Below are 110,692 nucleotides of genomic sequence, written 5' to 3'. Positions count from 1 at the left end.
CGTCCACGCTGGTCTTGATGGAGGTCAGCTCCAGGCCAGTGCCGGCGGCATCGACGTTGGCGTAGATGCCGGTTTCGCCGAGCTTGCCGTTGATATGGGCGGCAAGCGCCTTGGCGGCGGCTTCGTTGGTGGCCGCTACCGACCCCTGGCTCTTCACGGTCAGGTCGTCGAAGGCGACGACATTGCCGGCGCTGTCGGTCAGGGTGAGACCGGTGATGGCGATGTCCGCGGTGGCGGAAGCGGCGGCGGTGATGGCCAGCGTGCCGCTGTCGAACTGCGAACCGCCCAGCGTCGCCGAGCGCGCATCGACCACCTTGTCGATGGCGATGGCCTGGCCGGCGTTGGCGCCCACCTGGAACAGCTGGCTGGTGAAGGAGCCGTCCAGCAGCTTGGTGCCGTTGAAGTCGGCCTGCTTGGCGACGCGGTCGATTTCGGCGGACAGCTGCTTGACTTCCGCGTTCAGCGCGGCACGGTCGGACGCCGAGTTGCTGGCGTTGGAGGACTGCACGGCCAGTTCGCGGATGCGCTGCAGGTTGTTGCCGATCTCGGTCAGCGAGCCTTCGGCGACCTGGGCCAGCGAGATGCCGTCATTGGCATTGCGCACGGCGACGTCGAGGCCACGGATCTGCGTGCTGAAGCGTTCGGAGATGGCCAGACCGGCCGCGTCGTCCTTCGCACTGTTGATGCGCAGGCCCGACGACAGGCGCTGGATGGTGGTGGCCAGAGAGGCGCCGCTGGTGCTCAGGTTGCGCTGAGCGTTGAGCGACATCGTATTGGTGTTGATTACCTGTGCCATGTTCGTCTCCTCTTATTTGGATTCACGGCGTTGAAGGGAAAAGACGCTGCCGGTTGGTTTTGTTGGGCTAGTCGTCTTCGTGTTGCGAAATGAATAACGGCGCTGCCAAAAAAACCTTTAGGGGTCGTGCAAAAAAATGTGTTAGGCGCCGGAAAGCCCCGCGGCGCGTGCGTTTCGGCGGGCGCCGAAAACGTGACGGAGACCCTAAAGAAGGGACGGGAACGGCCGTTAAGGGCGCCCTTCAGGGCAAAAGGCGCATGCACGAGCGCACGCGACGTGGCCGCCTGGCGACGGTCATCGTTACATGCGTCAGCGAAGTGCGTGCGTCACCGCACGCGCGTGGCGATCAGGGCCTGGGCGTGCGCCACGCGTCGGCGGGATCTGCGAGCAACGAAATATCCGGCAGCCGGTATTCGCATCCCACCAGCGTGCGTCCCCGCAGGCCCGGACGCTCATCGGCGTAGACGACCAGCGCGTGCGCGTCGTCGAGTGCGCCGGACAGCGGCGCATCCTTGCTTTCTTCCAGCGTGCGCTCGAGTTGCGCGGTCGCCTGTTCGATCGGGCTGTCCACCAGCAACAGCACGCGGTTGTCGGTGATGAGCACGGCGTCGCTTTCGTGGCCCCAGGCGTTGACCGGTTCTTCCAGGCGATACAGGTCCATCATCGGCGCGCTGTACTGGCGCTCGGTCTGCACGAACTCGGTGGGGCGCTCGCGGCGCAACCGCGGCAGCAGCCGGGACAGGTCGGCGACGGTCGTGCGACAGGTCAGCGCAGCAACCAGCGTATCGGTTGGTCCTTCCGGTACGGCGGGTGCCACCGGCGTGCTTGCCGCCGGGGCTGCCGCGGGCGGTGCGGCCAGGGCGGGCACCGCGCCGGCCAGCCAAAAGGCGGCCAGCGCGAGGGGCAGGGACTTACTCGATCTGCGCATTCGCGTGGGCGGCGTCCAGCGCTTCCATGGCGTCGCGCGGCTTCAGCTTGCCGGCCTTCTCGAACGACGACGCGGCCGCATCTTCCTTCTTGTCGCCGTGCAGGAGCAGCAGCACGTTGGCGTACTCGACGTGCGCGATGGGCGAGTCCGGTGTCAGCTTGAGGGCGGTCTTGATGTGCGATTCGGCCTCGCTGGCCTTGGCGCCGTAGGTCAGGCCGCCGATCATCGCGCCGATCTTGTCGATGATCTCGGCGTGGTAGAGCGCCAGCGCGGTATGCGCTTCGGCGTGCTTCGGTTCGCGTTCCAGCGTCGCGTCCAGCGCGGCGCGCACCTTGCCGGCGATGCCCTGCTTGAGCGCCTTGGCGATGCTCAGACCCTGGCTGTAGCGCCCCAGTGCGAACGCGTGGCGGTAATGGCTGTTGGCCTCGTCAGGCAGCGCCTTGATGGCGGCCTCCGCCAGTTTGGCCGCCTGCTCGAAGCGCTTGAGCTGCTCGGCTTCGTCCTCCACCAGATAGGTGGCGTGGATGCCGATGGCCTTCACCGCGACGGAGGCGCCTAGCGGGCCGAGCGCCTCACCGGCCTCATAGGCGGCCTGGAAGTCGCCCCGGTGGAATGCACGCCAAGCGTCCTGCAGGCGCTGCGCGAGGTCGGCGGGTTCGATGCCCTTGGCGGCCTTGCCTGCGGCCGCGATCAGTGCCTTGGCGCGTTTCTCGTCGGGGTAGGGCTCCTGATCGCCGGCATGCAGGGCGGGCCAGGCCTTCTTCAATGCATCACCGGCGTAGGCATAAGCCTTGGCGTCGTGCGGAAACGGGGCCCACTTCGAAGATTTCGCTGCCATCGGTCGTCCCTCCCAAAGTGCGGCGAGCATCGCCGCGAACGCGGTCCGCAGGCAACCCCTACGCAATCCGTCGCGTCAGCGGCCAATAGTGTGATTGCTCGACGCAGGCCCGACAGCATCCACTCATGGAAGCCGGCCACCGGGGTCGGCATGTGGATGCCCCATGGCCACCAAGAAGACCACCCGCAAGACCCCCGAACCCACCCTGCGCCACGTCTGGCTCGCCGGACTCGGCTTGATCGCCGTGGCCCGTCGCGAGGCCATCGGCGCCGCCAATGATGCCGTCGGCAAGCTGCAGGCCGCGCGCCAGCAGGCGGAAGCCCTCGCTGGGCAGGCGCAGCGCGATGTGCTGGGACGCCTGGCGGATGTCCGCGAACAGGGTGAGGCCAGCGTGGAGCGGTTCAGCGCCGACGTCGAAGCCCGCCTGCAGCCCGTGCTGGTGAAGCTGGGCCTGAAGAAGCCCGCCCGCAAGATCGCGACCCGCACGCGCAAGAAGCCGGCCGCCAAGCGCACGCGCGCCGCCGCACCCCGCAAGCCCGCCGCGAAGCGCCCGGCCCGTCGCAGCCGCGCCTGATCGCCCGCGCCGCGTACCAGGTGAAGAGAACGCCCCGGCATGCCGGGGCGTTCTGCCATGGAAGCCCGTTCAGAGGTGCCGGGTGACGGCGGGCTCCGAGAACCAGTCGTTGTCGCGCCCGTTGGCGTAGCGGATGGGGATGTCCGCGAGCACGACGGGCTCGACGCCATCCAGGCAGGCCAGGTTCACCGAGTAATAGCGCCCGCCCAGCACCTCCAGGTCGCCTCGGCCGAATGACTTCACGCCGCAGTGCCGGCAGAACAGGTGTTCGACCATGCCGCTGCCGAAGGGATAGCGGGTGAGGGCGTCTTCGCCCTGCTGCAGGCGGAACGCATCCGGCTTCACCACCGTGCCCCAGTAGCGGGTCTTGGTGCAGATCGAACAATTGCAACGCCCGCTGCCGGCGGCCAGGTCGAGATCGACCTCGTAGCGCACGGCGCCACAGTGGCAACTCCCCTGGTAGGTCTGGATGGTCATTCGGCCTTGCTCCTGACGGGAAGAGGGCGCCAGTGTCGCGGCGATTGGGGACAGAAACAGTCCTCGATGGACATGCATACTGGCCCCATGCTCAGTACCTCCAACCGCCTTCTGCGCCTTCTGTCGCTGATGCAGTCCCGCCGCCACTGGACCGGCGCGGAACTGAGCCAGCGCCTGGAGGTGGACCGCCGGACGCTCCGGCGCGACGTCGAACGCCTGCGCGAACTGGGGTATCCCATCGACGCCTCGCCCGGACTGGGTGGCGGCTACCGGCTGGGTTCCGGCTCGGCCATGCCGCCGGTGCTGCTGGAAGACGATGAGGCCGTCGCGGTGGCGGTGGCCCTGCGCACCGCCGCGGCCAGCGTGGGGCGCATGGAAGACACCGCGTTGCGACTGCTGTCCAAGCTCGACCAGTGGCTGCCCGCGCGCCTGCGCAAGCGGGCCAGCGCGCTGTACTCGGTCACCCTGTCGCTCGCCGGGGGCGTGCCGACGTCCGACGTCGACCTGCTGCTGCGCATCGCCAGCGCCTGCCGCGATGGCTTCCGTTTGCGCATGCAGTACCGCGACCGCAGCCAGCGCGCCAGCGAGCGCGTGATCGAGCCGCTGCGCCTGGTGCACACCGGCAGCCGCTGGTATCTGGTCGCGTGGGACCTGAAGCGGGAAGACTGGCGTACGTTCCGCGTGGACCGGGTGCAGTCGCTGCACGACACCGGCATGCAGTTCCCACCGAGGGAGTTTCCCGGCGACGTGGCGGATTATGTGGCCAAGTCGATCACCCAGCCGTTCACGCGTTACCAGATCCGGTTGCGCCTGCCGGGCTCCATCGAAGAACAGGCCGCACGCGTACCGCCGTGGTGCGGCATCCTCGAAGCCGGGGATGCGCATCACTGCATGCTTGAACTGGGTGCCGAATCGATCGATGCGCTGCTGGCGCTGATGGCCCTGATCGGGCCGGACTTCGAGATCGTCGACGATCGCGGCCTGCTGCCCGAGCTGCGCGCGGCGTCGAGCCGCCTGGGCGACCGGCTGGCCGCCTGACGCCTGAGGCGTTGCTGGCGCGCACCCCTAGAGCGGGCTCGCTCCGCTGCTCCTCTTCATGCCCACGCCACCGACACTCCGCGGCGTCGAGCAAGCTCGACGCTACGTCCGTCCGGGGGCACTCCGTAGAGCGGAGCTTGCTCCGCTGCTCCTCTTCATTCCCGCGCCACCGACACTCCGCGGCGTCGAGCAAGCTCGACGCTACGTCAGGGTCTCGCCTGCGTTCGGGGCACTCCGTAGAGCGGAGCTTGCTCCGCTGCGCTTCGTTCCGTACTCACGGCAGCCGCACCGAACCGCATCGGAACAACAGACGCCACGGTCGACACGCGTCAGTCGGTATACGCCTGCGTCAACGTATTCAGGTGCACGCGCTCGGCGTCGCGCAGGAAGGGCGCCACCAGCATCATCACCTGCACGATGCCCTGGCGGATGGCGGCCTGTTCGTCCTTCTCGCCGCGCGTGGCCGCGTAATTCAGCCAGAAGGTGGAGATCACCAGCACGTTGGTGGCGGTGGCGGCGAGTTCCGCCGCCGACGCGCGCATCACGCCCGCATGGCCCATGCCGCGCATCACCGCGTGCGCGCTGTCGTCGGCGCGCTTGAGGATGCGGGCGAAGCGCAGCCGCAGACGGCGGTTGCGGCTGAGGATCTCGACCAGGTCGCGGTACAGGAAGCGATAGTCCCAGATGCACTCGAACACCAGGTGCAACTGCAGCCAGATGTCCTCCAGCCCGGGCAGCCGGTCGGTCGGCGGCGTCAGGGCGGCATCCATGCGCTCTTCGTAGCGGGCGAAGAGCTGCTCGATGATGTCGTCCTTGTTGCGGAAGTGGTAGTACAGGTTGCCGGGGCTGATCTCCAGCTCGTCGGCGATGTGGTTGGTGGTGACGTGCGGCTCGCCCTGCGTGTTGAACATCGCCAGGGCGGCGTCGAGGATGCGCTGGCGGGTATCGCGCGCCACTTAAGCGGTGAGCTTCTTCACCAGGTCCACGTATTTCTTCTGCGCGTCTTCCTGCGCCGTGCCCTTCAGCTTGGCCCACGCTTCGTACTTGGCGGTGCCGACGAAGTCGAAGAAGCCGGGCTTGTCGCCCTTCACGTCGCCCTCCGAGCCCTGCTTGTACAGCCCGTACAGCCGCAGCAGCGTGTCGTTGTCCGGGCGCTCGGTCAGCGTCTGGATGTCCTTCGATGCCTGCTCGAACGCGCTCTTCAGATCTGCCATGGATGATCCCTCCCAGTGATCGGGGCCATCACACCACGGGTGGTGGGGGCGGTCAATCCGTGACGGGATTGTCGAACGTGGGCGGCTCTGGCAAGTTAGCCCGCAGGGCGGTCGGAGGGGCTGGCCCACAAAATTCGAGGATTGGGTCGTCATGAGCTATTTCGTCACGGGCGCCACGGGATTCATTGGCCGCTACCTGGTCGGCAACCTCCTCAAGCGCAGCGGGACGGTCCACGTGCTGGTCCGCAAGGACTCGCAGAAGAAATTCGACGCCATCGCGAAGAAGGCCGGCTGGGACATGAAGCGCGTGTCCGTGGTGCATGGCGACATGACCAAGCCCAGGTGCGGACTGACACCCGCCCAGTTGCGCGCGCTCACCGGCAAGGTGAAGCATTTCTTCCACCTGGCGGCCGTATACGACCTGACCGCGAGCCGCGAAGCCCAGCAGGCCGCGAACATCGACGGCACCCAGCACGCGCTTGACCTGGCCGCCGCGCTGAAGGCCGGCTGCTTCCACCACACCAGTTCCATCGCTGCCGCGGGCCTGTATCCGGGCATCTTCCGCGAGGACATGTTCGACGAAGCCGAAGGACTGGACGATCCCTACCTGCGCACCAAGCACGATTCCGAAGGGCTGGTGCGCAGGGAAACCCGCATCAAGTGGCGCATCTACCGTCCTGGCATGGTGGTTGGCCATTCGAAGACCGGCGAGATCGACAAGATCGATGGCCCGTACTACTTCTTCACTCTGATCAAGAAGTTGCGCGAACTGCTGCCGCAGTGGGTGCCGGTGCTCGGCATCGAGGGCGGCCGCATCAACATCGTGCCGGTGGATTTCGTCGCCGATGCGATGGACCACATCGCGCACAAGCCGAAGCTGGACGGCCACACCTTCCACCTGACCGATCCCGAGCCGATGCGCGTCGGCGAGGTGCTGAACACCTTCTGCCGCGCGGGCCATGCGCCGGAAATGACCATGCGCATCGACGCGCGCATGTTCGCCTTCGTGCCCGGCAGCATCCGCATGGCGGTCGGCAACCTGCCGCCCGTGCGACGCTTCATCGGCATGCTGCTGCGCGACTTCAAGATCCCGAAGGAAGTGCTGAAGTTCATCACCTATCCGACGCGCTTCGACAGCCGCGAGACCGAGCGTGCGCTGAAAGGCAGCGGCATTGCGGTGCCGCGCCTGGACGACTACGCATGGCGCCTGTGGGACTACTGGGAACGCCACCTCGACCCGGACCTGTTCATCGACCGCTCGCTGAAGGGCAAGGTGCGCAACAAGGTGGTGGTGATCACGGGCGGTTCGTCGGGCATCGGCCTGTCCACCGCGCAGCGCGTCGCCGAAGCGGGCGCGACGACGATCATCGTCGCGCGTGGCGAGGAAGAGCTGTTCAAGGCCCGCGACGACATGAAGAAAGCGGGCGGAAAAGTGTTCGCCTACACGGCGGATCTCGCCGACATGGCGGACTGCGACCGGCTGGTGAAGACGGTGCTGGACGAGCACGGCCACGTCGACATCCTGATCAACAACGCGGGCCGCTCGATCCGTCGCTCCATCGAGGCCAGCTACGACCGCTTCCACGATTTCGAGCGCACGATGCAGCTGAACTACTTCGGCAGCATCCGCCTGATCATGGGTTTCCTGCCCAAGATGACCGAGCGCCGCAAGGGCCACATCATCAACATCAGTTCTATCGGCGTGCTGGCCAATTCACCGCGTTTCTCGGCGTACGTGGCATCGAAGGCGGCGCTGGATGCGTTCAGCCGCTGCGCGCAGGGCGAGCTGTCGGGCAAGGGCATCAGCTTCACCACCATCAACATGCCGCTGGTGAAGACGCCGATGATCGCGCCCACCAAGATGTACGACAGCGTGCCCACGCTGTCGCCCGAAGAAGCCGCCGACCTGCTGGTCAAGGCCATCATCGAGAAGCCGAGCCGCATCGCGACGCGCCTCGGCATCTTCGCGGCGCTGGTCAATGCGGTCGCACCCAAGGCCTACGAAGTGGTGATGAACACCGCGTTCGAACTGTTCCCGGACTCGGCCGCCGCCAAGGGCGACCGCAAGGCGCTGAAGGAGTCCGCGCCCAGCCAGGAGCAGATCGCCTTTGCCTCCCTGATGCGGGGCGTGCACTGGTAGCGAGGTGCTGCCGTGGTCGAGACAAGGAGAGTGCTCGGACTGTCGATCTCGATGGTCTTGTTGGGCTTGGCGTTGCTCTGGGGATTGTATGTCTACCGGGTTAGCCAGAGTCGGCAGCTGAATCAGCGCATCGCCATCGAAAATCAGGCCATCGGATCGCACGAGCGTTTGCAGATGTTGCGCGCGATCATGGGCTTGGCGCCCACGCAACTTGAGTGCGCGAACGCGCAGCTCACCATTTCGATGGCGCATTTCGCATGCGGCATAGAGGGGAGCGTCCAAGTACAGGTGCGGCCCGATGGCAACGTCCTGTACGAAGGAACCCGAAGGAGTGGCTACACGGTGGATGGGGTCTACGCGGCGCGCCTAGTCCGACAACTCTCTCCGTCGCAGCGGAAGCACTTGACCGAATTGGTAGAGCGCTGGCCCAAGTTTGACCCTCAACGGCAACCTTACCGCCCGCATTACTCCATTTCGCCATACGCCATGCTTGTTTGCATTGATGGCCAACGGTACGGGATCCCTTCGACGGCTAGCCCGCAGGACCAGCCGCGGCCTGATGAGGAGTTACTTCAAGTTCTCGGCGCAATGCCTACGAAAGCACCCAACGTTCCAGAGACTGTCTGCTTTCATTGAAGCAACACAAAGTGTTGCTATTAGGCGTCAGCCCACCGCAACGGCACCGCCTGCAGGTTGCGCATGTGCAGCGCCAGGGGCTCGATCCGCGACCAGATGACATCGCGCAGTACCACGTCATCCACCGTTTCGGTCATCGCGCCATGGAAACAGGCCAGCCAGCCGCTGGCTTCCTCCATGCCGATACGGAACGGCAGGTGGCGGGCGCGCAGCATCGGTGCACCGTGCTTCTGCGTGAACAACGGTGGCCCGCCCAGCCAGCCGCTGAGGAACTCGAACAGCTTCTGCTCGCTGCCGTCGAGCGAGTCCGGATGTTGCGCGCGCACGGCGGCCGCTTCGGGCAGTGTGTCCATCAGCGCGTACATGCGTTGCGTCATCCGGCGCAGGCCGGCTTCGCCGCCGATGCGGTCGTAGAGTGTGGGGGCGTCTGTCATGGGAGGGGTCGCGGAAGGATCGCGGAGATCATCCTTCCGCTCGACGGACACGCACAGCGACCGAACGTCGCGGCGTGCGGGTGATCACATCGTCTTGCACTGCCGCCAGCGCACCGGTTCGCTGCTGCCCGGTGGCGGATTGAGCTGCACCCGGCTGGCGCGCAACGCCGGGTAACGCTCCAGTTCCAGGCAGATCCACGGCCAGACTTCCTTCTCGCTCGCCGTGCGGTCGATGCTCAGGGTCAGCTTGGTCTGCCAGACACCGCGGGTGATGCCCGGGGTCTTCGACAGCGCCTTCAGCACGCTGGCCATCTGCGCTTCAAGCTCGGCGTCGGTCGGCTCCTGGAAGCTCTCCTGGGCGACCGGCGGCGGCGAGGCGGGCGTTTCGGGGCGCGCCACGGCGGCAGGCGCCGGCGGCGCGGGCGCTTCATCGCGTGCCGGATGCGTGCCCGACCAGGCGGCCATCGCCAGCGCGCCGAGGGTCACGGCACCCAGCCACGAGATGCTGGTGTGGCGCTTGGCGCGGCCGGACGCGTACCGGGTGATCTCGTCGAGCAGCGCGGGTTCGATCAGGTGGCGGACTTCCGGCCACAGCCGCGGACCATCGAGCAGTTCGATCGTGGTGCCCTGGGCGGCGTCGCGGCCTTCCTTCTCGACCTTGCCCTCGGTGGCCAGGATGCCGCCCCTGGCAGCGCCCAGCCGGATGCTGGCGGCCAGTTCCTGTACCGGCGCAGCGGCGATGCGGTAGGCCGAGCCGTGCTTGCAGGACAGCAGCCAGCGTTCCTCGCCCCGGGCGAGCAGGAAGGTCGATTGCGGTTCGCGCGATTCCTGCTGTTCGGGTACCGCTTCCACCAGGCCCCGTTCGGCCATCGCGGCGAGGACGAGTTTGGAGAACTCGCGCCAGCGCAGTCCGGACAGTGCGTGCAGGCCGTAGGACATCTCGTCGCGGGGACGACGGACCAGCCAGAAATAGAGGGTGGCGGCGATGCCGCTCACCAGGGTGACGGCCAGGCCAATGAGCCAGATGGACATGTTGCGCGGGAGTGTTGTTGTTATTAGACCCGCGATTCTACCGGGCCGGCCCTGCGCATGTCTGTGAGGAGCCTGCACCACGCCTGTGACAGGGCGGGGAAGTGCCCGCCAGTCCGAAGCCGTAAGGGGAGGGGAGCAAACGAACTTCGATGGACTGGCGGGCGGAATGATTGTTACGTCATTCGATGTTGCCGCGCAACAAAAAATTGTTCAGAAATGCGCACGAAACATCATGTGCCGCCTTATGGTGCAGCCTTCTTGCGCGATGCACGCTTGGCGGGCGTTTTCTTCGCCGCCGGTGCCGTTTTTTTGGCGTTGGCAGCCTTGCGCGGACGCGCGGTGCGGGCCGTTTTCGCCGCCGGGACGCCGCCCAGCTTGCGCAGTTCGGCGTTCAGCGCGTCAACGCGATCGATCAGCGTGGACAGGTCTTCGCGGCTGGGGACTTCCAGGCGGCGCAGTGCGCGGTGCACGCGTTCCTCGAACACCTTTTCCAGGCGGTCCCACGTATCCGAGGCGCGTTCGCGCGCCTGCCCGACCGTGGTCTCGACCGCATCGCGCATGGCCTGCGCCTTGCCGCCGGCGGCCTTGCGGGTGACGTGCTCCAGCGACAGGCCTTCCTTCACCAGCGTCTCGAACAGCTTGGTGCCTTCGGCTTGCGCGCGACCGAACGCGCCGACACCGGCCAGCCAGACCTGTTGTGCGGATTCGCCGAGGCGCTTGGACATCTGCTCGGCCTGCGCCTGCAGGTCTTCGTTCTTGGAAGCGGAAGCGGTCTTCTTGCGTGCGGATTTCTTCAGCGTGGCCATGGCGTTCCGTCGTTGGGTGGTCTTGGGAGTGCGTGCAGGTTCGACGCCGCGTCTAGAGTTTTCACACCAGCGGGTGACGCGGCCGTGAGCGGATCAGGAGCGTCGCGCCGCCCGGTGCCGCGAAACCAGCTGGTCCACGTCGTCGAGGGCACGGCGCAGGCGGGCGGTGGTTTCGGTCATGCGCGGGGTCACGTCCAGCCCGTCCAGGATCGAGCGATGGCGATCGTTGACGATGTCCTCGTTGTAGCGGATACCGTGCGCCGCCAGCATCGGCTTGAGCACGGCAGCGCGCTTGCGCAGGTCGGCCAGCGTGTTGCGGTAGGCCAGCTGGCAGACGCGGTGGCGTGAGGAAAAGCTGAAGAGGTTGGTGAAGAACAGTTCGCTGTCGTCCGCGTTCGGCTCGAATACCAGCTGGTCGATGTCCGGGTAACGGTGCGGGTATTTCTCCATGCCGATCTGCATGCGCGACTGCAGCAGCGTGCGCAGCGTCTGCGACAGCACCGCCGGCAGGCCGCCGCTGGCCAGGCCGACCTGTTCGGCTTCGTCCGCCTGCGGCGTGGCCTGGTTGGCGTCGAACGGGACCAGCGGGTTGATGCCGATCATCAGGTCGATGCCGCGGTCGAGCACGGTGCTTGCGTGCATCGTGCGGCGCAGGGCGCCATCGAGGAAATGGCGTCCGCCGATCTCGACCGGCGGATACAGGCCGGGCAGGGCGGAGCTGGCCTGCACCGCGCGCGAGATCGGGATGTCGTCCCAGCCTTCTTCGCCGAAGCGCACCGCCTCGCCGCTGTCCAGGTCGACCGCGACCACGAACAGGTCGGCGTCGAGGCTGCGGAAATCGTTGCTGCGGCCGCGCCGGCTGAAGATGTCGCGCAGGAAGCGCTCCACTTCCTCGTTGTCGAAGATGCCGGTCGGCACCAGCCCGCCGAAGCGCAGGAACAGGTCGGACCAGCGCGTGGCGCGGCGCGGGTTGCGCATCAGCCGCGACAGCCAGTCGGCGTACAGACCGGGCAGGCTGGCAGCCCGCCGCAGGTACTCGCCGACGTTGGGGCGCAGGAAGGTCTCGGGACGGAACTGGGCGTCGTCGCTGGTGCCGGTGATGAAGATGCGGCACATCTCGGCCGTGCCCATGCGGTTGGCCAGCCCGGCCGCGAGGAAGGCGCCGGAGCTGACGCCCACGTAGCAGTCCATCCGGGTCAGGTCCAGGCCGTCCAGCGCTTCATCCAGGGCGCGCAGCGCGCCCAGCTCGTACATGCCGCCGATGGGGCCGCCGCCGGCGATGGCCAGCCCGATCTTGCCGTTGTGGCCCCGTTTCCGCGCGCTGTGGATCGAAAGCATGTACTACCCGTGGTGACCTTGCCGCCGGAGTGTAGCCGACCGGCCCGCGGGTTGCGGTGGTCGCCGCGCGCCGGGATCATGCGGCCCATGGCACGAACGAATCCGCTGATCGAACGCGTCGGCAGGCGCCTGGCCTGGCACCAGGCGGCGCACGATCCGGGGCGCGAACCCCGCAACCGGCTGCGCTGGCTGCCCGAAGTCCGGCGCTGGCAGGCAGCGCGTCTGGAAGAGAGTTTCGAGCACTTCCTCAACGACCCGACGCGGCGGGCGGCGGCCATGTTCTTCCTGACCGACGTCTATGGCGACCACGATTTCAGCGGACGCGATGCCAACGTCGCCAAGGTCATGCCGATGATGCAGCGCCTGCTGCCCGGCGCCGTGCTGGAGACGGTCGCGCACGGCATCGAACTGGGCGTGCTGACGCATGCGCTGGACATGCGCATGGCCGAAGCGCTGCACCGGCTGGCGCCCAACCGCCGCAAGCTGGACGCGGACCTGTATGGCCAGGCGTATCGTGAGGTGGGCCTGAGACGCCTGCGCCGGCACCAGATCGACCTGATCGCAGAAGTCGGGGTGGGCCTGGCGCGTGCGGTGAAGACGCCGGGCGTGGCGACGCTGCTCAAACTGTCGCGGGGCCCCGCCAAGGCGACCGGACTGGGCGAACTGCAGGGCTTCCTGGAGCGCGGTTTCGCCGCCTTCGCGGCGCTGGGCGACGGCAAGGCGTTCGTGCGCGACATCGAGCGCGCGGAACGGGCGGTGTCGCGCCGGCTGTTCGCGGGCGATCCGGACCCGTTCCGCGACTGACGGTCAGTCGAACTTTTCGCTCAGGACCCGGCGGATCTCCTGCTCGATCGGTCCCTTCATCGCCGACAGCAGGAAGCCCAGGTTGGCGGTGACCCGCAGCTTGTCGGCCAGCAGGGCGATCTTGCCGTCCACGCCGGAGCGGCTGAAGTTCAGCGTGTCGCCGTCCCAGCCGTAGTCCATGTCGAAGCGTTCGGCGAGTTTCTTCGCCATGCTTTCGACGGCCTTGCGCGCCTGCGCGGGCGTTTTGGAGTGCGGATGCTGGATGTCGATGCTGGCCATGCGTGGCTCCTGTGACGTGGCGGATATTCTGCGCGGCACCGCGTGAAGATGCCAAGCCGGTGCTGCCGGCCGCGCGCCAACCTGCTAGGCTCCCGTCGCGTGCAGAACCTCCGACTTCATTTCAGCAACCGCCCCGCGCCGGACCGTCCGCTCACCACCGGCGTGCACCGCATCGTGCGCGAGGCGGCCGGTACCATCGGCGTCGGCGATGCGCTGCAGGGCGCGTTGCTCGCGCAGATCTGCGTGGACCGGCGCGGCCTGTGGCTGCAGGTCGCCAACGGCATGCGCGGGGTCCATATCAATGGCCGTCCGGTCCGGCGCATGGCGGTGCTGCGTCCCGGCGACGCGGTCTTCGTCGAGGGCGTCGAACTGCTGCTGCAGTCCGGCTATGCGTCGGCGTCGGACCTGCGCGACAGCGATGCCGGCCAGGGCGACATGCGCGTGGTCCTGCGTGGCCTGGGCGGCAAGTACCACGGGAAGAGCGTGTCGCTCGAGGAGCCGCGCGTGGTCGGACGCGCCCGCGACGCGCACATCCGCATAGACGATCCCGCGTTCGCGGAACGGCATGCACGCCTGGAACTGCGCGGCGAGCGTGTGCTGCTGCGCGACCTGGGTTCGTCCGAGGGCACCCGGGTCAACGGCATGGCCGTGCGTGACGCGCTGCTCGTGGCGGGCGACCAGATCGTCTTCGATGCCCAGCATCGCTTCGTGCTGGAGGTGCCGTGGGCGCCGAGCGCGAAGCTCGAGGAAGCCGCCGCCATCGACGATGCCGCCAGTGCGTCCGCCGAGCTTGCGGCACCCGCGAAGCCTGCCTCCTCCGCATTGCGTTGGCCCTGGCTGCTGCTTGCGGCCCTGCTGATGGCGGGTGCGCTCAGCGCGCTGCTGCTGTTCGGCGCCGGCTGACCGCTTTCCACGCCCGCCAGCCGAGCAGCACCGCCAGGATGGCCGCGTAGAGCAGCGGCTCGCGGATGTCGGACTTCACCAGCCACCAGAAATGCAGCACGGCCAGTACGCCGATGGCATAGACCAGCTTGTGCAACTGCCCCCAGCGGCGACCGAGCCGCCGCATCCAGCCCTGCGTCGAGGTGATGGCCAGCGGTACCAGCAGCAGCCACGCGGCGAATCCGACGGTGATGTAGGGCCGCTTGACGATCTCCTCGAAGATCTGCGTCCAGTACCCGCGCAGGTCCAGACCCAGATACACGGACAGATGCAGGGTGGCATAGAAGAACGCGTACAGGCCCAGCATCCGCCGGAACCGCAGCAGCCCCGACTGGCCGGTCAGCTGCCGCAGCGGCGTGACGGCCAGCGCGATCATCAGGAAGCGCAGCGCCCATAACCCGGTTCGATGTTCGATTTCCGCCACCGGATCCGCGCCCAGCGCGTCGCTGCCGTTCTGCCAGACGTCGTAGAACTGCCAGGCCAGGATCGCCAATGGCATCAACGCCAGCGCGTGCACCGCGGTCTTCGCGGCGATCAGGCCGGCCGACGCCTTGCGTGCCGGGGCCACTCAGTACCACTTCTTCAGGTCGAGGCCCGCGTACATCGAGGCCACCTGGTCCGCATACCCGTTGAACATGCGCGTCGGGATGCGTTCGGCGAACAGCTTGCTCTGGGTACCGGCGATGCGGCGTTCGGTCTTCTGGCTCCAGCGCGGATGATCGACGTTCGGATTGACGTTGGAGAAGAAGCCGTATTCCGACGGCTGCAGGTCGTGCCAGGCGGTCTCGGGCATCCTTTCCACGAACTTGATCTCGACGATGGACTTGATGCTCTTGAAGCCGTACTTCCACGGCACCACCAGCCGCAGCGGCGCGCCGTTCTGCTGCGGCAGCGGCTTGCCGTACAGGCCGGTGGCCAACAGCGTCAGCGGATGCATCGCCTCGTCGATGCGCAGGCCCTCGCGGTAGGGCCAGTTGATCGAGCGGTAACGCACGCCGGGCATCTGCACGGGGTCCGCCAGCGTGGTGAAGGCCACGTACTTCGCCTTGGACGTCGGCTCGAACTTCTTCAGCACCTGGCCCAGCGGCACACCCAGCCACGGAATGACCATCGACCAGCCCTCCACGCAGCGGAGGCGGTAGACGCGTTCTTCGGGCGTCAGGCCCTTCACGAGGTCGTCCAGCGCGATCCTGCCGGGCTTGGCGCACTCGCCGCCGACCACCACCGACCACGGCGAGGTCTTCAGGGTCTTGCGCGCATTGGATGGGTCCGCCTTGCCGGTGCCGAATTCGTAGAAGTTGTTGTAGCTGCTGACGTCCTCGAACCGGGTCAGCGTTTCGGTGGTGCGGAAGCCGGACCGGGCCTGTTCCGGCGTCACCGTGACTTTCGGTGGCGCCGGTGGCTCCGCTTCGGCGCAGCCGGCCAGCGCAAGGGCAGGGGCCGCAGCCAGCGTCTGCAGCAGGCGCCGTCGTTCGAGATAGACGCGCTCGTCGGTGATCCGGGAGGCGGGAATCCGCAGGGCATCGCGCAGGGACATCGGCATCTCCAGGAGGGGGCGTGGGGGTTGGACGCTTCCGGCGCAGGAAAATTCCCGACACCTGGAAGGCAGGCTCAGCGTATACGCGCCCGGGTGAGCACGGGATGCAGGGCGTCCGCGATTCATGCCGCATCGTCCGCTTCGTTGCCCCTGCAACTGATGCGCTGCGGCATACTACGGGTCCTCCTGTTCAGGTGTCCCATGACGCGCGCGTTCAACTTCAGTGCCGGCCCCGCCACGTTGCCCGAAGCCGTGCTGCGGCAGGCCCAGGCCGAGATGCTCGACTGGAACGGCATCGGCGCGTCCATCGTGGAAATCAGCCACCGCAGCCAGGACTTCATCGCGGTTGCCGCCCAGGCCGAAGCCGACCTGCGTGCATTGATCGGCATTCCGGACGATTACGCCGTGTTGTTCCTGTCCGGCGGCGCGACCACGCACCAGGCGCTGCTGGCGCTGAACTTCGCCGCCCCGGGCCAGGTGGTCGACTACGTGGTGACCGGGCATTGGGGCAAGACCGCCATCAGGCAGGCCAGGCCCTACTGCACGGTCAACATCGCCGCCGATGGCGAGGCGGGCGGCTTCCACGACATCCCCGCGCGAGATACCTGGCAGCTCACGCCGGGCGCGGCCTACGTGCACATCACCGCCAACGAGACCATCCATGGCGTGGAGTTCCGCGAGACTCCGGACGTCGGCGACGTGCCGCTGTTCGCCGATTTCAGTTCGTCGATCGCCTCGGAACCGCTGGACGTGTCGAAGTACGGCGTGATCTATGCCGGTGCGCAGAAGAACCTGGGCCCGGTCGGCGTGGCGGTGGTGATCATCCGCAAGGACCTGTTCGAACGCGCCGGGCAGCCGCGCGCCGACATCTTCGACTACCGCTCGCATGCCGAGCGCGATTCCATGCTCAACACGCCGCCGACCTGGAACTGGTACCTGGCGGGTCTCGTGTTCAAGTGGATGCTGGCCGAAGGCGGCGTCGCCGAGTTCGCCCGCCGCAACGCGGTGAAGTCGACGCTGGTCTACGACGCCATCGACGCCTCGGGCGGCTTCTACCGCAACGAGGTAGTCCCGGCCGCGCGTTCGCGGATGAACATCCCGTTCTTCCTTCCTGACGACACCCTCACCGCGCGCTTCGTGGCCGAGTCAAAGACCGCTGGCCTGCTGGCGCTGAAGGGCCACAAGGCGGTCGGCGGCATCCGCGCCTCGCTGTACAACGCGCTGCCGGTCGAGGGCGCGCAAGCGCTGGTGGACTTCATGCGCGATTTCCAGCAGCGCAATGGATGAATCGATCGCCTCATTCTGATGTGGGAGCGACGTAAGTCGCGATGAAGCGTTACCGGTAACCTTTCGCGACTTACGTCGCTCCCACAGGGAGGCGACGGAACTACGGAAAACCCCATGGCATCAAGACCCAGCAAGCCGAAGAAGACCGCCAAGCCCGCCGCGGGCAAGAAAGCCGATGCCACGCCCGCACCGGCCCTCTCCGACGTGCGCGCCAAGATCGACGGCATCGACCGCCAGATCCAGTCGCTGATCGCCGAGCGTGCGCAGTTCGCCCACCAGGTCGGCAAGGCCAAGGGCAAGCTCGCCGCCGCCGTCGATTACTACCGTCCCGAGCGCGAGGCGCAGGTGCTGCGCATGGTGGTGGACCGCAACGAGGGGCCGCTGTCGGACGAAGTGCTGGTGCATGTCTTCCGCGAGATCATGTCCGCCTGCCTCGCCCAGCAGGAGCCGCTGAAGATCGGCTACCTAGGTCCGGAGGGCACCTTCAGCCAGCAGGCGGTGCTCAAGCACTTCGGCCGCTCCGCGCACGGCCTGCCGCTGGCGAGCATCGAGGAAGTCTTCCAGGAAGTGGCCAGCGGCAACGCCGATTTCGGCGTGGTGCCGGTGGAGAACTCGGGGCAGGGCACCATCCAGATCACCCTGGACATGTTCCTGACCTCGGACCTGAAGATCTGCGGCGAAGTCGAGCTGCGCGTGCACCAGTTCCTGATGTCGCGCTCCGGCCGCATCGACGACATCGAGCGCATCTATGCGCACCCGCAGTCGTTCGCGCAGACCGCGGGCTGGCTGCGCGCCAACCTGCCGAAGGTGGAGAAGGTGCCGGTCTCCAGCAACGCCGAGGGCGCGCGTCGCGCGCGCGGCAACGACGACGCGGCGGCCATCGGCGGCGAGAGCGCCGCACACGTGTATGGCCTGAAGAAGGTCGTCATGAGCCCGATCCAGGACGACAAGGACAACACCACCCGCTTCCTGGTGATCGGCCGCAGCCTGTTCCCGCCGTCAGGCCACGATCGCACCTCGGTGCTGGTCTTCATCCACGACAAGCCCGGCGCGCTGTTCGACGTGCTCAGCCCGTTCGCGCGCCACGGCATCAGCATGAACCGCATCGAGTCGCGCCCGTCGCACCACGCCAAGTGGGAGTACGGCTTCTTCATCGACCTGGCCGGCCACATCGACGACGATGCGATGAAGCTGGCGCTGGCCGAGCTGAAGCAGCACTCGGCCCAGATCAAGGTGTTGGGGTCGTATCCGGTCGCGGTGCCGTGATGACGTCATGGTGAACTGCGTCCGGTCGTCGCATCGCCCCGTTCGTCATCCCGGCGCAAGCCGGGATCCACGTTGACGTTGCCTTTCGCCAGACCAGCAAGAGCAAGATGGATCCCGGCGTTCGCCGGGATGACGGAAACCTTCCGTCGTTCGCCCGGACTGCCGATCTCATTCATCCTCAATACCCGCAACGAATTGCCATGACACAAGACTGGATCGCCTCCGCCGGCCAACCGCTCCGCGGCACCCTCGACATCCCCGGCGACAAGTCGGTCTCGCACCGCGCGGTGATGTTCGCCGCACTGGCCGACGGCACGTCGACCATCGACGGCTTCCTCGAAGGCGAAGACACCCGCGCCACCGCCGCGATCTTCTCGCGGTTCGGTGTGCGCATCGAAACCCCGTCGCCTTCGCGGCGCATCGTGCACGGTGTCGGCGTGGATGGCCTGAAGCCCGCTGATGGCGACCTCGACTGCGGCAACGCCGGCACCGGCATGCGCCTGCTCGCAGGCCTCCTGGCCGCGCAGCGGTTCGACAGCGTGCTGGTCGGCGATGCCTCGCTGTCCAAGCGTCCCATGCGCCGTGTCACCGCCCCGCTGTCGACGATGGGCGCGCGCATCGATACGGAAGAGGGCGGCCTGCCGCCGCTGCGCATCCACGGCGGCCAGCCGCTGACCGGCATCGACTACACGTTGGAAGTCGCCAGCGCGCAGGTGAAGTCGGCGGTGCTACTCGCGGGCCTGTACGCCGACGGCGACACCGTCGTGCGCGAGCCGCATCCCACGCGCGACTACACCGAGCGCATGCTGAAGGCGTTCGGCGTCGACATCGACTTCTCGCCGGGCTTCGCACGCCTGCGCGGCGGCCAGCGGCTGGCGGCGACCGATATCGCGGTACCGGCGGATTTCTCGTCGGCGGCCTTCTTCCTGGTCGCGGCCAGCATCATCCCCGGCTCTGAACTGCGCCTGCGCGCGGTGGGACTGAATCCGCGCCGCACCGGCCTGCTGCAGGCGCTGCGCCTGATGGGTGCCGACATCACCGAAGAGAACGCCAGCGAACATGGTGGCGAACCGGTCGCCGACCTGGTGGTGCGCCATGCGCCGCTGCGCGGAATCGCCGTGCCCGAAGCGCTGGTGCCGGACATGATCGACGAGTTCCCGGCGCTGTTCGTCGCGGCCGCCGCCGCGGACAGTCCCACCGTCGTGCGCGGTGCGGCCGAGCTGCGGGTGAAGGAGTCCGACCGCCTCGCCGCGATGGCCAACGGCCTGCGCACGCTGGGTCTGCGCGTGGACGAAACGCCGGATGGCGCCACGATCTTCCCCGGGCCGCTGCAGGGTGGGGTGGTCGACAGCCATGGCGACCACCGCATCGCGATGGCGTTCTCCATCGCGGGCCAGCTGGCGAAGGGTGACGTGCGCGTCGGCGATGTGGCGAACGTGGCGACGTCGTTCCCCGATTACGACGCGTTGGCGACAGGGGCGGGGTTTGCGTTGCGCAAGGCGTGATGTGTTGAAAATGGGGTGTGATGTGGGAGCGACGTAAGTCGCGATGACCCACCTCATGACGGCTTCGCGACTTACGTCGCTCCCACAAAAAGCTGCTTTGTCTTACGCCACGAAAAAGGGGGACGCCTTGCCCGCGTCCCCCTTTCCTTTCCTCGTCCGCTCCATGTCAGGAGCGCAGGTAGATGGCCGTTAGATGGGCTTGAAGTCCACCGGCACCTTCACGCTGGTGGCGATGGCCTTGCCGTTGCGCATGGCCGGCTCGAAGCGCCACTGCTTCACGGCACTGACTGCCGCACGATCCAGCTCGCGCTCGCCGCTGCGTTCGACCACGCTGACATTGACCGGGTTGCCCTGGGCATCCACCTCGGCCAGCACGACCACGGTGCCGCCGACGCCGGCACGCAGCATCGAGGCCGGATACTTCGGCTCGGCGTTGCCGGCCATCGGGCGTGCGTCGCGGCTGATGGGGGCCGGGCGATTCGCCGCGGCACGCTCGCGGTTGGCGGTGGCCGTGGCGCGTTCTCGGGCGGGCGTCGTGGCCGCCGGTTCATCGATCACGCTGCCGGGCACGGTGGCGACCGGGGCCTCGGCAGGCGCGCGCGACTGGCTCCACCAGATCAGGCCGCCGGCGGTCACGGCGAAGGCCAGCAGCGTCAGCAGGACGGGCGAGGTGGTGCGGCGCGGTTCGACCGTGGTGTCTTCGACGGTATCCGGGGCGCGGTATTCGTTGTTGGTGGGCATCGACATGTGAACCTCCGTTTCGCGTTGTGGGTTCCGCGTTGGAACGGTGCCGAGTCTTTGCGCGACGATGTTTGCGATGCGTGATTGGGCGATGAAGCGAGCGGGTTTTAGTTCAGCTAACGCAACCGGCGTTCATGTGGGTGCACGCTGCGTGTAGGTCATCGCTGCAGCAGAAACCACAGCGTCGCCAGTGCAACCAGCGCGCCGGCACCCAACCATGCCAGCGGCAATGCGCAACCGACTTGCCTATCGCGATCCGGAAGCCGGCCGCGTTCCAGGTCGGCGATCAACGCGTCGATGGCCTCGTCCTGTGTACGGCGATACTCGGCATCACGTACGCGGATATCCGCGTCGTGCAGCCAAAACATCACCAGCTTCGGAAGATGCACGTCCGGGAAGCCTTGGTGCAGCCACGCGTAGAACGCGGGCACCGTCGTCGCATACCAGGACGGCAGTTCCGACTTCCGGGAGGGACTTGTCGATCTCAGTCGACGCAGTTCGCCTGCTATTTCGCGTAACGCTGTATGACGGTCGCTGAAGGCATCACCGCATCTTGAAATCGATCGGCACCGTCACCGCGCCCGGCACCGGCTGGCCATCGCGCTGCGCCGGCTGGAAACGCCACTGGCGCACGGCGTTGACGGCGGCGCGATCCAGATCGCGCGATCCGCTGCGTTGCGCCACGTCGACCGAGGTCGGCAGACCGTCCACGCCGACTTCCACGCGCACCATCACCGTGCCCTGGTCGCCATTGCGCATCGCGGAGGATGGGTATTCCGGTGCCGGGGTCTGGCCGGGGATCGGCACGGGCACCTCGCCGGGGGCCAGCGCGACCGGTGTGGTCGGTGCCGTCGGATCGGTTGGCGCGGTGGGCATCGGCGTTTCGGAGACCGGGGCCGGCATCGGCTTCTCTTCCACCAGTTGCGGACGCTCCTCGGGCGCAGGGCGCGGTGCCGGCTCTTCCATCCCGCTGGCGCCCGCGCCGGTGGACAGGGGTTCCGGCAGCGCCTCGATGGGCAGCGGCTTGCCCGGTGCGGTCGCCTCCGGGGTATAGAAGCCGTCGTCGCGGCCGGCCCACCAGACGATGACGAACAGCAGCAGGCCGATGCCGAAGGCGATGCCGGCATTGCGCAGGGCGGTGCGGGGCAGGCGGAAGGTGAAGTGCGGGTCGTGCGGTTGCTGGGCCGACATGGGGATCACCGGAAAAGACGCACCGATTCTTGCACAGCCGTGGTTAACCGCACGGGCAGGCGGTCGCAGATGGGCGATAATGCCGGCTTCCCACGCCAGACTGCTGTTTCCATGCTCGATCCCGTCCTGCTCCGCACCCAGCCCGCCGAACTCGCCCAGCGCCTCAAGGAGACCCGCGGTTTCGACCTGGACGTGTCCCGGATCGCCGACCTGGAAGCCGCCCGCAAGCAGCTGCAGAAGCGCACAGAGGAACTGCAGAACCTGCGCAACACCCGCTCCAAGGCCATCGGCCAGGCCAAGGCCAAGGGCGAGGACGTGTCGGCGCTGATGGCGGAAGTGGCCGGCTTCGGCGACGAGCTGAAGGCCTCGGAAGTGAGGCTGGACGAGATCCGCAGCGAAATCGAAACCATCGCGCTCGGCATCCCCAACCTGCCGCACGCCAGCGTACCGGTCGGCAGCGACGAGGCCGGCAACGTCGAACAGCACCGCTGGGGCTCGCCGCGCATGTTCGACTTCGACGTGAAGGACCACGTGGAGCTCGGCGCCCGCCACGGCTGGCTGGACGCCGACACCGCCGCCAAGCTGTCCGGCGCGCGCTTCACCGTGCTGCGCGGCCAGCTGGCGCGCCTGCACCGCGCGCTCGCGCAGTTCATGCTCGACCTGCATACCAACGAACACGGCTACGAAGAAACCAGCGTGCCGGTGATCGTCAACGCCGATTCGATGCGCGGCACCGGACAGCTGCCGAAGTTTGAGGAGGACCTGTTCGCCACCCAGCTGGGCGAGCACACGCGCTACCTGATCCCGACCTCGGAAGTACCGCTGACGAATATCGTCCGCGACGAGATCCTCGACGACGCCCGCCTGCCGCTGCGGATGACCGCGCATTCGATGTGCTTCCGGTCGGAAGCGGGCAGCGGCGGTCGCGACGTGCGCGGCATGATCCGCCAGCACCAGTTCGAGAAGGTGGAGCTGGTCTCCATCGCGCGCCCGTCCGAGAGCTACGACGAGCAGGAGCGCATGACCCGCGCCGCCGAGACCGTGCTGGAGAAGCTGGGCCTGCCGTACCGCCGCATGCTGCTGTGCACCGGCGACATGGGCTTCGGCGCCACCAGGACCTACGACCTGGAAGTCTGGCTGCCCTCGCAGGCCATGTACCGCGAGATCTCCTCGTGCTCCAACTGCGAGGATTTCCAGGCCCGCCGCATGCAGGCCCGCTGGCGCAATCCCCTCACCGGCAAGCCGGAACCCGTGCACACGCTCAACGGCTCCGGCACCGCCGTCGGCCGCTGCCTGATCGCGGTGATGGAGAACTACCAGAACGCCGACGGCTCGATCACCGTGCCTGAGGTGCTGCGTCCTTACATGGGTGGGGCGGAACAGATCGCCTGATGTTCTATCCCTTCTCCCCGCAAGCGGGGAGAAGGTGCCCGAAGGGCGGATGAGGGGCAGCGCTTCGCGCAGGACTTCCGCGTCTGAATGCGCTTGAACGTTGACCTCGAGCCGCGGCCCAAGCATCCCATCTCCGTTCGCCCCTCACCCGCCCTCCGGGCACCCTCTCCCCGCTTCGCAGGGCGAGGGGAGTCATCCAGGCATCTTCGCGCGACCCAAAAGAAAACGGCCCGCTTGCGCGGGCCGAACGGAGAGGAGCGGTTGTCACGCGGCCTTGCGCAGCGGGGCCGGGATGCTCGCCAACGCCGCCTCGATGGCCTGCGCCTTGTGCTCGGGCGAATACGCCACGCGCTCGGCGCGGATGAATTCCACGTCGGCGATGCCGAGGAACTTGAACACCTGGGTCAGGTACGGCGCCACGAAGTCGATCGCGGTGCCGGCGTATTCGCCGCCGCTGGCTTCGGCCACGATGACCTTCTTGCCGCCGGCCAGGCCCACCGGGCCGTTCTCGGTGTACTTGAAGGTGCGGCCGGCCACGGCCACGCGGTCGATCCAGGCCTTCAGCGTGGACGGCACGCCGAAGTTGTAGCGGGGCACGCCCAGCACGATGACGTCGGCGGCCAGGAACTGCTGCATGGGGGTCTCGCCGGCTTGTGCGGCGGCGGCATCGCCCCCACCCAGAATGGCGTTGGTCAGGTGGGGCAGCGGGTCGGTGTCCAGGTCGCGGTAGGTGACCTCCAGCCCGGGCACGCTGTCCTGCCAACGGGCTACGATGGCGGCGGTCAGTTGTCGGCTGACGGAGTTGGCGGCCAGCGCGCTGCTGTCGATATGCAATAGTTTCACGGTGGTGCTCCTGTCGGATGCGGCCAGTGCCGCCTTGGAGACCACTGTAGGTCGTTGCATTATTGGGATAAACGTGGTCTAACGTCACTGACTGTTCTAAAGGTGGAGCTATTGTCATGCAGCACGACCTCAACGACCTCTATTACTTCGCCATGGTGGTGGACCACGGTGGCTTTGCCGCGGCCGAGCGCGCCCTGGGTATTCCCAAGTCCCGTCTGAGCCGGCGCATCAGCCAGCTGGAGACGGATCTGGGCGTGCGCCTGCTGCAGCGCTCGACGCGCCGCTTCGCCGTCACCGACGTCGGCACCAGCGTGCACCGCCATGCGCAGACCATGCTGGCCGAAGCCCAGGCCGCCCGCGAAGTGGTCGACCGCCTGAGCGCGGAACCGCGCGGCGTGGTGCGCGTCAGCGTGCCGGTGGCGGTGGCGCAGATGCAGTTGCCGAAGATCCTGCCGGCCTTCCTCGACAAGTACCCGAAGGTGCGGCTGCAGCTGCACGTCAACAACCGCCGGGTCGACATCATCAACGAGGGCTACGACGTGGCCCTGCGCGTGCGCGCCAAGCTCGACGACGACGGCAGCCTGGTGATGCGCAGCTTTGGCCAGATCCAGGAACTGCTGGTTGCCAGTCCCAAGTACCTCAACCGCGCCGGCCGCCCAAAGATGCCGGAAGACCTGGCGGAGCACGTCACCTTGAGCATCAGCGAGGACGAGGCGCGCCAGCGCTGGGAGCTGCACGGCCCCGCGGGCGAGGTGCGTCGCATCGAGCTTAATCCGCGCCTGGCCGGCTTCGATTTCCCGCTGCTGCAGTCGATGGCGAAGGACGGCTACGGCATCACGCTGCTGCCGGAGACGGTATGCGCCGAGGCCGTGCGCAAGGGCGAGCTGGAGGTGGTGCTGCCGGAATGGAGCCTGCCGCAGGGCATCTGCCATGCGGTGTTTGCATCGCGCCGCGGCCTGTTGCCGGCGGTGCGGGTGTTCATCGATTTCCTGGCCGAGCACCTGCCGCAGCAGATCGAGTCGTCGCGGCTGGATTGCGGTGGCGCCTGTGCGGAGGCGAAGGAGAAGGCCATCGCGATGGCGATCGACAACACCAAGGCCGCCAAGGTGAAGAAGGCTTCGTAGGCCACGGCGGCGGGGTTCGTGCGAAAATGCCGTCCGGCCTGCAAGGGGCCGGGCGTGCCGCCGGGGTAGGGCGGCGATGCACCGCGACGGGGTCGCGGGCAGTTCCAGCAAACGGAGAGATGGCCGATTGGTTTAAGGCAGCAGTCTTGACTGCGTAGGCCGAAGGCCGGAGCGAACATCGACCGCAGGTCGATGGTAAAACTGCCGTACGGCGCAGTGCCGCGGTAGGGTAGTGACAACGGAGAGATGGCCGAGTGGTTTAAGGCAGCAGTCTTGAAAACTGCCGTAGGTGTAAGCCTACCGTGGGTTCGAATCCCACTCTCTCCGCCACTTCGGCAACCATGAAACGTAGGATGGATGGAGCGTAGCGATACCCATCGCTTCGGTGTCTCTAATCGTCCGAGATGATGGGTATCGCTGCGCTCAACCCATCCTACGGGCCTAGACAAGGCGCGGAATTCAAGCGTCGCCGCCCGTCAGTCCTTCATAACGTCCGCTAAATTTTCCCATAATCTTTCGAAGATGCTCCTTGTGGCTATCAGCGATCCGATAGATCAGATTTCGCTCGGACGGAGTTGGATTCTGAAAGCGTAGAGCTAAAGGTGGATCGGTAGCTCCAAGTTGAATCAATGGGAACGGACTGGGGAAAGGGCGTCTGTCGAGCTTGATCATCGCCGTCAAATTGGGAAAGAACAGTCGATAGGCATTGACGCCCTCCCAGCGCTCTCTAATTGGCGCAGTCGTAATGCCGCCTAGCGGGCCTGTGATATGCCTTAGGAATACTGCTACTTCCTTCGGGTCTTCCTGCTCATTTCTCAAGTGTCGCCGAATCACTTCCGCATACGGTCCGATATCCACCGTGCTGTACATTCTGTGGTCGCTCAGATGTCCTCGCATAAGGATGCTTAGAAGGCTTCGCTTTAAGCGAAACGGGTCTACGTCGTGCAGGGCGGTGACCTGGCCTTCGAAGGATGTTGGGTAAGCTTCTAGGCCTCGAATGGCGGTTATCAGGTACTCATCGTCAGGACCAAAGGAAGCTTCACAGGGCGGGCACACGATACGCGACCAAATGCCGGTAGTTGATATGACGGGCCTGCTGGTGCGGCTGGTTCCAACGATCGCCAAGTACTCATCTTTCGGCAGGTCCTGCGTCACCAGCGCTTTCGGGACAATATGCGATCTAGCTAGCTTAGACACCATTTGAAGGCACAAGCCACACACTTGCATCTTTATCTCTGAGTCTGGAGTTGTGGGTCTTAGGGTAGCCCGTAGGATGGGTTGAGCGAAGCGATACCCATCACCGGCGCTCCCCGAAGCCCGCGTCATCTCCGTCCCAACCCCAGTCCTCGCGACGTCCCCCCAATTTTGAGTAGCACCGCGATCTGGAGTCCAATCCCCAACCACAAGGAGATTGGACGTGAAGAAGCGCTTTTCCGAAGAACAGATCATCGGCTTCCTGCGTGAGGCCGAAGCCGGCCTGCCGGTCAAGGACCTGTGCCGCCGGCACGGCTTCAGCGAAGCCTCGTACTACCTGTGGCGCAGCAAGTTCGGCGGCATGAGCGTGCCCGACGCCAAGCGGCTGAAGGAGCTGGAGGCGGAGAACACCCGGCTGAAGAAGCTGCTGGCCGAGCAGGTGTTCGAGAACGACGTGATCAAGGACGCCCTGCGAAAAAAGTGGTGACTGCACCGGCTCGACGGGAGCTGGTGCGGCATCTGGTGGCCAAGGGCCTGAGTGAGCGGCGGTCGCTGGCGGTGGTGCGCATGAGCGCCAGCGCGTACCGCTATGCGCCGCGTCCGGACCGCAACGTCGAGCTGCGGGCGCGGATCCTGGCGCTGGCGCAGCGGCACAGGCGCTACGGCGTCGGGATGATCCACCTCAAGCTTAGGCAAGCGGGACTGCTCGTGAACTACAAGCGCGTCGAACGGCTGTACCAGGAGGCGAAGCTGCAGGTGCGGCGCCGCAAGCGCAAGAAGGTGTTGCCGGGCGAGCGTCAGCCACTTATCCGGCCGCTGGCCGCCAACCAGGTGTGGTCGATGGACTTCGTGTTCGACCGCACTGCCGAAGGCCGGGTCATCAAATGCCTGACGATCGTCGACGACGCCACCCACGAGGCGGTGGCGATCGAAGTCGAGCGGGCGATCTCCGGCTTGGGCGTAACACGCGTGCTGGATCGCCTGGCGCTCGCCCGTGGCTTGCCGCAGGTGATCCGCACCGACAACGGCAAGGAGTTCTGCGGCAAGGCCATGGTCGTCTGGGCGCACCAGCGCGGTGTGCAGCTACGACTGATCCAGCCCGGGAAGCCCAACCAGAACGCCTATGTCGAGTCCTTCAACGGGCGGCTGCGGGACGAGTGTCTCAACGAACACTGGTTCACCCACCTGCTGCACGTCCGGACGGTCATCGAGACCTGGCGCCGGGAGTACAACGAGGAGCGGCCGAAGAAGGCACTCGGCGGCCTAACACCGAGCGCCTACGCGAAGCAACTGGCATCCGCTACCATCAACCCCGGACTCTAAATCGCCCCGCTACTGAAAGCGGGGGGACGTCGCTCCGCCAACACCCCATCGCGCACAAACCGATGGAACGTCGAGTAAGGCCAATCCTCAACCCGCGCCGCATGCCCATGCTTCACCGGATTCCAATGGATGTAGTCCACGTGCCGCGCGAAGTCGGTTTCATCACGTACCAGGTGTTCCCAGTACCGTCGTTGCCAGATGCCGCGTTCGCCCTTGTCTACGCGACTGGATCGGCGAGGTTCGCCACGCGGCAGCTTGCGAGAAAACCAGGTCTTGATGAGGCGCCAGCGGAGCGGAAAGTCGGCGTCGTCAAGTGGCAGCGTCCAGATGGCATGCAGGTGGTCAGGGAGCACGACCATTGCATCGATGATGAAGGGATGCCGTTGTCGTGTGTAGCGGACCGCCTCGCGTAGCAGATCGATGTGATCGACGAGCAGCGTCGTCTGACGGTCAGCGAGATTGACGGTGAAGAAATAGGTGGCGCCGGGGACGAAGGCGCGTCTGTAGTCGGTCATTCCTTGACCTCGGATTGGGGCGTGATGGGTATCGCTTCGCTCAACCCATCCTACGACTTTTCGATAAGCCGTCCTTGCACCTTGAGTCCGCTAGACTCCGACCACGCCCTATAAGAAAAACCCTCATGGCCCTGACGCCCACCCCCATCACCGCCGCCATCGCCGGCCTCTTCGCCGGTATCGCCATGCCCCTGATCTGGCCGAAGCTCGGCGACGAGACGATGTACTGGGTGTTCGCGTTCCTGCTGGTGATCGCGCTGCCGATGCACGTGCTGGTCGTGGGCATCAACCCGATCCGCAATGGCGAGGGCAGGGGCGGCATCGACGCTGCCACGCTGAAGCGTGTCGTCATCTGGCTGGTGTCCGGCATCGCCGCCGTCGCGCTGATGAAGATCGTCGCGCCCTGACGGGAGTCGCCTGATAAGGCGCTCGGCCGCATCCGGGTGTTGCGTGGGGCGGTCCCGGTGGTGCGTCCCGGGTGCGCTTTGCTTACCCGGGCTACGGGGGCGGGGCGTGACCTCTGGCGCTGTTGCGGGGGTGTGCGGTCCGTAAGATCGGACGTAAACCGGGGAGACAACGATGCGTCCATTGCTCGCGATTGGCCTGTTCGTGCTGCTGCCGTTCGCCGCCTCGGCGGCCGGTCCCGCGCCCCATGCCATTCCCACGCGCGCCGCGCTGGATGCCGAAGTCGCCGCGGCCATGAAGGCCGCGCAGGCCAACGGCCTGGCCATCGCGGTGATCGACGATGGCAAGGTCGTCCATGTCGCCGCCTACGGCCATCGCAACGCGAAAGGCGATCCGCTGCAGACCGGCACCGTGATGTACGGCGCGTCCCTGACCAAGGCGGTCTTCGCGTACACCGTGATGCAGCTGGTGGAGGAAGGCAGGCTCGACCTCGACCGGCCCGTCGGCGAGTACTTCGCCAAACCGCTGACCGACTATCCCGCCGAGGACGCCTACGGCCCCTGGCCAGACCTGGCCGGTGATCCCCGCTGGAAGAACATCACCGCTCGCCACCTGCTGACCCACAGCAGCGGCTTCGCCAACTTCGCCTATCTCGAACCTGACGGAAAGCTGCGCCTCCACTTCGATCCCGGCACGCGCTACGCATACTCCGGCGAGGGCCTGATCCTGCTGCAGTACGTGCTCGAGCGCGGGCTGGGCCTGGACCTGGGCGCGGAGATGCAGCGGCGCGTGTTCGACCGTTTCGACATGCCGAACACCAGCATGAGGTGGCGCGCGGATTTTGCCGCCAATCTCGCCGATGGCTGGATGGAGGACGGCACGGTGGAACCGCACGACGAACGCAGCCGCGTGCGTGCCGCCGGCTCGATGGATACCACCATCGCCGACCTCGCCAACTTCGTTGCCGCCTACATCCGCGGAGACGGCCTGGAGCCGGCTACGTTCGATGCGATGACCTCGCCGCAGCTTCCCATCACCACCGCCAGCCAGTTCCCCACGCTGCAGGACGAACTGCCGCTCGCGCAGCGGCGCAAGGACCTGGCCGCCGGGCTCGGCGTGGTGGTCTTCGACGGCCCGCAGGGAGCGGGCTTCTTCAAGGGCGGGCATAACGACTCCACCGGCAACACCTGGGTGTGCGTGAAGCAGGGCAGGCGCTGCGTGGTGATCCTGGGCAACGACGTGCGCGCCGAGCGCGCATTCCCGCGCCTGGTGGCGTTCGTGCTGGGCGAGACCGGCGTGCCGTGGCGCTGGGAGTACGGCAGCGGCAAGGTCTTCGTCGACTGACGCAGGCGTCGTGGTGCAGGGCTGGCCGGCCAGGCACCGGGGTGGCACGGAGGACGCGGCGGACCGGGCGGCCTGTTCTACGTCAGCGCATACCCGTGGGGGAGCGCGGGGCGACGTCGCCCGGCGTTCCGTGTTTCTGATGCATCAATGCATCCATTCGATCCAGCGCTCCGTCTTTTTGACAGATCAGTGCATCTTTTCGATCCAGCGTTCCACCTTTTTGACGGATCAGTGCATCGTTTCGATCCAACGTTCCATCTTCTTGACCGATGAGTGCATCGTTTTGATCCTGCGTTCCATCATTTCGATGGATCAATGCATCGTTTCGATCCGACGTTCCATCGTTTCGATGAATCGTTGCATCGTTTCGATGCAACATTGGTTCGTGGTGATGGATGAGTGGATCGATCCGATCCAACGTCGGACTTTAGTGATGGGCGAGAGCCTCTTTCAGCCGCAACGTGACATCGTGTGGTGAGCGGAGTGCGTCGTATCGATGCTGTCATCGGCGCTGGGCGAGCGTAGAACCGCCTCTGCGCGCGTCGATTTAACATTCTTAACATCACGTTGACCTCTCACTGTGAGATGCGCACTACAATGCTGCATCGCATCAGTCGATGTCTGCGTCCATGCTTCGGGGACGGACGCACATCTGCAGCGCTTCTGCGCGCAGCGTGCCTCGCACGCGGCACCCTGGTTTCCTGCGCCCGACGGCGGCGCCTTCTTCCGATGCGATGACTCTCCCCGCCGGCGTCCCTGGACGCCTTCGCGTCGTGCCTTGTGCGCGGCATCTCCCCACTCTGGAGTGCACCTGCATGAGCCTGTTGAAACAACCCACGCCACCTTTTCTTCTCGCCACCGACCTCGACGGCACCTTCCTCGCCGGCGACCCGGACGCGCGCAAGCGCCTGTACCACCTGGTGGACGCGCACCCCGACGTCAAGCTCGCCTGGGTGACCGGCCGCGGACGCGAAGCGATCCTGCCGCTGCTGGCCGATCCCGGGTTACCCACGCCCGACTACGTGATCTGCGACGTCGGCGCCACCGTGCTGCGCACCGCCGACATGCAGCCTATCCAGCCGCTGCAGTCGCAGATCGAAGCGCGCTGGCCGGGCGAACACGTGGTCGCCGAGGCCATGCGCCGGTTCCCGATGCTGGTGCGCCAGGAAGTGCCGCAGGAGCGCCGCTGCTCGTACTACTGCCATCCGGAACAGCTGTCCACGATCCAGGCGGACGTGGAAGCCGTCGCCGCCTCGCTGGGCTGCGAGGTGCTGTATTCGGCCGACCGCTACCTGGACATCCTGCCGCGGGAAACGCGCAAGGGCAGCACGCTGACCGCGCTGGTCGACGAACTCGCGCTTGATCCTGCGCGCGTGCTGGTCGCCGGCGACACGCTCAACGACCTGTCGATGTATGGCGAAGGCTTCCCCGGCGTCTGCGTGGGCGAATCGGAACCGGCGCTGGTGGCCGCCACCGCCGGCATGGACAACGTGCTGCATGCGGAGGCGCCCGGGTGCGGCGGCATCCTGCAGGCGATGGCGCATTTCGCACTGCTCGATGCCGACGACTACCTGCCCACGCCGCATCCGCCCGGCAAGGCCGAACTGGTGATGGTCTACCACCGCCTGCCGTACGAGGAGCACATCGTCGATGGCCAGCGCGTGCGCAAGCCGCACAGTTCGCCCAACGGCATCATCCCCAGCCTGCTCAGCTTCTTCGGTGAAGGCCAGCCCGGTTCGTGGGTGGCGTGGACGGTGGACGATCCGAAGGCGCCGCCGATCGAGGCGCGCGCACCGGTGGATGCCGAGCGCTATCCCGGCCTCACGGCGACCCACGTACCGCTGACGAAGCACGAGGTGGACGTGTTCTACAAGCGCTTTTCGAAGGAAGCGTTCTGGCCAGTGATCAACAGCTTCTGGGAGCGCGCGCGCTTCAACGAGGACGATTGGGAACTCTTCAAGCGCGTCAACCGCCGCTTCGCCGAAGCCGCCGCTGCCGAGGCCGCGCCGGGCGCGACGGTCTGGCTGCACGACTACAACCTGTGGATGGTGCCGTCGGTGCTGCGCGAACTCCGCCCGGACGTGAAGATCGCCTTCTTCCACCACACGCAGTTTCCGTCGGCGGACATCTTCGCGATCCTGCCGTGGCGTCGCGAGATCCTCGGCAGCCTGCTGGCCTGCGACTACGTAGGCTTCCACATCCCGCGCCATGCGGAAAACTTCACCGACGCCGTGCGCAGCACGTTCCCGGTGGAAGTGACGCAACGCGCTTCATGCGCGCCGCGCTTCCTGACCTTCGGCTGCGCCGTGGGCGTGGAAGACATGGCCACCGAGCTGCGCATCGACGGACGCACGGTGCGCATCGGCGCGCATCCGATCGGCACCGACGTGGGCCGCATCCGCGCCAGCCTGGAGACGGAGCAGGTAGAGGAGGACATCGCACGCATCCGCGACGAGATCGGCAGGCGCAAGCTGGTGCTGTCGATCGAGCGGCTGGACTACACCAAGGGCATCCTGCAGAAACTGCATGCCTTCGAGCGCCTGCTGGACGAGTCTCCCGAGTTGCGCGGCGAGGTGACGCTGGTGCTGGTCTGCGTGCCGGCGGCCAAGGAGATGACCGTGTACCGGCCGTTGCAACAACAGATCGAGCAGGCGGTGGGCCGCATCAACGGCCGGCTGTCGCAGCTGGACTGGACGCCGGTGCGCTTCTTCTCGCGCGTGCTGCCGTTCGCCGATGTGGTGGCGCACTACGCCGCGGCCGATGTCATGTGGATCACGCCGCTGCGCGATGGCCTGAACCTGGTGGCGAAGGAGTTTGTCGCCGTGCAGGGCCTGGAGGGCGGTGACGGCGTGCTGGTGCTGTCGGAGTTCGCCGGCGCGGCGGCCGAGTTGAAGGGCGCCGTGCTGACCAACCCGCACGATCCGGCCGACATGGCGCGCACGCTGCGGCAGGCACTGGTGATGACACCGGGCGAACGCGAAGACCGCCAGCGCCGGTTGTTCGACATCGTGCGCCACCACGACCTGTCGCGCTGGGGCCGCGAATTCCTGGCGGCGGCACGCGGCACGGACGGTGCGGCGACCGCGGAACCGCATACGGCGATCGCGGCTTAATGCATTTACGTTTGACTCGCCGCGTTTACGTGGAGATAGTCGAGTCACACAGGGGACAGGAGACACACGATGCGGATGCTGGTCGTGCGGAGCATGGCCTGGTTGCTGATCGCGGCCGCCGCGCTGGTGCTGCTCGGGTTGGCGCAGGCGCCCGAGCTGTGGGCCCGCTGAGCGCGGGCAAAAGAAAACCCGACCAACCAGGTCGGGTCTGAAAGGGGGAGTCCCCGGCTCCGGCAGTGCTGCTTGCTCAAGGCAGCGCCCTTGTTCCATTGCAGAGCGTCCATTCCTGGACTGCGCAGGGCGTGCTGCCGGGGACGCATGCATCGTCGCGCAGGGCATTCACATTCGCAGTCGGGCGATGTCCCGGTGTGCTGTAGGAAAAATCCTACCTGCCGTCATGGATCAGCCGAACAGGCCGTTGACCGCGCCGTAGCCCATCGCCTGCGGATCGGGCAGGGCGGTGCGGTCGTCGCGCAGGAAGTTGCCGACCTGCGTGGCCAGTCGTCCGTACATGGACTCGGCGAGGGCCGATCCGGTGCTGACGCGCCGCACGCCGAGGGCTTCGAGCGCGGCGAGGTCCTGCAGTTGCGGGCGCAGCATCACGTTGAGCGGCAGGCTGCAGTCCGCGGCGATCGCGCGGATGGCGTCGGCGTCGACCAGTCCGGGCACGAACAGGCCGTCGGCGCCGGCCTCGCGATAGGCCGCGGCGCGCCGGAGGGTTTCGTCGACGCGCATGCCATCCTCGGCCAGTCCGCGCAGGTAGACGTCGGTACGCGCGTTGATGAAGACGTCCACGCCCTGTGCGGTGCAGGCCTGGCGGATGGCGCGGATCTTGGCCGCCAGCACGGCCGGATCGCCGGCACCGTCCTCGAGGTTGATGCCGGCGGCACCGGCGTGCACCACGCGCAGGACGATCCCGGCGACGGTGTCGGGATGGTCCGCGTAGCCGCCTTCGACATCGACCGTCAGCGGCACCTCGATGACGCGGGCGATGCCGGCGACGGCATGCAGCAGGGCGTCGACGTCGAGGGCATCGCCATCGGGATAACCCTGCGCCCACGCGAGTCCGGCACTGGTGGTGGCGACGGCAGGCGCGCCGAGGTGTTCGATCAGGCGGGCAGTGCCTGCATCCCAGGCGTTGGCCAGGCGGAGCAGGCCCCGGGTATGCAGGGCGCGGAAACGTGCGGCGGTGGTCATGGCGTCCGGGGTGTCGTCAGAAGGGACGACAGGGTGCCATGCCCGTGGCGGGCGGACTCACCACATGCGGACAGGGACGTTGCGCCTCTGGCCGCGGCTCAGGCGCAGAGGCGCCAGCCTTCGAACAGCCGCCAGCGCCCGTCGCCGCCTTCGATGTTGATGGCGTAGTCCAGGCCCTGCCGGTGGCGCTGGTTGGCCAGCTTGACGGCGTATCCGAGCGCGGCGCCGGGGGTGGCGAAGTGCAGGGGCGGCGACTCGTTGATGGACAACTCGTAGGTGCCGTCATCGGACGGTGTGTGGAACAGGTCGAAGGTCATCATGGCGAGCGGGAAACATGGTGTCTGTTGAACAACGTACGGGGCATTCCGTGACGTCGATGCATAGACGCAGCCTGCCGTTCGCCAGGGTTAAGCGGCGTGCACGCTGCGTGAGAAAACTGTGCGGTCCGGCTGAACGGTCTACACGCGGCCTTCGCACGGGCGACCGTAAAAAAGCGCGCAGTGGTCGGACCGGCGGATCCACCCCCTCTGCCTCCCGCGCAAACCCTGCTTCCGAGTCGCAAGGCTGACACCCAGGGCACCACGAGAGAACCGAACGCAGCTTCCCGGACACCCCCTGTTCCGTGCTGCGCCTGGCGGTGGACCGCGAGTCCGACATCGTCGCCGCCCGGAGAGCCAGGCGTGTTCTCGCCGCAAACGCAAACGGGCCCGCAAGGGCCCGTTCGTGTGTCCGGCACAAGGAAACCGATCAGTGCGCGTTCTGGTGGTCCCAGGCACGCAGGCCCTGTTCCACCACGCGCAGCGCGTCGTCCACGCGCGAGGCGTCGAGTTCGGCGGTGGTGTCGCGCTCGCTGTGGATCACCTGCATCACCTTGGGCACCTGCGCCGGCTTGCCGCCGCCGAAGACCGCGAGGATCGGGTCGATCTCGTCGCCGCCGACCAGCGAGAACGAGACCGCCGGCCAGCCCGCCTTGAGGAAGGCCAGGTGGTCGGTGGGCGGGTACTTGTCGCCGGGCGCGAAGCCGAGCTTTTCCGTCCCACTGGCGGCACGCAGCGCGGCGACGAACGGCGTGCCGCTGTCCGGTGCCATCATCCACAGCGTGTCGCCCCAGCCGAACACGTCGAAGTTGACATACAGGGCGGGCTGCTCGCGGCCGGCGGTGGCGACCCAGGCATGCGCGCCGAGCAGGCCTTTCTCTTCCAGGTCCCAGAACACCACCTGCACGCGGTGGTGTTCGAGGGGTTTGGCCTTCAATGCCTGCGCGAGTTCCAGCACGGCGGCCACACCCGAAGCGTTGTCGGTGGCGCCATGGCCGATGGCGACCTTGTCGTAGTGCGCGCCGATCAGCAGCAGGGGCGCCTTGTCGGGACCGCCGAGGTCGGCGACGAGGTTCTCGCCGGCCTGGCCATCGCGTTCGAATGCTTCGCGCTTCCAGGCAATGCCGAGCGCATCGAGGCGCCGGGCGATGGCGTCGCCACGCCCGGTCGTGTCGCCGTGCGCGCTGATCGCTTCGACCTGGCCGTGCCAGCGGCCGGACACGTCGTCGGCCCAGGCCGGCACGCTGGCGAACACGGAAAGGAGCAGGGCGCAGCGCAGGCTGCGGCGGACGTGATGCATGGTGGAACCCCCTATGACGATGGAGCGCGCAGCGGAACGCGCGGTGAGGCGCCGAGTATGCCGCAGGGCGCGCCCGGCCTCGACGGATGTACACGCATGTAGCGCACCCGCACCCGATACAATGTTAATTGCGCGGCGACGGACGGCCCGCCTACGCTCGATCCGTCCCTCGAAGGCAGCCGTTATCCATGACCATCCGCGTTTTCCTGATCGACGACCACGCCCTGGTGCGCACCGGCCTGCGCCTGATCCTCGGCACCGATACCGAGATCGACGTGGTGGGCGAGGCGGAGACCGGCGAGGCGGCACTGCCGCTGGTGCGGCAGCTGAAACCCGACGTGGTGCTGTGCGACCTGCACCTGCCCGGCTACAGCGGACTGGAAGTGACGGAACGCATCGTGCGCGCCGACATCGGCGTGCGCGTCATCATCGTGTCGGTGCTGGAGGACGGTCCGCTGCCCAAGCGCCTGCTCGAAGCCGGCGCCTCCGGTTACCTCGGCAAGGCCGGCGATGCGGCGGAACTGATCCGCGCCGTGCGCGACGTGGCGCGCGGCAAGCGCTACCTGGGCAGCAACGTGGCGCAGAACCTGGCGCTGCATACCGTCGGCGGCGACGCCTCGCCGTTCGATGCGCTGTCGCCGCGCGAACTGGAAGTGGCCATGCTGCTCACCCAGGGCCTGCGCCAGGAAGAGATCGCCCGTCGCTTGAACCTGAGCGCGAAGACGGTGAACACGCACAAGACGCGCCTGTTCGAGAAGACCGGCGTGCAGGACAACATCGCCCTGGCGCGCCTGGCGGCGCAGTGGGGCCTGATGGATCCGACGCGCGCGCTCTGAGCGGGTGTTCGCAGGCGTCGGAACCCTGTCCCGTCATTCAAGCGGCTTTCAACAGACGCACGTCTGGTCACGCATGGAATCCATTGCCTGTGCGAGCCGCACTGCTCGATGAAAGAGCAAAATGGGTCCCAGCGTTCGCTGGGACGACGGCGGGGTGTCGGTCAGCGCAGGTGCGTCATTCCAGCGGCTTTCAACAGACGCATGTCTGGTCACGCTGGAATCCATCGCCTATGCGAGCCGCGCTGCTCGATGAAAGAGTAAGACGGGTCCCAGCGTTCGCTGGGACGACGGCGGAGTGACCGTTAGACCGAGCCCCGTCATTCCAGCGGCTTTCGACAGACGCACGTCTGGTCACGCTGGAATCCATCGCCTGTGCGAGCCGCGCTGCTCGATGGAGGAGCAAAATGGGTCCCAGCGTTCGCTGGGACGACGGCGGGGTTGTCGATCAGCGCAGGTGCGTCATTCCAGCGCACGCTGGAATCCATTGCCTGTGCGAGCCGCGCTGCTCGATGAAAGAGCAAGATGGGTCCCAGCGTTCGCTGGGACGACGGCGGGGTTGTCGATCAGGGCAGGTGCGTCATTCCAGCGCACGCTGGAATCCATTGCGAGCACGCGAGTGTGCGCTCTAGCGCGCAGGCTGCGCCTTCGCTTCCATCGCCGCAGTGCAGGTCTGCAGTGAGTCCACCATGGTGTCGGCAAGCCGGGTAGCGCGTGACTCCAGCGCGGCACGCGTCTCGCCGTCGGTGGGAACGCCCAGCACGGCGATCTCGTAGCGGCTGCCGCCATGCACGAACAGACGGTGGACGGAGAGCGAGCGCAGCGGTTCCTCGGGTGCGTTCAGCAGGGGGCGCGCGACGGGAAAGGGTTCATCGGGATCGTCGTCGCCGAGGTTCAGCAGGCGCATCCGCACCGTGGGGCCGAAGGACGATGTGCCGGTGTCGACGCGGTACCGTTCCGCCGAAGCCACCGCCGCGACGGCGCGCGCGGTGTCGTACTCGTGCTGCAGCAGGATCCGGTACTCGTCGGCCGGGCTGCGATCCTTCGGTACGGTGGAGGTCACCACATAGGCACTCAGGTCGTTCTCGTATCGCAGGCGGTAGAACGAGATCGCGCCGCCGCCCAGCGTGCCGTGGACGACATCCCTGGCCGGTCGGAGCGGCGGCATGTCGATGCAGTAGACATCGAGGAACTTCCACTCGAACAGAAGCGACTGTGCGCCGCCCGTGCCCTTCACCTGATAGGGGCCCTCGGCCCATCCGCGGACGCTGCGTTGCTGGGCGCCCGCCTGGAACGGCAGCGCGGCAAGCAGGGTGGCCGTGGCGATCAGGACAAACGTCGCACACGCGGGCAGGGTGGTTCGCTTCATGACAGGCATCCATGCACTGGGAACATGGACGGACTGTAGTCGCCTCGCTGGAGTCTTGCCAACCCGCGCGGAGCCGGGGGGCTGAAAACGACACTGGCCGCTTGCGCGGCCAGTGTTTTCCTGCTGCTTCGACGCAGCGCCTTGGGTCAGGCGCTGCGTTCCTCGTTGCCGTCGTCGTCGTGCTTGTCGCCCTGGGCGACCTCGTCGGCTGGCTTGACTGGCGTGAACGCCGGCTCGAACAGGCTGCGCGTGACCGACGGCGGCGTGTCCGCATCGGCGACGAAGAACAGCGAGCCGGTGGCCGGCGCGCTGACGGGCTTCGGTGCGGCCGGCGTCGGCACGGCGGCCGCGACGGGTGCTTCGGTTTCGGCAGTCGCTTCGTTCACCGCGTCGACCAGGTCGATCTGCACGGGCTCGTTGCGCACGGCGGCGACCACCGGGGTCTCCACGACCGTTTCCACGGTCTCGACCGCGGCGACGGCCGGCGTCGGTGCTTCGACCGCCTCGACGATCACGGGCTTGACGGCGACGGGAGCCGGTTCGGCGGCGATCTCGGCCTTGACCGTGTCGACGATGGCGGCGGCAGCCGGTGCTTCCTGTTGCACCGTGGCGGTCATCTCAGGCTGGACGCGTGCGGCTTCGGCCTTCACTTCCTCGATCACTTCGGTGGCCGCGACGGTCTCGACCACGGCCGGGGCGGGCACGACGGCCGGCGTCGCGTCGGTGACCGGCGCGGGCTCCGCGACGGGCGCAGCGACCGCGGCGGCCAAGACCGGTGCAGCAACGGCGGCAGCAGCGGCCACCGGTGCGGTCGGTTGCGGCTTCGGCGCACGCGGCGTGGCGATGGCCGGCTCTTCGTCGTCGAAGTCGAACTCCGGCTGCGAACGGTCGGCGACCGGGGTGTCGTCGTCGCTGCCCAGATCGTCGGCCAGCATGCCTTCTTCGCCGGTAGCGCCGGCTTCGCCATTGCCGCGGCGGCGGCGACGGCCACCACGACGGCCACGGCGGCGGCGGCCACCTTCACCGGTGTCGCCCTCGGCGGAAGGCGCGGCCTCGCCGTCGACGGCGACCGTGGCGACCTGCGTCGCATCGGTATCGATCGCCGGTACGTCGGTTGCTGCGACCGGCGTCGGGGCAACGGCGGTGGCGGTGCGCACGGCGGTGTCCTGCGTGGCGACGACCATGGCGGCGGCCGTCGTCACCGCATCGGCGGCAACCGGCGCGGCCGGCTTGGCGGGCGCGTCCTGTTGCGGCGCGCGCGGTTGGCGCTGGCCCTGGCCTTCCTGCTGCGGCTTGCCACCCTGCTGGCCCTGCGGCTGCCTGGGTGCCTTCGGCTGCTGCGCGTTGCCCTGGGCGTTCTGCGGCTGGCCCTGCGGCTTCTGTTGCTTCTGGCCCTGCTGCTCGTTGCGCGGCTTCTGCTGCTGGGCGTTGCCGCCCTGCTGCTTCTCGCCCTTGCTGCGCTCGTCGCGGCGGTTGTTGTCCTGCTTGCCGCCCCGGCCCTGGTTCTGCTGGCCGCGGTTGTCGCGGTTCTCGCGACGGCCGTTGCCGTTGCGGTCGTTGCGCTGGCGGTTGTCCTGCTGCGGACGGGCCTGCGGGGCAGGGGCCGCGGCTTCGCCACCACCGAACAGGCGCTTGAAGAAGCCGACGACGCCGCCCGAGGCGGGCGCGGCGACGACGACCGGCGCCACGGCCGGAGCCGGTGCGGCCACCGGTGCCGGCGCCTCGCGCTCTTCGCGCACCGGGGCCGGCTGCGTGTGCTTGACGTGGGTGACGGCGGGCGCGGCCGGGATGTTGAGCTGCGCCTTGGTCAGCGCATGCACCGGCAGCTTGCGCTGGGTGCCGCGATGGTAGCTGGGCTTGCTGCTTTCTTCGCCGAGCTCGTTCTCGCGGATGCGGGTGACTTCGTAGTGCGGCGTGTGCAGCGCTTCGTCGGCGACGATGATGACCGGCGCGTCGTGGCGCTGCTCGATCTCGCGCAGCGCGCTGCGCTTCTCGTTGAGCAGGAAGTTGGCGATCTCGAGCGGGGCCTGGATCAGCACCTGCCCGGTGTTGTCCTTCATCGCGTGCTCTTCGGCCACGCGGATGATCGACAGCGACAGCGACTCGACGCTGCGCATGCGGCCATGGCCTTCGCAGCGCGGGCAGACGATCTGGCTGGACTCGCCCAGCGAGGGACGCAGGCGCTGGCGGCTCATCTCCAGCAGGCCGAAGCGCGAGATGCGGCCGATCTGCACGCGGGCGCGGTCGTACTTCAGCGCGTTCTGCAGCTTGTTCTCGACTTCGCGCTGGTGCTTGTTGCTCGACATGTCGATGAAGTCGATCACCACCAGACCGCCCAGGTCGCGCAGGCGCAGTTGGCGGGCCACTTCCTCGGCCGCTTCCATGTTGGTGTGGAACGCGGTCTCCTCGATGTCGCCGCCCTTGGTGGCGCGCGCCGAGTTGACGTCGATGGCGGTCAGCGCCTCGGTCTGGTCGACCACGATGGAGCCGCCGGAGGGCAGGCGGACGTTGCGTTCATAGGCGCCTTCGATCTGCGATTCGATCTGGAAGCGGTTGAACAGCGGGATGTCGTCCTTGTACGGCTTCAGCTTGCGCAGGTTGTGCGGCATCACCTGCTGCATGAACTCGCGGGCGGTCTCGTACAGCTCGTCGGTGTCGACCAGGATCTCGCCCACGTCGCTGCGCAGGTAGTCGCGCAGAGCGCGCACGATCAGGCGGCTTTCCTGGTAGATCAGGAACGGGGCCGGCTTGGTCAGTGCGGCTTCGGCGATGGCCTTCCACACGCTCAGCAGGTAGTCCAGGTCCCACTGCAGCTCTTCGGCGTCGCGGCCGACGCCGGCGGTGCGGATGATCACGCCCATGTCGTCGGGGATGGCCAGCGCGTCCATCGCCTTCTTCAGTTCGGCGCGGTCGTCGCCCTCGATTCGGCGCGACACGCCACCGGCGGTGGGCGAGTTCGGCATCAGCACCATGTAGCGGCCGGCCAGCGAGATGAACGTGGTCAGGGCGGCGCCCTTGTTGCCGCGTTCGTCCTTGTCCACCTGGACGACGACTTCCTGGCCTTCCTTCAGCAGCTCGCGAATGCCGGCCTTGTTGTGGTCGACGCCGGCCTGGAAGTAATCGCGGGAGATTTCCTTCAGTGGCAGGAAGCCATGGCGGTCCGCGCCGTAATCGACGAAGGCGGCTTCCAGGGAGGGCTCGAGCCGGGTGATGCGGCCCTTGTAGATGTTGGACTTCTTCTGTTCCTTCGACGGCTGTTCGATATCGATGTCGTACAGGGTCTGACCGTCGACGATGGCCACGCGCAGCTCTTCGGCCTGCGTGGCGTTGATCAACATGCGTTTCATTGTGCGTTCCTCGCGCGCTGCTACCGCGCGGAACGCCATGGGGTTTCGCTTCTGGAACGTTGCACCGCCCCTTGCGCAGGCGCAGCGGGGCGGCTTCGGGTTTCCAGCGCTACGACACCACGGCAGGCCGCGGGAGCGCTTTCTTTCTAATAGGTGTTGCGGGGCCGGAGGCAGCTTCCCTCAAGAGGGGGCGCCACGCGGGACATGTTCAGCATCAGGTGCCGTCACGCACCCGGCGGTATCCGGGCCTGCCGATCAGCCGCTAACATGGCCGCCCCTGGGGCGGTGGCCGCGCACTTGCCGGAATCGCGGGGAGACGGGCTTCTGGCCCAACTGCAACTCCCTGCGAAATCAAACCCTTATCTCGCGCTCCGAGTGTAACAGAATGAATGGCTCCAACCCCAGTCCCCCCTCCGAGAAGCCGGCTGCAGGCGCCAAGACCGCCGTGCGGACGGTCACGGTGCCGGAAGACCGGGGCGGGCAGCGGCTGGACAACTTCCTCTTGGGGCAGCTGAAAGGCGCGCCGCGCAGCCTGGTTTACAAGCTGGTGCGCAGCGGCCAGGTGCGGGTGAACGGCGGCCGGGCGAAGGCGGAGCGGAAGCTGGAAGGCGGCGATGAAGTCCGAATTCCGCCCGTGAGTCTCGTCGAAGTGGGAGACAAGGTCGCGCCGCCAAGCGGCTTCCTGAAGCGGATGGAGGCGTCCATCGTGTTCGAGGACGAGCGCCTGCTGGTCATCAACAAGCCGACCGGCGTGGCCAGCCACGGCGGCAGCGGCATCAGCCACGGCGCCATCGAGACGATGCGCGCGCTGAGGCCGAACCAGACGCTGGAACTGGTCCACCGTCTGGACCGCGACACCTCCGGCCTGCTGGTGATGGCCAAGAAGCGCTCGGCCCTGTCCGAACTGCAGGCGCTGCTGCGCGAGGACAGCGAAGACGGCACCCGCGGCATCGAGAAGCGCTACCTGACCCTGCTGGTCGGCCGCATGCCGGATGGCGTAATGAGCGTGGACGCGGCGCTGCACATCGGCCTGCGCCAGGGCGGCGAGCGCCACGTGCAGGTGCATCGTGACGGCAAGGAATCGCTGAGCCACTTCCGCGTGCTGGAACGGCGAGGCGGGCACTCGTACTGCGAGGTCCGCATCGAGACCGGCCGCACCCATCAGATCCGCGTGCATGCCCAGCACATCGGCCATCCCGTGGCGGGCGACGACAAGTACGGCGACCCGGCGGTCAACAAGCGCCTGCGCGAGCAGGTGGGCCTGAAGCGGTTGTTCCTGCATGCCGCCTCGCTGCAGTTCGCGCTCGACGGTGGCAAGACGCCCTACGTGCTCAGCGCGCCGCTGGCCGAGGATCTGGCGGACGCGCTGGAGCGGTTGGGCTGAGTCAGCCCGCGCCCTGCGCGAAGCAGCGCGTCGGCTTTTCCAGCACCGGCGGGAATGTCACCGGCACGTTGATCGTGTGGGTGACCGGCTGACCATTGCGCGTGGCGGCGCGGAACTTCCAGGTCTGCACGGCCGCCAGCGCGGCCTTGTCGAGCGCGGCATTGCCACTGCCCTGTACCTGGGCAACGCGGGCGGGCACGCCGTCCTTCTCGATGGTCACGCGCAGTACGGTGGTGCCGCCCTCGCTGTTGCACTCGGCCTCGGCCGGGTAGGCAGGCGGCGGGGTGTCGATCGCGGCCAGTTCGGTCGGTGCGATGAGCGGCGCGGCGGCCTCTTCCGCCTTCTTCGTGCACGCCGACAGGGCGAACACGCCGGCGAGCAGCAGCATCGGTGATACGGGGATACGACGTTCCATCAGGATTCTCCCAGCAAGGCGCTGGCCTTGGCCGCGCAGATGAAGTCGTTCTCGCTCAGGCCGCCGACGTCGTGCGTGGAATAGCGCACGACCGCGCGGTTGTAGTGCACGCCAAGATCCGGATGGTGGTCTTCGGCATGCGCGATGAAGGCGAGGGCGTTCACGAATGCCATGGTCTCGTAGTAGTTGTCGAACGGGAACGTGCGCAGCAGAGCGTGGCCTTCCTCTGCCAGCTCCCAGCCGGGAATCTGGGGCAGCAGTTCGGCGATGCGGGCCGGCGGCAGGCGGTGTTCGCTGCCGCGCAACGGCACGCAGTGCGCGCGGGCCAGGGGGATCAGGTCGGACATGGCGGCTCTCCTGCGGGGGCGACCAGTCTGAACGAAGTGCGACGACCGGTCAGTGAACGTGAATGCCCGTCGGGCTGGCGGCTAGAATAGCCGCATGATCCAGATTTCCGACAGCGCGCAGGCGCACTTCCGCAAGCTGATCGAACGCGAGGCGCTGCCTGGCTTGGGCGTGCGCCTCAGCGCGGTCCATCCCGGGACGGCGCAGGCGGATGCGCGACTGGAGTTCGCCGAACCGCGCGACCTGGCCGGCGACGAATGGGCGGTGGACTGCGACGGTTTCACCCTGTACGTCGATGCGGCCAGCGTGCACTGGCTGGACGGTGCCGACATCGACTATGTCATGAAGGGCGCCAGCACCCAGCTGACCATCAAGGCGCCGCGCATCAAGGGCGAAGCGCCCGGCGAGGCGGCTTCGCTGGTCGAGCGCGTGCGCTGGGTCATCGACAACGAGATCAATCCGCAGCTGGCCTCGCACAAGGGGCGGGTGGCAGTGGAAGAAGTGGGCGGCGATGGCGTGGTATGGCTGCGCTTCGGTGGCGGCTGCCACGGCTGCGGCATGGCCGACGTCACCCTGAAGCAGGGCATCGAGAAGACGCTGATGGCGCGTGTGCCAGGCGTCACCGCCGTCCGCGACGCGACCGACCACGGGACCGGCGACGCGCCGTACATCCCGCGCGGCAACGCGGCCTGACGGAGCCGACCGCCGGTGACGAACGCCACCGACGTCATCGCACACCTGCTGCCGCGCAAGGCGGCCCCCATCGTCGAACGCCAGACCGGCCTGCCTTTCGGGTGGGGCCTGTGGTTGCGCGCGCTGCCCGAGCGGCTCGGCAGGATCACCAACGAGAAGGTCGATGCGATCCTCGGCGTGTTGGCTTCGCATGCGCCGACGGCAAGGCGCGCCACGCCCTTCCTGCCCGGGCGCATGCTGGCGCTGCGTTCGCTGTTCTACCCGGGTTGGGGGCCGCCGCCGCGCGAAGAGCGCTGGATGCGCTGGGCGGCGGCGGTCAGCAGCGGCATGCTGCATCTGGTGTTCTTCCTGTTCCTGCTGTGGGTGGCGCTGGTGCAGATCCCGCCACCGCCCGACGAGGCCGGCGACAGCAGTCGCGTGCGCCTTGAAATGATCGGCGAGGGCAGCCCGGACGAAACCGGCGGCGCGACGCAGGCTGGCGAAACCGCCGCCGAGCAGACGGCGAGCGCGGCGCCTGCGGCGAGTCCGTCGGCGACGCCGGCGCCGCCCCAGCCGCAACCCGGCGAATCATCGCCTCCGCCAACGGAAGTCGCGGCCCCCACCGTGGCGATGGACGTGCCGCCGCTGCCGCCGCGCGATGTGCCGGTACCCGAGATCGCGGATCAACCATTGCAGGTCACCGAAGTCGCCGAACCGACCCGCGCCTTCGTGTTGCCGTCCGTCACGCCGCGCCAACCGGAGATCACCCAGCCGGCGCAGCGGGAGGTGGGTGTGCCCAACCGCGAGATTCCCACCCCGGTCACCGCACCCGTCGTGCGCCGCGATACACCGGTGCGTGCCATCGACGTGCCGGCGATGGCCACGCGCGACGCTGAGGTCCGTGAGCGCGAGATGGCCACGCCTGCGCCGCAGATACGCACGGTGCCGGTACCGTCGCGCGAGGTGTCGCCGCGTGCCGTCGCGACGCAGGAGCGCAATGTGCGGCAGGCCGAGGTCCGCGAGCCTTCGCCGCGGCCGTCTCCAGCGCCAGCGCCTGCCGTCACCACGCCGTCGACGACGGGGTCATCGAGTACGCCTTCGACGGCGAGCACACGGGCACCATCGACGGCGACCGCCGCACCGCGTGGCACCACGGCGCCCACGTCGAGCAATGCAGGCCCGGCGCCCGCAACGAAACCCGGTGGCTGGAGCACACCGGCACGCACGGACGACTGGGGCAATTCGCGCCGCAACGTGGCAGGCGACAGCGCTGCCGACGGCCGCGACCAGGCGGGGCTCTACAACGCCGACGGCAGCCTGCGCGTGCCCGGCGACGCCGGCGAGGCGACAGCACAACGCGGCGCGCCTGGCGGCGGCAACGACCAGTGGACGCGCGAGCGACTGGATGAGGCGGGCACGTGGCTGCAGCGGCCACCCTACGATTACGAACCGACCAGTTTCGACAAGTACTGGGTGCCCAGCGAGTCGCTGCTGGCGGAATGGGTGCGGCGCAACGTGCGCGAAGTGGACATCCCCATCCCCGGCACGAACATGAAGCTCAAGTGTTCGATCTCGGTACTCCAGCTCGGTGGCGGGTGCGGACTGGGCAGCCTGTTCCCGGAGCCGCCGAAGGCGCGGCCGCCGCCGGAGATTCCGGTCAAGCGCACGCCGATTCCGACCGACAGCTGATGACGAGAGGTGCGCGGTGCGATGCGGGAGCGACGCGAGTCGCGATGGGGTGCCGCGGTGGTTCATCGCGACTTGTATCGCTCCCACAGAAGCCGCGGGTGTCGCCGCAAACAGGAACGGAGCCTTGCGGCTCCGTTTCTGCATTCCCGATGAGGGAAAGACAACGCTCAGCGATGCACGTTGTGCAGGTCGCGCAGCTGCGAGGGGCGCGAACCGAAATAGGCGGCGAGGTCGGAAATGTCCTGATCGCTGAGATTCGCGGCCTGCGGCGACATCAGTGCGTGCTGGCGGTCGCCGCTGCGGTAGGCCTGCAGTGCGTGCGCCAGGTAGTCGCCGTACTGGCCACCCAGCTTGGGGTAGGTGTCGTCGATCGGCGCATTGCCGTCGGCGCCATGGCAGTCGATGCAGCTCTGGCCGGTCGCCTGGCCCTTCGCCTTGGCCAGTTCCTCGCCCTTGGCGATGTGGCCCTTGGGCAGGCCGGCCGACGAGCTGGAACCGTGTTCGCCACTGGCATGGCCCGGGTTTTCGGCCGAAGCCTCGGTGTTTTCCTTCGAGCAAGCCACCAGGGCGAGGGCCGCGAACAGGACGATGGCTAGACGCTGGGCGTGCTTGGCGTTGGGCATGGTGGTCTTACTTGACGGTGGAAAGGAATGCGGCGATGTCGGCGATGTCCTGGTCAGAGAAGCTCTGCGCCTGGGCCTGCATCGTGGGGTGCTTGCGGTTGCCGGTGCGGTACTCGGTCAGCGCATTGGCGAGGTAGTCGGCCGACTGGCCACCGATCTTCGGCACCTTGAAGCTCGGATACGCATTCTTGTAGCCGACGATGCCGTGACAGCCCTGACAGGTGTAGGTCAGCGTGCGGCCGGTGTCGGCATTGCCGACCAGCGGCTTGGGTGCGGCGGCGGGCGCCGTGGCCGGTGCGGCAGCTTCGGTCGCCGGCGGCGCGGCCTGGGGGTCCTGTTGTGCGGTCAGGGCGGCCAGCGGAAGGGCGGCCAAGGCAAGGCAAGCGGCGAGCGGAAGCAGTCGCATCATTCTCGTGGAACTCTCAGGTTGCGCGCGCCGCGTACCACCGCGGCGCTTGGCTGAACGCAAGTATAGCCTGCGACCGAATGTCGCGCACAGGCAGGGCGTGGCCAACGCGAAGGGCCGTCAACCTGCGTAGGCGGTTTTTGCAACGTGCACCCTCGGCCTCGCGCCTGCCAATACGCAGGTGGTGCGCGCAGCACGACGTCCGACGCAAGTCACCATGACCTTCGGCGCATGGAAGTCATTCAGGGGTGATATACCTTCATACAACACCACCACAACACCACCACGGTACCGCCCCATGTCCCGACCCCGCCCCCATTCCGGCCGTTCCTACCTGCGCCTCGCACTGGTGCCCGTCCTGTGCGGCCTGCTGGTCCTGTCCGCCTGCAAGGGAGGCGGCCCCACGCCGGAGGCCCAGGCCAAGAACGGCGAAGGTCCGAAGGAACCCGATGCCGTGCCGGTGGAGGTGGCCAAGGTCACCCATCGCCCGGTCGCTGCCAGCTACAGCGGCACCGCGGCGCTGGAGGCGTTGGGCGAGTCGCAGGTGGTCGCCAAGACGTCTGGTGTCGCCCTGGCCGTGCTGGTCGAAGAAGGGCAGGTGGTCCGCGCCGGCCAGGCGCTGGTACGGCTGGACCCCGACCGCCTGCGCCTGCAGGTGGCCCAGGCCGAAGCGCAGATGCGCAAGCTGGAAAACAACTACCGTCGCGCGCAGCAGCTGGTCGAGCAGCAGATGATCAGCGCCAACGACGTCGACCAGATCAAATACGACCTGGAGAACGCGCGCGCCATCTACCGCGCCGCCGCGCTGGAGCTGTCGTACACCACGGTCACGGCGCCGATCTCGGGCGTGGTGGCGTCGCGTTCGATCAAGTCCGGCAACTTCGTGCAGATCAACACGCCGATCATCCGCATCGTCGACCAGTCGCGTCTGGAAGCCACGTTGAACGTGCCGGAGCGCGAGCTGTCCACGCTGAAGGCGGGCCTGCCGATCGCGCTGGCGGTGGATGCGCTGCCCGGCAAGGTGTTCCAGGGCACGGTGGACCGCATTGCGCCGGTGGTGGATTCGGGCAGCGGCACCTTCCGCGTGGTGGGTTCGTTCGCCAGCGATGGCGTCCTGCAGCCGGGCATGTTTGGCCGCATCCGCATCGACTACGACCAGCGCGCCGATGCGCTGGTGGTGCCGCGCGTCGCGCTGCTCGACGACGGCGACCCGGCGGTGTTCGCGGTGCGCGACGGCAAGGCGGCGCGCGTGCCGGTGAAGGTGGGCTACGTGGACGGCGAATGGATCGAAGTGCGCGAAGGCCTGAAGGCCGGCGAACAGGTCGTCACCGCCGGCAAGGTCGCGCTGCGTGAAGGCAGCGCCGTGCAGGTGATCGGCGCCGAACCGGCCAAGGTCGCCGCCAAGCCGGAAGCCGCCAAGACCGCCGGAAGCAAGCAATGAGCACGCCTGGCCACGCACCGGGGGATCATGACCCCCACGCAACGGGTGGAGATGGAACGATGGGCGGCGGACTGGTCGAGTTCTCGACACGTCGCCGCGTCACCGTGGCGATGTTCTGGATCACGATGTTCCTGTTCGGCGTCATCGCGCTGGGCTCGTTGAAGGTCAACCTGCTGCCCGACCTGAGCTATCCCACGCTCACGGTGCGCACCGAGTACACCGGCGCGGCACCGTCCGAGATCGAAACGCTGATCAGCGAGCCGGTGGAAGAGGCCGTCGGCGTGGTGAAGAACCTGCGCAAGCTGAAGTCGGTGTCGCGCACCGGCCAGAGCGACGTGGTGCTCGAGTTCGCCTGGGGCACGGACATGGACCAGGCCAGCCTGGAAGTCCGCGACAAGATGGAAGTGCTGCAGTTGCCGCTGGAAGCGAAGGCGCCCGTGCTGCTGCGCTTCAATCCCTCGACCGAGCCGATCCTGCGCCTGGTGCTGTCGAACAAGCAGGAGCCGAAGAACGATACCGACGCGGTCCGCCTGCTCACCGAACTGCGCCGCTACGCCGACGACGACCTGAAGAAGAAGCTCGAGCCGGTCACCGGTGTGGCCGCGGTAAAGGTCGGCGGTGGCCTGGAAGACGAGATCCAGGTCGACATCGACCAGCAGAAACTCGCCCAGCTCAACCTGCCGATCGACACCGTCATCCAGCGCCTGCAGCAGGAGAACATCAACATCTCCGGCGGCCGTCTGGAAGAAGGCTCGCAGCGTTACCTAGTGCGTACCGTCAATCAGTTCGCCACCGTCAACGAGATCCGCGAGATGCTGGTGACCACGCAGAGCGGCGGCGACAACGCCGCGGCGTCGGCGGCCGCTCAGATGGCGGCGATCGCCGCTTCGACCGGCTCGGCTGAAGCGATGGCGGCCGCGGCGTCGGTGCAGAGCGCCTCCGGCGGCGGCGGCAGCGTCATCGCCGGCGGCGTGCCGGTGCGCCTGAAGGATGTGGCCGAGGTCCGCCAGGGCTTCAAGGAACGCGAGGCGATCATCCGCCTGGCGGGCAAGGAAGCGGTCGAACTCGCCATCTACAAGGAAGGCGACGCCAACACCGTTTCCACCGCCGAAGCGCTGAAGGCCAAGCTGGAGCAGCTGAAACAGCAGGTGCCGCCGGATGTCGAGCTGACGATCATCGACGACCAGTCGTTGTTCATCGAACACGCCATCGCCGACGTCAAGAAGGACGCGGTGATCGGCGGCGCGCTGGCGATCCTGATCATCTTCCTGTTCCTGCGCGACGGCTGGAGCACGTTCGTCATCAGCCTGTCGCTGCCGGTCTCGATCGTCACCACGTTCTTCTTCATGGGCGAACTGGGCCTGAGCCTCAACGTCATGTCGCTGGGCGGCCTGGCGTTGGCCACCGGCCTGGTGGTGGACGACTCCATCGTGGTGCTGGAGAGCATCGCCAAGGCACGCGAGCGCGGCCTGGGGATACTCGAAGCCGCGATGGTCGGCACGCGCGAGGTCAGCATGGCCGTCGTGGCGTCCACGCTGACCACCATCGCGGTGTTCCTGCCGCTGGTGTTCGTGCAGGGCATCGCCGGCCAGCTGTTCCGCGATCAGGCGTTGACCGTGGCGATCGCCATCGGTATCTCCCTGGTCGTGTCGATGACGCTCATCCCGATGCTGAGCTCGCTGAAGGGCCGGCCGCCGCTGGCGTTCCCGGACGAAGCCCCGCACCCGCAGTGGAAGCCTGACGCGCGCTGGCAGAAGCCGCTCGCGGCGACCGGGCGTGGCGTCGGCGTGGCCGGTCGGGGCGCGTTCTTCGGCCTGGCGTGGGTGGTGGTGCGCGCGTGGCGTGGCGTGGCCGCCGTTGTCGGTCCGGTCATGCGCAAGGCCAGCGACCTGGCCATGGCGCCGTACAACCGCGCCGAAGCCGGCTACATGCGCCTGCTGCCGGCCTCGTTGCACCGTCCGTGGCTCGTGCTGGGCTTCGCGGCGGCCACGTTGCTTGTCGCGCTCGCCGCGGTGCCGATGCTGGGCGCGGACCTGATCCCGCAGCTGGCGCAGGATCGTTTCGAGATGACGGTGAAGCTGCCGCCGGGTACGCCGCTGGCGAAGACCGATGCACTGGTGCGCGACCTGCAGAACAAGCATGCGAAAGCCGAGGGCATCCATGCCCTGTACGGCGTGAGCGGCAGCGGCACGCGGCTGGATGCGAATCCGACCGAGAGCGGCGAGAACATCGGCAAGCTGACCGTGGTGATGGCCAATGGCGGCAATGAAGCCATCGAAGCCCGCGAGACCGAAGCGTTGCGCGCGACCATGAAGGACCACCCCGGCGCGCAGGTCGATTTCAGCCGACCGGAACTCTTCAGCTTCTCCACGCCGCTGGAAGTCGAGCTGCGCGGCCAGGATCTGGCCAGCATCGAACATGCGGGCCAGAAGCTGGCGGCCCTGTTGCGCACCAACCCGCACTACGCCGACGTCAAGTCGACCGTGGAGCAGGGCTTCCCGGAGATCCAGATCCGCTTCGACCAGGAGCGTGCGGGTGCGCTGGGCCTGACCACGCGCCAGATCGCCGACGTCGTGGTGAAGAATGTGCGCGGCGAAGTCGCCACCCGCTACAGCTTCCGCGACCGCAAGATCGACGTGCTGGTGCGTGCGCAGGAGGGCGATCGTGCATCGGTGGAGAGCATCCGCCGGTTGATCGTCAATCCTGGCAGTGCGCGTCCGGTGACGCTGTCCGCGGTCGCCGACGTCGTCGCCACCACCGGTCCCAGCGAGATCCACCGCGCCGACCAGGTGCGCGTGGCCATCGTGTCGGCCAACCTGCGCGACATCGACCTGGGCAGTGCGGTGCAGGAAGTGCAGAAGATGGTCGCCGAGAATCCGCTGGGCGCTGGCGTCGGCATGCATATCGGTGGCCAGGGCGAGGAACTGGCGGAATCGGTCAACTCGCTGCTGTTCGCGTTCGGCCTCGCCGTGTTCCTGGTGTACCTGGTGATGGCGTCGCAGTTCGAATCGCTGCTGCATCCGTTCGTCATCCTGTTCACCATTCCGCTCGCGATGGTGGGTGCGGTGGCCGCGTTGTTCCTGACCAACTCGCCGATCTCGGTGGTCGTGTTCATTGGCCTGATCCTGCTGGTCGGCCTGGTGACCAAGAACGCCATCATCCTGATCGACAAGGTCAACCAGCTGCGCGAAGCTGGCGTGTCCAAGCGCGAAGCTCTGATCGAAGGTGCGCGCTCGCGCCTGCGTCCGATCATCATGACCACGCTCTGCACGCTGTTCGGCTTCCTGCCGCTGGCCACTGCGCCGTTGTTCGGCAGCCCGGGCGCGGAAGTGCGCTCGCCGATGGCCATCACCGTGATCGGCGGCCTGCTGGTATCCACGCTGCTGACGCTGCTGGTGATCCCGGTGGTCTACGACCTGCTGGACCGCCGCGCCGACGATTACTACCTGGCGCGTGGCCGTCGCACGAAGAAGGCGGCGATGCCGGCGGATAGGGAGGGTGAACCCGCATGAGCGTCGCGGAGTTCAGCATCAAGCGGCCGGTGACGGCGGTGATGTTCTTCATCTCGCTGTTCGTGATCGGCCTGATCGCGGCCATCCGGCTTCCACTGGAAGCCTTTCCCGAGGTGTCGCCGCCCTTCATCTTCGTGTCGCTGCCGTACACCGGCTCGACACCGGAGGAGGTCGAGCGCACCGTGCTGCGTCCGGCCGAGGAAGCGCTGTCGACGATGGCCGGCATCAAGCGGATGGAGTCCAACGCCAAGGCCGAGGGCGCGCAGATCTTCATCCAGTTCTCCAACTGGGACCGCGATGTCGCCATCGCGGCTTCCGAGGCGCGTGAGCGCCTCGATGCGATCCGCGACGACCTGCCGGACGACCTGCAGCGCTACTTCGTCTTCAAGTTCTCCACCACCGACCAGCCGGTGCTGCGGGTGCGACTGGCCAGCAAGTCCGACCTGACCGGCGCGTACGACATGATCGAGCGCGAGTTCAAGCGGCGTATCGAACGCATTCCCGGCGTCGCCCGCGTCGAGGTGTCGGGCGCGCCGCCGAACGAGGTCGAGATCGCGATCAACCAGGACCGGCTGACCGCGCACAACCTCAGTCTCAACGACCTGACCACACGACTGCAGGCGGTCAACTTCTCGATCTCGGCCGGCGTCATCAGCGATGGTCCGCAGCGCTTGCGCGTGCAGCCGGTCGGCGAGCTGACCGACCTGCAGCAGTTGCGCGAGCTGGTGGTCGGCAGCGGCAACGTGCGGCTGGGCGACATCGCCGATGTGCGCCTGAAGCCCGCGCGGATGGACTACGGCCGCCGTCTGGACGGCCAGCCGGCCGTCGGCCTGGACATCTTCAAGGAGCGCAACGCCAATCTGGTGGAAGTGTCCAGCAACGCGCTGAAGGAAGTGGAGGCGATCCGTTCGCAGCCCTCGCTCAGCGACGTGCAGGTCAAGATCATCGAGAACCAGGGCGAGAACGTGACGTCCTCGCTGCTGGAACTGGCCGAGGCCGGCCTGATCGGCCTGGTGCTGTCGATCGTGGTGCTGTGGTTCTTCCTGCGCCATTGGCCATCGGTGGCGATGGTCACGCTGGCCATCCCGATCTGCTTCGTGATGACGCTGGGCTTCATGTACTTCGCCGGGGTGACGCTCAACATCCTGTCGATGATGGGCCTGCTGCTGGCCATCGGCATGCTGGTCGACAACGCGGTCGTGGTGGTGGAGAGCATCTACCAGGAACGCGAGAAGTACCCCGGGAACCCGGTGTGGGCGTCCATTGTCGGCACCCGCCACGTGGCCATCGCGTTGTCGGCCGGCACGCTGTGCCACTGCATCGTGTTCGTGCCCAACCTGTTCGGCGAGCGCAACTTCCTCAGCATCTACCTGGGCCAGATCGCGATCACCATCTCGGTGTCGCTGCTGGCTTCGTGGCTGGTGGCGGTCAGCCTGATCCCGATGATCTCGGCACGCCTGAAGACACCGCCGCTGGTGCGCACGGAAACCGGCATCATTCCGCGCATGCAGAAGCGCTACGCCGGCTTCCTGCGCTGGACGCTGGAACACCGCGGCTGGAGCGTGCTCGGCATCCTGCTGATCGTGCTGGTCAGCTTCGTGCCGATCAAGTTCACCAAGTTCGACATGTTCGGCAACGACGGCGGCGGCGAGGCGGAGCTCTACTACCAGTGGAAGGGCGCCTACACCAAGGAGCAGATGTCCGACGAAGTCCTGAAGGTCGAGCAGTTCCTGCAGGCGAACCGCGAGAAGTACCACATCACCCAGGTCTACTCGTATTTCAGCGAGCAGGGTTGGGGCGGTACGCAGGTGAAGTTCGATACCGACAAGGCCAGCGTAACCAAACCGCTGGTGGAGCAGTTGCGCAAGGACCTGCCCAAGTCGGCACGCGCCAACATCGGCATCCGCGGCGACGGCGGCGGGCAGGGGGGTGGCGGCCAACCGGGCCAGAGCGTGTCCTTCCAGCTGGTAGGCGATTCGACGCAGACGCTGTCCGAGATCGCGAACGACCTGATCCCGATCCTTGCCAAGCGCAAGGAACTGCGCGACGTGCGCGTGGACGTGGGCGACCAGAACAGCGAGCTGACCGTCCGCGTGGACCGCGAACGTGCAGCGGCGTTCGGCTTCAGTGCCCAGGAAGTGGCGCGCTTCGTCAGCCTCGCGCTGCGTGGCGCCCCGTTGCGCGAGTTCCGTCGCGGCGAGACGGAAGTGCCGGTCTGGGTCCGCTTCGCCGGCGCCGAGGACTACGGCACGGAGGATCTGGCCGGCTTCATGGTGCGTGCGCCCGACGGACGCACCGTGCCGCTGCTGAGTCTGGTGGACGTGGCCGTGTTGCCCTCGGCCACGCAGATCCAGCGCACCAACCGGCAGACGACGGTGACCGTGCAGGCGAACCTCGCCGAGAAGGTCACGGTGCCGGAAGCGCGCAAGGCGCTGGAGGAGACGCTGAAGGGCATGACGTTCCCGGCCGGCTACAGCTACTCCTTCGATGGCAGCGCGTTCCAGGAGGACGACGAAGCGATGGCGCAGATGATGTTCAACCTGCTGATCGCGCTGGTGATGATCTACATCGTGATGGCCGCGGTGTTCGAGTCGCTGCTGTTCCCGGCCGCGATCATGAGCGGCGTGGTGTTCTCGGTGTTCGGCGTGTTCTGGCTGTTCGCGCTGACGGGGACGACATTCGGCATCATGTCGTTCATCGGCATCCTGGTGCTGATGGGTGTAGTGGTGAACAACGGCATCGTGATGGTTGAGCACATCAACAACCTGCGCCGGCGCGGCCTGTCGCGCACCGATGCGCTGGTGGAAGGCAGCCGCGAACGCCTTCGCCCCATCCTGATGACGATGGGCACGGCGATCCTGGCCATGATCCCCATCGCGATGGCGAACACGCAGATGGCGGGCGATGGCCCGGCCTACGCCCCGATGGCGCGTGCCATCGCCGGTGGCCTGGCGTTCTCCACCGTGGTCAGCCTGCTGTTCCTGCCGACGATCTACGCGATCCTGGATGATCTGCGCAGCGGTACGGCAAGCACGATCAAGCGTGCCCGCCAGGGACGCGGCAGCACCGCGGCGACGGCCAGCAGCGTGGCCGCCCTGCGCGCGGAGTGAGTTTCAGCGGAAAGGAGAAAGCCGGGCATTGCCCGGCTTTTTCTTTGGGTGGTGCGTCGGGCGAAGGCTCAGCCGACGAGTTTTCCCAGCATCCGCAATCCGCCGGTCCACACGCCGATGGCGGTACCGAGGCTGGTCAGGAAGAAGTTCAGCAACACGCGCGCCACCCGGTTCTTCCACCAGCCGCGCATCGTCTGCACGTCGTCGCGCAACGCCATGAAATCCGCATAGGTCGGCTTGCGCAGCGTCGCTTCCACGAACGCACTGACGGTGCCCGAGGCGAGCGCCGGATGCAGCGGCGTGAGCGGGGAAGAGATGAAGGCCGCGAGGATGCTGAGCGGATGCCCGCCGGCGATCGCGCAGCCAATGGCGCCGAGGATGCCGGTGGCCAGCACCCACTGCAGCAGCAGGTCGGAGCCGACATCCACACCGCCCTGCCAGAAGCCCCAGGCGAAGCCGCCGATGAGGAACGCGCCGATGATGACCTCCATCCACGGAAAGCGCGACTTGGCTTTCACGACCTCGAGCGAGCGGCGGATCTCGGCCGGGTCGGCGGTGTCGTCCTTCAGGTGCCGAGTCAGGCCGGGCAGGTGCCCTGCACCCACCACCGCAAGCACGCGATACGGCGACGCCGCATCCGTCGGCTTGCCCGCGGCAACCTGGCGCAGGGCGGAAGCCATGTACTGGTCGCGCTCGGCAATGATGGTCTCGTACAACTGCGGGCTTTCGGCGGCGAACTCACCGAAGCTCGATTCCATCATGTCGCCCTGCTTGAGCTTCTCGATCTCGTCATCGCCGACTTCTTCGTCGCCGAACATGCTGGCCATGATGCCGGCGCCGACCTTGGTCCGCTGCCACCAGCCCAGCGATTGCAGCGCACGCTTGAAGGTCAGTCCGACCTCGCGGTCGATCAGGTGCACGGGCAGGCCGCGCGCCTTCGCATCCAGTGCGCCGGCCTTCAGTTCCTCGCCGGGCTCCACGCCGAGTTGTTCGGCCAGGCGCCGCTGGTAAGCGGCAAGCGCAAGATTGGCGGCGAACAGGTGGGTCTTGCCTTCGCGGATCACCTTCACCAGGTCCAGCCGCGACAGCGTGTCGGGATCGGTCAGCGACTGCAGGCGGCCCGGGTCCAGTTCCACCGCCACGCTGTCGTAGTCGCCGCTGGCCACGGCGGCGCGCACGGCATCGACGCTGGCGCGCGACACGTGGGCGGTGCCGAGCAGGGTGTAGCGCACGCCGTCGCGCTCGACGATCTCGTGGGGTTGTCCGTGCAGCGGGTCGGCAACGGCGTCAATCGATTCGGTCATCGGGTCGTTCGTCAGGTCAATCGTCTTTCGGAGGCGCGGCGGTGCCGTCGCCGAGGGGGCGCTGCATCTGCACGGTGTCCAGCCAGCGGTCGTGCTTCCAGGCGATGCCGCGGAAGATGCCGACCAGGGTGAAGCCGAACTTCTCGTGCAGGCGGATGGAGGCGGTGTTGGTGGGTTCGCCGATCACGGCAATCATCTGCCGGTAGCCGCGCGCTTCGCAGGCGTCGATCAGTGCCTGCATCAGTGCGGCGCCGATGCCCTGACCCTGCTGGCCGGGGACCACGTAGACCGAGTTCTCGACGGTCTTGCGATAGCCCGCGCGGGCGCGGTAGCTGCCGGCGTAGGCGTAACCCACGAAGCGGCCGTCGAGTTCTCCAACGAGGTACGGATAGCCCGCATCCAGCAGTCCCTGCATGCGGCGCGCCATCTCGGGCTCGTCCGGCACGTCGTACTCGTAGGTGTTGACGTGGTCGCGGACTTCATCCGCATAGAGGGCGGCAATGGCCGGCACATCGGCCGGCGTGGCGTCACGGACGATCAGCGGCACGCGCACGCCTCAGTCGATGTAGCGCTTGAGCAGGTCGCCGTACGCATCGATGCGACGGTCGCGCAGGAACGGCCAGATGCGACGCACGTGTTCGCTGCGCTGCAGGTCGACGTCGGCCATCAGGATGGTCTCGTCGCCGCCGGCTTCGGCGATGAATTCGCCCTGCGGACCGAGTACGTGGCTGTTGCCCCAGAACTGGATGCCGGATGCGCCGAGCGGCGAGGGCTCATGACCGACGCGATTGCAGCTCAACACCGGCAGGCCGTTGGCGACCGCGTGGCCGCGATGGCTCAGCACCCAGGCGTCGCGCTGGCGGTTCTTCTCCGGCTGTTCGTCATCCGGGTCCCAGCCGATCGCGGTGGGATACAGCAGCAGGTCGGCGCCGGCCAACGCCATCAGGCGCGCGGCTTCCGGGTACCACTGGTCCCAGCAGACCAGCACGCCGAGACGACCCACTGAGGTGTCGATCGGCGTGAAGCCGATGTCGCCCGGCGTGAAATAGAACTTCTCGTAGAAGCCCGGATCGTCCGGGATGTGCATCTTGCGGTACTTGCCCGCGATGCTGCCGTCCTTCTCAAAGACCACGGCGGTGTTGTGGTACAGCCCGGCCGCGCGACGCTCGAACAGCGACGACACCAGCACCACGCCATGCTGCTTCGCCAGCTTGCCGAGTCGCTCGGTGCTGGGGCCGGGGATGGGCTCGGCCAGGTCGAACTCGTTGACCGACTCGTGCTGGCAGAAATACGCGCCGTTGTGCAGTTCCTGCAGCAGTACCAGCTTGGCACCGCGCTTGGCGGCTTCGGCGACGCGCGCCTCGATCACCGACAGGTTGGCGTCGGCGTCGCCGTGGTTCTTTTCCTGGATCAGGGCAACGGGCAGGGTGGTGCGGCTCATCGTGCGAGGCGGGGGTATCGAGGGGGAGGGCGCATGGTACCGCGTCCTCTGTGACGGCAGGCGTCCCGGGGGTGAACGCCGGCTAGGTGGCCTCGCGCGCCGCTTCCAGCCGCTTCTGCCGCCGTCCCAGCGCCACGCCGGTGACCGCCCACGCCGCCGCCACGCCGGCACCGATAAACATCGCCGCTGCGGGATGTTCGGCGAGTACATCGAGCGCGCGCTTGACCCAACCGCTCAGCGCATCGCCACCGCGGTAGACGACGGTATCGATGAAGTTCTTCGCCTTGTATTTCTGCTCCGCGGGCACGACGGTGTACAGCATCTCCCGGCCGGGCCGCACGAAGGCGTATTCGCCCGCACGCCGTACCACCATCACCACCACGAAGACCGCGAACACCGGCGACAGCGCCAGCCACAGGAACCCGCCGGCCATGATCACGGGCACCGCCACCAGCAGCACGCCCACACCCAGCTTCTGCGCGATGCGGCCGGTGATGAACAACTGGCTGAGGATGGCCAGCGTCTGCACCACGGTGTCGATCAGGCCGAAGACCTGGGTCTGTTCTTCCTTGCTGGTGAAGCGCTCGGCGACCAGCTTGGCCTGTTCGAAATAGAGGAAGGTCGTGACCGTGGCCAGCAGCAGCACGAAGAAGGCGATGCCGAGCAGGTACGGCGAGCGGAATACGGCGGTCGCACCGGCGAAGGGATTGCCGCCCAGCGGCCGTTGCCGCTGTTCGGAGGAACTGGCGCCGGCGGGCAGCGGGTGGCGATCGCGCCAGCGATGCAGCCAGGTCGCGGTCGCCGCGCTGGCCCCGATCAGCACGGCCGAGACCAGCATCAGGCCGCCGTGCCCCAACGGCTTCACCAGCAACGTGGTGAGCAGCGGGCCGGCCAGGCCACCCAGGCTCGCGCCCGCGGCAATCAGTGCGAACAGGCGCTTGGCTTCGTGGCTCTCCATCACATCCGCCAGCACGCTCCATGCCAGCGAGATCATCAGCAGGTTGATGACCGACACCCAGATGTAGAACGTGCGCGCCAGCCACACATCGTCCGGCGTCGCCAGCATCGCGGCGCCATAGGCCAGCAGGCTGGCCACCACCATGCCGAACACCCACGGCACGATGCGTCGCCGTGCGACCTTCGACGCGATCCAGCCATACAGCGGCAGCACTACCAGGGTGGCGACGAAGGTGCCGGTGAACAGCCATTGCAGGTTGTCGACGCCGCCCGCGACGCCCATCGTTTCCCGGATCGGACGCAGCATGAAATAGCCGGCGAACAGCAGGAAGAACATCGCCAGACCGGCGCCGACCACCGGCGCTTCGTGGTCGCGGACATTGAACAGACGGGCGAGCCAGCCGGCAACGCCGGGCGCGGGGGGTGTCGACATCGGCTCAGGCCACCGCGACGATCAGTGCATCGCGCTGCGCCGGGGTCAGGTCCGGACCCGTGCCTGCTTTCAGGTTGTCGGTCTGCCGATCGGGCTTTCCGGTCGCCGGGATCACCGCGGTCACCGCGGGATGGCTGAGGGCAAACTTCAGGAAGGCCTGCGCCCACGACGACACGCCCGCTTCCGTCAGCGCGGGCGGCACCGGCTTGTCCTTCACCTGCGCAAACAGCTTGCCGTCCTCGAACGCGCGGTTGATCAGCACGGCGACGCCCAGATCCTGCGCCAGTGGCAGCACGCGCTTCTCCGCGCCACGACTGACGACGGAATAGTTGATCTGCAGGAAGTCCGGCTTCTCCGCCTGCACGACGTCGGCCAGTTCATCCTGCGCGCGTTCGACATAGTGGGTCACGCCGACGTACTTCACCTTGCCCTGTGCCTTCAGTTCCCGCGCCACCGCCATCTGGGTCTTCAGGTCTCCCAAGTTGTGGACCTGCAGCAGCGCGACCTTGTCCGTCTTCAGACGACGAAGCGTGTCCTCGAACTGCGCGATGCCCGCGTCGCGTCCGCTCACGCCGGACAGTTTGGTGGCCAGCCAGGCCTTGCCGGTCAGCTGTTGCTCGGCCAGCAGCGCGCCCATCACGTCTTCGGCGACGCTGTAGGTAGGCGCGGTATCGATCAAGGTCGCCCCGGCCGCGAAGAAGCGCTTCAGTACCTCGCGCAGCGGATCCAGTTCGGCCGCGCTCTGGCCGACCTCGAAGCTGCCCGAGGTGCCCATGCCGATGACGGGCACGCGCTCGCCCGTGGACGGGATGGCGCGGGTGTTCAAGGCGCCCAGGACGGCGTCGGTGGCGGACGTTGCCGCGGTAACGGCGGGAGGCGTCGTGCCGGCGGCACCGGCCTGGGCCGCGTCGCGGCACGCCGCCAATCCCAGGCCGGCGGTGGCCAGCGCAGTGGTCGTCAGGAACTTGCGTCGTGAATACACGGCCGTCTCCTTTGAGGGGAAACGGTGGTTATCCGGGATCGCGTCAGGTGAGATGTAAACGAAGCGTTCAATCTGCGCCCAACTGATGTCACGGTGCCATGAGCCGTGGCACCGCAGCTTTCATCAGTCCAGCAGGCCGGCCGGCAGTTGCATGGTGATGCAGTGCAGGCTGCCGTTCTGCCAGATCAGTGCACGGCAGGGCACCTGCACGATCTCGCGGTCCGGATAGGCTTCCGCCAGCACGTCGGCGGCGCGGTCGTCGGCGGGATCGCCATAGGCCGGCATCAGGACGGCACCGTTGATGATCAGGTAGTTCGCATACGACGCCGCAAGCCGGCGGCCGTTGTCGATGACCGGCTGCGCCCACGGCAGCGGGAACGGCCGGTACGGGCGACCGTCGGCGGTGCGCAGGGCGGCGATGTCGGCCGCCATCGCCTGCAGTTCCGCGTGGTGCGCGTCGCCGGCGTCGTCGCAGGCCTGGTAGACGATGGCATCGCCGGGCGCGAAGCGGGCGAGGGTATCGATGTGGGCGTCGGTGTCGTCGCCCTCCAGGTAGCCGTGGTCCAGCCACAGCACCCGGTCCTGCTTCAGCCAGCGCGCCAGCTTTTCCGTCAGTTCGTCGCGGGAGGCATAGGGATGCCGTTTGTGCAGGCATTGCCATGTCGTCAGCAGAGTCCCGGCACCATCGGTTTCGATGGCGCCACCTTCCAATGCAAAATCAATGCTTTGGACGAAGTAGTTGTGAAACAACTGCATCCCCGAAAGTTCGCCGACCAGCCGGTCGTCTCGGCTGGCCTCGTACTTGCCGCCCCAGCCGGTGAAACGGAAGTCGAGCAGCTTGAAGCGGTCGCCATCGCGCAGGGTGATGGGGCCCGAGTCGCGCAGCCAGGTGTCGTCGTATTCGGCCAGGACGAAGTGCACGCGCGCCATGTCGACGCGCGCGGAGCGCAGTCGTGCTTCGGCATACGTCTGCAGGTCGTCATCGGCGACACAGATCACCACCGGCTGGAAGCGGGTGATCGCAGCGACCAGGGCGACATAGGTCTCCTCGACCTCGGCGAGGCGGTCGGCCCAGTCGGTCTCGGCGTGCGGCCAAGCGATCAGGACCGCGGACTGGGGTTCCCACTCCGCGGGAAAGCGATAGGCATCGGTCATCGGATTACAGGGCGCGTGCAGCGCCGGTCAGCGGATGGGGGGCTTCGGGCCGATTTCCTCGGCAGAGGCCTTGTTCAGGACCACGTCGATGACGCGGCTCTTCTCGAAGTACACGGTAAAGCCCGGATAGACCCAGCGATGGATCACCGGCCACTGGCGCTTCTGGCCGCCGCGCGGCTCCAGCTTATGCTGGGGCGCGCCGAAGCGGGCCTCGACATCGGCGGTGGTCTGCCCGCGGGCCGGGGCGGCGACGGGTTGTTCCTGGGCGCGTTCGATCAACAGCGTATCGGCGGATGCCGGGCCGGCAAGGCCGAGCAGGGCGATCAACGGAAGTGCGAGGGCACGGCGGCTCATGGTGGAACTCCCCTGGGTGATCCGCCTTTTATAACAAAAGGCAGGCAACAAAAAACCGCCCGAAGGCGGCTTTCCGCGCATTGCCGGCCGGAGCCGGCAGTGCCGTTCTCAGCGCTGGCGCGCCTTGAAGCGGGGGTTGGACTTGCAGATCACGAAGACCTTGCCGCGGCGGCGGACCACCTTGCAGTCGCGGTGACGGGCCTTCGCCGACTTCAGGGAGGACAGGACCTTCATGAGTTGAAACCTCGGCGTAAATGTATGGGGTGAAACGAAGCCCGTCATTCTAACGGCAATTCCATAGCCGGATCAAGCGGTTGCATGGGCCGGTGAGCGGGATGGCCTTGGGTGGCGTCGGCGCAGGGGCGTCGAGCATCCATAATGGAACCTCCGACTCATGGAAGCCCGCATGTCCGACCTCGCTCCCGTCCTGACCATCGATGGCCCTTCCGGCGCGGGCAAGGGGACGGTCAGCCGGATCGCCGCGTCCCGGTTGGGCTGGCACTACCTGGATTCCGGGGCTCTCTACCGGGCGGTGGGCGTGGCGGCCAGCTGGGCGGATCTGGACGTTTCCGATCCCGCTGCGTTGGTCCGTTGCGCCTTCGATACCCGGGTTGGCTTCAGGGAAACCGAGGCGGGATTGCGCGTGATCGTCGACGATCTGGACGCGACCGACGAGCTTCGTCTGGAAACGACCGGCGCGCTGGCATCCGCCATCGCCGCCATCCCGGAGGTCCGCTCGGCCCTGAAAGAACGGCAGCGGGCCTTCCGCCAGGCCCCGGGGCTGGTGGCGGACGGGCGCGACATGGGGACGGTCATCTTTCCGGACGCGCCTTACAAGGTCTTTCTGACCGCCAGCGCCGACGAGCGGGCCGAAAGGCGCTATAAGCAGTTGAAAGACAAAGGGGTTTCCGTCACAATCGACGGTCTGCTACGCGAGATCCTCGCCCGCGATGCCCGTGACGCCCAGCGCACGGTGGCGCCCCTGAGGCCGGCCGACGACGCCGTCCTCATCGACACCACCGGCCTCGGCATCGATGCGGTCGTCGAGCGCGTGCTGGCCTTGGTGCCCGCACGCGCAGGCTGAGTCTGGCGCTGCAGAAGGTCCGTGCGGAATCCTCCGCGCGATTTTCCAACCACAACACTCACGGCCATACGCATCCCGCGCAGGCCGACAACGGGTGGACCGTCCGCCTTCCGTGCGCCGGTCTGTTTCATCAACCGAGTATTTTTTCAATGACCGAATCATTTGCCGAACTGTTTGAACAGAGCCAGACCCAACTGGCCAAGCTGAAGCCGGGCGCCATCGTCACCGGCGTCGTCGTGGAAGTCCGCAACGACGTCGTGGTGATCAACGCCGGCCTGAAGTCCGAAGGCATCGTGCCGATCGAACAGTTCCGGAACGACGCCGGCGAAATCGACGTGGGCGTGGGCGACGAAGTGAAGGTGGCCCTCGACTCGATCGAGAACGGCTTCGGCGAAACCGTCCTCTCGCGCGAGAAGGCCAAGCGCGCCATGGTGTGGGACGAGCTGGAAGAAGCGCTGGAGAAGAACGAGACCATCACCGGTCGCATCAGCGGCAAGGTCAAGGGTGGCTTCACCGTCGACATCAAGGACGTCCGCGCATTCCTGCCGGGCTCGCTGGTCGACGTGCGTCCGGTGCGCGACCCGGGTTACCTGGAAGGCAAGGAGCTCGAGTTCAAGCTCATCAAGCTGGATCGCAAGCGCAACAATGTGGTCGTCTCCCGCCGTGCGGTGGTCGAGAGCGAGCATTCGGAAGAGCGCGAGCAGCTGATGGACAAGCTGCAGGAAGGCGTGGTGCTGAAGGGTGTGGTCAAGAACCTCACCGACTACGGCGCGTTCGTCGACCTGGGCGGCATCGACGGCCTGCTGCACATCACCGACATGGCGTGGAAGCGCGTGCGTCATCCGTCCGAAGTCGTGGAAGTCGGCCAGGAGCTGGACGTCCGCGTGCTGAAGTACGACCGTGAGCGCAACCGCGTCTCGCTGGGCCTGAAGCAGCTGGGCGAGGATCCGTGGGACAACATCGCCCGCCGTTACCCGGCCAACAGCCGCGTGTTCGGCAAGGTCTCCAACGTCACCGATTACGGCGCGTTCGTCGAGATCGAGCCGGGCGTCGAAGGCCTGGTGCACGTGTCCGAGATGGATTGGACCAACAAGAACGTCAACCCGTCCAAGGTTGTCCAGGTTGGCGATGAAGTCGAAGTCATGGTGCTGGACGTGGACGAAGAGCGTCGCCGCATCTCGCTGGGCATGAAGCAGGTCGCCGCCAATCCGTGGGAGACCTTCGCGGCCACCCACAAGAAGAACGACAAGGTGTCCGGCCAGATCAAGTCGATCACCGACTTCGGTATCTTCATCGGCCTGGACGGCGGCATCGATGGTCTGATCCACCTGTCCGACATCAGCTGGAACACCACCGGCGAAGACATCGTCCGCAACTTCAAGAAGGGCGACACGCTGGAAGCCGTGGTGCTGGCCGTGGACCCGGAGCGCGAGCGCATCAGCCTGGGCGTGAAGCAGCTGGAGCAGGATCCGTTCGGCCAGTACATGGCCGCGCACCCGAAGGGCTCGAAGGTCGAAGGCACGGTGAAGGAAGTGGACGCCAAGGGCGCCACGGTCGAACTGGCCGACGGCATCGAAGGCTACGTGATGGCACGCGACATCAGCTACGACCGCGTGGACGACGCCAGCCAGCACCTAAAGGTGGGCGACAAGGTCGAAGCCAAGTTCATCGGCATGGACCGCAAGGGCCGCACCCTGCAGCTGTCGATCAAGGCGAAGGACGAAGCCGAGACCGCCGAAGCGCTGGCCGAGTACAACAAGTCGGCCGCCGAAGCCTCCACCGGTACCACCAGCCTGGGCGCGCTGCTGCGTGCGCAGCTGGACGGTGGCAAGTCCGAGTAAGCGGCTCGCGCCGTTGCAGTATCACCCGCAGTAACGTTCCCCACCGGCCCGGAGATCCCGGGCCGGTGCGGGTACATCCGCCCGAATTCCGCACGCGATGACCAAATCCGAACTCATCGAGATCCTCAGCCGTCGCCAGCCGCACCTCAAGGCCGAGGACGTGGACCTGGCCGTCAAGGCACTGCTGGAAATGATGGGCGGCGCCCTGTCGCAGGGCGATCGCATCGAGATCCGTGGCTTCGGCAGCTTCTCGCTGCACTACCGTCCGCCGCGCATGGGCCGCAACCCCAAGACCGGCGAGTCGGTCGCGTTGCCGGCCAAGCACGTCCCCCATTTCAAGCCGGGCAAGGAGCTGCGCGAGCGCGTCAGCGACGTCACGCCCATCGAAGAGAGCGGCGAGTAGTCCCGCCCCGGCGCGTGTCGTCCAGCGCCGACTCCGTTAAGCTAGGCGCCGTCCTGCAAGGAGTCGCCTGATGAACATGTTCCGCCTGGTCGTCGCACTGCTGTTCCTGGCCTACGGACTCATCATCGGCGTGCTCAACACGCAGCCGATCACGCTGAAACTCCTGTTCACCGAATTCCAGACCTCGTCCGGCGTCGGCATCATGCTGTCCCTGCTGCTGGGCGTGGTGGTCGGCGGCCTGATCGTGGTCGCCACGCTGGTGTGGCCCTTGTACGCGAAGCTGCGCAGGGCGAACCGCTCGGCCGCTGCCGCATCGGGCGATGCCGGCCCCTCGGCCGCCGACAGCGGTCGTTGAGCCATGGCCTTCCTTACCGAGTGGTTCTGGTTCTTCCTGTTCCTTCCGCTGGCCGCGCTCAGTGGCTGGATCATTGGCCGTCGCGGCGGCCAGCGGCACGGCGACACCCAGGTCAGCCGGCTGTCGAGCACCTATTTCCGCGGATTGAACTACCTGCTCAACGAACAGCCGGACAAGGCGATCGAGCTGTTCCTGCACATCGCCGAGCTGGACAAGGAAACCTTCGAAACCCAGGTCGCGCTGGGGCATCTGTTCCGTCGACGCGGTGAAGTGGATCGCGCCATCCGGCTCCACCAGGGGCTGGTGCAACGTACCGACCTCAGCGACGCGCAGCGCGTCCAGGCCCTGCTCGCGCTTGGCGAGGATTACATGCGGTCGGGCCTTCTCGACCGGGCGGAAACCGTCTTCACGGACCTGGCGCAGATCGATCAGCGCGCGCCCCAGGCCCTCAAGCATCTGATCGGCATCTACCAGGCGGAACGCGACTGGGAAAAGGCGATCGACAATGCCCGACGCTACGAAGAGGTCACGACGGAGCCGATGGGCAAGCTGGTGGCCCAGTTCGAATGCGAACTCGCCGAACGGCAGCGCACGGCGAACAACGTCGAAGCGGCGCGAGCCGCCGTCGCCCGCGCCTACCAGGCGGACGCCGGCAGTGTGCGGGCCGGCATCATCGAAGGACGCATCGAGGCGGACGCCGGCAATGCCGAAGCGGCGATCCGTGCGTTCGAACGCGCCGCCCGGCACGACCCGGATTATCTTCCCGAAGTCCTTCCCAGCCTGCTGACCAGCTACGACCAGGTCGGCGATTTGTCCGGCGCCCGGGCCTTCCTGTCGGAAATGTGCGAGCACTACCGGGGCATCGCACCCGTGCTGGCGCTGACCAAGCTGGTGGAGCGCCAGGATGGCGTGGCAGCGGCGCGCGCCTACCTCGCGCGCCAGTTGAAGGACAGGCCCTCGGTCAGGGGCGAAGCGTCGCTGATCGATCTCACGTTGGCCGAGGGTGCCGATCCCGCGGCCACCCTGCATGACCTCAAGCACATCACCGACCAGTTGCTGGTGCGCAATCCGAGCTACCGCTGCACGCGCTGTGGTTTCGGTGCACGGACGCATCACTGGCAATGCCCGAGTTGCAAGGAGTGGGGTACCGTCAAGCCGCTGTTGAACTATGCGGTAGTCTGATGCCGTCCCTGGTCGTCTGGCTGGCGCTGATCGCCTCGGCCACTGCCGCGGCCACGTGGGTAGCGCGGCAGTACGCCCTGCGCGGCAACCTGATGGACCAGCCGGGTGACCGGCGCAGTCATCATGTCGCGACGCCACGAGGCGGCGGCATTTCCATCGTGCTGGTCGTCCTCGTGGTCGGGTGTTACCTGATGTCGCGTGACCTGTCCGGTCGTGCGTTGTGGATCGGCTTCCTGCCAGGCCTGCTGATCGTGGCCGGCATCGGGTGGTGGGACGATCATCGGCCCCTCTCTCCTTGGCTGCGGCTGGCGGTCCAGGCGGTAGCGGCACTGATGCTGGCCGCCGGGGCTGGGTGGCAGAGCGGCCACTGGCTGCCGGCGCTGTTGGCCTTCGGGGCTGCGATGGTACTGGTCAACGTGTGGAACTTCATGGACGGCATCAACGGTCTGGCCACCACCCAGGCCGGGCTGGCCGCGGTGGCGTATGCGGGGCTGCTGGCGGGCGAGTGGCGCTGGCTGGCGCTGGCGCTGCTGGCGGGTTGTCTGGGCTTTTTGCCGTTCAATTTCCCGAAGGCGCGGATATTCCTGGGCGATGTGGGCAGTGGCGCATTGGGCTTCATGCTGGCGGGGCTGATTGCCGCCGCGCTGACCACCGTGCCGCCGGCCACCGCGCCGTTGTTGCTGATCCCCCTGACAGCGTTCCTTGTCGACGCAGGCTTCACATTGGCGGGGCGCATCCTGCGGGGGGAGCGCTGGTGGACCCCCCATGTGGGGCATGTCTACCAGCGAGGCTCACGGCGCTTCGGGCACACCGCTGTCACCTTGGTTTACATGGCGTTCGGTAGCATTAGCATATTGTTAAGCGTCGCATGGCCGTTGACCACATGGGCGGCTACCATCCCGGTGGTGGCGTTGACTTACGGTGTTGGCGGGATGCTCTGGGTTTTGTTGCGCCGGGGATGGCGCGATTAGTCGTTGGAGAAGGAACTGATGGAATCCTGGCGGGATCGATTGGGGGGCTTTGTCCCCCGTGCGCTGGTGGCGACCCACGATCTGGCCATGGTCTGGCTGTGCTGGCAGGTGCTGCATCGCCTGCGTTACGCCATGCTGCCGCACACGCCCGAATTCCCTCTATGGTCGAACGAGATCGCCGTGGTCCTGCTGGCCCAGGGCGCGGTGTTCTGGTGGATGGGGCTCTACCGCGGGCTGTGGCGCTTTGCCAGCCTTCCCGACCTGTGGAACATCGTCAAGGCGTGCGCGCTGGGGTTCCTGGGCGTTGTCCTGGGCCTGTTCTTCTACAATCGTTTCGGGTCCACACCCCGGGCCGTTCTTGGTTTCTATCCCTTCGCCCTGGTGGGATTCCTCGGTCTGCCGCGACTGGCCTACCGCGCCTGGAAGGACAGTCAGGTCCAGCGCACGTCCGAAAGCGCATCCCGCGTCCTGGTCCTTGGAGCCGGTCGCGCGGGCGAAGCGCTTGTCCGCGAGCTTCGGCGCACCGGTGTATACCATCCGGTCGCCTTTCTCGATGACGCTCCACGGCTCCACGGGTCGAAACTGCTGGGCATCCCGGTACTCGGCGGACTGGAGAATGCCGCCGCCGTCGCGCGCGAGACTGCTGCGCGGATGCTCGTCATCGCCATGCCATCGCTCGACGCGCCCGCCATGCAGCGGGTCGTGGCGATCTGCGAAAGTACGGGGCTCCCGTTCCGCATGGTGCCGCGCCTGGTCAATGTCCTGGAAGGGCAGTCCATGCCGGGCGACCTCAAGGAGGTCGCGATCGAGGACCTCCTCGGGCGCAAGTCGGTCACGCCGGACTGGAAGCTGATACGCGGCTGGCTGGGTGGACGTACCGTCATGGTGACGGGCGCCGGCGGTTCGATCGGTTCGGAGTTGTGCCGCCAGTGCGCGCGTCACGGTGCGCAGCGGATCGCCCTGGTGGAGATCGACGAGTTGGCGCTCATCACCATCCAGGGTGATCTGCGGCGCGCGTTCCCTGATCTCGAGGTGCTTCCCGTGCTGGGCAATTGCGGTGACCCTGCCGTGATCGAGCATGCGATGCGTCTCGCCGAACCGGATGCCGTATTCCATGCCGCCGCGTACAAGCAGGTGCCGTTGCTGGAAGGCCACCTGCGGGAGGCGGTCGGAAACAACGTCCTGGCGACGGAAACCGTGGCACGAGCCTGCCGTGAGTCGGGAGTCGGCACGTTCGTGCTGATCTCCACCGACAAGGCGGTGGATCCGGTGAACGTGCTCGGCGCCACCAAGCGGCTGGCCGAGATGGCGTGCCAGGCGCTCGACGACGGTCGTTCCAGCACGCGGTACGTGACCGTCCGATTCGGCAACGTGCTGGACTCGGCCGGCAGCGTGGTGCCGCTGTTCCGCGAGCAGATCCGCAAGGGAGGGCCGGTGACGGTCACCGACCCGGACGTTACGCGCTATTTCATGACCATCCCGGAGGCCTGCCAGTTGATCCTGCAGGCGGCCTCGGGCGCGGCACATGCGTCAATCTACACGCTGGACATGGGTGACCCGGTGCCGATCCGGCTGCTGGCCGAGCAGATGATCCGCCTGGCGGGCAAGCAGCCCGGGCGGGACATCGCCATCGTCTACACGGGACTTCGCCCGGGCGAGAAGCTGCACGAGACGCTGTTCCATGCGGACGAACGCTACCAGCCCACCTCGCACTCCAAGATCATGAAGGCGCTTGCGCGCGACGTATCGCAGGAGTTCCTGGAACTCGCCCTGCAACGGCTGCGCGCCGCGTACACCCGGTACGACACCGCGGAACTCGGCGAGGTGCTGAGGGTGGCGGTTCCGGAGTTCGCGCCCCTGGTGAACGATCAGGATGAAGCGTCGGCTAATATCGTGGTCTTTCCCGGTCGCGACGCGCGCAGGATCCGATGACCCGAACCAGAATCCGCAAGGCCGTGTTCCCCGTCGCAGGGCTCGGCACCCGCTTCCTGCCCGCCACCAAGACCGTTCCGAAGGAGATGCTGCCGATCATCGATCGGCCGTTGATCCAGTACGCGGTCGACGAGGCCGTCGAGGCGGGCTGCGACACGCTCATCTTCGTGACCAACCGCTACAAGCATGCGGTGGCGGACTACTTCGACAAGGCCTACGAGCTTGAACAGAAGCTCGAACGTTCCGGCAAGACCGAGCAACTGGAACTGGTCCGCAACGTGCTGCCTCCGCATGTGCGCGCCGTGTTCGTCACCCAGGCCGAAGCGCTGGGCCTGGGGCATGCGGTGCTGTGCGCCAAGCCGATCGTCGGCGACGAGCCGTTCGCTGTCCTGCTGCCCGACGATCTGATCTGGAATCGCGGTCCCGGCGCGCTGAAGCAGATGGCCGATGCGGCAGAAGCAGGCGGCAGCAGTGTCATCGCGGTGCAGGACGTGCCGCGGGAGCAGACGGGCAGTTACGGCATCGTCGCGACGGAGGCGTTCAATGGCCGCGAGGGCCGCATCAGCGCCATCGTCGAGAAGCCGAAGCCCGATGTCGCGCCGAGCACGCTGGCGGTCGTGGGGCGTTATGTCCTCGACGCGCGCATCTTCTCGCTGCTGGAGAGCACCACACCGGGTGCGGGGGGAGAAATCCAGCTGACCGATGCGATCGCGGCGCTCCTCGCGGAGAAGCCCGTCCACGCCTATCGGTTCCAGGGCACGCGCTTCGACTGCGGTACGCACATCGGCCTGATCGAGGCCACGATCCGCTACGCGCTCGACCACGAGAAGCTCAGCGATGCTGCGCGCGGCATGATGCAGAGTGCGCTGAACGAGTTGGGCGTGCAGGACCTGGGCTGACCGGATTGCCGCGAGGGGCGGCGTAGGGGTGCCACGCACGTGTCCGTGGCGGGAGATGGTTCCGTGCAGATGGCATCGCGCAATTATTATTCGGAGACCGCGGGCCGTGCTCCGGCGCTGCAAGCGCTGCAGTCACGCGTCGAGGCTGAGGTCTGCGTCGTTGGCGGCGGTTTCGCCGGTCTGAACACGGCACTGGGTCTGGCCGAACGTGGTGTGCGCGATGTCGTGCTGGTGGAAGCGGACACGCCGGCATTCGGTGCTTCGGGGCGCAACGGCGGCTTCGTGTTCGGTGGTTTTTCGCGCGGTGAAGCTTCGCTGTTGCGTGACCTCGGTCCATCGCGGGCGAGCGATCTCTACACCGGAACGACGCAGGCGGTAGAACTGATCCGTCGCCGTATCACCCAGCATGGCATCGCCTGCGATGACACCCAAGCGGGGATCCTCTGGGCGAACTGGTTCAACGACCGGGAGGTGCTCAGGCAGCGGCAGGCGCTGCTCTCGAAGGCCTTCGGCCAGGACTGGCGATGGATGGATCGCGACGAGGTCCGCCGCCAGTTACGCACGACCCGCTACCACGATGCGCTGTACGAGCCGCAGGCGTTCCACTTCCATCCGTTGAAGTACGCGAATGGACTGGTGCGCGTCGCCCGGGAGCAGGGCGTTTCGCTGTTCGCGCATTCGCCCGCTGTTTCACTTGAGCGCACCGGCGGTGGTTGGCGTGTCGCGACGCCGTCCGGGAGCGTCGATGCGAAGCAGGTGGTCCTCGCCTGCGGCGGATATCTTGCGGGCCTGCATCGGCGTGTCGATGCCGGCGTGCTGCCGATCGCGACCTACGTGATGGTCACGGAGCCACTGGGCGCGCGACTGGATGACGCGATGCGTACCCGCGCGGCAATCTATGACACCCGCTTCGCTTTCGACTACTACCGGCCGTTGCCCGATTCCCGGCTGCTGTGGGGAGGGCGCATCTCCATCCTGGATCGTTCGCCTCAGGCGGTCAGGCGCTTGTTGTATCGCGACATGCTGAAGGTCTTTCCGCAACTGGAAGGAGTGGGCATCGACTACGCCTGGTCGGGCCTCATGAGTTACGCCCGTCACGAGATGCCGCAGATCGGGCAGGTCGAACCCGGCCTCTGGGTGGCACAGGCCTTCGGCGGGCATGGCGTGGCGCCGACGACGCTGGCTGGCGAAGTCATCGCCTCCGCCATTGCGGAAGGCGACGAACGTTGGCGTGAGTTTGGCGCCTATGGCCTGGTATCGGCGATGAAGCCGGCGGGATTCCTGGGGGCGCAGCTCAGCTACTGGTGGGCCGAAGCGAAGGACGCGTGGAAGGCGCGAGTGGAGCAGGGGGCGCGGACTTGAGCGGGACAGCAGACCTGATAGGGTGGGACGACTTCATGCGGGTGGAGTTGTGCGCGGGCACTGTGCAGAAGGTCGAGCCGTTCCCGGAAGCGCGGAGGCCGGCATGGAAGGTGTGGGTCGACTTCGGACCGCATGGGGTGAAGAAGACCAGTGCACAGATCCGGTCGCTGTATGCACCCGAGGATCTGGTCGGACGCCAGATCGTGGGTGTCATCAATTTCCCGCCCAAGCAGGTCGGTCCTTTCATGTCCGAGTTTTTGCTGACCGGATTCCACACCGACGAGGGCGTGGTGATCACCACGGTCGAACGCCGGGTTCCTGACGGTACGCGCATGGCGTGACGGTCGTCACCGCGCGCAAGGAAATGGCGCCTTCCGGCGCCATTTCTCTTTCATGCGGTCCAGCGAGTGCTTACAGCGATTCAAAGATGCCCGCTGCGCCCATGCCAGTGCCGATGCACATGGTCACCATGCCGTACTTCTTCTGGTGGCGACGCATGCCGTGCACGATCGTCGCGGTGCGGATCGCACCGGTCGCGCCCAGCGGATGGCCGAGGGCGATGGCGCCACCCAACGGATTGATCTTCGAAGGGTCCAGTTCGCTGTCGCGGATCACCGCCAGCGCCTGCGCGGCGAAGGCTTCGTTGAGCTCGATCCAGTCCAGCTGGTCCTTGGTCAGGCCGGCCTGCTTGAGCGCCTTCGGAATGGCGGCAATGGGGCCGATGCCCATCACCTCCGGACGCACGCCGGCGACCGAAAAGCTGACGAAGCGGGCCAGCGGGGTCAGGCCGTAGTCCTTGATCGCCTGTTCCGAGGCAAGCAGCACGCCGGCCGCGCCGTCGCTCATCTGCGACGAGGTGCCCGCGGTCACGGTGCCGCCGAACTGTGGATTGCGGAACACGGTGCGCAGCTTGGCCAGGCCTTCCAGCGACGTGTCGGCGCGCGGGCCCTCATCCTGTTCGACCAGCAGCTTTTTCAAGCGGACCGTGTTACCGGCCAGGTCGGGCTGACGGGAGACCACTTCGTACGGGCTGATCTCGTCCCTGAACTCCCCGGCGGCCTGCGCGGCCAACGCCTTCTGGTGCGAGGCGACGGCGAAGGCATCCTGGTCCTCGCGCGAGATCTTCCATTCCTCGGCGACCTTCTCCGCGGTGATGCCCATGCCGTAGGCGATGGCGACGTGGTCGTTGTCGAACACGCTCGGTGCCATCGCGATCTTGTTGCCCATCATCGGCACCATGCTCATGCTTTCGGTGCCGCCGGCCAGCATCAGGTCGGCATTGCCCAGGCGGATCTGGTCCGCCGCCATCGCCACGGCCTGCAGCCCGGACGAGCAGAAGCGGTTGATGGTCTGCGCGGCGATCGTGTTCGGCAGGCCGGCCAGCAGCAGGCCGATGCGCGCCACGTTCATGCCTTGCTCGCCCTCGGGCATGGCGCAGCCGATGATGGCGTCATCGATGCGGTTGAGATCGATGCCCGGCGCCTGCGCCACGACCGACTTCAGCACGTGCGCCAGCATGTCGTCCGGACGGGTGTTGCGGAATACGCCCTTGGGCGCCTTGCCGACCGGCGTGCGGGTGGCGGCGACGATGTAGGCTTCCTGTACTTGCTTGCTCATTTGGCTTTCTCCGAAAACCGGCAATGGGGAATGGGGAGTCGGGAATTAGTGACAGCGGATTCCCGGGATCCGCAACATTCCTGATTACCGGCAGAAGTTTTGGAGAGAAAGAGAAAGCGGATTGGTGCTCTTCACCATTCCCCATTCCCCGTTCCCGATTCTTAGTTCCTCAGCGGCTTGCCAGTCTTCAGCATGTGCGCGATGCGGGCCTGGGTCTTTTCCTGCTGGGCCAGTTCGACGAAGTGCTTGCGCTCCAGCTTGAGCAGCCACTCCTCGTCGACCAGTGCGCCGCGGTCGACTTCGCCACCACACAGTACGGTGGCGATGCGCACGGCGATCTCGTAGTCGTACGGGCTGATGAAGCGGCCTTCCAGCATGTTCACCAGCATCATCTTGAAGGTCGCGATGCCGACGTCGCCGGCCACCTGGATGCGGCGGGCGGGCAGGGGCGGACGGTAGCCCGTCTCGGCCAGCGCCAGCGCTTCCTGCTTGGCGATATGCAGCAGTTCGTAGGCGTTGAAGGCCACCTTGTCGCCGGCACGCACCAGGCCCAGTTCCTTCGCCTCGACGGCCGAGGCGGACACCTTGGCCATCGCGACGGTTTCGAACGTCTTTTTCAACTCGGCAAACACGTCGCCGCCCGGGCCCGCGGCCTGCGAGGCGCGTACGGCGATTTCCTTCAGCCCGCCACCGGCGGGCAGCAGGCCCACGCCGGCCTCGACCAGGCCGATGTAGCTTTCCAGGTGCGCGATGGTGCGCGCACTGTGCATCTGGAACTCGCAGCCACCACCCAGCGCCAGACCGCGGACTGCGGCCACGACCGGCACCAGCGAATACTTGATGCGCTGGCTGGTGGCCTGGAAGTTGGCGACCATCGCCTCGAACTCGGCGATCTTGCCGGCCTGCAGCGCGCCCAGCGCGCCGGCCAGGTCTGCGCCGGCGGAGAAAGGTTCCTTCGGCTGCCAGATCACCAGGCCCTTGAAACGCTGCTCGGCGATGGTGATGGCTTCCTGAAGGCCATCCAGCACCGCGTCGGAGACGGTGTGCATCTTGGTCTTGAAGCTGACCACGCCGATGCCGTCGCCGTCGGTCCACAGGCGCACGCCGTCGTTCTCGAAGACGGTTTCGCCCTGCGGGAAGACCTCGCCCAGCAGCGGATCGGGGAAGCGCTGGCGCTGGTACACGGGCAGCGACGAGCGCGGCAGCTTGGCGTTCTTGACCGGGCTGTAGCTGCCCTCGGCCGCATGCACGCCCTCACGACCGTCGAACACCCAGTTCGGCAACGGCGCGCTGCTCATGGCCTTGCCGGCCACGATGTCGTCGGCGATCCACTGGGCCACCTGCTTCCAGCCGGCGGCCTGCCAGGTCTCGAACGGACCCAGCGACCAGCCATAGCCCCAGCGGATGGCGAGATCGACGTCGCGCGCGGTCTCGGCGATGTCGGCCAGGTGGTAGGCGCTGTAATGGAACAGGTCGCGGAATACCGCCCACAGGAACTGCGCCTGCGGATGCTGGCTCTCGCGCAGCTTGGCGAACTTCTCGGCCGGGTTCCTGATCTTCAGGATCTCGACTACCTCCGGCGCCGCGGTACGGTCGGAGGCGCGGTAGTCCTGCTTCTCAAGATCGAGGACCACGATGTCCTTGCCGACCTTTCGGAAGATGCCGGCACCGGTCTTCTGGCCCAGCGCGCCCTTGGCGATCAGCGCTTCCAGCCACTTCGGCGACTTGAAGTAGGCGTGCCACGGATCGTCGGGCAGGGTGTCGGCCATGGTCTTGATGACGTGGGCCATGGTGTCCAGGCCGACCACGTCCGAGGTGCGGTAGGTCGCCGACTTCGGGCGGCCGATCAGCGGGCCGGTGATGGCGTCCACCTCGTCGAAGCCGAGCTTGAACTCACCGGTGTGGTGGGCGGTGGCCAGAATCGAGAACACGCCGATGCGATTGCCGATGAAGTTCGGCGTGTCCTTGGCATACACGACGCCCTTGCCCAGCGTGGTGGTCAGGAAGGTTTCCAGGCCTTCCAGCACCGCCGCGTCGGTGGACTTGGCCGGAATCAGCTCGGCCAAGTGCATGTAGCGCGGCGGGTTGAAGAAGTGCACGCCGCAGAAACGATGGCGAAGCTGCTCCGGAAGCACTTCCGCCAGCTTGTTGATGCCCAGGCCCGACGTGTTGCTGGCCAGCACGGCGTGATCGGCCACGAACGGGGCGATCTTCTTGTACAGGTCCTGCTTCCAGTCCATCCGCTCGGCGATGGCCTCGATGATCAGGTCGCAGCCCTTCAGGTGCTCCAGGCCGGTTTCGTAGTTGGCCGGCGTGATCGCCTCGGCCAGGGACTTGCTGGCCAGCGGGGCAGGGCTGAGCTTGGCCAGGTTGGCGATCGCCTTCTGCACGATGCCGTCGGGGTGGCCGTCCTTGGCGGGCAGGTCGAACAGCACGGTGTCGACGCCGGCGTTGGTCAGGTGCGCGGCGATCTGCGCGCCCATCACGCCGGCGCCCAGCACGGCCGCCTTGCGAACAAGCAGGGGGTTGGACATGGGATTTCCTCGGATTGCAGGGGTTAGGTGCGGTCGGCGCGAAGGCCGGCCTCGGCGAAGCGGATCAGTTCACGGGCGGCACGCTCACGGTGCGCCGCCTCCGTGACACCGGGGGGGCGCTTGATCAGGCCAAAATCGGCCATGGCGTAGGTCAGGGCGCCGGAGAAGAAGTCGAGCCGCCAGTACAGCTCTTCCTTGCTCAGGCCGGGCACGCAGGCGGCAATGGCCTTGCCGAACTCGCGCAGCACGTGGCCATAGTGGTCGGACAGGAACTTGCGCAGGCCATCGTTCTTCTCGGCGTAGGCCCGGGCGATGACCCGCACGAAGGCGCCGCCGCCGTGGCGGTCCTGGGCCAGGGCGAGGGCGGGTTCGACGAAGGCCGCCAGAATCGGCTCCAACTCGCCCGGCCGTTCCGCCAGGGCCTTCGCCAGCAGGGAGAGACGGGCCGCGGTCATATCGTCCATGCGGCGGCGGAACACCTCGTTGACCAGGTTTTCCTTGCTGCCGAAGTGGTAGTTGACCGCGGCGATGTTGACGTCCGCCCGGCTGGTGACCTGCCGCAGCGAGGTCCCAGCGAAACCGTGCTGGGCGAACAGCTCCTCGGCGGCCCCCAGGATCCGTTCCTTGGTCGAAAAATGCGTGGTGTTGCCCATGACGCCTCCGGGACCTGAATCAAACGCTTGTTTGATCCATTGTGTGTCCGGGGCGTCGGAAGTGTCATGTTGCGAAGCAGCAAATTCGCCCCCGGCCGGCTGCACACTTCCAGCAGATACGTTAGAATCTCGCTACGCTTTCTGGTCTAAGCCCGCGTTTCGACGCGGGTTTTTCATGTTAACCTCGGGTCCTCAGTGGCCCGCCCGAACGGAGAAATCCCCATGGCGCTGGAGCGCACCCTGTCGATCGTCAAGCCCGATGCCGTTGCCAAGAACGTCATCGGCGAAATCTATGCCCGCTTCGAAAAGAATGGTCTGAAGATCGTCGCCTCGAAGATGAAGCACCTGTCGCGCCGTGAGGCCGAAGGTTTCTATGCCGTGCACCGCGAGCGTCCGTTCTTCAACGCGCTGGTCGAGTTCATGATTTCCGGACCGGTCGCCATCCAGGTACTGGAAGGCGAGAACGCCGTGCTGAAGCACCGTGACATCCTTGGCGCCACCAATCCGAAGGACGCCGCGCCGGGCACGATCCGCGCCGACTTTGCCGACTCCATCGACGCCAACGCCGCTCACGGTTCGGATTCGGTCGAGAACGCGAACATCGAGATCGCGTATTTCTTCGCCGCGACCGAAGTGTTCTCGCGCTGAGCGATACGCGATGAGCAGCCACGAACTGCCGCCGATCGAGTTGAAGCTGGCCACGGACGCACCGTCCGTGGCCATCGGCGTGCCCGTGTCTGCGAAACAGAACCTGATGGACCTGGATCGCGAAGGGCTTGAGCAGTTCTTCGTCGGTACGCTGGGCGAGCAGAAGTTCCGCGCGCACCAGGTGATGAAGTGGATCCACCACCGCTATGTCACCGACTTCAACGAGATGACCGATCTCGGCAAGAACCTGCGCGCGAAGCTGCAGGAGCATGCCGAAGTCGTCGTGCCGCAGGTCGTGTTCGACAAGCCCTCCACCGACGGCACCCACAAGTGGTTGCTCGGCATGGGCGTGGACGGCAAGAATGCCGTCGAAACGGTCTATATCCCAGACAAGAGCCGCGGCACGCTCTGCGTGTCGTCGCAGGTCGGGTGCGGCCTGAACTGCACGTTCTGCTCGACGGCCACGCAGGGTTTCAATCGCAACCTCACCACGGCCGAGATCATCGGGCAGGTGTGGGTGACGGCGCGCCACCTGGGCAACGTCCCCGCACAGAACCGTCGCCTCACCAATGTGGTGATGATGGGTATGGGCGAGCCGCTGCTCAATTTCGACAACGTCGTGCGCGCGATGAACATCATGCGCGACGACCTGGGCTATGGCCTGGCGAGCAAGCGCGTCACGCTGTCGACGTCCGGGCTGGTGCCGATGATCGACCGTCTGTCCACCGAGACCGACGTGTCGCTGGCGGTCTCGCTGCACGCGCCGAACGACGCGCTGCGTGAGCAACTGGTGCCGCTCAACAGGAAGTACCCGATCGCCGAGCTGATGGCGTCCTGCGTGCGTTATCTGCGCGCAAGCAAGAAGCGCGACTCGGTGACGTTCGAGTACACCCTGATGAAGGGCGTCAACGATCAGCCCGAACATGCGCGGCAACTGGCGCAGCTGATGCGCAAGTTCAGCAATGCCGCGCAGTTGAAGGACGCCGGCAAGGTCAACCTCATTCCGTTCAATCCATTCCCCGGTACGCGCTACGAGCGTGCGCCCGAGGAAGACATCCGCGCTTTCCAGAAGCTGCTGCTGGATGCGCAGGTACTCACGATGGTCCGCCGCACCCGTGGCGACGACATCGATGCCGCCTGCGGCCAGTTGAAGGGGCAGGTGATGGACCGTACCCGACGCCAGGCCGAGTTCCGGCGGCAGCTGCAGGAACAGGGCATCGACGATGCCGCGTAAGGCGATCTGCCTGCTGCTGATCACCCTCCTGCTGGCCACGGCCTGCAGCCGCCTGACCTTCGTCCGACCCAAGGGGAAGGTGGAATCCATGTCGGGACCGCAGTCGACGCGCGAGTATTCAGTGGGCGACAGCCCCGAGGTGAAGCGCCGTCAGTCCGTGCAGACGCTGCTTGCCCGTGCCGTGCAGCGACTTCAGGCGGGCGAGCCCGACGCGGCCGAGAAGGATGCGCGCGCTGCGCTGAAGCTGGATCCCACGTCGGCCGACGCGACGACGGTGCTGGCGGTGGTCGAAGACCAGCGCGGCAATACCGGCGCTGCGGGGCAACACTACAAGCGTGCCGCAGAGCTGGCGCCTTCGCAGGGCGCTGCGCTCAACAATTACGGCACGTGGCTTTGCAAGAACGGGTTTGCAGCGGAGTCGCTGGTGTGGTTCGACCGCGCGATACAGGCGCCTGACTACGCCACGCCCGCCTCGGCGATGGCAAATGCGGGCAGCTGCGCACTGAAGTCCGGTCAGGCGGAGCGCGCGGCACGCGACCTTCGTCAGGCGCTGGCGCAAGAGCCGGCGAACGCCGTCGCGCTGGAAGCCATGGGCGAACTCGAGTTCCGCCAGCAGCAATACATGTCGGCCCGCGCGTTCGTCGAGCGCCGGCTGGCGGCAGCGCCTGCCAGCGCCGCTGTCTTGAAACTCGCATCACAAATCGAGGACAGACTCGGCGACAAGGCCGCTGCCAGTCGATATGTTCAGCGGATTCGGGCGGAGTTCCCCGACGCGCTGGACGTCACAACCGGGGGAAATGCAGGGCCATGATGCAATCCGTAGTCGGGGATGTGGTCACGCCGCAGGGGTGCGGCGAGGCCTTGAAGGCGGCGCGCGAGCGGGCCGGCCTGTCGGTGCAGGAGATCAGCCAGCGGCTGAAGATGCCCGTGCGGGTGATCCAGTCGCTTGAAGCCGGGCAGTGGGACCAGTCGGGCGGCGTGGTGTTCGTCCGGGGCCAGTTGCGCAGCTACGGTCGCCTGCTGAAGGTGGATGTGGAGCCGTTCCTGCAGCAGGCGGAAACCGTGGTGGCAAGGCCGGCCGAGCTGGTGAGCCATTCCCACACGCCTCGTTTGCAATACGTCTTCGAGAGTTTCAAGCGGCGAGCGGTCTACGCCGTGCTGACGCTTGTCATCGCGACGCCGGTGTGGATGGCGCTGCGCCCATCCTCCGGCCCATCGCCGGACGCCGCCACGGCGTCGCTGGATGTCGTGCCTGCCGCTCCGCGCGCACCGGGCCCGACGGCTGGCGCGACGCGTCCTGCGGCCAAGCCCCAGGCAGCGCCTTATGTCGCCTCGATGGCGCCGTTGCCGCGCGCGGCAACGCCTTGGCTTTCGATGTCGTTCAAGGGCGACAGTTGGGTCGAGGTCAACGCGCCCGACGGCCGCAAGGTTGAGCACGCGCTGCTGCGTGCGGGTGACGAACGCCGCTATGCGCAGGGCGAAGTGGGGCGCATCAAGCTGGGCGACGCCACCGCGGTCGAGGTTCAGCAAGCGGGGAGTACGGTGGACTTGGCGCCGTACCAGCGAGCGAATGTCGCACGCTTTACGGTATCCTCTGAGGGTTCCCTGGCGCCGGTCGTTGACTGACCCGCGCGCGGGTTTGTCCAACCTAGACCGAGACCCCGCCTGAGACGGGGCAAGAGAGCGCATGGCGATTGACGATCTGCTCGACGAGCACGAACAAAGCGAACGTGTCCGCAGCTGGCTGAAGAACAATGGTGCCGGCCTGCTGGGCGGCGTGGCCCTGGGGTTGGGCGTGATCCTCGGTTGGCAGTGGTGGCAGAAGGACCAGGCCGCCAAGCAAGAGCAGGCGTACCAGAGCTACCAGACCGCCGTCGAAGGCCTCGTCAAGGGCGACCTGAAGCAGACCCAGGGTGCGGTCGATGCGCTGGTCAAGGAAGACGCGCTTTACGCCGATGTCGCCGGCCTGCAGTTGGCCAAGGCGCAGATCCAGGCCGGTGAGCGCGATGCCGCCATCGCCACGCTGCGTGCACTGACACCGGACAACGCGTTGCGGCCGCTGGTGAACCTGCGCCTCGCCCGCCTCCTGATCGACGCCGGCAAGCACGACGAAGCGCTCAAGCTGCTGGACAAGGCGGACGATGCCTCCAGCCTCGAAGTACGGGGTGATGCATTGCTCGCGACCGGCAAGCAGAAGGAGGCGCAAGACGCCTATACCCGCGCGCTCACCACGCTGGATGCGGTGTCTCCGCAACGCCGGCTGGTGGAGTTGAAGCTGATCGATGCCGGCGGTACGCCGCCCAAGACCGGAGGTGCCGCATGAGCCGCGCGTCCGGTCCGGTCGTACGCCTGATCGCGGCCGTCACGATCATTGCCGCCCTTGGTGGCTGCAGTACCGTCAAGGGCTGGTTTGCCGGCAAGGAAAAGGAAGGCGAGAAGCCCGTCGACCCGGCGGAGCTGGTCGACTTCACGCCTTCCGCGACGGTTTCCAAGCTGTGGAGCGCCAACGTGGGCAAGGGCGAGAAGCGCCTCGGCCTGCAGCAGGTTCCGGTGGTGGAGGACGGGCGCGTCTATGCCGCCGCGGTGGAAGGCGGCGTGCGCGCCTACGATCTGCAGACGGGCAAGCAGGTGTGGCAGTACAAGTCCGACCTGCGTCTTTCAGGCGGGCCCGGTGCGGGCGACGGACTGGTGGCCGTGGGCACGCTCGACGGGCAGGTCATCGCGCTGGATGCGGCGACGGGTGCCGAGAAGTGGCAGGCCAAGGTGCCCAACGAGGTCATCGCGGCGCCGGCCATCGGCCAGGGCATGGTCTACGTCCGCACCAACGACGGACGCATCACCGCGTTGTCGTCGGAAAATGGCGAGCGTCGCTGGTTCTGGAACAACGAACTTCCCAGCCTGACGGTGCGTGGCAATGCGCCGGTCGTGTTGGGGCCGGGCGTGGTGTTCGCGGCCAGTGACGATGGTACGGTCACGGCACTGGCAGGCAACGACGGGCGCCCGATGTGGACGCAGACGGTCGGTATCCCGGAAGGCCGCAGCGAGCTTGAGCGCATGGCCGACGTGGACGGCGCACCGGTGCTCGAAGGCAGCACGCTGTATGTCACCAGCTTCAAGAAGGAAACGATCGCCCTGGAAGGGCCGTCGGGGCGTCCGCTGTGGACGCGCGACAATGGCGGCGCCGGTGGTCTGGGCGTGACCAGCAGCGCCGTGGTCGTATCCGATCCGGCCGGGACCGTGTGGGGCCTGGACAAGTACAGCGGCAGCGCGTTGTGGTCGAACACCACGCTGGCCCGCCGCTCGCTCACCGCGCCGACGATCCATGGCGATTATGCGGTCGTCGGCGATTACGACGGCTACCTGCACTGGCTGAAGACGGACAACGGCGAGGTGGCGGCGCGCGCGCGCGTCGGCGGCAAGGCCATCCGTGGCAAGCCGGTCGTGGCGGACGGCATCCTGCTGGTGCAGGACGTGGAAGGCGGGCTGACGGCGTTCGGCTTCAAGTGATCCGCCGGATGGGCGGCCCATAGCCGCTCCTTCCTGCTTCCGGAAAGGGCCGCACTGCGGCCCTTTTTCGCGGAAGAGGGCGTATTCCGCTACCATGGCGACCCCTTGACCGACCGGAGCGGTCGCGCCATCCGCGCGACAGCGAGCGTCCGGCGTCCCCTCTCTTCACGGTTGCCCCCTGCATGCTGCCCCTCGTCGCCCTGGTGGGCCGTCCCAACGTCGGCAAGTCCACCCTGTTCAACGCGCTGACCCGCAGTCGTGACGCGCTGGTGCACGACCAGCCGGGCGTGACCCGCGACCGCAACTACGGCGTCTGTCGGCTCGACGAGGAAGACCCGTTCCTGGTCGTCGACACGGGTGGCATCGCCGGCGAAGAGGAAGGACTCGCGGGTGCGACCGCGCGCCAGGCGCGTGCCGCCGCCGAAGAGGCCGACCTGGTGCTGTTCATCGTCGATGGCCGCGAAGGCGCCTCTGCGCTCGACGACGACATCCTGGCCTGGCTGCGCAAGACCGCTCGCCCCACGCTGCTGGTCATCAACAAGATCGACGGCATCAACGAGACCACGGCGATCGCGGATTTCGCGCGCTACGGCTTCGCCGATGTCATCACCATCTCGGCCTCGCACCGCCAGGGCATCGACGACCTGCTGGAGGAAGTACACCAGCGGCTGCCCGAGGAAGGCGCCACCGCCGGCCTGGACAACGATCCGGACCGCATGCGCGTGGCGTTCGTCGGCCGGCCCAACGTGGGCAAGTCGACGCTGGTGAACCGCCTGCTGGGCGAAGAGCGCATGATCGCGTCCGAAGTGCCCGGTACCACCCGCGACTCGATCGCCGTGGACATGGAGCGCGACGGTCGCCAGTACCGCCTGATCGACACCGCCGGCCTGCGTCGCAAGGGCAAGGTGGAAGAGGCGGTCGAGAAGTTCAGTGTGGTCAAGACACTACAGGCCATCGAGCAATGCCAGGTGGCCGTGCTGCTGCTGGATGCCACCGAAGGCGTCACCGACCAGGACGCCAGCGTGCTCGGTGCCGTGCTGGATGCCGGCCGTGCGCTGGTGGTGGCGATCAACAAGTGGGATGGACTGACCGCCTACCAGCGCGAGCAGGCCGAAGCCCTGCTTGCCCGCAAGCTGGGCTTCGTCGAATGGGCCGAAGTGGTGCGTATCTCCGCGCTGCATGGCTCGGGCCTGCGCGAACTGTTCAAGGCGATCCATCGCGCGCATGCGTCGGCGACCAAGGAGTTCGGCACCAGCGAGGTCAACAAGGCGCTCGAGATCGCCTACGAGACCAATCCGCCGCCGAGCATCCGCGGGCATGTCTCCAAACTGCGTTACGTGCATCCGGGCGGCGCCAACCCGCCGACCTTCATCGTCCACGGCACGCGCCTGAAGGTGCTGCCGGAGTCGTACAAGCGCTATCTGGAAAACTTCTTCCGCAAGCGCTTCAAGCTGGTCGGCACGCCGGTGCGCTTCATCTTCCGCGAGGGTGCCAATCCCTACGAGGGCAAGAAGAACGTGCTGACCGAGAAGCAGATCGCCAAGAAGCGCCGCCTGATCCGGCACGTCAAGCGCGGCAAGTGACGGGTTACCCGACCCGCATCGATTTCGCCACCGCCGCGGAGATCGTCCGCGAGATCGCCGGCAACCGGATGTTGAAGGCCGAGCGCGTGCCGGTCACGCGTGCCAGCGGCCGCGTGCTGGCCGAAGACATCGTCTCGCCGATCGCGCTGCCGCCCTTCGACAACAGTCGCATGGACGGTTTCGCCTTCGCGCATGCCAGTCTTTCGACGGAAGTTCCGACAGCGTTGCGACTCGCAGGAGCGCAGTTCGCGGGTCTCCTGCAGGACCTGCACGTGGCGGCGGGCGAGTGCGTCCGCATCACCACCGGCGCGCCCCTGCCGCGCGGCACGGACACCGTCGCCATCAAGGAGGACTGCATCGAGGAGGGCGGTAGCGTCCGCGTGCCGGCCGGCATTGCACCCGGTGCGGATGTCCGTCGCTGTGGCGAAGACGTGCATGCCGGCGTCCGCGTGCTTGAGGAAGGGCAGGTGCTGACGCCGGCGCGGGCATCGCTCGCCGCGGCCCTGGGTGTAGCGTCAATGGCGGTCACGCAGCGCCCGACCGTCGCCGTGTTCACCACCGGCGACGAACTGGTCGAGCCTGGCCTGCCGCTGGCACCCGGCCAGATCTACAACAGCAACCGCGAGCTGCTGATGGGGTTGCTGCGTGCGGAAGGGTTGGAGCCGACGGCATGGCCCACGCTGCCGGACGATCCCGAACGCATGGCCGCCATGCTCACCGACGCTGCGGCGGCGTTCGACGTGGTGATCACCTGCGGCGGTGTCTCGGCCGGCGAGAAGGACCATCTTCCCGGTCTGCTGGCGACGCACGGCCGCATCCACTTCTGGAAAGTGCGGATGAAGCCGGGCATGCCGGTGCTGTTCGGCGACATGGACCGCGCGCTCTTTCTCGGTCTGCCGGGCAATCCGGTCTCCGTGCTGGCGACATTCCTGACGCTGGGACGTGAGCTGCTGGACGGACTGCAGCGCCGCCGTGAATCCCGTCCACAGTGGAAGGCGGTGCTGACCGCACCATGGCGGAAGACCCATGCGCGCCTCGAGTTCCTGCGTGGCGGCCTGGGTAGCGCGGCCGACGGCCGTCTGCAGGTGACGCCAAATGCCGCCGATGCCTCGCATCACCTGCGCGCCGCCGCCGACAGCAATGCGTTGATCGTGCTGCCCGAAGGCGCGCACGACTATCGCGCCGGCGATGTCGTCGACGTGATCGGCTGCTGAGCCGGACGGCGCAGTGACTTGCGCGATAATCGCCGCATGGCCATCCGCGAAATCGAACCCCGTGACGTTGCCGCCTTGCTGGCGCAGGGCAGTGTGTTCATCGACGTGCGCGAGGAGCACGAGCGCGCCAGCGGGCAGGCGGAAGGCGCGCGCGGTATCGCGAAGGGCGAACTGGAACGCGATCCGGCGACGCATCTGCCGGATCGCGACGCCAGCATCATCCTGATCTGCCAGAAAGGTGGACGCTCCATGGACGCGGCGCGCGTGCTGCAGGCCGCCGGCTATTCCCGCCTGGCATCGGTCGCCGGCGGCACCTCGCGATGGATCGAAGAGCAGTGCCCGGTCGTCGTGCCGGCGCTGTCGGCAGAGGCTCGTGACTTCAACGAACGCTATTCGCGCCACCTGCTTCTGCCGGAGGTCGGCGTCGCAGGCCAGCAACGCCTGCAGCGATCGCGGGTCCTGATGATCGGCGCGGGTGGGCTGGGTTCGCCGGCCGCGTTCTACCTGGCCGCTGCGGGGATAGGGCACCTGCGCATCGCGGACGACGACGTCGTCGACCGCAGCAACCTGCAGCGCCAGATCCTGCATGCCGAAGCGCGCATCGGCGAACCGAAGGTCTCCTCGGCGCAGGCGACCCTGGCCGCGCTCAATCCCCGCACGCAGGTGGAGGCGGTGCAGGAGCGCGTCACCGCGGAGAACGTCGAGCGCCTGCTGGAGAACGTGGACGTGGTGCTGGATGGTGCGGACAACTTCCCGGCCCGCTACCTGCTCAACGACGCCTGCGTGAAGCTGGGCAAGCCGCTGGTATACGGTGCCGTACAGCGTTTCGAAGGGCAGGTGAGCGTGTTCGATGCCGGCCGGCATCGCGGCGAACGGCCGTGCTATCGCTGCCTGTTCCCGGAGCCGCCCCCGCCGGAGTTCGCCCCGAACTGCGCCGAGGCCGGCGTGCTGGGCGTACTGCCCGGGGTCATCGGGCTGCTGCAGGCCACGGAAGTGATCAAGCTGTTGTTGGGGACCGGGGAGACGCTGGCCGGCCGGTTGCTGCACTTCGATGCACTGGCCATGCGCTTCCGCGAAACCCGCTTGCGCCACGATCCGGACTGCCCGGTCTGCGCCGCCGGTCGTCCGTTCCCGGGTTACATCGACTACGCGGCGTTCTGCCGCGCGACCTGATCAGTAGACCGCGCGCATGCGCAACCCTTCGCGGAACTGGCGCGGGGTGATGCCGGTGTCGCGCTTGAAGGCCGCACTCAGGTGGCTGTGGCTGGCGAAGCCGCAGTCGAATGCGATGTCCGCGATGTCGGCGTTTCCGTTGAGCAGGTGCCAGCGGGCGCGACGCAGCCGTTGCGCCAGGATGTACTGCGCCGGCGTGGTGCCGAAGTTCCGGCGGAACGCGATCAGCAACTGGTGCACGCTCAGGTCGGCCAGCGCGGCCAGCTCGGTCAGGGTGATGCGCTGGTCCAGCCGGCTTTCGATGTGGTCGCACAGCCTGCGCGCCGTCGCCGGAAGCAGCGCGGCCGGCTCCGGCCTGGTCACGGCGGGCAGCCGGTAGCTGTCGTACAGGTGCTGGCGCAGCACCCATTGCAGGCGCTCGGCCATCATCACCGACAGGTCGTCGCCGTTGCGGCTTAGCCGCCCCAGTCGCGCCACGCTGTAGTGGAGGAATTCGTCCCGGTGGCCCAGCCGGGGCATCAACGCCTCCAGCGGAACGCGCGCCTCGCGTCCCACGTCCACGTCGGCGGCGGGCGACAGGCGCAGCTCGGCGTAGGTGATGACCTGTCCGCGCGCCTGGCTCGCATAGCGCCGCCGCGCGGGCACCAGCCAGATATCGCCCGGGGAGGGCGGGGCATGGGTCGATCCTGCGCCGTCGATCTCCGTTTCCAGTTCGCGCATGGTGCCGCCCAGATGGACGATGACGGTGTGGCGCGGCTGGTCGATGGCCCACAGCGTCCGCTGGCGGATGTCCTCGCGGCAGACCAGCAGTTCGACGCCTGGCCAGCGGGCCTGCGCCAGCACGGTATAGGGAGGGGCTCCCGCATCCGCGCCGCCGGCCGCCTCGCGAGACGACGTCCATCCATCGTGGGCCGGAGAATTTGACAGCGGATCGGACATCGTGAAAGCCGGATGGACTGCTTCGCACGCATCTTAGGGCCGTTCCGCGGGGTTGCCTACACGGTGCCCGCGCTGGAGCGTCCCCCTTCCTGTCCCTGTAGGAGCACTGCATGACCGACCATTCCATCCGCGGCAAAGTCGCCCTGATCGCCGGAGGCGCCAAGAACCTGGGTGGCCTGATCGCACGCGATCTCGCACAGCAGGGCGCTGCCGCCGTCGCCGTCCACTACAACAGCGCCGCCAGCAAGGCCGACGCCGACGCCACCGTCACAGCCGTGCAGGCCGCCGGCGCGAAAGCCGTCGCGCTGCAGGGCGACCTGACCAGTGCGGCCGCCGTGGAGCGCCTGTTCGCCGACGCCATCGCCGCCGTCGGCCGTCCCGACATCGCCATCAATACCGTGGGCAAGGTGCTGAAGAAGCCGATCACCGAGATCTCCGAGGCCGAGTACGACGAGATGTCGGCGGTCAATGCCAAGACCGCGTTCTTCTTCCTGAAGGAAGCCGGCAAGCACGTCAACGACAACGGCAAGGTGGTCACGCTGGTCACGTCGCTGCTCGGCGCCTTCACGCCGTTCTATGCGTCGTACGCGGGGACCAAGGCGCCGGTGGAGCACTTCACCCGCGCGGCAGCGAAGGAGTTCGGTGAGCGCGGCATCTCGGTGACGGCGGTCGGTCCCGGCCCGATGGATACCTCGTTCTTCTATCCGGCCGAGGGTGCGGACGCGGTCGCCTACCACAAGACTGCCGCGGCCCTGTCGCCGCACAGCAAGACCGGCCTGACCGACATCGAGGACGTGGTGCCCTTCATCCGCCACCTGGTCAGCGATGGCTGGTGGATCACCGGGCAGACCATCCTGATCAACGGCGGCTACACCACCAAGTAAGCCGGCGGCGGGGCGGCATCGCGTCTGCCCCCTCCCGTCTTGCAGGCGTGCCCTTGCGATAACGTGGGCGCACCGGATCATCACTGTTGAGGAGGACCCCCATGCGAACCCTGATCTTCGTCGCCACCGGTCTGCTGCTGATGGGCATCGCGATGCGGTTGGCCAGCCCCGGCAGGCGTCGCGCCGTCATGGGGGTCTTCAGCGTGGGCTGGCTGCTGGCCGTGCTGTGGAACCTGCGGACGGGCATGTCGCATGGCTACTCGCTGCAGGAAGAACTGCCTATCCAGGCGGGGATCTACCTGGTACCGGTCGCGGCGGGCTGGTGGTGGGCCTGGAAGACGAGGCAACACTGAAACCCCACGAACGTTCCCGAGCCCGCCGTCATGACGAATTCCTCGCATCCCCTGTTGCGGCCAGCCGGTCAGCCCGCCCGCGTGGCCAACGTCGAACTGTTCTTCGACCTGGTCTATGTCTTCGCCATCACCCAGTTGTCCCATCACCTGCTCGAGCACCTCACCTGGCTGGGCGTGCTGCAGACGGCGACGCTGTGGTTCGCGGTCTGGTTGGGCTGGCAATACACCGCCTGGGTCAGCAACTGGTTCAATCCCGAGCATCTGGTGATCCGCACCATGCTGATGGTGTTGATGGGCGTGGCGCTGCTGGTGTCGGCCGCCATTCCCGAGGCCTTCGGCGGGCGCGGCCTGCTGTTCGCCTGCAGCTTCGCGGCCATCCAGGTGGGGCGCACGCTGTTCGTGCTGTACAGCCTGGGGCGTGGGCATGTGCTGACGCCCAACTTCCTGCGGATGCTGTGCTGGTTGCTGGTATCGGCCGCGCTGTGGATCGCGGGCGGCCTGAATGAAGGAAGTACGCGCCTCGTGCTTTGGCTGCTGGCGGTGGGCTGCGAATACCTGTCGCCGATGGCCGGCTTCCCGGTGCCTGGGCTGGGTCGGTCGCGGACGTCGGACTGGACCATCGATGGCGGCCACCTGGCCGAGCGGTGCCAGCTGTTCGTCATCATCGCGCTGGGCGAATCCGTACTGGCCACGGGTGCGTCGTTCGGGCATGCGGCGCATCCGGGGCCGGCCGTGTGGAGCGCGTTCCTCGTGTCGTTCGTTGGCTGCGTCGCCATGTGGTGGATGTATTTCGACACGTCCAGCGGCGATGCGGCGCATGTGATCGAACATTCGGACGATCCCGGCCGGCTGGGCGCCTATTTCCATTACGTCCACGTGCTGCTGATTGGCGGCGTCATCGTCTGCGCCGTGGCCGACGATCTGGTGGTGGCGCACCCGCTGGACCCGGTGAAGGCCAAGTACGCCGCGGTCCTGGTGGGCGGCCCGCTGGTCTACCTGCTGAGCAATGCCCTGTTCAAGCGCGTCGTCTACCGGCGCTTTCCGCTGTCGCATGCCATCGGCATCGGTGCCTTGCTCGTGCTGTGGCCGCTGCTGCCGTGGGTCGACCTGCTGACCGCCGGCGCACTTACCACGGCGGTGATGGTGCTGGTAACGGTCTGGGCGGCGTACTACCGGCGCCGCGACACCCGCGTTGCGCACGCGCATACCCCCGGTTAGGGGCGGCAAGGCAGGCACCATCCGGTAGACTTCCGGCATGAGTGCAGAATCCGGTGCCAGCCAACTGGTCAGTGTCGTCGCCCTGCTGGGCGCAGCGGTGGTGGCGGTGCCGATCTTCCGGCGCCTCGGCCTGGGCTCCGTGCTGGGGTATCTGGCGGCGGGTCTGGCGATCGGGCCGTTCGGCCTGAAGTGGTTCAACGATCCCCAATCGATCCTGCACGTCGCCGAGCTCGGCGTGGTGATGTTCCTGTTCGTCATCGGCCTGGAGATGCGGCCCAGCCACCTGTGGAGCCTGCGCAAGCAGATCTTCGGGCTCGGCGCGCTGCAGATCGCCGTGTGCACGCTGCTGCTGACCGGCGTCGGCCTGGCGTTCGGCTATTCGCTGCCGGTGTCGTTCATCGGTGGCATGGGCTTCGTGCTGACGTCCACCGCGGTGGTGATGCAGCTGCTGGCCGAGCGCGGGGATGTGGCCTTGCCGAACGGGCAGAAGGTCGTCTCGATCCTGCTGTTCGAGGACCTGCTGATAGTCCCCCTGCTGGTGCTCGTCGCCTTCATGTCGCCGCAGGTCGTGCAGCCGGAGGAAGGCTCCCGCTGGGTGTCGATCGGTATCGCCGCGGCCTCGCTGGGCGGCCTGATCGCGGCCGGCATCTGGCTGTTGAATCCGTTCTTCCGCATCCTCGCCGCCGCGAAGGCGCGCGAAGTGATGACCGCAGCTGCGCTGCTGGTGGTGCTGGGCGCGGCGCTGCTGATGCAGCTCGGCGGCCTGTCGATGGCGATGGGCGCCTTCCTGGCCGGCGTGCTGCTGTCCGAATCGACCTTCCGGCACCAGATCGAAGCCGACATCGAGCCGTTCCGCGGCATCCTGCTGGGCCTGTTCTTTTTGGGCGTCGGCATGGCCCTGGACCTGGCGGTGGTGGCCGCCAACTGGCCGCTGATCGTCGGCGCGGTGCTGGCGATGATGGTGGTGAAGGCCATCTGCATCTACGTGGTGGCGCGGGTCACCCGCAGTCCGCACGCCGAGGCGCTCGACCGCGCCGTGCTGATGGCCCAGGGCGGTGAATTCGCGTTCGTGTTGTTCGCCGCGGCGGCCTCGGCCGGCATCATCGATGCGACCGTCAACGCCAACTTGACCGCCATCGTGGTGTTGTCGATGGCGCTGACGCCGCTGTTCGTGCTGCTGCTGCGGCGCTTCACCCATCCCGACAAGCCCTCGATGGAAGGCATCGAAGAGGCCAAGGGCCTCAGCGGTAGCGTGCTGATCATCGGCTTCGGCCGCTTCGGTCAGGTGATGAGCCAGTCGTTGCTGGCGCGCGATGTGGACGTGACCATCATCGATACCGACATCGAGATGATCCGCAGCGCCGAGGAATTCGGTTTCAAGATCTACTACGGCGACGGCACGCGGCTGGACGTGTTGCGCGCCTGCGGTGCCCAGACCGCGCAATCCATCGCCATCTGCATCGACGACAAGGAAGCGGCCAGCCGCATCGTCGAACTGGTCCGGCACGAGTTCCCGCAGGCGCAGGTGCTGGCGCGCTCGTTCGACCGCGAGCACTCGCTGGCGCTGATCGCGGCCGGGGTGGACTTCCAGATCCGCGAGACGTTCGAATCGGCCGTGGAGTTCGGCAAGGCCGCATTGCTCAGCGTGGGCGTGTCGCAGGATGATGCCGATGCCATCGCCCTGGAGATCCGTCGCCGCGACAGCGAGCGCTTCGAACTGGAAATGGCCGGCGGTAGCCTGATGGATGGTGCGCGGATGATGTATGGCAACACGCCTGCCAAACCCACGCCGACCCCGTTCACCAAGCCCAAGCGTGAAGCGAAGGCGCTGAACGAGGAGGCCGCCGAGATCATCGGCGAGGAAGAAGAGGAATAGCCGGAAGGGTCAGTCGGCGGGCGCAAGGAAGTCGCGGATCGCCGGCCAGTAGGCAGGATCCGTCGACAGGTCGTCGTGACCGGCACGCGGGAAGTCCACGGCCCGCGCCCGTCCCTTGAACGATGCCAGCAGGCGATCGGTGTGCGCTGGCGGCACGACGGTATCGCGGCCTGCCCTCAGCACCAGCAGGTTTCCACCGTAACCGGGCAGGCGGGCGGCGGAGTCGTAGCGATCCTTCAGCAGCAGGCGCACGGGGAACACCGGATAGTGCGACTGCGCGACCGCCACCAGGCTGTCGAACGGCGTGACCAGCACCAGCTCTTCAGCATCGCGCTCCGTGGCCACGTAGGTTGCCACGCCGCTGCCGAGGCTGCGGCCGGCGATGGCGATGCGGCCAGCGGGATGCCGCCTGGCGACATCGTCGTGCAGCGCCAGGGCATCGGCGAACAGGGCGGCTTCCGAGGGTTCGCCATCGCTCGCGCCGTAGCCTCGATACGCCACCAGATACACGGTATGCGTCGGCAACCATCGGGCAAATGCGTCCCGATTGTCCTCCACCGATTCCGCATTTCCGCCGAAGTACAGCACGGCGTCTCGCTGGCCGGGATTCACGACCCAGCCGCGCAGTACGGCGTCGGGGCGACGGAAGGCGAAATCCGTCTGCGCCGGCGCGACCCGGGTGAACTGCGGGTAATAGATCAGGCGGCGTTGCTGCAGGTAGAGCAGGCTACAAAGCCCCAGGTAGGCGACGACTGCAAGCCCGACCAGCCACATCACCACGCGGCGAACCCGGCGCTCAGCCATGGCGCTCCTGCGCCGCCTTGAACGCGGCCAACTGCTCCGGCGTGGCCTCGCGCTGGTGCTGCGCCTTCCATGTGGCGAACGGCATGCCATAGACGCGCTCGCGGGCCTGCTCCTTGTCCATCGCAATGCCTGCTTCGGTCGCCGCCTCGCGGTACCAGTCGGCCAGGCAGTTGCGGCAGAAGCCCGCGAGGATCATCAGGTCGATGTTCTGCACATCGGGGCGGTCGTGGTTGAGGTGTTGCAGCAGCCTGCGGAAGGCGGCGGCTTCAAGCGCGGTGGTGTCGGTCATGCGGGCAATCCGGGAGCAGGGAGGAGGGCGTCGTCAGTCGCCAATCGGCACGGTGAGGTTGCCATGTCGTCGCGACTGACGTCGCTCCCACAGACACCCATGCCGGAATCGGGGACAATACCCGCCGACTCTACACCGCCCCTTCCCATGACTGCCCGAATCCTGGACGGCCGCCGCATCGCCGAGAACCTGCTGGACGAACTGAAAGTCCGGGTCGACGCGCGCGTGGCCGCCGGCCTGGGGCGGCCCGGCCTGGCGGTGGTACTGGTGGGCGGCGATCCCGCGTCCACGGTCTACGTGCGCAACAAGCGCCGAGCGGCCGAGAAGGTCGGCATCGAAGCCTTCGACCATGACCTGCCGGCGGGCACGACCGAAGCGCAGCTGCTCGCGCTGATCGACCAGCTGAACGCCGATCCGAAGATCCACGGCATCCTGGTACAGCTGCCGCTGCCGGGCATTCCCGACGCCACGCGCCTGATCGAGCGCATCGATCCGCGCAAGGACGTCGACGGCTTCCATCCGGCCAACGTCGGCCATCTGGCGCTGCGCCAGTTCGGCCTGCGCCCGTGCACGCCGCGCGGCATCACGACCCTGCTGGGCTATACCGACCAGCCCGTCCGCGGCCGCAACGCGACCATCGTCGGCGTCAGCAACCACGTCGGCCGCCCGATGGCGCTGGAACTGCTGATCGCCGGCTGCACGGTGACCAGCTGCCACAAGTTCACCCCGCGCGACGTGCTGCAGGCGCGGGTCGGCGATGCGGACATCCTGGTGGTCGCGGCCGGCAAACCGGGCCTGATCCCCGGCGAATGGGTCAAGCCGGGTGCCGTGGTCATCGATGTCGGCATCAACCGGCTTGACGATGGACGGCTGGTCGGCGATGTCGGCTTTGACGCCGCGTTCGAGCGCGCCAGCTGGATCACGCCGGTACCGGGCGGGGTAGGGCCGATGACGGTCGCCACCTTGATGCAGAACACCCTGGAAGCCGCGGAAGCCACCGCTTCCTGATCCCCGCCGGGCGGTTGTGGGAGCGACGTCAGTCGCGATGAAGCGCCCGGACTCCTGCATCGCGACTGACGTCGCTCCCACAGCCACACATGGCGGAGTGGGTGGGGAAAGCATCGTTCCAGCGGCGCATGCAGGCGGAAGCCTAGCCGATCAGGGTATAATGCCGCGCTTCCCCAACTCTCCCGGGCCCGCCGATGCTGCGCATCCAGGCTGAAGCACTGACGTACGACGACGTCTCCCTCGTCCCCGCCCATTCCACCGTCCTGCCCAAGGATGTCAGCCTGGAAACGCGCCTGACGCGCGACCTGCGGCTGAAGCTGCCGATCGTCTCGGCGGCCATGGATACGGTCACCGAAGCGCGCCTGGCCATCGCCATGGCCCAGCTGGGCGGCATCGGCATCCTGCACAAGAACCTGACCGTCGAGCAGCAGGCCGCCGAAGTGGCCAAGGTCAAGAAGTTCGAGGCCGGCGTCATCAAGGAGCCCTTCACCGTCGGGCCCGAAACCACCATCGCCGAAGTGCTCAAGCTGACCCGCGCGCGCAACATCTCCGGCGTGCCGGTGGTCGACGGCGGCCAGCTGGTCGGCATCGTCACCAGCCGCGACATGCGCTTCGAAACGAAGCTCGACGATCCGGTCCGCCACATCATGACCAAGAAGGATCGCCTGATCACGGTGCGTGAAGGCGCCAGCGATGGCGAAGTCCTGCAGCTGCTGCACAAGCACCGCATCGAGAAGGTGTTGGTGGTCAACGACGCGTTCGACCTGCGCGGCCTGATCACGGTCAAGGACATCCAGAAGAAGACCGACAATCCCAACGCCGCCAAGGACAGCGCCAGCCGCCTGGTCGTCGGCGCCGCGGTGGGTGTGGGCGGCGATACTGACCAGCGCGTCGAAGCGCTGGTGGCCGCGGGCGTGGACGTGATCATCGTCGACACCGCGCACGGCCATTCGCAGGGCGTGCTGGACCGCGTCAGCTGGGTCAAGAAGCGCTTCCCGCATCTGCAGGTCATCGGCGGCAACATCGTCACCGGCGATGCCGCGCTGGCGCTGATGGATGCCGGTGCCGACGCGGTGAAGGTCGGCGTGGGCCCGGGCTCCATCTGCACCACGCGCATGGTGGCCGGCGTCGGCGTGCCGCAGATCACCGCGATCGACATGGTCGCCGAGGCCCTGCAGGACCGCATCCCGCTGATCGCCGACGGCGGCATCCGCTACTCGGGCGACATCGGCAAGGCGATCGCCGCCGGTGCCTCCACCGTGATGATCGGTGGCCTGTTCGCCGGCACCGAGGAAGCGCCGGGCGAAGTCGAACTGTTCCAGGGCCGCAGCTACAAGAGCTACCGCGGCATGGGCAGCCTGGGGGCGATGGAGAAGGGGTCGAAGGACCGCTACTTCCAGGACGCCAGCGACGCCGACAAGCTGGTGCCGGAAGGCATCGAAGGCCGCGTGCCGTACCGCGGTTCCGTGGGCGGCATCATCCACCAGTTGGTCGGCGGCCTGCGCGCCACGATGGGTTACGTGGGCTGCGCGACCATCGAGGACATGCGCAGCAAGCCGAAGTTCGTCGTCATCACCGGTGCCGGCCAGCGCGAAAGCCACGTGCACGACGTGCAGATCACCAAGGAACCGCCGAATTACCGCATGGGCTGAGGCGCATCCGCTGTGGTTCGTAATCGGTGATCGGTGATTGGTTGTTGGTGATTCGTTAGAAGAAGAGCGGAGCAAAGAACACATGTCGGGTGCAAACGAATCACGAATCACCAATCCCGAATCACGGCTTCACGACGACAAGATCCTCATCCTCGACTTCGGCGCGCAGTACACGCAGCTGATCGCCCGTCGCATCCGCGAGATCGGCGTTTACTGCGAAATCTGGGCGTGGGACCACGACCCGGATGAGATCGCGAAGTTCGGCGCGAAGGGCATCATCCTGTCGGGCGGTCCGGAATCCACCACCCAGCACGGCGCCCCGGCCGCGCCGCTGCAGGTGTTCGACAGCGGCCTGCCGATCCTCGGCATCTGCTACGGCATGCAGACGCTGGCCGCGCAGCTGGGTGGCGCGACGGAAGCCGCGGATGCGCGCGAATTCGGCCATGCCGAAGTGCAACTGGTCGCACACGATGCGCTGCTCGGCGGCCTGAGCGATCACCAGGGCGAGCCGCGCATCGACGTGTGGATGAGCCACGGCGACCACGTCGCCAAGGCGCCGCCGGGCTGGACGATCACGGCCACCACCGACCGCATCCCGGTCGCCGCGATGGCACTGGAAGAGAAGCAGTGGTACGGCGTGCAGTTCCATCCGGAAGTGACGCATACCAAGCAGGGCCAGACGCTGCTGCGCCGCTTCGTCGCCGACATCTGCGGCTGCAGGACGCTGTGGACGGCCGCCAACATCATCGACGACCAGATCGCCCGCGTGCGCGAGCAGGTCGGTTCGGATGACGTGATCCTTGGCCTCTCCGGCGGCGTGGATTCTTCCGTCGTCGCCGCGCTGCTGCACAAGGCCATCGGCGAGCAGCTGACCTGCGTGTTCGTCGACACCGGCCTGCTGCGCTGGCAGGAAGGCGACCAGGTGATGGCGATGTTCGCCGAGCACATGGGCGTCAAGGTCGTGCGCGTCAACGCCGCCGACCGCTACTTCAATGCCCTGGAAGGGGTCGCCGATCCGGAAGCCAAGCGCAAGATCATCGGCAACCTGTTCGTCGAGATCTTCGAGGAAGAGTCGAACAAGCTGAAGAACGCCAAGTGGCTGGCGCAGGGCACGATCTACCCGGACGTCATCGAGTCCGCCGGCAGCAAGACCGGCAAGGCGCACGTCATCAAGAGCCACCACAACGTCGGCGGACTGCCCGAGCACATGAAGCTTGGCCTCGTGGAGCCGCTGCGCGAGCTGTTCAAGGACGAAGTGCGTCGCCTCGGTGTCGAACTCGGCCTGCCGCGCACGATGGTCTACCGTCATCCGTTCCCGGGTCCCGGCCTGGGTGTGCGCATCCTGGGCGAAGTGAAGCCCGAGTACGCCGAGCTGCTTGCAAAGGCGGACGCGATCTTCATCGACGAGTTGCGCAAGGCCGACCTGTACGACAAGACCTCGCAGGCGTTCGCCGTGTTCCTGCCGGTCAAGTCGGTGGGCGTGGTCGGCGACGCGCGCGCCTACGAATGGGTCATCGCGCTACGCGCGGTGGAGACGATCGATTTCATGACCGCGCACTGGGCGCACCTGCCGTACGAATTCCTCGGCACCGTGTCGAACCGCATCATCAACGAACTGCGCGGCGTGTCGCGCGTGGTCTATGACATCTCCGGCAAGCCGCCGGCGACGATCGAGTGGGAGTGAGCGGGCAGGCGGAGGATCGGGCGTCTCTTCATATGGAGGACGCCGGGCCAGGAGTCACGGTAAGGGAGCATGCAGATGTCCGATCAGAGCTGGGATCGCGTGCCAATCGATCCCCAGAGCATCGATGCGCCGCTGTCGCTGGCAGCGGTGTTCCTGGTGGTGACCGTCGATCCGGAGGCCACCGCGCTGGCGCGTGTTTGCACGGTACTCGATGACCTCGACGATCTGGTCAAGACCGTGGGATTCCGCGATCTCTCCGCACGGCTTTCCTGCATCGCCGGCATCGGACGCGGCCTCTGGGACCGCCTTGACGATACGCGAAGGCCCGCTGAACTGAAGCCCTTTGCGGCCATGCAGGGTGCAGTCCACAACGCCCCGTCCACACCGGGTGACCTGCTGTTCCACATCCGGTCCGAGCGGCAGGATCTGTGCTTCGAATTCGAGCGCTTGCTGCTCGACGCGCTGCGTGGTGCCGTGTCGGTCGTCGACGAGGTGAGCGGCTTCCGGTATTTCGACGCGCGCGACCTGCTGGGCTTCGTGGATGGCACGGCCAACCCGACCGGGATCGATCTGCCGACCTCCGCGCTGGTCGGCGCCGAGGACGCGGCGTACCGGGGTGGCAGCTACGTCGTGGTGCAGAAATACCTGCACGATCTGGGCGCCTGGTCCAAGGTGCCGACCGATGTGCAGGAGGCGATCATCGGGCGTACCAAGGTGGACAACGTCGAGATCGATGACGCCGCCGCGCCGCGGAAGTCGCACAAGTCGCTGGCGACGGTCGTCGATGCCGAAGGCAACGAACACGACATCCTGCGCGACAACATGCCGTTCGGACGCCCAGGCCAGGGCGAGTTCGGCACATACTTCATCGGCTATTCGCGCTATCTGTGGGTGATCGAAAAGATGCTGGAGCGCATGTACGTGGGCGACCCGCCGGGAGCGTACGACCGGCTGCTGGATTTCTCGGTGGCCCGCACCGGCACCACGTTCTTCGCACCGACGCGCGCAACGCTGCAGGCCCTCGTGCAACGCGCATCCGCGGGATGAGCGGGATGGCGCCCGACCCCGTGTCCGCCACTCGCACCGATGAGCAGTGGATGCGCCACGCCTTCGCGCTGGCCGACCGCGCCGAGCGCGAGTTCGACGAGATCCCGGTCGGTGCGGTGCTGGTAAGCCCTGAGGGGCAGGTGCTGGGCGAGGGCTGGAACCGCAACATTCTCGACCACGACCCGAGCGCGCACGCCGAGATCGTGGCCATGCGCGAGGCGGGCGGGGCGCTGGGCAACCACCGGCTGGTCGGCTGCACGCTGTACGTCACCCTGGAGCCGTGCGCCATGTGTGCGATGGCGCTGGTGCACGCGCGGGTCGCGCGCGTCGTGTATGGCGCGTCAGACCCCAAGACGGGTGCCTGCGGCAGCGTATTCGATCTGGTTGCGGATCCGCGCCACAACCATCGAATCGAGGTCGTGGGCGGCGTACTGGGCGAGGAGGCCGGACGCAGGCTGACCAACTACTTCCGCGCCAAACGCGGACGCCCGCTGATCTAGGGCGTCGGGAATTTCCGCTTCACCTTGCGGTGGTCCATCTCTTCGTTGATCGCGGTGACCGCGAGCGTCGATTCGCGCGCGAGCAGCAGGCTGGCCGCCAGCATCGCCACCACGCCCAGCGCCGCCAGCCAGGTCGGCAGCGAACCCAGCCGATGGCCGGTGAACGTATCGACGGCCACGGCGAGGCTGGTGCCGACGAAACAACTGATCGCCGCGTAGAGCAACTGGCCCGCGCGCAGGATGATCAGGCTGCGCCGGCGCTGGAGCGCGATGCGCTTCTCGAGCAGTGCGCGATCCGTCTCGTCTTCCGCGTCGGCCAGTTCGCGCAACAGCGTGCGAGCGCGATCGATGATGCGTGCCAGGCGGTTGTTCGCCGACAACAACAGCGAGGCCGTCGCCGTCAGGAAGAACGCCGGCGCCAGCATCGCGGTGAGCACGGCATGGTCGGTGGAGGGATTCATGGGCCGGTCGCCGGGATGGTCTGCGTTATGATGACACGATGCGGTGCTGCCGCACGCCCGGTGTGGCTTCCCGGGTCCTCCTTCCGTCACGGACTGCTGCATGGCCTCGAACAACGCGCACAACGACCGCCTGATCTGGATCGACCTCGAAATGACCGGGCTGGACACCGATCGCGACTCGATCCTCGAGATCGCCACGGTGGTCACCGACTCGAAGTTGAACGTGCTGGCGGAAGGGCCGGAGTTCGCCATCGCCCATCCGGTGTCGGTGCTGGAGGCGATGGACGACTGGAACCGCAACCAGCATGGCCGCTCGGGACTGTGGAAGCGCGTGGTGGAGAGCGACGTTTCGCTGGGCCAGGCCGAAGCGCAGACGGTGGCCTTCCTCAACGAGTGGCTGCCGGCCGGCGCTTCGCCGATGTGCGGCAACTCGATCTGTCAGGACCGCCGGTTCCTGCACCGGCTGATGCCGCGGCTGGAGAAGTACTTCCACTACCGCAACCTCGACGTCAGCACGCTGAAGGAACTCGCGCGCCGCTGGGCGCCGCAAGTGCTGGAGGGCGTGCGCAAGCAGGCCAGCCACACGGCCTTGAGCGACGTGCGCGATTCCATCGAGGAACTGCGCCACTACCGCAGGCACATGGCGGCGCTCGCCGGCGAGTGATGCAGCGTGCGCCATGCGCACGCCCCTTTGGGGTCATCATCTCGCGTCGTGCGCACGCCGCACGCTACGTGTGGAGCACGGGCGTTTGATACCCGCATCGCGCTTCGTTCGCGCAGCGCACGCTATGCCGGCGGTTTCGCCACGTCGCCATCGTCGGCGACCCCTTTGGTGATCAGGTCGGTCAGCGGCGTGCCGTCGGCGTTGTGGTGGTAGACGTTGAGGTCGCGCTGCGGGTAAGGGATGTTCAGGCCGTTGCCGATGATCTCGGTGCGCACCGCCTCGGTCAGGTCGCTCTTGGTTTCGCCAAAGTCCATGGTCCTGGTCCACGCCAGCAGGATCAGGTCCACGCTGCTCTCGCTGAGCTTGGAGACGATGACGCTCGGCACCGGGTCGGCCAGCACGCGAGGATCGTCGTGTGCGATCTTCAGCAGGATTTCCTTGGCGCGCTTCAGATCGTCGTCGTATCCCACGCCGACCGGAATGTCGATGCGGCGCTGCGGCTTGGCGGTGAAGTTGATGATCGGCGCCGTGGTGATCAGGCTGTTGGGCAGCACGATCAGGCGGTTGTCGACGGTGCGCATGCGCGTCTGGAAGATGCGTACTTCCTCGATGATCCCTTCCAGGCTGGCCGCCTGCACGAAGTCGCCTTCGCGGAACGGGCGCAGCACGATCAGCATCACGCCCGAGGCGATGTTCGACAGCGAATCCTTCAGCGCCAGGCCGACCGCGAGGCCGGCGGCGCCGAGCACCGCGAGCATCGAGGTGGGATTCACGCCCAGCGAGGTAAGGGCGGTGATGATCACCAGTACCATCATTGCGGCGTAGCTGGCGCGGCGCAGGAAACCGCCCAGCGTGGCATCCGCGTGCGTGCGCCCGAGCACGCGCTCCAGGCCTGCGCTCAACCGCTTCGCCAGCCACATGCCGACCAGGAAGATGAGGACGGCCGCCAGCAACTTCAGTCCCCACGTTTCCAGCATCTGGAGCCAGTCGATGCCGCGCAGTTCGCGCATCAGCGCTTCCGGTTCGGCGGACATCCCGGCGGGGAGGGGTGCAGCGGGGGCAGTGGCGGGGACGGACATGGGCACTCCTGAAATGCAGCACGCCCCATCAGGGGCGTGCCGGGTTTGCGGGAGGATGGTACCTGCCTTTGCGTGAAAGCGGTCGCCGGCGTCTCAGCCCGCCTTGGTCTTCGCCAGCCTCAGCCAGGTGTCGACCACGGTGTCGGGATTCAACGACACCGACTCGATGCCCTCGGCCATCAGCCACTCGGCCAGGTCCGGGTGGTCGCTGGGACCCTGGCCGCAGATACCGACGTACTTGCCCTTGCTGCGTGCGGCCTTGATCGCCATCGACAGCATCTTCTTGACGGCCGGATTCCGCTCATCGAACAGGTTGGCGACGATGCTGGAGTCGCGGTCCAAACCCAGCGTCAGCTGGGTCAGGTCGTTCGAGCCGATCGAGAAGCCGTCGAAGATGTCGAGGAATTCCTCGGCCAACAGGGCGTTCGACGGCACCTCGCACATCATGATGATCTTCAGGTCGTTCTCGCCCTGGCGAAGGCCGTGCTTGGCCAGCACCTCGATCACCTTGCGGCCTTCTTCCAGCGTACGGACGAAGGGGATCATCACCCAGAGGTTGTCCAGGCCCATCTCGTCGCGCACACGGCGCACGGCCTGGCATTCCAGCGCGAACGCCGGTTCGAACGACGGATCGACATAGCGGCTGGCGCCGCGGAAGCCGATCATCGGATTCTCTTCATGCGGTTCGTAGCGCGTGCCGCCGATCAGGTTGGCGTATTCGTTCGACTTGAAGTCCGACAGGCGCACGATGACCGGATGCGGCGCGACCGAGGCGGTGATCGTTGCGATGCCTTCGGCCAGGCGGTCCACGTAGAAGCTGACCGGGTCGGCGTAGCCGGCGGTCTTGGCGTCGATCTTCTTGCGGACGTCGAGCTCCTGACGGTCGTACTCCAGCAGCGCCAGCGGATGCACGCCGATGTGGCTGGCGATGATCATCTCAAGGCGTGCCAGGCCGATGCCGGCATTCGGCAACTGACCGAAATCGAACGCGCGCTCCGGGTTGGCCACGTTCATCATGATCTTCAACGGCGCCGGCGGCATGGCGGCCAGGTCGGTCGTCGTGCGTTCGAAGGGCAGGGCGCCGGCGTAGATGAAGCCGGTGTCGCCTTCGGCGCAGCTGACGGTGACCTCGACGCCGTCTTCGATCAGGTCCAGCGCGTTGCCGGTACCGACCACGGCCGGCACGCCCAGTTCGCGCGCGATGATGGCCGCGTGGCAGGTACGGCCGCCGCGATTGGTGACGATGGCGCTGGCACGCTTCATCACTGGCTCCCAATCGGGGTCGGTCATGTCGGCGACCAGCACGTCGCCGGGCTGCACGCGCGCCATGTCGTCCAGCGAGCGCACCACGCGGGCGACGCCGCTGCCGATCTTCTGGCCGATGGCGCGGCCTTCGGCGATCACTTCACCGCGCTTTTCCAGCGCATAGCGCTCGATCTGCGTGGCCTTGGCGCGCGACTTCACCGTTTCGGGGCGCGCCTGCACGATGAACAGCTTGCCGGTCACGCCGTCCTTCGCCCACTCGATGTCCATCGGACGGCCGTAGTGCTGCTCGATGACCAGCGCCTGCTTCGACAGCTCGTGCACGTCCTCGTCGGTGATAGAGAAGGTGTTGCGCAGGTTCGCCGGCGTGTCCTCGGTGCGCACGCGTTCGCCCGGCACATCGGAATACACCATCCGCAGCGCCTTGCTGCCCAGCGAGCGGCGCAGGATCGCCGGCTTGCCCTGCTTCAGCGTGGGCTTGTAGACGTAGAACTCGTCCGGATTCACCGCGCCCTGCACGACCATCTCGCCGAGGCCGAAGCTGGAGGTGACGAACACCACATCGCGGAAACCCGATTCGGTGTCCAGCGTGAACAGCACGCCCGACGCGCCGACGCCCGAGCGCACCATCAGCTGCACGCCGGCGGACAGGAACACGTCCTCGTGCTTGAAGCCATGGTGCACGCGGTAGGCAATGGCGCGGTCGTTGTAGAGGCTGGCGAAGACTTCCTTCACCTTGTGCACGACATCGTCGGCGCCGGTGACGTTGAGGAAGGTTTCCTGCTGGCCGGCGAACGAGGCGTCAGGCAGATCCTCGGCCGTCGCCGAGGAACGCACGGCCACCGCGATGTCGCCGCCGCCGTTTTCGGCAGAGAGTTTCGCGTACGCCGTGCGGATGTCGGCATCCAGGTCCGGCTGCAACGGGGCGTCGATGACCCAGCCGCGGATCTCCTTGCCGGCGGCGGTCAGCGCCGCCACGTCCTCGACATCCAGCGTGGCCAGCTTGTCGAAGATGCGCGTGGACAGGTCGTTGTGCGCGATGAAGGCCTTGAAGGCTTCCGCCGTGGTCGCATAGCCTCCCGGGACCGAGACGCCGAGGTTGGCCAGGTGGCCGATCATTTCGCCCAGCGACGAATTCTTGCCGCCGACGCGGGCCAGGTCGGCCAGGCGCAGCTCGTGCAACCACAGGATGTTCTCGTTCAAGCGCAATGCTCCGAAGCAGGCCGCGCCATGCCGATGACCATCGGCGTGGGGTGCCGTGTCCATGGGGAAAGAGGCGATATGATGCAGTGCATACCAATTGCAGACAAGCTTGATCTGACGGGGGTTTCCATGGTGAAGCAGGGAAGGGGCGGGCATGTCTGAGTTGCGCCCGGTGTTCTACGTCTCCGATGGCACCGGTATCACCGCCGAGACCATCGGCCACAGCCTGCTGACCCAGTTCGCCGGCATGCGTTTCCAGACCGACCGTCTGTCCTTCGTCGACGACGAGGAGAAGGCACGGGACGCCGCGGACCGCATCCGCAGGACCGGAGAGCGGATGGGTGCGCGCCCGATCGTGGTGAGTTCCTGCGTCGATCCCGCGCTGAGTGCGCTGATCGCCGAGAGCGGAGCGCTGATGCTGGATGTGTTCGCGCCGTTCATCGAGCCGCTGGAACGCGAGCTGGGCGAGCAGCGGCAGTCGCGCGTGGGCCAGGCGCATGGCCTGGTCGATTTCGATACCTACCACCGCCGCATCAACGCGATGAACTTCGCGCTGACGCACGACGACGGCATGGCGGTGAACTACGACGAGGCCGACGTGATCCTGGTGGCGGTGTCGCGCGCCGGCAAGACGCCGACCTGCGTCTACCTGGCGCTGCATTACGGTATCCGCGCGGCCAACTACCCGCTGACCGACGGCGACCTGGAAACCGACCGTCTGCCGGCCCGCCTGCGTCCATACCGGCGCAAGCTGTTCGCGCTGACCATCGATCCCGAGCGCCTGCACCAGATCCGGCAGGAACGCCGGCCGAACTCGGGCTACGCGAAGATGGAGACCTGCAAGCGCGAGGTCGCGGCGGCGGAGGCGATGTTCCAGGTCGAGCGCCTGCCGACCCTCAGCACGACCAACAAGTCGATCGAGGAAATCTCCAGCAAGGTGCTGTCCACGCTGGGCCTGCAGCGGGAAATGTACTGAGTCGAGAGGCCTCGGCGGCAGGTGAAAAAAGGACGCGCCAGGAATCCTTAACTTAGGCCGCACGCGGCAGCACGTCAATGCTGCCGCGGCGGGGATCCGCCGTGTAGGATCGACCCATGTCCCAGGCCCTCGCACGTACCGCACGCATCCCCCGATTGGGCCGTTTCGGCTGGTTGATGGCGCTGTATGCGGAGAACCACGCGCGACTCACGCGCCTGTTCGCGCCTGAACACCTGCAGGTGGGGACGTACGTGTCGAGCATCGGCGATGGGCTGGATGTGCGGCTCGAGGTGATCGAAACGCATCGCTATACGGTAGAAATGCGCCTGACCTACGACATCTGCGACCCGCTGACCGGCGAGCCGGATCCCTCCGCGTTCGTCCGCCTGTACCGTGACGCGCACCAGGCCGAAGCGACGCACTGCTATGTCGGCAAACGCTGGCAGGACGTGATCGGACTGTACCCGCCGCCCGCGGAGGTCATCAGCCACCGCATGCGCATGAATACCTTCCTTGGCAAGTGGCTCGAGTATCTCGGCGAGCAGGGGCACGGCGAAGCCACCCTGCATCCCGCGGGGGCAGTTCGCGACGTCGCATGACGATCTGTTCCTTGTGCTGCCTCATGCGAGGCGCATGAAGCGGATCGCGTTCAGTCGACGTAGCCCGTGATGCGCATCGCGCGACAGGTTCATCACATCGATCGCCCCGACGGTTTCCAGTTCCAGCAGGCGCTGCGCCAGCGCGTCGAAGGCGGCGGCATCCAGTCCAAGCGATCCCGCGGTCCATCGTGTGTCGCGGTGGATGGGAAGTTGCGATACCAGTTCGTCAGCGAGGGCGTTGTGGGTCATCGCGGCGGGCTCCTCCGGGCGTGATGACGCTTCTACGCCGCCCGGGGTAAGTGCCGCGTAAACGCCCGCGAAAGTCGCGTTACCATCCGTCGCGAGCGCAAAAAAAGAGGCCCGGTTTCCCGGGCCTTCTGAAAAATTGGCGTCCCCACGGGGATTCGAACCCCGGTCGCTACCGTGAAAGGGTAGGCCGAATCGTCCGCTAGAGTCCGTCATCGTCCGCCAGAATCGGCCTGTAGGCCTTGCCCCTATTGCATTTCATATCCGTTGCTGTACGGTAGCGTCCGTGGGGGTTCGCCCCGGTGTATTCCCCAAAACGCCCCAAGAGCGACGGACGCTACCGTGGCACGACTCCCCAGAGAATCCCGACTCGAGACACGCGAAGCGCGCATCAAGCTCGCGGCGCGATCCGAGCCGTACTGGCGGCAGATCGTGCCGGGCACCTTCGTCGGTTACCGCAAAGGCAAGAAGGCGGTGGCGTGGGTCGCGCGGCAGCGGCAGGCCGATGGCTACATCGAGCAGCGCATTGGTACGCCGGACGACCACGCTCCGGCCGATGGGCAGGTGGTGCTGAGCTACGCGCAGGCGGTGGCGCTGGCCACCACGCTGCAGGTCGAGGAGCGCGCGCCGCGCCCGAAGCACTACCGGGACGGCCTCACGCTCGATCGGGTGCTGACGGCCTATTTCGACGAGCATCTGGCCGGTAAGGGGTCCGAGACGATCGCCAGGCAGTCCTGGGCGCTGCACGGCGCCGAGAGCATCGGCCGCAAGCTGGTGACCGCCCTGGACGCGCCAGCGCTGCGGAAGTGGCACAAGGCGCTGGCCACGAAGGCCCCGGTCGTCCGCGGGAAGGTCCAGCCGTTCGACCCGGCGGATCCGGAGCAGCTCCGCGGCCGCAAGTCGACGGCGAACCGAAATCTGACGATCGTGAAGGCGGCGCTCAACTACGCCTGGGCCAATGACCGGCTGCCGTCGGACCTGCCGACCTGGTGGGTGAAGGTTGCCCCCTTCGAACTCGGGGACGATCCGCCGCCGCGGATGCTGGAGCGGGACGAGATCACTCGGCTGCTCAACGCGGCGCCCGCTGACCTGCGAGAACTGCTGACCGGTGCGCTCATGACGGGCGGGCGCCGCGGCGAGCTGGTGGCGCTCCAGGTGCGCGACTACAGCGCCGACCACGGCACCGTGCGCCTGCACCAGTCCAAAACCGGGAAGACCCTCCTGCAGCCGCTGACGCCGGAGGGCGAGGCGTTCTTCCAGCGAGCGACGGCCGGCAAGGGGCCGTTGGAGCCGATCTTCACCCGGGCCGACGGCCGAGCCTGGGGCAGGGACGACGTCACCAAGCCCATGGCGGCGGCGGTCGAAGCCGCCAAGCTGGACGACGTGAGCTTCAAGACCACGCGCGCGACCTACGGGAAGCTGCTGCTGGTCGCCACGAAGGACATCGAGATGGTGGCGCGGGCGCTGGGACACAGCGACAGCCGCATCACGCGCAAGCACTACGCACAGTATTTGCCGAATGAAGTCGCCAAAGCCGTGGCCAAGATGCCGCGCCTGGGAGTCTTCGCAGGCGACAACGTATCTCCACTGAAGGGGAGAAAGCGGCGCGCCGGGTGATTGAGGCACCCGGCGCGCCTTCCACAACCGTCAATTGAGGTGACGACCATGGCAACAGAAATTGTAGGCGACAACATCGAAATCCTTGAGAAGATCGATCAGGCGATCGCCATCCAAGAGATGGCCTCCCGCGTCGATGGGGTTAACGAGGAAGACTTCGACATGCTTCAGCGGAGCTGCGCGGTAACGTTCCGCCTGCTGGAGGAAGCGAAGTCGCTGCTCGTGCAGCGTTCCGCAGTCGCCGCGCTGCCTGGCAGTCAGTCATGAGCGCGACTATTCTTCGCTTTCCGACGGACGTAGCCGAGGACGTGAAGACGGCTAGAATTTTTCTGTCGGCTACCGCCCGCCTGGGCTGGAGCATGAGTTTTCAAGAGGTCCTCGACATCGTTCGGGAAAGTCGCAACGTGCCACTGAGTCCTGAGTTGGAGGAGGTCGCTCAGCGGGTGGCGAAGGCGCTCTCGCTTGAACTCAAGCCAAAGCTTGGTCAGCTAAAGGCAGATCTGGGGCCGTGAGATGAAAGAGAGGGACGTCTCCAGCCTCAGGAGGAAGCACCGCCAGAAGGAAGTGGCGGTGCTCAATCTCACTCGAAACTCCAGTGAGAAAGAAGTGTGGGATGAGTTGATCCGCGTCATTGAGGCGCTGTTCGAGCACTTCAATGTGGCGAAAGAGAACCCATTTCAGTTGATTCTTGAAATGGGCCTCGACGCAGGATATCTGCGGCCGGCGCTTATCAAGCGTGCTCCTGGTGCGAGGCCCCACTGGTCCGTGAGAAGTAGCGTCAGGCTATGGACCACGGTGGAAGTGCTTCTGGTGAAGCACCGGAAGTTCGCAGCCAAGTGGGGCGTGAAAAATGCTATCGAGCTGATCGAGGTAGGTATCGCTGAGGGCAAAAAGGAGTGGCCCTATAACGAGTGGCCAGCCGAAACCGGTCTGCGGGCTCAGTACTATCGAGCCCGCAAGCTCCCTGAGGTCAGAGCCCTCATGAAGCTGGCAAAACTCCCACCCGAAATCTGGCTGGACACCTTCGAGCAGATGTCGCTGACGCCTTAAACGAATGTGTTGCAGATTCCAGGTAGGGGAATTTTTGGACACGGTCCGATGTGAATAATCAGGCTCCAACTGGCGCTCCGTTGCGGTTCGCCAGTTGGGTGAGGCCAATCCCGGCGCACCCGATCCATTCGAGGGTGTGCCATGCATGTATCCAGCCTCCCATCGCGCGAGGAGTGGCTCCGGGCCAAAGAGGTCCTGGCCGTCCTGCCGATCGGAAAGACCGCCTTTTACGACGGCATCAAGCGCGGCCTGTACCCGGCTCCCACCAAGTTCGGCAGGTGCAGCCGCTGGCGCCGGCACGACATCCAGAACCTCTTGGATAAGGGCGTCGCCCTGGGTGGCGCGTGATGGTCGCCCGCAGCGCACCGGCGCTCACCGGTCCCGAGATCTACGCCAGCAGCTCCCAGAAACAGCAACGCCGCCCGGCGAGGGGCGGCGCTGGTACTGCTCTGAAGCTGAGGAAGTTCAACTACGCGCAACGGGGCAAGACTAACAGCGAGCCCACGGCGATGGAAGCGGCCTTCGCCAAGGCGGGGGTGACTCATGCTTGAGTCTCAGATCCCCGCCTACTTGGCGGCCATCATGCCGACGGCCGAAGAGCTGCGCGCCGCCATTCCCGACATCAATAGCACGCTCCAGAAGCTGCTGGACGAGGTGTCCGCGGCGCCCAATCCCGACAACGTCGTCAATGCGGTGTTCGCCCTTGAGGGCGCGCGCCGGCACCTGTTCCTGCTGCTGGAGCAGCTGAACAGCGACGGGGGCGCAGATGTCCAATGAGCAATTCAACCTTCTTGCTCGATGGAAGCTGGTTCGACAGGCCAGCACGAACCGCCGTCTCTCTGCGGGGGACATTGCCGTGCTGATCGCCATTCTCGATCGCATGAACGCCGAGGGCTTCGCCTGGCCGAGCCTGAATCGCATCGCCGAAGACGCGCTCATCTCGCGCGCGACCGTTGTCCGCAGCGTAAAGACACTGGTCGAATCGGGCTACCTGGAGAGGGACAGCGGAACCCGGATCGACTCGAACCGTTACCGGATGGGTAGGTGCACGGATGAGCCTACAGGTGGGCGCAGCGGTGAGCCTACCGGTAGGTGCACGGATGAGCCTGGGGTAGGCGCAGGCGTGAGCCTTGAGGTAGGCGCACGGATGAGCCTCAAACCTACCCAGGAGAACATACCCATTGAACCTGCGAGGCTCGCACGCGACAAGGCGGCTTCGGCTGACGCCTTGCCGCAGTGGCTCGATCCTGCCGCTTGGGATCTCTGGAAGCGTCACCGCGGTAGGAAGTTGACCGACCTGGCGGCAAGCATGGGCATCAAGCGGCTGGAGACGCTGCGCTGCGAGGGCCATGACCCGGCCAAGCTGATCGAGCTGGCAGTCGAATCTGGGTGGCCGTCCTTCTACCCGCGTGAGTCAACGCGCTATGGCGCTGTACCCGTTGGCGCCCTGCCCGGTGACCAGCGCGCAGCGGCTGACGTGCACGCGGCGAATGAAGCCGCCATCGCGCGACTGAAGGGGGCGGCATGACGGACTTGGACTTCATCGCGGAGTGTCCGGAACACGGCCCGTACACCGGCGTCAGGGGCTGGACCGGCTCACCCGCAACCTATTGCAAGGACTGTCACAACTGGGCGCGAACGCTTGAGGAGATCCACCGGCTTGATACGCACTACTACCAATGGTGGCTGCAGCGTGCTGGCATCCCGCATCGCTATCGCAGTGCAACTCAAGACAGCATCAAGCCGCTGAGCGCGTCAGCGAAGCAACTGCGGCTTGCGGTGGAAGGTTATTCCTCGGCGATCTTGGAACAGGTCGGCGAGGGCAAGGGCCTAACGCTGCTTGGGCCGCCCGGGACAGGCAAGACCTTGGCGCTGATCGCTATCACAAATAAGGCTTGCCGGTGCTTCGACCGTGTGGTCTATGCGGTCTGGCCCGATGTTCTGGCATCTGTGAAAGACAGTTACGGGCGCAAGGGCGGGAAACGTGGCGAAGACATCTTGGCTCCCTTGTACGACGCCCCGCTGCTCGCGCTGGATGAGCTGGCCATGGGTATGTCATCGGAGTTCGACCACGGCGAGCTGTTCAAGCTGATCGACTACCGCTACCGCAACACGCTCACGACCTTGGTGGCGTCCAACGCCACGGAGCAGACCTTCGGCAAGTCAGTGGGTGATCGGGTTGCCGATCGCCTGGATGAAACGAACGCGCGACTCTCGCTGATCGGGGAGAGCTTGCGTAGTCATCCGCTGCCTGCTGGCAACCCCGCCTTCCCAGAAGTACCTCGCACGATCACCACGAAGCAGCATGAGCGTGGTCAGTGGAAGGAGAAGGTCTATGAGCCCCCGTACCCCGTCTTTTGACCCATCGCGCCTGCACACATCAGGCGATCAACAGGAGAAACAACAGTGAATGCACTGAAGAAGCTGTTCCAAAGCAAGACCACGACCTCCAACGAGTTCGCCACCGCGATGGCGGACGTGGAGCTGCAGCTGGCCCGGTCGAAGGCTGACCTGGAGGCCCTGCTGGAGACCTACGGCGACCGCGTCGCCACGGCCAGCAGCCCGGCCGATCTGCAAAAGGTGGAAGACGAGATCGCGCAGGCTCGCCGGCTCCTGGAGCGCAACGAGCACCTGCGCGCCAGCATCCAGCGGCAGCTGGACGCCGCGCAGGCTTCGGAGCAGGCGGCGCACACCGCTGCGCAATGGGTCGCCTGCGAGGAGGCGCTGACGGCGCGCGATGCCGCGATCTCCCGCGTTCAGTCCCTCGCCCAGAAGCTGGCGCAGGCGATCCTGGAGGCCGATAGCAAGGCGGCGGACGCTTGGCTGGCCGTCCCTGACGTGGTGAAGGGCAAGCACTGGAACACGCAGGTAGCGGCGTTCACCGCCAACACCCAGGCGGTGCTGCTCGAAATGGAAATCGCAGTCGGCCCCGAGGACCCGACGCTGGTCCGCAAGACGCTGCACGAGCGGGCGCTGGAATCGACCAGCGAGCTGCTCGCCCTGCGCAACCCCACCAAGCTGGCGGCCTAAGGAGCGCGACATGGCTGACCGCTACTACTCCGGCAACCTCGGCGCCGATCTCCCGCTGGACATCACCGAGAGCGCCACCGCAACGCCTGCCGCCTTCGTGGATGTGCGGGTCACCTACACGGCCGCCGGCGCAAACAAGCTCGAGGTGGCCAAGCTTCTGGATGCGGTGAAGAACCGGATTCTGGAAAGGAACTGGCCGCCCGTATGAGCATTGAGACCGCAGCCCCGCAGGCGGACGTGCCTGCACCAGCTCCGGCGCCCGCGCCGGCGTTGGAAGCGCCCCCGGTGGTGGGGGAGACCGTCACCGCGAGCATGGACACCGCGCCAGCCTGGCCCGAATGGGCGCCACCGCTGCCGGAGGACCAGGGCGAACTGCTGGCATTGAAGCGGCCGCCCACGTTCGAGGAGACGATCGC

Annotated in this window: 112 protein-coding genes and 2 tRNA genes (2 of these 114 cut by a window edge); 65 read left to right on the top strand and 49 right to left on the bottom strand. The window is 66.9% G+C overall.

All coding sequences use genetic code 11. The features are described 5' to 3' along the window. The 3 genes from ACGHX3_RS10835 to ACGHX3_RS10825 all read right to left on the bottom strand — a co-directional run. On the bottom strand, positions 1-796 hold the 5' portion of the coding sequence (locus ACGHX3_RS10835) for a flagellin (RefSeq protein WP_394694959.1). The gene continues 401 nt to the left of window position 1, outside the view; 796 of the gene's 1,197 nt are visible here — the first part of the coding sequence; its start codon is at positions 794-796; its stop codon lies beyond the left edge, outside the window. A 346-nt stretch (positions 797-1,142) separates the two neighbouring features. Then, positions 1,143-1,724, bottom strand: coding sequence for a hypothetical protein (locus ACGHX3_RS10830; RefSeq protein WP_213604110.1), 582 nt, complete (start codon positions 1,722-1,724; stop codon positions 1,143-1,145). After that, on the bottom strand, positions 1,708-2,562 hold the full coding sequence (locus tag ACGHX3_RS10825; RefSeq protein ID WP_394694958.1) for a hypothetical protein: 855 nt from the start codon (positions 2,560-2,562) through the stop codon (positions 1,708-1,710). Before ACGHX3_RS10825 ends, ACGHX3_RS10830 begins: the two co-directional genes overlap by 17 nt. A gap of 163 nt (positions 2,563-2,725) precedes the next feature. Here ACGHX3_RS10825 and ACGHX3_RS10820 point away from each other — a divergent pair, with 163 nt between their 5' ends. After that, complete coding sequence (locus ACGHX3_RS10820) at positions 2,726-3,136, top strand: hypothetical protein (protein WP_394694957.1); 411 nt, start codon at positions 2,726-2,728, stop codon at positions 3,134-3,136. Between the two features lie 69 nt (positions 3,137-3,205). Here the strand turns inward: ACGHX3_RS10820 and ACGHX3_RS10815 are convergent, their stop codons facing one another. Further along, on the bottom strand, positions 3,206-3,613 hold the full coding sequence (locus tag ACGHX3_RS10815; protein WP_394694956.1) for a GFA family protein: 408 nt from the start codon (positions 3,611-3,613) through the stop codon (positions 3,206-3,208). Positions 3,614-3,700: 87 nt separating this feature from the next. Here ACGHX3_RS10815 and ACGHX3_RS10810 point away from each other — a divergent pair, with 87 nt between their 5' ends. Beyond that, entirely contained in the window at positions 3,701-4,651 is a 951-nt protein-coding gene (locus tag ACGHX3_RS10810; RefSeq protein WP_394694955.1) for a helix-turn-helix transcriptional regulator, read from the top strand. Between the two features lie 329 nt (positions 4,652-4,980). On the opposite strand, the gene ACGHX3_RS10805 is transcribed toward ACGHX3_RS10810, so the two are convergent. Both ACGHX3_RS10805 and ACGHX3_RS10800 read right to left on the bottom strand, forming a co-directional pair. Then, the gene (locus ACGHX3_RS10805; RefSeq protein ID WP_162337886.1) at positions 4,981-5,607 is read right to left on the bottom strand and encodes a TetR/AcrR family transcriptional regulator; all 627 of its coding nucleotides are present in this window, start codon (positions 5,605-5,607) and stop codon (positions 4,981-4,983) included. Beyond that, the gene (locus ACGHX3_RS10800; RefSeq protein ID WP_313927035.1) at positions 5,608-5,865 is read right to left on the bottom strand and encodes an acyl-CoA-binding protein; all 258 of its coding nucleotides are present in this window, start codon (positions 5,863-5,865) and stop codon (positions 5,608-5,610) included. A 151-nt stretch (positions 5,866-6,016) separates the two neighbouring features. On the opposite strand from ACGHX3_RS10800, the gene ACGHX3_RS10795 reads away from it, so the two are divergent. After that, positions 6,017-8,005 (top strand): SDR family oxidoreductase, encoded by a 1,989-nt coding sequence (locus ACGHX3_RS10795; RefSeq protein WP_394694954.1) that lies wholly within the window; start codon positions 6,017-6,019, stop codon positions 8,003-8,005. Between the two features lie 30 nt (positions 8,006-8,035). Then, the gene (locus ACGHX3_RS10790; RefSeq protein ID WP_394694953.1) at positions 8,036-8,641 is read left to right on the top strand and encodes a hypothetical protein; all 606 of its coding nucleotides are present in this window, start codon (positions 8,036-8,038) and stop codon (positions 8,639-8,641) included. A gap of 20 nt (positions 8,642-8,661) precedes the next feature. Here the strand turns inward: ACGHX3_RS10790 and ACGHX3_RS10785 are convergent, their stop codons facing one another. The 4 genes from ACGHX3_RS10785 to ACGHX3_RS10770 form a co-directional block, all read right to left on the bottom strand. Then, positions 8,662-9,075, bottom strand: coding sequence for a group II truncated hemoglobin (locus ACGHX3_RS10785; RefSeq protein WP_394694952.1), 414 nt, complete (start codon positions 9,073-9,075; stop codon positions 8,662-8,664). 84 nt (positions 9,076-9,159) lie between these two features. After that, positions 9,160-10,107, bottom strand: a complete 948-nt coding sequence (locus tag ACGHX3_RS10780) for a restriction endonuclease (RefSeq protein ID WP_213604124.1) — start codon at positions 10,105-10,107, stop codon at positions 9,160-9,162. Between the two features lie 242 nt (positions 10,108-10,349). Continuing rightward, positions 10,350-10,913, bottom strand: a complete 564-nt coding sequence (locus ACGHX3_RS10775; RefSeq protein ID WP_394694951.1) for a phasin family protein — start codon at positions 10,911-10,913, stop codon at positions 10,350-10,352. A gap of 93 nt (positions 10,914-11,006) precedes the next feature. Continuing rightward, complete coding sequence (locus ACGHX3_RS10770; protein WP_394694950.1) at positions 11,007-12,251, bottom strand: patatin-like phospholipase family protein; 1,245 nt, start codon at positions 12,249-12,251, stop codon at positions 11,007-11,009. Between the two features lie 87 nt (positions 12,252-12,338). Here ACGHX3_RS10770 and ACGHX3_RS10765 point away from each other — a divergent pair, with 87 nt between their 5' ends. Continuing rightward, positions 12,339-13,055 carry an FFLEELY motif protein gene (locus ACGHX3_RS10765; RefSeq protein ID WP_162337894.1) on the top strand — a complete coding sequence of 239 codons (717 nt, stop codon included), beginning with the start codon at positions 12,339-12,341 and terminating at the stop codon, positions 13,053-13,055. Between the two features lie 3 nt (positions 13,056-13,058). On the opposite strand, the gene ACGHX3_RS10760 is transcribed toward ACGHX3_RS10765, so the two are convergent. Continuing rightward, complete coding sequence (locus ACGHX3_RS10760) at positions 13,059-13,334, bottom strand: polyhydroxyalkanoic acid system family protein (protein ID WP_162337895.1); 276 nt, start codon at positions 13,332-13,334, stop codon at positions 13,059-13,061. Between the two features lie 99 nt (positions 13,335-13,433). Here ACGHX3_RS10760 and ACGHX3_RS10755 point away from each other — a divergent pair, with 99 nt between their 5' ends. Next, positions 13,434-14,237, top strand: a complete 804-nt coding sequence (locus tag ACGHX3_RS10755) for an FHA domain-containing protein (protein ID WP_394694949.1) — start codon at positions 13,434-13,436, stop codon at positions 14,235-14,237. Here the strand turns inward: ACGHX3_RS10755 and msrQ are convergent. Further along, positions 14,206-14,775 (bottom strand): protein-methionine-sulfoxide reductase heme-binding subunit MsrQ, encoded by a 570-nt coding sequence (gene msrQ / locus ACGHX3_RS10750; protein WP_313927043.1) that lies wholly within the window; start codon positions 14,773-14,775, stop codon positions 14,206-14,208. The two genes, ACGHX3_RS10755 and msrQ, sit on opposite strands and share 32 nt — an antisense overlap. Positions 14,776-14,844: 69 nt before the next feature. Further along, entirely contained in the window at positions 14,845-15,813 is a 969-nt protein-coding gene (gene msrP / locus ACGHX3_RS10745) for a protein-methionine-sulfoxide reductase catalytic subunit MsrP (RefSeq protein WP_394694948.1), read from the bottom strand. A 201-nt stretch (positions 15,814-16,014) separates the two neighbouring features. Between msrP and serC the strand changes: the two genes are divergently transcribed. Together serC and pheA are read left to right on the top strand one after the other, a co-directional pair. Beyond that, on the top strand, positions 16,015-17,100 hold the full coding sequence (gene serC / locus ACGHX3_RS10740; protein ID WP_394694947.1) for a phosphoserine transaminase: 1,086 nt from the start codon (positions 16,015-16,017) through the stop codon (positions 17,098-17,100). A 114-nt stretch (positions 17,101-17,214) separates the two neighbouring features. Continuing rightward, positions 17,215-18,366 (top strand): prephenate dehydratase, encoded by a 1,152-nt coding sequence (gene pheA, locus ACGHX3_RS10735; RefSeq protein ID WP_213604131.1) that lies wholly within the window; start codon positions 17,215-17,217, stop codon positions 18,364-18,366. A 5-nt stretch (positions 18,367-18,371) separates the two neighbouring features. Here the strand turns inward: pheA and ACGHX3_RS10730 are convergent, their stop codons facing one another. Beyond that, the gene (locus ACGHX3_RS10730; protein ID WP_394694946.1) at positions 18,372-18,542 is read right to left on the bottom strand and encodes a hypothetical protein; all 171 of its coding nucleotides are present in this window, start codon (positions 18,540-18,542) and stop codon (positions 18,372-18,374) included. A 24-nt stretch (positions 18,543-18,566) separates the two neighbouring features. Here ACGHX3_RS10730 and aroA point away from each other — a divergent pair, with 24 nt between their 5' ends. After that, positions 18,567-19,871 (top strand): 3-phosphoshikimate 1-carboxyvinyltransferase, encoded by a 1,305-nt coding sequence (aroA, locus tag ACGHX3_RS10725; RefSeq protein WP_394694945.1) that lies wholly within the window; start codon positions 18,567-18,569, stop codon positions 19,869-19,871. Positions 19,872-20,060: 189 nt separating this feature from the next. On the opposite strand, the gene ACGHX3_RS10720 is transcribed toward aroA, so the two are convergent. From ACGHX3_RS10720 to ACGHX3_RS10710, 3 genes are all read right to left on the bottom strand, one after another. Continuing rightward, on the bottom strand, positions 20,061-20,618 hold the full coding sequence (locus ACGHX3_RS10720) for an energy transducer TonB (protein ID WP_394694944.1): 558 nt from the start codon (positions 20,616-20,618) through the stop codon (positions 20,061-20,063). A 152-nt stretch (positions 20,619-20,770) separates the two neighbouring features. Further along, positions 20,771-21,043: a hypothetical protein gene (locus ACGHX3_RS10715; protein ID WP_394694943.1), complete on the bottom strand. Its 273-nt coding sequence runs from the start codon at positions 21,041-21,043 to the stop codon at positions 20,771-20,773. A gap of 112 nt (positions 21,044-21,155) precedes the next feature. Beyond that, positions 21,156-21,803, bottom strand: a complete 648-nt coding sequence (locus ACGHX3_RS10710; protein WP_394694942.1) for an energy transducer TonB — start codon at positions 21,801-21,803, stop codon at positions 21,156-21,158. Between the two features lie 111 nt (positions 21,804-21,914). Between ACGHX3_RS10710 and serS the strand changes: the two genes are divergently transcribed. After that, positions 21,915-23,195: a serine--tRNA ligase gene (gene serS, locus ACGHX3_RS10705; protein ID WP_394694941.1), complete on the top strand. Its 1,281-nt coding sequence runs from the start codon at positions 21,915-21,917 to the stop codon at positions 23,193-23,195. 264 nt (positions 23,196-23,459) lie between these two features. Here the strand turns inward: serS and ACGHX3_RS10700 are convergent, their stop codons facing one another. Further along, positions 23,460-24,038 carry an FMN-dependent NADH-azoreductase gene (locus tag ACGHX3_RS10700; RefSeq protein ID WP_394694940.1) on the bottom strand — a complete coding sequence of 193 codons (579 nt, stop codon included), beginning with the start codon at positions 24,036-24,038 and terminating at the stop codon, positions 23,460-23,462. A gap of 116 nt (positions 24,039-24,154) precedes the next feature. Between ACGHX3_RS10700 and ACGHX3_RS10695 the strand changes: the two genes are divergently transcribed. Then, on the top strand, positions 24,155-25,162 hold the full coding sequence (locus tag ACGHX3_RS10695; RefSeq protein WP_162337905.1) for a LysR family transcriptional regulator: 1,008 nt from the start codon (positions 24,155-24,157) through the stop codon (positions 25,160-25,162). 240 nt (positions 25,163-25,402) lie between these two features. Further along, positions 25,403-25,492, top strand: a tRNA-Ser gene (locus ACGHX3_RS10690). A gap of 129 nt (positions 25,493-25,621) precedes the next feature. Here ACGHX3_RS10690 and ACGHX3_RS10685 read toward each other — a convergent pair. Then, the gene (locus tag ACGHX3_RS10685) at positions 25,622-26,317 is read right to left on the bottom strand and encodes a hypothetical protein (protein WP_394694939.1); all 696 of its coding nucleotides are present in this window, start codon (positions 26,315-26,317) and stop codon (positions 25,622-25,624) included. Between the two features lie 262 nt (positions 26,318-26,579). Here ACGHX3_RS10685 and ACGHX3_RS10680 point away from each other — a divergent pair. After that, positions 26,580-27,679 (top strand): IS3 family transposase gene (locus tag ACGHX3_RS10680; RefSeq protein ID WP_394694830.1). Its coding sequence is split into 2 segments (ribosomal slippage): positions 26,580-26,838 and positions 26,838-27,679, totalling 1,101 coding nucleotides; the frame shifts between segments, so codons are not numbered across the junction. Here the strand turns inward: ACGHX3_RS10680 and ACGHX3_RS10675 are convergent. After that, a complete protein-coding gene (locus tag ACGHX3_RS10675; protein ID WP_394694938.1) occupies positions 27,676-28,194 on the bottom strand; it encodes an REP-associated tyrosine transposase in 519 nt (172 codons plus the stop codon). The two genes, ACGHX3_RS10680 and ACGHX3_RS10675, sit on opposite strands and share 4 nt — an antisense overlap. Positions 28,195-28,319: 125 nt before the next feature. Here ACGHX3_RS10675 and ACGHX3_RS10670 point away from each other — a divergent pair, with 125 nt between their 5' ends. Beyond that, entirely contained in the window at positions 28,320-28,601 is a 282-nt protein-coding gene (locus ACGHX3_RS10670) for a hypothetical protein (protein ID WP_394694937.1), read from the top strand. Positions 28,602-28,773: 172 nt separating this feature from the next. After that, a complete protein-coding gene (locus ACGHX3_RS10665; RefSeq protein WP_394694936.1) occupies positions 28,774-29,943 on the top strand; it encodes a serine hydrolase domain-containing protein in 1,170 nt (389 codons plus the stop codon). 82 nt (positions 29,944-30,025) lie between these two features. Here ACGHX3_RS10665 and ACGHX3_RS10660 read toward each other — a convergent pair whose 3' ends face one another. Continuing rightward, positions 30,026-30,361 carry a hypothetical protein gene (locus ACGHX3_RS10660; protein ID WP_394694935.1) on the bottom strand — a complete coding sequence of 112 codons (336 nt, stop codon included), beginning with the start codon at positions 30,359-30,361 and terminating at the stop codon, positions 30,026-30,028. A gap of 397 nt (positions 30,362-30,758) precedes the next feature. On the opposite strand from ACGHX3_RS10660, the gene ggpS reads away from it, so the two are divergent. Next, positions 30,759-33,056 carry a glucosylglycerol-phosphate synthase gene (gene ggpS, locus ACGHX3_RS10655; RefSeq protein ID WP_394694934.1) on the top strand — a complete coding sequence of 766 codons (2,298 nt, stop codon included), beginning with the start codon at positions 30,759-30,761 and terminating at the stop codon, positions 33,054-33,056. A 402-nt stretch (positions 33,057-33,458) separates the two neighbouring features. Here the strand turns inward: ggpS and ACGHX3_RS10650 are convergent, their stop codons facing one another. From ACGHX3_RS10650 to ACGHX3_RS10640, 3 genes are all read right to left on the bottom strand, one after another. After that, positions 33,459-34,253: an isocitrate lyase/phosphoenolpyruvate mutase family protein gene (locus ACGHX3_RS10650; protein ID WP_394694933.1), complete on the bottom strand. Its 795-nt coding sequence runs from the start codon at positions 34,251-34,253 to the stop codon at positions 33,459-33,461. Positions 34,254-34,351: 98 nt separating this feature from the next. Beyond that, a complete protein-coding gene (locus ACGHX3_RS10645) occupies positions 34,352-34,573 on the bottom strand; it encodes a hypothetical protein (RefSeq protein WP_213604158.1) in 222 nt (73 codons plus the stop codon). Between the two features lie 427 nt (positions 34,574-35,000). Next, positions 35,001-35,870 carry a M28 family metallopeptidase gene (locus ACGHX3_RS10640; protein ID WP_394694932.1) on the bottom strand — a complete coding sequence of 290 codons (870 nt, stop codon included), beginning with the start codon at positions 35,868-35,870 and terminating at the stop codon, positions 35,001-35,003. 188 nt (positions 35,871-36,058) lie between these two features. On the opposite strand from ACGHX3_RS10640, the gene ACGHX3_RS10635 reads away from it, so the two are divergent. After that, on the top strand, positions 36,059-36,706 hold the full coding sequence (locus ACGHX3_RS10635) for a response regulator (RefSeq protein WP_162337916.1): 648 nt from the start codon (positions 36,059-36,061) through the stop codon (positions 36,704-36,706). Positions 36,707-37,331: 625 nt separating this feature from the next. Here ACGHX3_RS10635 and ACGHX3_RS10630 read toward each other — a convergent pair. Both ACGHX3_RS10630 and rne read right to left on the bottom strand, forming a co-directional pair. Next, positions 37,332-38,072, bottom strand: a complete 741-nt coding sequence (locus ACGHX3_RS10630; protein WP_394694931.1) for a hypothetical protein — start codon at positions 38,070-38,072, stop codon at positions 37,332-37,334. 146 nt (positions 38,073-38,218) lie between these two features. Next, entirely contained in the window at positions 38,219-41,419 is a 3,201-nt protein-coding gene (gene rne, locus ACGHX3_RS10625) for a ribonuclease E (RefSeq protein WP_394694930.1), read from the bottom strand. A 385-nt stretch (positions 41,420-41,804) separates the two neighbouring features. Between rne and ACGHX3_RS10620 the strand changes: the two genes are divergently transcribed. After that, complete coding sequence (locus ACGHX3_RS10620; RefSeq protein ID WP_394694929.1) at positions 41,805-42,803, top strand: RluA family pseudouridine synthase; 999 nt, start codon at positions 41,805-41,807, stop codon at positions 42,801-42,803. Between the two features lies 1 nt (position 42,804). Here the strand turns inward: ACGHX3_RS10620 and ACGHX3_RS10615 are convergent, their stop codons facing one another. Continuing rightward, positions 42,805-43,218 (bottom strand): energy transducer TonB, encoded by a 414-nt coding sequence (locus ACGHX3_RS10615; RefSeq protein ID WP_394694928.1) that lies wholly within the window; start codon positions 43,216-43,218, stop codon positions 42,805-42,807. Beyond that, positions 43,218-43,565, bottom strand: a complete 348-nt coding sequence (locus ACGHX3_RS10610; RefSeq protein WP_213604167.1) for a 4a-hydroxytetrahydrobiopterin dehydratase — start codon at positions 43,563-43,565, stop codon at positions 43,218-43,220. The genes ACGHX3_RS10615 and ACGHX3_RS10610 overlap by 1 nt, the downstream gene beginning before the upstream one ends. A 94-nt stretch (positions 43,566-43,659) precedes the next feature. On the opposite strand from ACGHX3_RS10610, the gene ACGHX3_RS10605 reads away from it, so the two are divergent. Both ACGHX3_RS10605 and ACGHX3_RS10600 read left to right on the top strand, forming a co-directional pair. Next, positions 43,660-44,256: an NfuA family Fe-S biogenesis protein gene (locus tag ACGHX3_RS10605; RefSeq protein ID WP_162337924.1), complete on the top strand. Its 597-nt coding sequence runs from the start codon at positions 43,660-43,662 to the stop codon at positions 44,254-44,256. A 15-nt stretch (positions 44,257-44,271) separates the two neighbouring features. After that, positions 44,272-45,924: a hypothetical protein gene (locus tag ACGHX3_RS10600; RefSeq protein ID WP_394694927.1), complete on the top strand. Its 1,653-nt coding sequence runs from the start codon at positions 44,272-44,274 to the stop codon at positions 45,922-45,924. A 167-nt stretch (positions 45,925-46,091) separates the two neighbouring features. Here the strand turns inward: ACGHX3_RS10600 and ACGHX3_RS10595 are convergent, their stop codons facing one another. Further along, on the bottom strand, positions 46,092-46,547 hold the full coding sequence (locus ACGHX3_RS10595; RefSeq protein ID WP_162337926.1) for a cytochrome c: 456 nt from the start codon (positions 46,545-46,547) through the stop codon (positions 46,092-46,094). Positions 46,548-46,554: 7 nt separating this feature from the next. Further along, positions 46,555-46,953, bottom strand: coding sequence for a c-type cytochrome (locus ACGHX3_RS10590; RefSeq protein ID WP_162337927.1), 399 nt, complete (start codon positions 46,951-46,953; stop codon positions 46,555-46,557). 298 nt (positions 46,954-47,251) lie between these two features. On the opposite strand from ACGHX3_RS10590, the gene ACGHX3_RS10585 reads away from it, so the two are divergent. From ACGHX3_RS10585 to ACGHX3_RS10575, 3 genes are read left to right on the top strand one after another with little or no spacing between them, the layout of a single operon-like run. Then, positions 47,252-48,394, top strand: a complete 1,143-nt coding sequence (locus ACGHX3_RS10585; RefSeq protein ID WP_394694926.1) for an efflux RND transporter periplasmic adaptor subunit — start codon at positions 47,252-47,254, stop codon at positions 48,392-48,394. Between the two features lie 59 nt (positions 48,395-48,453). Beyond that, entirely contained in the window at positions 48,454-51,906 is a 3,453-nt protein-coding gene (locus ACGHX3_RS10580; RefSeq protein WP_394694925.1) for an efflux RND transporter permease subunit, read from the top strand. Continuing rightward, complete coding sequence (locus ACGHX3_RS10575; RefSeq protein ID WP_394694924.1) at positions 51,903-55,016, top strand: efflux RND transporter permease subunit; 3,114 nt, start codon at positions 51,903-51,905, stop codon at positions 55,014-55,016. Before ACGHX3_RS10580 ends, ACGHX3_RS10575 begins: the two co-directional genes overlap by 4 nt. A gap of 68 nt (positions 55,017-55,084) precedes the next feature. Here ACGHX3_RS10575 and ACGHX3_RS10570 read toward each other — a convergent pair whose 3' ends face one another. From ACGHX3_RS10570 to ykgO, 8 genes are all read right to left on the bottom strand, one after another. Beyond that, complete coding sequence (locus ACGHX3_RS10570; protein WP_394694923.1) at positions 55,085-56,320, bottom strand: TraB/GumN family protein; 1,236 nt, start codon at positions 56,318-56,320, stop codon at positions 55,085-55,087. A 16-nt stretch (positions 56,321-56,336) separates the two neighbouring features. Next, positions 56,337-56,867 (bottom strand): GNAT family N-acetyltransferase, encoded by a 531-nt coding sequence (locus tag ACGHX3_RS10565; RefSeq protein WP_394694922.1) that lies wholly within the window; start codon positions 56,865-56,867, stop codon positions 56,337-56,339. A gap of 9 nt (positions 56,868-56,876) precedes the next feature. Next, entirely contained in the window at positions 56,877-57,761 is an 885-nt protein-coding gene (locus tag ACGHX3_RS10560) for a carbon-nitrogen hydrolase (protein WP_394694921.1), read from the bottom strand. An 82-nt stretch (positions 57,762-57,843) separates the two neighbouring features. After that, positions 57,844-59,151, bottom strand: coding sequence for an NTP/NDP exchange transporter (locus ACGHX3_RS10555; RefSeq protein WP_394694920.1), 1,308 nt, complete (start codon positions 59,149-59,151; stop codon positions 57,844-57,846). A 4-nt stretch (positions 59,152-59,155) separates the two neighbouring features. Then, on the bottom strand, positions 59,156-60,133 hold the full coding sequence (locus tag ACGHX3_RS10550) for an aldo/keto reductase (protein ID WP_394694919.1): 978 nt from the start codon (positions 60,131-60,133) through the stop codon (positions 59,156-59,158). A gap of 123 nt (positions 60,134-60,256) precedes the next feature. Next, a complete protein-coding gene (locus ACGHX3_RS10545) occupies positions 60,257-61,288 on the bottom strand; it encodes an agmatine/peptidylarginine deiminase (protein ID WP_394694918.1) in 1,032 nt (343 codons plus the stop codon). 27 nt (positions 61,289-61,315) lie between these two features. Further along, on the bottom strand, positions 61,316-61,642 hold the full coding sequence (locus ACGHX3_RS10540) for a hypothetical protein (RefSeq protein WP_394694917.1): 327 nt from the start codon (positions 61,640-61,642) through the stop codon (positions 61,316-61,318). 108 nt (positions 61,643-61,750) lie between these two features. After that, a complete protein-coding gene (gene ykgO, locus ACGHX3_RS10535; RefSeq protein ID WP_010342887.1) occupies positions 61,751-61,876 on the bottom strand; it encodes a type B 50S ribosomal protein L36 in 126 nt (41 codons plus the stop codon). Between the two features lie 172 nt (positions 61,877-62,048). Here ykgO and cmk point away from each other — a divergent pair, with 172 nt between their 5' ends. From cmk to ACGHX3_RS10485, 10 genes are all read left to right on the top strand, one after another. Next, positions 62,049-62,726: a (d)CMP kinase gene (gene cmk / locus ACGHX3_RS10530; RefSeq protein WP_313926910.1), complete on the top strand. Its 678-nt coding sequence runs from the start codon at positions 62,049-62,051 to the stop codon at positions 62,724-62,726. Between the two features lie 149 nt (positions 62,727-62,875). Continuing rightward, positions 62,876-64,567: a 30S ribosomal protein S1 gene (rpsA, locus tag ACGHX3_RS10525; RefSeq protein WP_162337937.1), complete on the top strand. Its 1,692-nt coding sequence runs from the start codon at positions 62,876-62,878 to the stop codon at positions 64,565-64,567. Positions 64,568-64,664: 97 nt separating this feature from the next. After that, positions 64,665-64,970, top strand: coding sequence for an integration host factor subunit beta (locus tag ACGHX3_RS10520; RefSeq protein ID WP_055944733.1), 306 nt, complete (start codon positions 64,665-64,667; stop codon positions 64,968-64,970). Positions 64,971-65,040: 70 nt separating this feature from the next. Next, positions 65,041-65,325 (top strand): lipopolysaccharide assembly protein LapA domain-containing protein, encoded by a 285-nt coding sequence (locus ACGHX3_RS10515; RefSeq protein ID WP_394694916.1) that lies wholly within the window; start codon positions 65,041-65,043, stop codon positions 65,323-65,325. Between the two features lie 3 nt (positions 65,326-65,328). Beyond that, the gene (lapB, locus tag ACGHX3_RS10510; RefSeq protein ID WP_162337939.1) at positions 65,329-66,507 is read left to right on the top strand and encodes a lipopolysaccharide assembly protein LapB; all 1,179 of its coding nucleotides are present in this window, start codon (positions 65,329-65,331) and stop codon (positions 66,505-66,507) included. Beyond that, complete coding sequence (locus ACGHX3_RS10505) at positions 66,507-67,478, top strand: lipopolysaccharide biosynthesis protein (RefSeq protein ID WP_394694915.1); 972 nt, start codon at positions 66,507-66,509, stop codon at positions 67,476-67,478. Before lapB ends, ACGHX3_RS10505 begins: the two co-directional genes overlap by 1 nt. Before the next feature lie 18 nt (positions 67,479-67,496). Continuing rightward, positions 67,497-69,410 (top strand): polysaccharide biosynthesis protein, encoded by a 1,914-nt coding sequence (locus ACGHX3_RS10500; RefSeq protein WP_394694914.1) that lies wholly within the window; start codon positions 67,497-67,499, stop codon positions 69,408-69,410. Beyond that, positions 69,407-70,309, top strand: a complete 903-nt coding sequence (galU, locus tag ACGHX3_RS10495; RefSeq protein ID WP_313926906.1) for a UTP--glucose-1-phosphate uridylyltransferase GalU — start codon at positions 69,407-69,409, stop codon at positions 70,307-70,309. Before ACGHX3_RS10500 ends, galU begins: the two co-directional genes overlap by 4 nt. Before the next feature lie 69 nt (positions 70,310-70,378). Beyond that, positions 70,379-71,671, top strand: coding sequence for an NAD(P)/FAD-dependent oxidoreductase (locus ACGHX3_RS10490; protein WP_394697273.1), 1,293 nt, complete (start codon positions 70,379-70,381; stop codon positions 71,669-71,671). 35 nt (positions 71,672-71,706) lie between these two features. Further along, a complete protein-coding gene (locus tag ACGHX3_RS10485) occupies positions 71,707-72,012 on the top strand; it encodes a tRNA-binding protein (RefSeq protein WP_249720458.1) in 306 nt (101 codons plus the stop codon). 70 nt (positions 72,013-72,082) lie between these two features. On the opposite strand, the gene ACGHX3_RS10480 is transcribed toward ACGHX3_RS10485, so the two are convergent. The 3 genes from ACGHX3_RS10480 to ACGHX3_RS10470 all read right to left on the bottom strand — a co-directional run bounded on the left by ACGHX3_RS10480 (position 72,083) and on the right by ACGHX3_RS10470 (position 76,475). Next, positions 72,083-73,288: an acetyl-CoA C-acyltransferase gene (locus tag ACGHX3_RS10480; RefSeq protein WP_394694913.1), complete on the bottom strand. Its 1,206-nt coding sequence runs from the start codon at positions 73,286-73,288 to the stop codon at positions 72,083-72,085. Between the two features lie 161 nt (positions 73,289-73,449). Next, the gene (locus tag ACGHX3_RS10475; protein ID WP_394694912.1) at positions 73,450-75,822 is read right to left on the bottom strand and encodes a 3-hydroxyacyl-CoA dehydrogenase/enoyl-CoA hydratase family protein; all 2,373 of its coding nucleotides are present in this window, start codon (positions 75,820-75,822) and stop codon (positions 73,450-73,452) included. A gap of 23 nt (positions 75,823-75,845) precedes the next feature. Next, positions 75,846-76,475: a TetR/AcrR family transcriptional regulator gene (locus tag ACGHX3_RS10470; RefSeq protein ID WP_213604206.1), complete on the bottom strand. Its 630-nt coding sequence runs from the start codon at positions 76,473-76,475 to the stop codon at positions 75,846-75,848. A gap of 222 nt (positions 76,476-76,697) precedes the next feature. Between ACGHX3_RS10470 and ndk the strand changes: the two genes are divergently transcribed. The 9 genes from ndk to moeB all read left to right on the top strand — a co-directional run bounded on the left by ndk (position 76,698) and on the right by moeB (position 85,834). After that, positions 76,698-77,123 carry a nucleoside-diphosphate kinase gene (ndk, locus tag ACGHX3_RS10465; RefSeq protein ID WP_162337947.1) on the top strand — a complete coding sequence of 142 codons (426 nt, stop codon included), beginning with the start codon at positions 76,698-76,700 and terminating at the stop codon, positions 77,121-77,123. A 106-nt stretch (positions 77,124-77,229) separates the two neighbouring features. Then, positions 77,230-78,357, top strand: coding sequence for a 23S rRNA (adenine(2503)-C(2))-methyltransferase RlmN (gene rlmN / locus ACGHX3_RS10460; RefSeq protein ID WP_394697272.1), 1,128 nt, complete (start codon positions 77,230-77,232; stop codon positions 78,355-78,357). A gap of 31 nt (positions 78,358-78,388) precedes the next feature. Continuing rightward, entirely contained in the window at positions 78,389-79,168 is a 780-nt protein-coding gene (gene pilW / locus ACGHX3_RS10455) for a type IV pilus biogenesis/stability protein PilW (protein WP_394697271.1), read from the top strand. Next, on the top strand, positions 79,165-79,983 hold the full coding sequence (locus ACGHX3_RS10450) for a helix-turn-helix domain-containing protein (protein WP_162337950.1): 819 nt from the start codon (positions 79,165-79,167) through the stop codon (positions 79,981-79,983). Before pilW ends, ACGHX3_RS10450 begins: the two co-directional genes overlap by 4 nt. A gap of 61 nt (positions 79,984-80,044) precedes the next feature. Beyond that, entirely contained in the window at positions 80,045-80,680 is a 636-nt protein-coding gene (locus ACGHX3_RS10445) for a YfgM family protein (protein WP_394694911.1), read from the top strand. After that, positions 80,677-81,864 carry an outer membrane protein assembly factor BamB gene (gene bamB, locus ACGHX3_RS10440; protein ID WP_394694910.1) on the top strand — a complete coding sequence of 396 codons (1,188 nt, stop codon included), beginning with the start codon at positions 80,677-80,679 and terminating at the stop codon, positions 81,862-81,864. Before ACGHX3_RS10445 ends, bamB begins: the two co-directional genes overlap by 4 nt. Positions 81,865-82,046: 182 nt before the next feature. Next, positions 82,047-83,447, top strand: coding sequence for a ribosome biogenesis GTPase Der (gene der, locus ACGHX3_RS10435; RefSeq protein ID WP_394694909.1), 1,401 nt, complete (start codon positions 82,047-82,049; stop codon positions 83,445-83,447). Beyond that, positions 83,444-84,661 (top strand): gephyrin-like molybdotransferase Glp, encoded by a 1,218-nt coding sequence (gene glp, locus ACGHX3_RS10430; protein WP_394694908.1) that lies wholly within the window; start codon positions 83,444-83,446, stop codon positions 84,659-84,661. The genes der and glp overlap by 4 nt, the downstream gene beginning before the upstream one ends. Positions 84,662-84,697: 36 nt before the next feature. Continuing rightward, positions 84,698-85,834, top strand: coding sequence for a molybdopterin-synthase adenylyltransferase MoeB (gene moeB / locus ACGHX3_RS10425; RefSeq protein WP_394694907.1), 1,137 nt, complete (start codon positions 84,698-84,700; stop codon positions 85,832-85,834). Here moeB and ACGHX3_RS10420 read toward each other — a convergent pair whose 3' ends face one another. Continuing rightward, positions 85,835-86,773, bottom strand: a complete 939-nt coding sequence (locus ACGHX3_RS10420) for a helix-turn-helix domain-containing protein (protein ID WP_394694906.1) — start codon at positions 86,771-86,773, stop codon at positions 85,835-85,837. Positions 86,774-86,883: 110 nt separating this feature from the next. Between ACGHX3_RS10420 and ACGHX3_RS10415 the strand changes: the two genes are divergently transcribed. The 4 genes from ACGHX3_RS10415 to ACGHX3_RS10400 all read left to right on the top strand — a co-directional run bounded on the left by ACGHX3_RS10415 (position 86,884) and on the right by ACGHX3_RS10400 (position 91,104). Beyond that, a complete protein-coding gene (locus ACGHX3_RS10415; RefSeq protein WP_213604224.1) occupies positions 86,884-87,657 on the top strand; it encodes an SDR family oxidoreductase in 774 nt (257 codons plus the stop codon). Positions 87,658-87,758: 101 nt separating this feature from the next. Then, positions 87,759-88,010, top strand: coding sequence for a hypothetical protein (locus ACGHX3_RS10410; RefSeq protein ID WP_394694905.1), 252 nt, complete (start codon positions 87,759-87,761; stop codon positions 88,008-88,010). A gap of 30 nt (positions 88,011-88,040) precedes the next feature. Further along, on the top strand, positions 88,041-89,228 hold the full coding sequence (locus tag ACGHX3_RS10405) for a low temperature requirement protein A (RefSeq protein WP_394694904.1): 1,188 nt from the start codon (positions 88,041-88,043) through the stop codon (positions 89,226-89,228). Between the two features lie 37 nt (positions 89,229-89,265). After that, positions 89,266-91,104, top strand: coding sequence for a monovalent cation:proton antiporter-2 (CPA2) family protein (locus ACGHX3_RS10400; protein WP_394694903.1), 1,839 nt, complete (start codon positions 89,266-89,268; stop codon positions 91,102-91,104). A gap of 9 nt (positions 91,105-91,113) precedes the next feature. On the opposite strand, the gene ACGHX3_RS10395 is transcribed toward ACGHX3_RS10400, so the two are convergent. Both ACGHX3_RS10395 and ACGHX3_RS10390 read right to left on the bottom strand, forming a co-directional pair. Next, on the bottom strand, positions 91,114-91,908 hold the full coding sequence (locus ACGHX3_RS10395; protein WP_394694902.1) for an alpha/beta hydrolase: 795 nt from the start codon (positions 91,906-91,908) through the stop codon (positions 91,114-91,116). Further along, positions 91,901-92,197 (bottom strand): DUF1244 domain-containing protein, encoded by a 297-nt coding sequence (locus tag ACGHX3_RS10390; RefSeq protein WP_162337961.1) that lies wholly within the window; start codon positions 92,195-92,197, stop codon positions 91,901-91,903. The genes ACGHX3_RS10395 and ACGHX3_RS10390 overlap by 8 nt, the downstream gene beginning before the upstream one ends. Before the next feature lie 147 nt (positions 92,198-92,344). Here ACGHX3_RS10390 and folD point away from each other — a divergent pair, with 147 nt between their 5' ends. From folD to tadA, 5 genes are all read left to right on the top strand, one after another. After that, entirely contained in the window at positions 92,345-93,205 is an 861-nt protein-coding gene (gene folD, locus ACGHX3_RS10385; protein ID WP_394694901.1) for a bifunctional methylenetetrahydrofolate dehydrogenase/methenyltetrahydrofolate cyclohydrolase FolD, read from the top strand. A 194-nt stretch (positions 93,206-93,399) separates the two neighbouring features. Next, positions 93,400-94,857, top strand: coding sequence for an IMP dehydrogenase (gene guaB / locus ACGHX3_RS10380; RefSeq protein WP_394694900.1), 1,458 nt, complete (start codon positions 93,400-93,402; stop codon positions 94,855-94,857). Positions 94,858-94,939: 82 nt separating this feature from the next. After that, on the top strand, positions 94,940-96,541 hold the full coding sequence (gene guaA / locus ACGHX3_RS10375) for a glutamine-hydrolyzing GMP synthase (protein WP_394694899.1): 1,602 nt from the start codon (positions 94,940-94,942) through the stop codon (positions 96,539-96,541). Positions 96,542-96,616: 75 nt separating this feature from the next. Continuing rightward, entirely contained in the window at positions 96,617-97,588 is a 972-nt protein-coding gene (locus ACGHX3_RS10370; RefSeq protein WP_394694898.1) for a Dyp-type peroxidase, read from the top strand. A 5-nt stretch (positions 97,589-97,593) separates the two neighbouring features. Beyond that, positions 97,594-98,088 carry a tRNA adenosine(34) deaminase TadA gene (tadA, locus tag ACGHX3_RS10365; protein WP_394694897.1) on the top strand — a complete coding sequence of 165 codons (495 nt, stop codon included), beginning with the start codon at positions 97,594-97,596 and terminating at the stop codon, positions 98,086-98,088. Here the strand turns inward: tadA and ACGHX3_RS10360 are convergent. Further along, on the bottom strand, positions 98,085-98,549 hold the full coding sequence (locus ACGHX3_RS10360; protein WP_162337965.1) for a DUF2721 domain-containing protein: 465 nt from the start codon (positions 98,547-98,549) through the stop codon (positions 98,085-98,087). The two genes, tadA and ACGHX3_RS10360, sit on opposite strands and share 4 nt — an antisense overlap. A 100-nt stretch (positions 98,550-98,649) precedes the next feature. On the opposite strand from ACGHX3_RS10360, the gene orn reads away from it, so the two are divergent. Then, entirely contained in the window at positions 98,650-99,213 is a 564-nt protein-coding gene (gene orn, locus ACGHX3_RS10355) for an oligoribonuclease (RefSeq protein ID WP_162337966.1), read from the top strand. 122 nt (positions 99,214-99,335) lie between these two features. Here the strand turns inward: orn and ACGHX3_RS10350 are convergent, their stop codons facing one another. Together ACGHX3_RS10350 and ppsA are read right to left on the bottom strand one after the other, a co-directional pair. After that, positions 99,336-100,292, bottom strand: a complete 957-nt coding sequence (locus ACGHX3_RS10350) for a mechanosensitive ion channel family protein (protein ID WP_394694896.1) — start codon at positions 100,290-100,292, stop codon at positions 99,336-99,338. A gap of 93 nt (positions 100,293-100,385) precedes the next feature. Then, the gene (ppsA, locus tag ACGHX3_RS10345) at positions 100,386-102,758 is read right to left on the bottom strand and encodes a phosphoenolpyruvate synthase (protein ID WP_394694895.1); all 2,373 of its coding nucleotides are present in this window, start codon (positions 102,756-102,758) and stop codon (positions 100,386-100,388) included. A gap of 154 nt (positions 102,759-102,912) precedes the next feature. Here ppsA and ACGHX3_RS10340 point away from each other — a divergent pair, with 154 nt between their 5' ends. After that, positions 102,913-103,734 carry a pyruvate, water dikinase regulatory protein gene (locus tag ACGHX3_RS10340; protein WP_213604242.1) on the top strand — a complete coding sequence of 274 codons (822 nt, stop codon included), beginning with the start codon at positions 102,913-102,915 and terminating at the stop codon, positions 103,732-103,734. A gap of 116 nt (positions 103,735-103,850) precedes the next feature. Next, positions 103,851-104,333, top strand: a complete 483-nt coding sequence (locus ACGHX3_RS10335) for a DUF1249 domain-containing protein (protein ID WP_394694894.1) — start codon at positions 103,851-103,853, stop codon at positions 104,331-104,333. A gap of 21 nt (positions 104,334-104,354) precedes the next feature. Here the strand turns inward: ACGHX3_RS10335 and ACGHX3_RS10330 are convergent, their stop codons facing one another. Then, the gene (locus ACGHX3_RS10330; protein WP_213604244.1) at positions 104,355-104,582 is read right to left on the bottom strand and encodes a hypothetical protein; all 228 of its coding nucleotides are present in this window, start codon (positions 104,580-104,582) and stop codon (positions 104,355-104,357) included. 137 nt (positions 104,583-104,719) lie between these two features. Next, positions 104,720-104,795 (bottom strand) — tRNA-OTHER (locus ACGHX3_RS10325). A 126-nt stretch (positions 104,796-104,921) separates the two neighbouring features. Between ACGHX3_RS10325 and ACGHX3_RS10320 the strand changes: the two genes are divergently transcribed. The 11 genes from ACGHX3_RS10320 to ACGHX3_RS10270 all read left to right on the top strand — a co-directional run. Next, a complete protein-coding gene (locus ACGHX3_RS10320; RefSeq protein WP_394694893.1) occupies positions 104,922-106,196 on the top strand; it encodes a tyrosine-type recombinase/integrase in 1,275 nt (424 codons plus the stop codon). 48 nt (positions 106,197-106,244) lie between these two features. Then, a complete protein-coding gene (locus tag ACGHX3_RS10315; protein ID WP_394694892.1) occupies positions 106,245-106,463 on the top strand; it encodes a hypothetical protein in 219 nt (72 codons plus the stop codon). Next, positions 106,460-106,708, top strand: coding sequence for a hypothetical protein (locus ACGHX3_RS10310; RefSeq protein ID WP_394694891.1), 249 nt, complete (start codon positions 106,460-106,462; stop codon positions 106,706-106,708). Before ACGHX3_RS10315 ends, ACGHX3_RS10310 begins: the two co-directional genes overlap by 4 nt. 1 nt (position 106,709) lies before the next feature. Beyond that, positions 106,710-107,246 (top strand): hypothetical protein, encoded by a 537-nt coding sequence (locus tag ACGHX3_RS10305; RefSeq protein ID WP_394694890.1) that lies wholly within the window; start codon positions 106,710-106,712, stop codon positions 107,244-107,246. 141 nt (positions 107,247-107,387) lie between these two features. Then, positions 107,388-107,594 (top strand): helix-turn-helix transcriptional regulator, encoded by a 207-nt coding sequence (locus tag ACGHX3_RS10300; RefSeq protein WP_394694889.1) that lies wholly within the window; start codon positions 107,388-107,390, stop codon positions 107,592-107,594. Between the two features lie 195 nt (positions 107,595-107,789). Next, positions 107,790-108,023: a hypothetical protein gene (locus tag ACGHX3_RS10295; protein WP_394694888.1), complete on the top strand. Its 234-nt coding sequence runs from the start codon at positions 107,790-107,792 to the stop codon at positions 108,021-108,023. Then, a complete protein-coding gene (locus tag ACGHX3_RS10290; RefSeq protein ID WP_394694887.1) occupies positions 108,013-108,774 on the top strand; it encodes a helix-turn-helix domain-containing protein in 762 nt (253 codons plus the stop codon). The genes ACGHX3_RS10295 and ACGHX3_RS10290 overlap by 11 nt, the downstream gene beginning before the upstream one ends. Further along, the gene (locus tag ACGHX3_RS10285) at positions 108,771-109,607 is read left to right on the top strand and encodes an ATP-binding protein (protein WP_394694886.1); all 837 of its coding nucleotides are present in this window, start codon (positions 108,771-108,773) and stop codon (positions 109,605-109,607) included. Before ACGHX3_RS10290 ends, ACGHX3_RS10285 begins: the two co-directional genes overlap by 4 nt. Positions 109,608-109,652: 45 nt before the next feature. Continuing rightward, positions 109,653-110,276 carry a hypothetical protein gene (locus ACGHX3_RS10280; protein WP_394694885.1) on the top strand — a complete coding sequence of 208 codons (624 nt, stop codon included), beginning with the start codon at positions 109,653-109,655 and terminating at the stop codon, positions 110,274-110,276. Between the two features lie 10 nt (positions 110,277-110,286). Beyond that, positions 110,287-110,484: a hypothetical protein gene (locus tag ACGHX3_RS10275; RefSeq protein ID WP_394694884.1), complete on the top strand. Its 198-nt coding sequence runs from the start codon at positions 110,287-110,289 to the stop codon at positions 110,482-110,484. Beyond that, a protein-coding gene (locus ACGHX3_RS10270; RefSeq protein WP_394694883.1) for a hypothetical protein crosses the window boundary here: on the top strand, positions 110,481-110,692 show its 5' portion. 448 nt of this gene lie beyond the right edge of the window; only the first 212 of its 660 coding nucleotides appear in the window; it begins with the start codon at positions 110,481-110,483; its stop codon lies off the right edge, out of view. Before ACGHX3_RS10275 ends, ACGHX3_RS10270 begins: the two co-directional genes overlap by 4 nt.

Source organism: Pseudoxanthomonas japonensis (assembly GCF_043632995.1).
GTDB lineage: Bacteria > Pseudomonadota > Gammaproteobacteria > Xanthomonadales > Xanthomonadaceae > Pseudoxanthomonas_A > Pseudoxanthomonas_A japonensis.
Note: the sequence above shows the minus strand (reverse complement) of the source record. Positions and strands in the feature narration are given on the sequence as shown.

Coding starts and splice junctions, on each gene's coding strand:
- moeB (WP_394694907.1), top strand. CDS start 84,698: ATGGCCATCCGCGAAATCGAACCCCGTGACGTTGCCGCCTTGCTGGCG.
- ACGHX3_RS10275 (WP_394694884.1), top strand. CDS start 110,287: ATGGCTGACCGCTACTACTCCGGCAACCTCGGCGCCGATCTCCCGCTG.
- ACGHX3_RS10405 (WP_394694904.1), top strand. CDS start 88,041: ATGACGAATTCCTCGCATCCCCTGTTGCGGCCAGCCGGTCAGCCCGCC.
- ACGHX3_RS10315 (WP_394694892.1), top strand. CDS start 106,245: ATGGCAACAGAAATTGTAGGCGACAACATCGAAATCCTTGAGAAGATC.
- ACGHX3_RS10410 (WP_394694905.1), top strand. CDS start 87,759: ATGCGAACCCTGATCTTCGTCGCCACCGGTCTGCTGCTGATGGGCATC.
- ACGHX3_RS10580 (WP_394694925.1), top strand. CDS start 48,454: ATGGGCGGCGGACTGGTCGAGTTCTCGACACGTCGCCGCGTCACCGTG.
- bamB (WP_394694910.1), top strand. CDS start 80,677: ATGAGCCGCGCGTCCGGTCCGGTCGTACGCCTGATCGCGGCCGTCACG.
- ykgO (WP_010342887.1), bottom strand. CDS start 61,876: ATGAAGGTCCTGTCCTCCCTGAAGTCGGCGAAGGCCCGTCACCGCGAC.
- ACGHX3_RS10490 (WP_394697273.1), top strand. CDS start 70,379: ATGGCATCGCGCAATTATTATTCGGAGACCGCGGGCCGTGCTCCGGCG.
- folD (WP_394694901.1), top strand. CDS start 92,345: ATGACTGCCCGAATCCTGGACGGCCGCCGCATCGCCGAGAACCTGCTG.
- ACGHX3_RS10290 (WP_394694887.1), top strand. CDS start 108,013: ATGTCCAATGAGCAATTCAACCTTCTTGCTCGATGGAAGCTGGTTCGA.
- ACGHX3_RS10555 (WP_394694920.1), bottom strand. CDS start 59,151: ATGTCGACACCCCCCGCGCCCGGCGTTGCCGGCTGGCTCGCCCGTCTG.
- ACGHX3_RS10695 (WP_162337905.1), top strand. CDS start 24,155: ATGCAGCACGACCTCAACGACCTCTATTACTTCGCCATGGTGGTGGAC.
- ACGHX3_RS10795 (WP_394694954.1), top strand. CDS start 6,017: ATGAGCTATTTCGTCACGGGCGCCACGGGATTCATTGGCCGCTACCTG.
- orn (WP_162337966.1), top strand. CDS start 98,650: ATGGCCTCGAACAACGCGCACAACGACCGCCTGATCTGGATCGACCTC.
- rlmN (WP_394697272.1), top strand. CDS start 77,230: ATGGACCTGGATCGCGAAGGGCTTGAGCAGTTCTTCGTCGGTACGCTG.
- ACGHX3_RS10785 (WP_394694952.1), bottom strand. CDS start 9,075: ATGACAGACGCCCCCACACTCTACGACCGCATCGGCGGCGAAGCCGGC.
- ACGHX3_RS10515 (WP_394694916.1), top strand. CDS start 65,041: ATGAACATGTTCCGCCTGGTCGTCGCACTGCTGTTCCTGGCCTACGGA.
- guaA (WP_394694899.1), top strand. CDS start 94,940: ATGTCGGGTGCAAACGAATCACGAATCACCAATCCCGAATCACGGCTT.
- serS (WP_394694941.1), top strand. CDS start 21,915: ATGCTCGATCCCGTCCTGCTCCGCACCCAGCCCGCCGAACTCGCCCAG.
- rne (WP_394694930.1), bottom strand. CDS start 41,419: ATGAAACGCATGTTGATCAACGCCACGCAGGCCGAAGAGCTGCGCGTG.
- ACGHX3_RS10570 (WP_394694923.1), bottom strand. CDS start 56,320: ATGACCGAATCGATTGACGCCGTTGCCGACCCGCTGCACGGACAACCC.
- ACGHX3_RS10540 (WP_394694917.1), bottom strand. CDS start 61,642: ATGAGCCGCCGTGCCCTCGCACTTCCGTTGATCGCCCTGCTCGGCCTT.
- ACGHX3_RS10400 (WP_394694903.1), top strand. CDS start 89,266: ATGAGTGCAGAATCCGGTGCCAGCCAACTGGTCAGTGTCGTCGCCCTG.
- ACGHX3_RS10415 (WP_213604224.1), top strand. CDS start 86,884: ATGACCGACCATTCCATCCGCGGCAAAGTCGCCCTGATCGCCGGAGGC.
- aroA (WP_394694945.1), top strand. CDS start 18,567: ATGACACAAGACTGGATCGCCTCCGCCGGCCAACCGCTCCGCGGCACC.
- ACGHX3_RS10825 (WP_394694958.1), bottom strand. CDS start 2,562: ATGGCAGCGAAATCTTCGAAGTGGGCCCCGTTTCCGCACGACGCCAAG.
- ACGHX3_RS10330 (WP_213604244.1), bottom strand. CDS start 104,582: ATGACCCACAACGCCCTCGCTGACGAACTGGTATCGCAACTTCCCATC.
- ACGHX3_RS10420 (WP_394694906.1), bottom strand. CDS start 86,773: ATGTCCGATCCGCTGTCAAATTCTCCGGCCCACGATGGATGGACGTCG.
- ACGHX3_RS10810 (WP_394694955.1), top strand. CDS start 3,701: ATGCTCAGTACCTCCAACCGCCTTCTGCGCCTTCTGTCGCTGATGCAG.
- ACGHX3_RS10720 (WP_394694944.1), bottom strand. CDS start 20,618: ATGTCGATGCCCACCAACAACGAATACCGCGCCCCGGATACCGTCGAA.
- ACGHX3_RS10605 (WP_162337924.1), top strand. CDS start 43,660: ATGATCCAGATTTCCGACAGCGCGCAGGCGCACTTCCGCAAGCTGATC.
- ACGHX3_RS10450 (WP_162337950.1), top strand. CDS start 79,165: ATGATGCAATCCGTAGTCGGGGATGTGGTCACGCCGCAGGGGTGCGGC.
- ndk (WP_162337947.1), top strand. CDS start 76,698: ATGGCGCTGGAGCGCACCCTGTCGATCGTCAAGCCCGATGCCGTTGCC.
- ACGHX3_RS10645 (WP_213604158.1), bottom strand. CDS start 34,573: ATGATGACCTTCGACCTGTTCCACACACCGTCCGATGACGGCACCTAC.
- ACGHX3_RS10300 (WP_394694889.1), top strand. CDS start 107,388: ATGCATGTATCCAGCCTCCCATCGCGCGAGGAGTGGCTCCGGGCCAAA.
- ACGHX3_RS10670 (WP_394694937.1), top strand. CDS start 28,320: ATGGCCCTGACGCCCACCCCCATCACCGCCGCCATCGCCGGCCTCTTC.
- ACGHX3_RS10575 (WP_394694924.1), top strand. CDS start 51,903: ATGAGCGTCGCGGAGTTCAGCATCAAGCGGCCGGTGACGGCGGTGATG.
- ACGHX3_RS10370 (WP_394694898.1), top strand. CDS start 96,617: ATGTCCGATCAGAGCTGGGATCGCGTGCCAATCGATCCCCAGAGCATC.
- ACGHX3_RS10675 (WP_394694938.1), bottom strand. CDS start 28,194: ATGACCGACTACAGACGCGCCTTCGTCCCCGGCGCCACCTATTTCTTC.
- ACGHX3_RS10610 (WP_213604167.1), bottom strand. CDS start 43,565: ATGTCCGACCTGATCCCCCTGGCCCGCGCGCACTGCGTGCCGTTGCGC.
- rpsA (WP_162337937.1), top strand. CDS start 62,876: ATGACCGAATCATTTGCCGAACTGTTTGAACAGAGCCAGACCCAACTG.
- ACGHX3_RS10770 (WP_394694950.1), bottom strand. CDS start 12,251: ATGCTTTCGATCCACAGCGCGCGGAAACGGGGCCACAACGGCAAGATC.
- ACGHX3_RS10475 (WP_394694912.1), bottom strand. CDS start 75,822: ATGTCCAACCCCCTGCTTGTTCGCAAGGCGGCCGTGCTGGGCGCCGGC.
- ACGHX3_RS10285 (WP_394694886.1), top strand. CDS start 108,771: ATGACGGACTTGGACTTCATCGCGGAGTGTCCGGAACACGGCCCGTAC.
- ACGHX3_RS10505 (WP_394694915.1), top strand. CDS start 66,507: ATGCCGTCCCTGGTCGTCTGGCTGGCGCTGATCGCCTCGGCCACTGCC.
- ACGHX3_RS10765 (WP_162337894.1), top strand. CDS start 12,339: ATGGCACGAACGAATCCGCTGATCGAACGCGTCGGCAGGCGCCTGGCC.
- ACGHX3_RS10730 (WP_394694946.1), bottom strand. CDS start 18,542: ATGAATGAGATCGGCAGTCCGGGCGAACGACGGAAGGTTTCCGTCATC.
- ACGHX3_RS10710 (WP_394694942.1), bottom strand. CDS start 21,803: ATGTCGGCCCAGCAACCGCACGACCCGCACTTCACCTTCCGCCTGCCC.
- ACGHX3_RS10305 (WP_394694890.1), top strand. CDS start 106,710: ATGAAAGAGAGGGACGTCTCCAGCCTCAGGAGGAAGCACCGCCAGAAG.
- galU (WP_313926906.1), top strand. CDS start 69,407: ATGACCCGAACCAGAATCCGCAAGGCCGTGTTCCCCGTCGCAGGGCTC.
- ACGHX3_RS10480 (WP_394694913.1), bottom strand. CDS start 73,288: ATGAGCAAGCAAGTACAGGAAGCCTACATCGTCGCCGCCACCCGCACG.
- cmk (WP_313926910.1), top strand. CDS start 62,049: ATGTCCGACCTCGCTCCCGTCCTGACCATCGATGGCCCTTCCGGCGCG.
- ACGHX3_RS10310 (WP_394694891.1), top strand. CDS start 106,460: ATGAGCGCGACTATTCTTCGCTTTCCGACGGACGTAGCCGAGGACGTG.
- ACGHX3_RS10640 (WP_394694932.1), bottom strand. CDS start 35,870: ATGCATCACGTCCGCCGCAGCCTGCGCTGCGCCCTGCTCCTTTCCGTG.
- ACGHX3_RS10590 (WP_162337927.1), bottom strand. CDS start 46,953: ATGCGACTGCTTCCGCTCGCCGCTTGCCTTGCCTTGGCCGCCCTTCCG.
- ACGHX3_RS10340 (WP_213604242.1), top strand. CDS start 102,913: ATGTCTGAGTTGCGCCCGGTGTTCTACGTCTCCGATGGCACCGGTATC.
- ACGHX3_RS10595 (WP_162337926.1), bottom strand. CDS start 46,547: ATGCCCAACGCCAAGCACGCCCAGCGTCTAGCCATCGTCCTGTTCGCG.
- ACGHX3_RS10445 (WP_394694911.1), top strand. CDS start 80,045: ATGGCGATTGACGATCTGCTCGACGAGCACGAACAAAGCGAACGTGTC.
- ACGHX3_RS10560 (WP_394694921.1), bottom strand. CDS start 57,761: ATGAGCCGCACCACCCTGCCCGTTGCCCTGATCCAGGAAAAGAACCAC.
- ACGHX3_RS10760 (WP_162337895.1), bottom strand. CDS start 13,334: ATGGCCAGCATCGACATCCAGCATCCGCACTCCAAAACGCCCGCGCAG.
- ACGHX3_RS10545 (WP_394694918.1), bottom strand. CDS start 61,288: ATGACCGATGCCTATCGCTTTCCCGCGGAGTGGGAACCCCAGTCCGCG.
- ACGHX3_RS10520 (WP_055944733.1), top strand. CDS start 64,665: ATGACCAAATCCGAACTCATCGAGATCCTCAGCCGTCGCCAGCCGCAC.
- ACGHX3_RS10780 (WP_213604124.1), bottom strand. CDS start 10,107: ATGTCCATCTGGCTCATTGGCCTGGCCGTCACCCTGGTGAGCGGCATC.
- ACGHX3_RS10665 (WP_394694936.1), top strand. CDS start 28,774: ATGCGTCCATTGCTCGCGATTGGCCTGTTCGTGCTGCTGCCGTTCGCC.
- ACGHX3_RS10335 (WP_394694894.1), top strand. CDS start 103,851: ATGTCCCAGGCCCTCGCACGTACCGCACGCATCCCCCGATTGGGCCGT.
- ACGHX3_RS10485 (WP_249720458.1), top strand. CDS start 71,707: ATGCGGGTGGAGTTGTGCGCGGGCACTGTGCAGAAGGTCGAGCCGTTC.
- ACGHX3_RS10620 (WP_394694929.1), top strand. CDS start 41,805: ATGAATGGCTCCAACCCCAGTCCCCCCTCCGAGAAGCCGGCTGCAGGC.
- guaB (WP_394694900.1), top strand. CDS start 93,400: ATGCTGCGCATCCAGGCTGAAGCACTGACGTACGACGACGTCTCCCTC.
- ACGHX3_RS10830 (WP_213604110.1), bottom strand. CDS start 1,724: ATGCGCAGATCGAGTAAGTCCCTGCCCCTCGCGCTGGCCGCCTTTTGG.
- ACGHX3_RS10650 (WP_394694933.1), bottom strand. CDS start 34,253: ATGACCACCGCCGCACGTTTCCGCGCCCTGCATACCCGGGGCCTGCTC.
- ggpS (WP_394694934.1), top strand. CDS start 30,759: ATGAGCCTGTTGAAACAACCCACGCCACCTTTTCTTCTCGCCACCGAC.
- msrP (WP_394694948.1), bottom strand. CDS start 15,813: ATGTCCCTGCGCGATGCCCTGCGGATTCCCGCCTCCCGGATCACCGAC.
- ACGHX3_RS10360 (WP_162337965.1), bottom strand. CDS start 98,549: ATGAATCCCTCCACCGACCATGCCGTGCTCACCGCGATGCTGGCGCCG.
- ACGHX3_RS10615 (WP_394694928.1), bottom strand. CDS start 43,218: ATGGAACGTCGTATCCCCGTATCACCGATGCTGCTGCTCGCCGGCGTG.
- ACGHX3_RS10585 (WP_394694926.1), top strand. CDS start 47,252: ATGTCCCGACCCCGCCCCCATTCCGGCCGTTCCTACCTGCGCCTCGCA.
- ACGHX3_RS10800 (WP_313927035.1), bottom strand. CDS start 5,865: ATGGCAGATCTGAAGAGCGCGTTCGAGCAGGCATCGAAGGACATCCAG.
- ACGHX3_RS10630 (WP_394694931.1), bottom strand. CDS start 38,072: ATGAAGCGAACCACCCTGCCCGCGTGTGCGACGTTTGTCCTGATCGCC.
- pheA (WP_213604131.1), top strand. CDS start 17,215: ATGGCATCAAGACCCAGCAAGCCGAAGAAGACCGCCAAGCCCGCCGCG.
- ACGHX3_RS10500 (WP_394694914.1), top strand. CDS start 67,497: ATGGAATCCTGGCGGGATCGATTGGGGGGCTTTGTCCCCCGTGCGCTG.
- ACGHX3_RS10350 (WP_394694896.1), bottom strand. CDS start 100,292: ATGTCCGTCCCCGCCACTGCCCCCGCTGCACCCCTCCCCGCCGGGATG.
- ACGHX3_RS10470 (WP_213604206.1), bottom strand. CDS start 76,475: ATGGGCAACACCACGCATTTTTCGACCAAGGAACGGATCCTGGGGGCC.
- ACGHX3_RS10775 (WP_394694951.1), bottom strand. CDS start 10,913: ATGGCCACGCTGAAGAAATCCGCACGCAAGAAGACCGCTTCCGCTTCC.
- ACGHX3_RS10390 (WP_162337961.1), bottom strand. CDS start 92,197: ATGACCGACACCACCGCGCTTGAAGCCGCCGCCTTCCGCAGGCTGCTG.
- msrQ (WP_313927043.1), bottom strand. CDS start 14,775: ATGCCATTGGCGATCCTGGCCTGGCAGTTCTACGACGTCTGGCAGAAC.
- ACGHX3_RS10635 (WP_162337916.1), top strand. CDS start 36,059: ATGACCATCCGCGTTTTCCTGATCGACGACCACGCCCTGGTGCGCACC.
- ACGHX3_RS10820 (WP_394694957.1), top strand. CDS start 2,726: ATGGCCACCAAGAAGACCACCCGCAAGACCCCCGAACCCACCCTGCGC.
- ACGHX3_RS10815 (WP_394694956.1), bottom strand. CDS start 3,613: ATGACCATCCAGACCTACCAGGGGAGTTGCCACTGTGGCGCCGTGCGC.
- ACGHX3_RS10395 (WP_394694902.1), bottom strand. CDS start 91,908: ATGGCTGAGCGCCGGGTTCGCCGCGTGGTGATGTGGCTGGTCGGGCTT.
- ACGHX3_RS10295 (WP_394694888.1), top strand. CDS start 107,790: ATGCTTGAGTCTCAGATCCCCGCCTACTTGGCGGCCATCATGCCGACG.
- lapB (WP_162337939.1), top strand. CDS start 65,329: ATGGCCTTCCTTACCGAGTGGTTCTGGTTCTTCCTGTTCCTTCCGCTG.
- der (WP_394694909.1), top strand. CDS start 82,047: ATGCTGCCCCTCGTCGCCCTGGTGGGCCGTCCCAACGTCGGCAAGTCC.
- tadA (WP_394694897.1), top strand. CDS start 97,594: ATGGCGCCCGACCCCGTGTCCGCCACTCGCACCGATGAGCAGTGGATG.
- serC (WP_394694947.1), top strand. CDS start 16,015: ATGACGCGCGCGTTCAACTTCAGTGCCGGCCCCGCCACGTTGCCCGAA.